Here is a 112,144-nt window from a genome sequence, read left to right on the forward strand (position 1 = left end):
CCAAGGTTGGCACCTACCAGAGCGACGGCGGTCAGCTGGTGGCGCGCAGCGGCGCCATCTTCCACAACAACGCACGGAACGGGGCCAGCAGGCACACGCCGATCGCTAGCTTCACCGCCAGATCGCCGGCGGCCCAGCTCACCCACGGCAGGGTGGAACCGGCAAAGGCGATCGACCAGAAAATGGTGGTATCCACCGTTGCACTGCAGGTCGTGGCCACCATCGGCGCACGCCACCAGCTGCCACGGCGCAGGCGGTCGAATACGGTGATGTCCAGCAGCTGGGCCACGATGAAGGCCGAGCAGGAGGCAATGGCAATGCGCGGCGTGGCCACCCAGATCGACAGCAGCACTGCCACCGCAAAACCGATCCACGCCACGCGGCGGGCCGGGCCCGGGCCGAAGCGGCGGTTGATCAGGTTGCTGACCAGGAACGCGACCGGATAGCTGAAGGCACCCCAGGTCAGCCAATCGTTGATCGGGTACTGCACCAGTACGTTGGACAGCAGCACCACCGCGCCCATGGCCAGTACCGCCAGCACCAGGGCGCGGGCGGTCAACGGGGCAAACACAGGGGCAGGACGCACGGACATGGCGAGCCAGGAGGACAAAGGGGATCGCCCATTATCCGCCCAGCCCGCGGCAAAACCAAAACCGGCCGTTCAGCTTTACAGTGCTTCGCTCATCACATCGCCGGCGGCATAGGCGGTCGGCACATAAGCCAGCGCCTGGCCCTGTGCGCTCTTCACGGTCCAACCGGCACCGGCTTCGGTGGGGTCGAAATGCACCTGCTGGCCGACCACGAAGGCCGCCGTCTGGTCCTCGTGCACGCGCGCCGGCCAACGCAGCGTGGCGGTCTGGTCGGCCTTGTCCGGTACCTGCAGCTGCACCTGGCGCTCGCCCTCCGGCGTGGTCTCCACCTTCTTCACTTCCATCGGTGGCAGCGGCACCGCCTTGGTGCGGCGGGCCCTGTCACGGCGTTCGCTGGCCTTGAACGGCGCCTTGGAGAGTTCGGACAGGCCTGCCGACGCGGCAAGGGGAACCGATACCACGATCAACGAGGTGATCAGTACGCTGGCCTCGCTGCTGTTCAACTGCGGCGCAGCGCCGGCATGGACGGTGGGCACCAGCAGCGCCGAGAGCAGCAGGGCAGAGGCAGGCATACGCAGGTAACGGAGCATCGGGACCTCCAGGTCGCAAAGAAGGGAATTCAGGGTGTGGCTGCGGCGGCTCCGGCCACCGGCACGTGGGGGATCACCAGTTCCTGCTGCAGCTGGCTGCGCTGGTGCAGGAAATCGAACACCGATTCCACCGTCACGACCGAGTAGTTGCCGGAGATGCGTTCGCCGGCGGGGTGGTCGGTGGTGGTGGCGTTGGCTACGAACAGGCGTGCGCCCACGCGCTTGCCCAGGCCGATATGCAGCACGCTGGGCTGGTACTTCTGCTGGCGCAGCCACTGCTGGGCCTGTTCGCGCTTGACGATGGCCGGTGCGCCATCGGCCTGTGCCATCGCTGCTGCCAGCACCTCCAGCACCCACTGGTTGGAGTTCTGGTAGTCGGTGGCGAACGGGTAGGCGACCACGTTGTACCTGGTTTCGTGCAGCGCCTTGGGCTGGATCGAGGGCGGGACCAGCATCGCGCGCAGTGCTGCACGCAACGGTGCCGACGGTACGCCGATGCGCAGGTCGGTATGGCCACCGCTCTCGCCGACGAAGTTGCCCAGTCCTTCGTGGTACAGCTGCGAGCTGTCGGTCTTGCAGCGGTTGAGCAGGTGCATCGCGCGCCAGCGGCCATCGTCCTCGCGAAGCAGGAAGGCCAGGTGGCTGTGGCGCAGGCCGTAGCGGCTCAGGTCCTGGCCGCCACGTGCAGCCACCACCACGTCCACGTCGGGCAGCGCATCCAGACGCTCGGCGGTGGTCCAGGCCACGTCCAGCATTGCTGCCTGCGACGCCACGCTGGGGTAGCGCTCGCGGCATTCGGAGCTGTTGGCCCATGCGGGGGCTGTCGCCAGCAGGCTGGCGATCAGCAGCGCGGCGCGGGGCAGGCGGGAGAAACGATCCATGTCGATACCTTCAACGGCGGGCAGGCCCGCGCGCCGATCATACGCCGGTCAGCGCAGCGGGCGGTCCACACCCTTGCGCTTGAGTTCCTTGTCGCAGGCGTCACTGATGGGAGCCACCGGCAGTGGCGGGCGCTGGCCCTTCGGATCGCGCAGCGCCGGTTGTTCGCGGTACGCGTCCAGCTGCTGCTGGCATTGATACGAGATCGGATCCAGCTCGGTGGGCGTGGTGGAACACGCGGCGAGCAGGGCCAGGGGCAGCAGGAGCAGGGTACGCATGAAGACGTTCAGAGTGATGGGGGAAGGTGGACTCTAACCGCGGTACCGGATCGAAATGTTCAGAAAACGCTGCGCACCCGGCATTCCCGTGATGCCAGGCGCCCAGGATTACCGGCCAGCGGCCAGCACTACCCCGCTGCCAGACGCTGTTTCACTTCTGCCGCGATCCGCGCGGTTTCGCGCAGTGGCTCGATGCGGTCGTACTGCCAGTCCAGCCAGCGTTCCTGCAATCGCCCGTGCTCGCGCAGCTGCTGCTGGAAACGCGCCAGCCGCCCCTGCGCGGTCTCGGCCAGCGCCACCATCACCGGCATGCGCGTGGCGCAGGCTTCAGAGAGCAGGTTCACCGAATCGGGTGAGACCACCACGCGGTTGGCCCAGCCGAGCAGGCCCCCATATGGGTTCACGCCATCGCCGCCATCGCCCCAGATCACGTGCGGCAGGTCGGCGAATTTCGCGCGCAGGATCTCGGCCAATGCCGGCGGCGTGCGCCGCGAGGTGGTCGCCAGCAGGCTGCCGCCTTCGCTGCGGATCTGCTCGGCCAGTGCCTGGAACACGCGAACCATCGCCGCTTCGTCCCACGGTGCCAGCGGCGTCGGCCCGCCCACCAGCAGCGCGGTGCGTGGGCCGGGCAGGGTACTGAAGCCGGCAAACGCGGCGCGGCCCCAGGCCAGCCAGTCATCGTCCACCGGGTTGAGGCTGCCGAGCAGGGTCAGTACGTTGCTGCCACGCAGGGCATCGTGCTCGGGCACCACGACCACATCCCAATGGCGGGCGCCGATGCGCGGGTCGAGGATCTGCACCACCTGGCTGCCGCGTGCGCGCAGCACGCGCAGGGCGCCGGCGGCCTGGCGGCCACAGCCGATCGCCAGCGCCGGGGCCTCGGCGGCCAGTGACGCGAAAGCCTCGCCATAGCCGTTCACATCGCCCGGCAGGCGCCGCGGCGACAGCCAGCGCCAAGGCGCGCGCGGCTGCAGGACCAGCGGTCGGTGGGTGCCCTGGCGCAGCGCCGAGGCCAGCGCGACCGCCTGGCGGACATTGCCCGCACGGCCGTCAGTGACCGTCCATGGCGCGCTCGATCGTTTCACCATTGGCATTAATTCGTTTCAGCCCTGCTGGGTGTTGCAACAGTCGCGACACTCTACACTGCGGCTCGTCGATTCGCCCCGCGCCGCCCGCGGGCACTGACTTCCCTTAGCCGCCCTGGAGATCCACCGATGTCCCACGCGCTCGACGCTGCTGCCCTCGATCAGCTGTTCCGCACTGCCCGTACCCAGAACGCCTTCCTCGACAAGCCGGTCCCGGCCAGCCTGCTGCAGGAACTGTACGACCTGGTGAAGTGGGGCCCGACTGCGGCCAACACCACGCCGGCCCGCTTCGTCTTCGTCACTTCGAAGGAAGCCAAGGAAAAGCTGGCCCCGGCCCTGTCCGAAGGCAACCTGGCCAAGACCATGGCTGCCCCGGTCACCGCCATCATCGGCTTCGACCTGGACTTCCACGAGAAGCTGCCGTACCTGTTCCCGCACACCGATGCCAAGGCCTGGTTCGACGGCCCGCAGGAAGGCCGCCACGAAGCCGCCATCCGCAACGGCAGCCTGCAGGGTGCCTACCTGATCCTGGCCGCGCGCGCGCTGGGCCTGGATGCCGGCCCGATGTCCGGCTTCGATGCGGCCAAGGTGGATGAAGCCTTCTTCGCCGGCACCGCCATCAAGTCGAATTTCCTGGTCAACCTGGGTTACGGTGACCCGGCGGGCCTGTTCCCGCGTCTGCCGCGCCTGTCGTTCGACGAAGCGGCGCGCATCGCGTAAGTCGCTGTATCGGTTTCGGGCCTGCCGTCCCGCGGCGGGCCCTTGCTGCACCGTGTACCCACCCTACGATCCGGAGAGTTCCTGAGATGAGCGCCACCCGTAAACTGCTGCTGCCGCTGGCCCTGACCCTGGCCATCGCCGCCTGCTCCAAGCCGGCCGACACCGCTGCCCCGGCTGCTGACGCCGCCGCCCCGGCCACCACCGAACAGGCCGCCACCCCGGCTGCCGATGCCGCCGCTGCCGCGCCGGCCGCCGAAGCGATCAAGATCGCCTCGGGCACCTACAAGCTGGACCCGAGCCACACCGACGTGCTGGCGCAGTGGAGCCACTTCGGCTTCTCCAACCCGAGCGCGCACTTCGGCAACGTTGAAGGCACCCTGGTGTACAACGCCGAAGACGTGACCAAGTCCACCGTGGAAGTGAAGCTGCCGCTGAGCGGCCTGAACAGCTTCACAGCCAAGTTCGACGAGCACCTGAAGAGCGCCGACTTCTTCGACGCTGCCAAGTTCGCCGATGCCACCTTCAAGAGCACCAAGGTGGAAGCGGCCGGCACCAACAAGCTGACCGTCACCGGCGACCTGACCATCAAGGGCATCACCAAGCCGGTCACCCTGGACGTGACCGTCAACGGCGGCGGCGAGCACCCGATGGCCAAGGTTCCGGCCGCTGGCTTCGATGCCACCACCACCCTGAAGCGCAGCGATTTCGGCGTCGGCGCGTATGCCCCGAACGTCAGCGATGAAGTGAAGATCCGCATCACCACCGAAGCCACCGGCGAAAAGCCGGCGGCTTGATGCACCCCGCTCACTCGTCGTGAGAAGGCAGAAGGCCCGCTGAAAAGCGGGCCTTCTTTTTGGGCTCTGGTAGAGCCGGCCGCTGGCCGGCTGCTTGCGAGGTGCCCGATGCTGATGGGGTTGCCGGCCAGCGGCCGGCACTACCCGGTAGGTGCCAACCTCGGTTGGTACACGAGCATTTCGCGGGCCAACCAAGGTTGGCCACTACCGGGTACGCGGGTTCAGCGCAGCGCGCCCAACCATGCCACGCACGCTTCGCTCGGGCTCTGCTTGGCCTTCACTGTCATCCCGCTCACCCGCACGAAGGTCTGCGCGGCCTGCGCCACCACCTGACGTGCGATCAGCGCCGCCTGCTTGGTCGCGGCCTGCTGCTTGCGCAGCTGCACGATGTTGATCGAAGGCCGACCGACTGGCGCATATTTCTGGTCGCGGCGCAGCACATCGGCTACCTGCGCCACTTCGAACTCGGCCTGCAGGTAGCGGTGTTGTGCTTCCACCAGCTCGCGCAGCGGCGCACGCAGTGCAGCCGGATCGGTGAACGCGGCCAGTGCCGCATCACAGGCGGCATCATCAGCGAAGCGGGTACGCAGCGCGTCCACGCTGGCCAGGGTCAGTTTGGCCATGTGGGCCTCGTTGCTGCAGGAAAGGAGCGCGATTGTCGCATTGCTTGCCGGCTGATGCGTTGAACCAGATGGCGGAATCCCTGTAGCCGAGCCCATGCTCGGCTCATCGCGCGCAGCGCGAGGGTTCTCCGATGGCGGAACGAAAAGCAGCCGAGCGTGGGCTCGGCTCTACAATGGGCTGCTGATTCATTCACGGAAGAAGACCCATGCAGGACGCGCAGTACTGGTTGAACGAATTCTGGACGGGCCTCAGCGTGCTCGATCTGCTGGGCGGCAGCCTGCTCGGCACGCTGCTGGGCCTGGTGCTGGGCATCTTCGCCTGGCGCTGGCTGCACCGCCGCGGTTGGCTGCAGCGGCGCAAGCGCTGGCATCACTGGCTGCTGGCCAGCTACGTGGTGGTGCTGCCGCTGGTCACCGCCTTCTTTGGCCTGCAGCTGGGCTTCACCGCCGGCGCACATCGCGCGCTGTTCAAGCAGCTCGATTATTTCCAGCCACGCCTGCAGACGCTGGTGGAAGGGTGGAGCGAAGGCTTCACGGATTCGCTGGACGACCCGCGCATGCGCGAGGCCCTGCGCAGCCAGGGCACGGTGGGCGATGTGGCCGATACCATCGCCTCGGCCTATCTGAGCGAGCATCCGCTGCCTGGCCTCGACCGCCTCGGCAACGGCCCACTGGCACGCGGCACCGGCTGGGTGATCGGCAAGGTGCGCGAAGGCCTGCTGCGCGGCATGGTGGAAGACACGCTGGTGGACAAGGCTGGCACGATTGGCCTGGAGCCCAAGGTGGTGCGCGAAGCGCTGACCATGCACGTCGATGAGCTGCTGCACACCCGCGGCGTGCTGCGGCTGGTGAAGGCCCAGATCAACGGCATGATGCCCGGCGTGTACTTCGGGCTGCTGTTGCCGCTGCTGGTCATCGCGCTGCTGGTGGCGCTGGAGATCTGGGCCGCGCAGCGGTTCGGGTGGACGCGGCGGGTGGCGCCCAACGCGGTAGTGCCGGCCGCTGGCCGGCAGCTGCAGGTTCCCGCCGAAGGTTCATGAGGTTGCCGGCCAGCGGCCGGCACTACCCCCTGGCAAAAAGTGCATGACCGCCGATGGCCCCCTGTAGAGTCGAGCCACGCTCGACTCATCGCGCGCGGCGCGATGCGTGCGGGTTTCGGGCTGCTGCCGCTGCTGATCTTCGCGCTGCAGGTGGTGTCCAGCGCGGTAGTGCCGGCCGCTGGCCGGCAGCTGCAGGTTCCCGCCGAAGGTTCATGAGGTTGCCGGCCAGCGGCCGGCACTACCCAGCCAGGCAAGAAGGTGCATGAGCGGCGGCGGAGCCCCTGTAGAGTCGAGCCATGCTCGACTCATCGCGCGCAGCGCGATGCGTGCGGGTTTCGGGCTGCTGCCGCTGTCGATCTTCGCGCTGCAGGTGGCATNAAAAGTGCATGACCGCCGATGGCCCCCTGTAGAGTCGAGCCACGCTCGACTCATCGCGCGCGGCGCGATGCGTGCGGGTTTCGGGCTGCTGCCGCTGCTGATCTTCGCGCTGCAGGTGGTGTCCAGCGCGGTAGTGCCGGCCGCTGGCCGGCAGCTGCAGGTTCCCGCCGAAGGTTCATGAGGTTGCCGGCCAGCGGCCGGCACTACCCAGCCAGGCAAGAAGGTGCATGAGCGGCGGCGGAGCCCCTGTAGAGTCGAGCCATGCTCGACTCATCGCGCGCAGCGCGATGCGTGCGGGTTTCGGGCTGCTGCCGCTGTCGATCTTCGCGCTGCAGGTGGCATCCAGCGCGGTAGTGCCGGCCGCTGGCCGGCAGCTGCAGGTTCCCGCCGAAGGTTCATGAGGTTGCCGGCCAGCGGCCGGCACTACCCAGCCAGGCAAGAAGGTGCATGAGCGGCGGCGGAGCCCCTGTAGAGTCGAGCCATGCTCGACTCATCGCGCGCAGCGCGATGCGTGCGGGTTTCGGGCTGCTGCCGCTGTCGATCTTCGCGCTGCAGGTGGCATCCAGCGCGGTAGTGCCGGCCGCTGGCCGGCAGTTGCAGGTTCCTGCCGAAGGTTCATGAGGTTGCCGGCCAGCGGCCGGCACTACCTGTTGCAGGGCGGGCGGACCAACGGTCCGCATCCGCCATCTCTTGATCAATCGCCGTCGGTTTCGTCCGGGTGGGCCTTCCAGTAGCCGGTGGAACGGATCCAGTCGCGCGGCACGCCCAGGTGGCCTTCGATGAACTTGCGCATCATCCGGGCGCGGCGCGATTCGGTGGCGATCCAGTAGAAGACATCGCCGTCCGGTGCTTCGAAGTCGGTCAGCATGTCTTCCAGCAGCGTGCTGCTGGCCGCCGGGAAGCCGTTGCGCTCCAGCCAGTGGATACGCACGTTCTCGTACTGCGGCAGGTCCTGGCGTTCGGCTTCATCGCTCACTTCGATGAAGGCCTGCACCTCGGCACCGTCCGGTAGCACGTCCAGCCAGCGGGCGATGGCCGGCAGCGCGGTTTCATCGCCGATCAGCACGTAGGCGTCGTAGCTGTCGGCCACCACGAACGAACCGCGCGGGCCGCCGATCACCAGCGTGTCGCCGGCCTGGGCCTGCTCGGCCCACGGCCCGGCAATGCCCTGGTCGTGCAGCACGAAGTCGATGGCCAGCTCGCCGGTTTCGTGGTCCCACCTGCGCGGCGTGTAGTCGCGGGCCGGTGAGGGCTCCTTGCCGGCCGGATAGCTGCGGCCTTCGGCAGTGACCACCGGCAGCACCATCTCGCCGCTGGCATTGGGGAAGAACAGCTTGATGTGGTCGTCGGCGCCGGGCGAATCGAAACCGGCCAGCTCGGCGCCGCCCAGCACGATGCGGCGCATGTGCGGGGTGACCTCTTCGGTGCGCAGCACGGTCAGTTCACGGAAGCGCACATCCAGGCGCAGGCGCGTGTTGTTGTGTTCGGTCATGGGGTTACCTGCAAAGGTGTCGCGCGGGGGCGCGCGGCGTAGGGGCGACCTGGCTGGAGTCAGTCTGGCTGGGTCGTTGAAAAGGGATGGCTCTCGCTACCGGCCGTACCGTTGAGCAGGGCAGACGCCCGCGTCAGCAGCGCCGCTACTTCTTCCGCTTCGCCCTCGGCCCAGCGGCCGTGGTGATGCACCAGCGCCCGCTTGAACTCGCGCAGGGCACCGGCCAGCGGCGGCGGCAGCGAGGCCTTGGTGATCTCGCGGGCGCGGTCGAAGGCACGCCGCTGCGCCAGGCGCACCTGGGTGCGCTGCACCTTCAGCTCGAACTCGCCGGCGGTGGTGATGCGGAAGATCCGCTTGCCGTCCACTTCCTCGGCCTCGATCCAGCCGGCCTGCTCGAAGCTGGCCAGCAGCGGGTACATGGTGCCGGCGCTGGGCGTGTAGGCCTGCATGAACTGGTTGCTGATCAGCTGCATCAGCTCGTAGCCATGGCGCGGCTGTTCGCCGATCAGGGCCAGCACCAGCAGGCGCAGGTCGCCGCGGCTGAGCACCCGCGGCTGGCCGTTGCGGCGCGGCACCGTCGAATCGGTGGAACGGGTTCTGGGAGAGGCGGTGCGGCTCATTTCGATATATCGGTAAACGAGTGTGCAAACGATATATCGATATATCGAAGCCGACAACCACCGATCCGGCCACAAGCAGGTCATTTTTGGGCCATGGCCGGCCACGCGCACAGCAAAAGGGGCGCCCCTTGCGAGGCGCCCCGGGCGAAGCTGTGGAAGGGAGCGAGGCAGGGCCAGACGGCGGACCGAGGCGGGCGAGGCCAACACTCGAGGCCTACCCTGAGGGCAGGGCGGGGGCCGATCCAGAGGCGGGTGCGACACGTTGTCGCCGGTTCAGCGCCAGCGCCGGGGCGCTCGCGAGCAGGCCTGCCACGCTGCCCTACAACCGTCATCGGCAGCGGTAACACTGCGTCCTGCACATGGGCGCAGCGGCCCGCAAGCGACAGCCCGCGCAGCCAACAAGGCCCGCCGCAGGGCCTTCAGCGGGCCCGGCAAGCCCCTTGCGGACACTGGCCGGTTGCATCCATACGCCTGCGTAGCCAAGTGACGAAAGCCCTTGGTGCGCTACACTTTGCGGTCTAGAAATCTATACAACAGTCGCGCGCGTGCGTGCGGTTATGGGAGCGCTAATGAACTGGTTGAACGAGGTGCTGAACAACGACCCGAATCCTGTGGAAACCCAGGAGTGGATCGAGTCGTTGAAGGCCGTTATTGATGTCGAGGGCTCCGAGCGCGCGCATCAGCTGCTGGAAGGCATGGTGGAACTGACCCGTCGTTCGGGCGCCTACCTGCCGTTCTCTCCCACCACCGAGTACGTCAACACCATCGAGCCGCAGTTCGAGGCCAAGAGCCCGGGCAATGCCGAGCTGGAATGGCGGATCCGTTCGATCATCCGCTGGAACGCGATGGCCACCGTGGTGCGCGCCAACCGCAAGCCGGGTGACCTGGGCGGCCACATCGCCTCGTTCGCCTCCGGCGCCACCCTGTACGACGTGGGCTTCAACCACTTCTGGCGCGCCCCGAGCGAGAACCACCCGGGCGACCTGCTGTTCATCCAGGGCCACAGCGCCCCGGGCATCTACGCGCGTTCCTTCCTGGAAGGCCGCATCAGCGAAGAGCAGCTGGACAAGTTCCGCATGGAAGTGGACGGCGGTGGCCTGTCCTCGTACCCGCACCCGTGGCTGATGCCGGAATACTGGCAGACCCCGACCGTGTCGATGGGCCTGGGCCCGCTGGCCGCCATCTACCAGGCGCAGTTCATGCGCTACCTGGAAAACCGTGGCCTGATCGAGAAGTCCGACCGCAAGGTGTGGTGCTTCATCGGCGACGGCGAGAGCGACGAGCCGGAAACCCTGGGTGCCATCGCGCTGGCCGGCCGTGAAGGCCTGGACAACCTGATCTTCGTGGTGAACTGCAACCTGCAGCGCCTGGACGGCCCGGTGCGCGGCAACGGCAAGATCATCCAGGAACTGGAAGGCGTGTTCCGTGGCGGCGGCTGGAACGTGATCAAGCTGCTGTGGGGCGGTTACTGGGATGCCCTGCTGGCCAAGGACAGCGACGGCGTCCTGAAGAAGCTGATGATGGAAACCGTCGACGGCGAATACCAGAACTGCAAGGCCTTCGGCGGCGCGTATACCCGCGAGCATTTCTTCGGCAAGTACCCGGAAACCGCTGCGATGGTCGCCGGCCTGAGCGACGACGACATCTGGCGCCTGAACCGTGGTGGCCACGACCCGCACAAGGTGTACGCCGCCTACCACCAGGCCGTGAACACCAAGGGCATGCCGACCGTCATCCTGGCCAAGACCGTGAAGGGTTACGGCATGGGCAGCGCCGGTGAAGCACTGAACCCGACCCACCAGACCAAGAAGCTGGACGACGAAGCGGTGCGCCACTTCCGCGACCGCTTCAACATTCCGGTGACCGACGCGCAGCTGGCCGACGGCCAGGTGCCGTTCTACCACCCGGGCCCGGATTCGCCGGAAGTGCAGTACCTGCAGGAACGCCGTGCCGCACTGGGCGGTTACCTGCCGCAGCGCCGCCGCAAGGCCGACAAGACCTTCGTGGCGCCGAAGCTGGAAGCCTACGAGCGCCTGCTGAAGAGCAGCGGCGAGCGCAGCTACTCCACCACCATGGCCTTCGTGCAGAGCCTGAACATCACCCTGCGTGACAAGGAGCTGGGCCCGCACATCGTGCCGATCGTGGCCGACGAAGCCCGTACCTTCGGTATGGAAGGCCTGTTCCGCCAGATCGGTATCTACGCGCCGTTCGGCCAGAAGTACAAGCCGGTCGATGCCGACCAGCTGATGTTCTACCGCGAAGACCAGAGCGGCCAGGTGCTGCAGCAGGGCATCAGCGAGCCGGGTGCAATCAGCTCGTGGATGGCTGCCGGTACCAGCTACTCGGTCAGCAACGTGCCGATGCTGCCGTTCTACATCTACTACTCGATGTTCGGCTTCCAGCGCGTGGGCGACATCGCCTGGCAGGCCGCCGACATGCGTACCCGCGGCTTCCTGCTGGGTGGCACCGCTGGCCGCACCACGCTGAACGGTGAAGGCCTGCAGCACGAAGATGGCTTCAGCCATCTGGTGGCCGGTGGCATCCCGAACGTGCGCAGCTACGACCCGACCTTCGGCTTCGAAGTGACGGTGGTGCTGCAGCACGGCACCAAGCGCATGATGGAAGACCAGGTGGACGAGTATTACTACGTCACCCTGATGAACGAGAACTACACCCACCCGGAAATGCCGGAAGGTGCGGCCGAAGGCATCGTCAAGGGCATGTACCTGCTGACCGACGCCGGCAAGCCGAAGAAGGGCGAGCTGCGCGTGCAGCTGCTGGGCTCGGGCACCATCCTGCGCGAAGCGATTGCCGCGGCCGAGCTGCTGGACAAGGACTTCGGCGTGACCGCCGATATCTGGAGCTGCCCGAGCTTCAACGAACTGCGTCGCGATGGTTTCGACGTGGAACGTGCCAACCGCCTGCATCCGGAAGGTGAGCAGCGCAAGGCCTACGTGACCGAGCTGCTGGAAGGCCGCCAGGGCCCGGCGATTGCCGCTACCGACTATGTGCGTGCGTATGCGGACCAGATCCGCGCGTTTGTGCCGATGAGCTACACGGTGTTGGGTACGGATGGTTTCGGTCGTTCGGATACGCGTGCGAACCTGCGCCGGTTCTTTGAGGTTGACCGGTACTACATCGCCCATGCCGCGATTGCGGCGCTGGCGAAGGAAGGGAAGATGACCGCGAAGGATGTGGCCCGGGCGATCAAGCAGTACAAGATTGATCCGGAGAAGGCTAATCCTGTTGGGGTTTGATTTCGTCAATTAATTGACGTGGAAAAGGGCGGCCATTGGTCGCCCTTTTTTGTTGTATCAAGATGCGTATGCTAATGATGGTTCGATGTGCTCCGAGCGATTGTGACTCGGAAGGAAGCAGAGCTTAGCCAACCTGGAGTGGTTCGTGTTCAAGACTGTTTTGAAAGAATCGGTGAACATAGCTGGATCGGGCGGAGATCGACATTTCGTACTGAGCATCGCGAATGACTTTGAAGACTCAAAGTGGCGAGTAGCAAAATTCCATGAATTCGTGTGGAACAATATCGCTCAAACAGCTCTATCAGAGTCTGAGCGAAATGCGCTAATAGACAGCCCGCAAACCCTTATCAATAGAGCTGCTAGCAACCTCAGGCTCACCGACAGCGCGGAGGATATTGGATCAGGCAGCGAGCTTGCTGAGGCCATGTTGTATGGGGTCATGAGAGCGTACTATGACGGTCTCCCAGTAGTTCCAAAGATATTCTATAAACAGAATGCCCAAGATAACGCGAAGGGTGCTGACAGTGTTCATGTGACCGTGGATGGCGACGAGTTTCACCTCTGGTTTGGTGAGTCTAAATTCTACTCAAACATCGAAGATGCTCGTATTGCCTCTATTGTGAAGTCAGTGGGGGAATCGCTAAGGGCGGATAAGCTTAAGAAAGAGAATGCGATAATCTGCAACGTAAGCGATCTCTCGGCCTGCGTAAAAAATGAGGTTGTTCTAGATAAGATAAAAAAAATGCTCTCCCAGGACGTCTCCCTGGATGAGCTAAAGCCTCATTTGTGCATCCCCATACTTCTGCTTCACGAGTGTGCGCTTACGTCGAGCGCCTCGATTTGGACCGATGAGTACGAGAAGTCCCTGATTGACCGCCACCGAGAGCGAGCGGTGGCATACTTTAGTCGGCAGCTCAGCCAACTTTCGTCCACTGTATCTCAGTATGGTGACATCACCTTTCACGTGATTTTGTTCCCAGTCCCTGACAAGAAGAAGGTTGTAGAGAAGTTCCTGGCAACCGCGAAGTTCCACAAGGAGTGTGGTAATGACTGATTTCGAGGTGCTTTCTAGAATCAACGATATGATCGAGCTTGGATGTGAGCAGGAGGCCCGAGCTTCATTGATTGAGCATCTCCATGGACGGTCACAATCAGAGGAGGCCTATACGCCCCTTCTGAATCATCTGTTACGTAGAGTCGGGCTCTATCCATATCTTCAGCTTGATACAGCGATGTGGCAGGATCGCATCGTCGCAGACGTTTTTCGAGCAGACGTTGGACTACCAGAGTTTGCAACTCTCCATCGCGACCAATCGTCCTTGCTTTCTAAGCTGTTGAAGGGACAGAGCGTCGCAGTAAGCGCACCAACTAGCTTTGGTAAGAGCTTCGTTATTGATGCTTTCATTTCGATAACTCGGCCAAAGTCAGTCCTCATCATCGTGCCTACGCTCGCGTTGATGGACGAGGTGAGGCGTCGACTTCATAGAAAATTTGGTGGAAGCTACTCAGTTGTGACGACGACTGAGGGGGATATCCCAGAGGGATCGAAAATATTCGTCTTTCCCCAAGAGCGAGCCATTACCTATGCGAACAGAATTGAAAGTCTCGACTTGTTCATTGTGGATGAGTTCTACAAGGCAAGCGCTGCGTTCGATAAGGATAGGTCTCCAACGCTAGTTCGTGCAATGATCAAGTTTTCATCGATCGCCAAGCAGAGATATTTTCTCGCGCCCAACATATCATCGTTGAAGGAAAATCCTTTTACCAGGGGCATGGAGTTTGTTAAGACGGACTTTAATACCGTTGTTCTAAAGACTTACGACCTTTCGGACTCGACTTCTGGTGACGTAGAGAAGAAGTCGGCTGCGGTGCGCAGAATTTGCCAGCCAGGCTCAAAAACTTTGCTTTATGCGGGATCTCATTCTCAGGTCAAGGTTGCATCGGATGCGGTCAAAATGTCGTGGCCATTATCTAGCTCTGATCTCCTGCGCGACATAGGTAGATGGCTTGGAGATAACTATTCTGCAACCTGGGCTCTATCAACACTTATTCAACATCGGATTGGGTTGCATAATGGCCAGATCCACCGGGCGATTGCTCAGATGCAGCTGCGGCTGTTTGAAATGGAACAGCATGGTCTGGATTTGATTGTGTCTACGTCCTCGATTATTGAGGGCGTGAATACGTCAGCACAACGTGTCGTGGTTTGGAGTAACAAGAATGGCAATCCGCGGCTTTCGAACTTCGACTACCGAAATTTAATTGGTCGTGGAGGGAGAATGTTCAGATACTTCGTTGGTGAAGTCTATTTGCTGGAGAAAGCTCCTGCTGATTCTGAAACGCAGCTCACTTTAGAGTTGCCTGAATCGTTGCTTGGTGTTGCTGAAATTGACTCAGTGTCGGATTTGTTGAGCGAAGCGCAGCGGGACAAGGCTGAGGCTTTTGATAGAGATGTTTCGGCTATTCTTAACGTGACGTCTGTAGCTGCGCTGCAACGAGAAGGCAAGTTGCAATCGAGTGACGCAAATGTCATCTGGAAACTGGTGAATTCGATTTCAAATGAGCCGAGCAATTGGAGGGCTTTAGCAAATCTGAATTCCTCGAATCGCGAGTCATGGGAATGGGTGCTCTTCAATGCAATCAACCTGAGCCCGGCTGGATGGGATGCTCCATACACCAAAGTTGTTGCATTCATCAAAGTCGTCGCAGACTCATGGACGTCTACAATTCCGGCAATGCTACGAAAACTTTCTAATCATGCGGTTACGATTGAGGAGTTCTTCAAGCTTGAGAGGACGGTTTCATATAAAATGGCAGCGCTCCTCGGGGACATCAATACAATTCATGCCAGGGTTAGTCCAAATCGCGGATTCGATGTGTCGCCATTCATTTACAGGCTTTCCCACGCCTTTCTGCCGGCAACGGTTTATCAACTGGAAGAGTATGGCCTGCCAAGAATGCTTAGTCGCAGGATTCATTTGTCAGCGATTGTAGATTTTGAGAGGGCGGACTTGTCTCTTCCTGATGCGCTCAAGGCGCTGGAGACTCGTCGGTCGGAAGTCTATGAATTGTTCGGTTCCCCCGCAGAGCACTTCATGCTGGACCATTTCTATGCCGGCGTGACAGTGGATCAGGGCATTCGCCAAAGCGCCTAGTTCTTGTTTCGGCAGCACCGTCAGTGCTAGTGGTCAGGTTCCTTGCAGGTTTGACCGGTATCGCGCATTCAGTTCATATCACTAGTTCGTTTCAAGCTATAGGCGTGCATTTCGGTAGAAGAGAGCACTTTGATAGGTGCGCAAGGAAGTCTACGTGGTGCTCGACTGCTGCAGATTTTTGCGCGTGGCCACTGTTCAAGAGCAAGGGAGTTCTCTAAGTAATTCATCAAGGCACCGTGTAGAAGGGATGGCGCGTCCCCTGACTGCCCCCGCATCCAGCAGATGCGTGCTGATTGCGACATCGAAAGGTACTATCCCGTCTCGAAGGCCAATAGGCCGCATCAATTAGATGAGACGGGGGAAGCAGGGATGGCGTACTGGTGGGTGAACCAGAAGCAGACGTTTGATCGGGCGGTTAAGGCTGGCTACTTGTGGTCGCCGAAGACCAATGTGGAAGGGAAGACAAATCCCTTCTATGAGCACATGACCCAGGTGCGTCCAGGTGATGTGGTCTTCGCTTTTGCCAATGCTCAAATCAAGGCTGTCGCGATCATCAATGGGGCACACTATGCGAAAGATCGCCCTGATGACTTCAAAAAGACGGACAACGAATGGCGTAGGGACGGTTGGGCCGTTCCAGTGGACTATCACCTGGTGGAATCGCCGCTAAAGGTGAGCGAGCATATGGCGAAGATTCGGCCGCGTCTTCCGATGAAGTACTCGCCGCTGAAGCCGGATGGCAAGGCTAACCAGGCCTACCTGTTCCCAGTGCCGCCGGAAATGGCTACTGAGCTTTTGTCGCTGCTCAACGTTGACGTTGATGATCTGAGCGCTTGGCAAGAGGAGGTGCGAGTCAAGGAGATCAAGGAAGACAAAAATATTGGCGAGACAGTGAAGGCCCAGCTGATCAATGCCAGAGTGGGACAGGGAATCTACCGTAAGAACGTGAACGACATCGAAAAGGTCTGTCGCGTTACCGGCACGAGTGAGCCCAAGTTTCTCATCGCTAGCCACATTAAGCCCTGGGCGAAGAGCACCAACTCTGAGCGCCTTGATGGAAGCAATGGGCTGATGTTGGCGCCCCATATCGATCGGCTATTCGACCGTGGATACATCTCGTTTGAAGATGACGGCCGGCTAGTCCTGAGCAAGCAGTTGCCGGAGGCAGTGCGCTTGAGGTGGGATGTGGTGCAGAAGATTCCGAGCGTTCCGTTCTCGGCGGCGCAGATCTCGTACCTGAATTACCATCGGGCCGTACTGCTGCGTAAGTAGGAAGTATTCGCCGGGAGCAGGCATCTCCGAATCGGGGATGCCTTGCGGAACCCGCAAAGGTGACTTCCCGCCAACGTGAACCGATAGCGCGTGGATGACCATCGGCCACGCGACAGACGGCCAGGTCCAACTGGACTACTCCCGCACCTGCAACCGCTCAGTCACCTGCGCAGTCAACGCCACACAAGCCATCTTCAACCCCTCCATCACCCGATCCCCCAGGTACTCCTCGGGCGCGCCGTTCTGCCGAGTCCGCTCCGCAGCCAGCATCAGCTCGGCCACCACGCGCAGCCCGGCTAGCGCACAATCCGCATCCGCCAGCTGGAGACACCGCCCAGGCAGTTGATGCCGTTCCGGCCAGGGCTGGCCGTCCGCCGCCGCACCGGTTCCGATGCGATGTAGCGTGGCGACGAAGGCGTTGGGATCGACGGACGGTTCGCGCTCGGGTTCGGCGTTGTCCGGATCGTACTGCGCGTGCAGGGAACGGAAGTCCGATGTGTTCATGGCAATGCTCCGTACAGGACAGATAGCAGCGCCACCGATAAAGGTGGCGGACGGTGCGGGCTCGAAAACCGGTATGTACCAGACCGGCGGATCCGAAGATCCCCACGCACCGCCCGCCATGGAACGCGAACGAATTGCCAGCCGGCGCCACAGAAAAGTGACGCCGGCTGGCAAGCGCATACATCTGGTACAGAGACGGGTTTTCGAGTCCCGCGCCACCCTTTTCCGGTGGCACGCCAAGAGATACCCGTGCAGCAACCAAATGCCAAGAAACTGCAGGACTGAAGATTGCCAGTCCTGACGCTTTCGGCATTGTCGCACACGGTGTTAAGCCAGCAAGCGATTGAGCCGCAACGGTCTTGAAGGGCTTGGCGCTATTGGCTCCAAGCGCAGGAGTACCCGCAGCCAGGGCCATGGCCTAGGGCCAATAGCGACAGACTGGAGCAGCAGTTCAGCCGGCCGGCGCCTCGGCCTCGGGCACGAAGGTCAGACGGACCCGTACCCGTGCATGCCACGCGACGCCCTCAACCACGACCGGATCAAAGCGCCATTGGTCCACTGCGGTAAGGGCCGCACGATCAAGCTCCCGCAGTCCGCTGGACCGCGCCACCATCACGTTGGAAACGTGGCCCAGCTCATCCAATTGGGCAACCAGCAGCACCGCCATGGGAGCCTGCAGGAAGGTATCGGGCGGCGTGGCGAGGGCCGTTGAATACACAAGGGCGGGCGCCTGCTGCAGCTTGAAGGTGGGGTTGTCACCGGCCTCTACGAACACTTCAGTGGAAACCTGCGGGTCTGCCGCCGTGGCCATGGCAGGTGAGGAGCCCAGCAGCATTAGAATGAGGTTCAGTGCCAGGGCGGTGTTCAAACGGGGCATACGTGGTTTCCATTCCGGTGCGCTGCCAGCATAGCGGCCATCCCCTGGCATCGCCTGCCTTGAATGCCGGCGTGCTGGACTGCTGCGCGGATCACACAGGCGCGCCCGGCCGTGGCCACAGCGCATCGTCGCGCTCCAGGTCGTAGTCGCTGCCGAACGCCAGCGCCGCCTCGCGCGGCGGCAGGTCTGCGTAGCAGCCCAGCAGGTACTCATCCATGCCGGCGTCGCCATGGTCGATGGCGAACAGGTAGAGAAGCTCCTTGTCGAAAGCTTCCAGCCATGCGAGGTCGATTCTGGTCACGGCCATCCTCCAGCGGGGGAGGGGAAGGATGGTTGTGGTGCATCTCACAGGATGGGATGCAGCCGCGTCGCTTCTCCACATTTCATAGCTTTCTGATTGCCCACCAATGCTCCCGGCGGTAGAACAATGCCATCGTTTACCCCTCGAAGCGTGTCACGCCTGACGCGGTCCTGGCCGTCCTCGGCCCGCTGGCAGTAGCTCGTAGCCTCATCCAGGTACGGTCATTCCAAAAGGGCTCAAGTCCCTCGTGGGGCTGCCGATACCGACCTCAGGTTCGCCCTGCGACGTGCAGTGTCGCAGGGTTGTTGCACGCTCTGGGCCGGCGCTGTTGCCGGCCAGCAGGACACAGGAAGATGTTGATGACGGGATGTCACCGCTGGAAGGGCCGGGTATGAGCCGGGCTGGTCACCGCACACCGCCGCCTGTGCCGGCAGATCATGCGCTGCCGGCCGCGCGTCAACCGCGCTTCTCGCTGGAGAAGGACGTAATCCTGGCCGCGCAGACGCGCGTACAGCTGCAGGAGTGCCTGGCCCGTATCCGCCACCATCGCACCATCTACCGCGAATGGGGGTTCGAGGCGGTTGATCCGCTCGGCCGTAGCAGCGTCATCAACTTCCATGGCCCGCCGGGCACAGGCAAGACCATGGCCGCCGAGGCTCTGGCCGGCACGCTGGGGCTGGGCTTCCACCACATCGGTATTGCCGAGCTGGAAAGCCGCTACATGGGCGAAACCGCACGCAACATCCAGGCCGCTTTCAGGATGGCCCACGACAGTGCCTCGCTGCTGTTCTTCGACGAAGCCGATACGTTGCTCGGTGCCCGCCTTTCCAACGTGACACAAGGCGTGGACAACGAAGTCAACGCGATGCGTTCCACCCTGCTGATCGAGCTGGAGCGCTTCGAAGGCATCGTGGTGTTCGCCAGCAACTTCGCGCGCAACTACGACGAGGCCTTCCGCAGCCGTATCAGCTATCACATCCACTTCGATCTGCCTGACAGGCTCGCCCGTCATGCGCTCTGGGACCGCATGCTGGTGCCCGGCATTCCGCTGGCTGACGAACGGGCGGCTCTGCTGGGGCAGGCCGCCGAGGCTTCGCATGGTCTTTCAGGGCGCGACATCCGCACCTGCCTGCGCTTGGCGCTGCCCAAGGCGCTGCTGGACGCAGACAGCCAACCCGCTCTGGCGAAGCTGGGCTGGCCGCACCTGCAACAGGCCATCAGTGACGTGCAGCGCGCACAGCAGCACGTCGGGCGCAATGCGTCTTTACCTGCCGCCGCGCAGGCGGCCCGCGATCTTCTCGGCGTGTAAGCACGCCCTTCCTCTACCACCAAAGGAACACAGCCATGGGATGGTTCACCAACGCAGTTGCGGCAACCGCACGCTTCGTCAGCACGGCGGCACAGACGGTTGCCAGTGCCGCGCAGAAGACCTGGGAAGTAGTCAAGAAAACCGCGGTCAAGGTTGTAACCCTGGTAGCCAAGGACGGCGAGAAGACCGTCGCCAAGGCCAAGGATCTGTGGAAGACCGCGCGCCCCTACGTGAAACAGGCGACGGCGTTGTTGCACAAGGCCGGTGCTTCCCATCCGCTGATCAAGAACGTTGCTCTTGCCGTTGATGCACTGTTGGCACTGGAGAAGTCCCCGGTGCTGCACTGGATTGACAAGGCAGTGAGCTGGACCATCGAGCTCGCCAAGCGAATGAACGTGGCGATGGAGCAGGGTGGGAAGGTGGAGCTGGATGCCGCGGAGCGCGCCCAGGCCGAGCAGTACCAGCAGAAGTTCCGCGATGCTGCCGGTAGCTTCAGCGGCGAGCAGGCCCACGCGGTGTCGGTGGTGGCGATGGTCAATGATCTGGTGCTTGCACAGGACAAGGTCAATGCACTGGTGGAGACCGGTGAGGTTGTCGACGTCGACCACTTCCTGCGCCTGCGCGCTACGCAGAAGCTGCTGAAGGAAGCGAATGCACGGTTTGCGACGGTGGATGCGGAGAGCCGCATTGATGCGGACGACATCTTCCTGGTGCGCGTTGCATCTGATCTGCTCAATGCGGATCCCTCTCTGTCGAGCGAGGATGCACAGGCGCTGGACGACCTGCTGCAGCGTCGACATGGCCGTGGCCTGCTGCCGTTCGCCTTCGAGGAAATGCTGCCTGCATGGCACATGCGTAACGAGGCACTGGAAGCGCAGTGGCAAGTGCAGAGCAAGGCAGTGACCCAGAAGCAGGTGCTGCTACGCCGGCTGGAAACCGACCTTTCGCTGTCGGCAGATGGTCGCTTGAGCGACGAGGAGCAGGCCATGATGGACGACCTGCGCGAAAGCGTGCCGCGCGAGCGTGATGCCTTCGTAGCGCTGGGTGCAGAGAAGTTGGCACTTGCCCACTACCTGCATGCGGCCGAGGGCTTCCTGCAGGTGCTCGAGAAGACCGCCGAGGAACTGGAGGCAGCGGGAATGGGCTATCTGGTCGATGCTGGGCAGAGGGTGGGTGAACTGATCATCCAGGGGGCTGAGCAGGGCAAGGGGTGGGAGCAGTTCACTGCTGAGGAGCAGGAGCTGATCATCGATTTCGCCAACATCTTCGAGGAAGAGTGCTTGGAGCGCGTGCAGCGCCTGGTTGAGGTTACGGCCTGATGCTGGGACACGTCATTGACTTCATCAAGCCGGATGCCAGTGAGCCGTTCCAGCTGGTCTTCTTCGCGATCATCCTCGGCGCCGCCGTGGCGACCGTTGCGGGTGTGTGGCGCACTGCACGGCCTGATAACTGGAAGGCCAACTGGGAAGGCACCGGGCGGGACAATACCGGGCTGGATGTAGACCATGGCTCGTTCAACGACGTGTGCGATGCTGTTGCCACCAAGCCGGAGAAGTATGCGGAGATCGTGCCGGGCCTGCTCCTGATCTTTGGCCTGCTCGGTACCTTCGTGGGCCTGGGTATTGCTTTGGACAGTGCCTCCGCCATCCTGAGCAACGCCAACGCCCAGAACGCGCTTGATGGCGGGATGAACGACCTGCTGGAAATGATGGGGGGCTTGGGCACCAAGTTCAGGACCTCCACCTGGGGCATCCTCGGTTTCCTGCTGGTGAAGCTGGCATTGGCAGGCATGGGGCGGGAGACCCAGCGCCAGCAGTGGGTGATCGCCCGCATGAAGCTGGAGATGGACAAGGCCCGCCAGGCCGGCGCGCGCCTGGAAGAGCAGCGCAGCCAGCGCATGCAGGATGCGCTGGCCGACGTGGCCGTGAACATGGACGGCTCGCTGGACCAGAGGCTGCAGCAGGACCGAGGCCTACGACTGGCCCATCAGGACGATACGGCAGAAATGATGCGGCGCGCCGTGCAGGCTCTCGGCCAGCAGTTCATGGCGGCACTGGAGCAGGACCGCAGCGTGCGAGTGCAGGCTGATCGTGCAGCCGCAGAGCAGATGCGGGCACTCCTTGGCAATGCGTTTGAGCAGCTGCAGAAGGGCATGCAGGACAATCAGACCGCGCAACGCCGTGCGGCCGAGCAGGCTGCACAGACATTGGAGGCGATGCTCGCCAGGCAGGACCAGGGCAACGAGATTGCACTGGATACCCAGCAGGTGCTGGTGGCGTTCACTGCCTCGCAGGAGGCTTTCAGCGGCTCCATCCAGCGCAGTGCCGATACCATGTCAGCTGCTGCCACCAACATGAACGGAGCCGCACGCGAGATGTCTGCGGCCATCGCCGCCTTTGACGGGGGAGTGCGAAACACGCTCGGCACGATCGAGGAAAAGCTGGGCGAAACAATCGACAGCATGGGCCGGTCGCTGACCAAGAATCTCGAGGTTATGGCGAACCTGTTGGGGGATACCGCCAACACGCTGAAGAAATCGCTCGAGTCCTTCTCGATCAAAACTGGCGAGACACTGGGCCAGGTCACAGGCAGCATGAAGATCGCCTCCGAGAGCCAGCAGAAGGTGATGGGCGATGTTCGCAACGCCATGAAGGATGTCCAAGAGATGGTACTGCAAGCCACCAGCTCCATCTCTGACATCAGCAACAAGCTTGATGACAGCCTGAGGGCGGTTTCCAAGAGCAACCTGCAGATGGCAGCGCTGGTGGAACCCATGAAGGCTTCGCAGAGCAGCACCACCACAGCCGTGGCGTCACTCCAGGAAACCGGACAGGCGCTGCGGTCTCTGCAGGCTGCCCTGACTCGCGACGGAAATGACGCAGAGCGGCTGCATGCGGCCCTGGCAAAGGGCGCAGAGGTGGTGGCCCAGGCGCACAGCCGCATCCATGATCTGCTGCAGCGTCAAGTCAACAGTCTGGAGGTGCTGCGCGAGGAGCTCCGTAGCCTGGTCCAGCCTCGGATGGAGGATGAGGCGGAGCTGGCCGGATGAAGGACAAGCCCAACGAATGGGTGGCCATCTCCGACCTGATGGCCGGCGTGCTGGCGGTGGTGATGCTGATGCTGGCCGTGGTCGTCCTGCAGCGGCAGTTCGCCGAGGCCCAGCACCAGCGCGACCTGGCTGCGCTGGATGCAGCCACTGGCAACCCGGTGGCCGAGCTGCTGCAGCAGGTGCAGGGGACCCTGGGTACACAGGGGGCAGGGCATTTGATCAGCGTAGACGTGGCCAGCCGTCGCATTACCCTGCGTGATGGTGTGTTTGCGCAGGGAAGCGCCTGTGTAACGCCTGCCGCCAGTGCGGCCATGCAGGCGGTGGAAGCACAGGTGGGAACCTTCCTGCGCGACCACCCCGCAGGGCGGATCTTCGTGGAAGGGTATACCGATGATGCACCGGTAAAGCGCCCTGTCACCGACTTCGCGCGGTTCTGCACCGTCTACGACGACAACTTCACGCTTTCGGCGGCGCGCGCCCGCGAGGCGCGCAAGACCCTGCTGGGGACGCTGGATGCCACCTCTGCCCGGCGGATCGTGGTGGCCGGTTATGGCGACTCGCGACCATTGGCCGAGGTGCCGCCATCCGACCCGCGCAATCGCAGGGTGGAAGTGTTCTTTACCCTGGACGGCAGCCGTAGCTGAGCCATGTCGCAGCTTTCAGCGCTTGCCTGCCCGCAGCCAGGCTTCGGGCAGCCCCTCAAACAGGCTGTCCAGCGTGGAGGCAGGACGGCACGCCACCGGTGCCGACTGGCAGTTGGGGCAGTGGGTGAAATGGTTGAAGCCCTTGATGCGCACGTCTCCGCAAGGTGGGGTCGTACGTTTCCAGCTGCAGTGGCTGCAGCTGTAGGTCCAGTGCTGCGTGCGGCCCCACATGGCAGCCGCACTCATTCTTCGTCAGCGTTGTTGTACTGCTCGCTCAGCCAGCGACCCAGCCCATACAGCGCCCATCCGTACACAACCGTTGCTCCGATGATCCTGAACATGATCTTCCTCGTGGGGTCATTGCGTGCAGCCTTGGGGCGTCCGTGCCCCGCTGTCGTTCCGTGGTCTTTCATTCTGCGCACGGCTGCGACAGCCGGCGTCGCAGCACGGACGATCCTATGACGCACGCCATCGACAAGGAGAACCGCGTGTCACGCAACAGTACCGATACCCTGCAGCGGCAATGGCACATGCTGCGCATGATCCCGCGCGCTCCGCGCCACATCACTGCGGGAGAGCTGTGCGAGGGGCTGGCGCAGCGTGGTATCAGGGCAGGCAAGCGCACCATCGAGCGCGACCTGCAGAATCTGCTGGGGACGTTCCCGCTGGAGGTGGACGAAACCGCGCGTCCGTTCCTCTGGAGCTGGCACAAGGACGCCAACTTCGACTTCATGCCGCGCCTGAGCGTACCGCAAGGCATGGCCCTGCTTCTGGCGCAGCAACATCTGAAAACGCTGCTTCCCGCTGCAACACAGCGTGAACTGCAGCCTCTGTTCCAGATGGCACGCAGGGAATTGGCGGCAGGTGTCTGGAAGGATTGGCATCACCGCACCGCAGTGCAGCCCTCGGTGAAGACCCTTCTGGCCCCTGAACTGGACGCCGACGTGCTGGGTGATGTGCATGAGGCGTTGGCACTGCGCCGCCAGCTATCAGCGATCTACCGTTCCAAGGGAGCACGCGAGGGGCGCCGCGCGTTGATCCATCCGCTGGGTCTGATCATTCGTGGACAGGTGCACTACCTGGCCTGCACCTTCGATGGCTATCAGGACATCCGCCAGCTGGCGCTGCACCGTCTTTCGGAAACTCAGGTGCAGGCTGCCGCCTGCGTAGTGCCGCAGGATTTCGACTTCGCCGTGTACGCCGATAGGGCGGGGCGCTACGAAGACCAGGGCACAGTGCGGTTGATGGCCCGCTTTACGAGCGCCGCAGCAGAGCATCTTCGCGAAACGCCGTTGTCTGCAGACCAGGCCCTGCACGAGCTGGCTGATGGAGCACAGGTGGAGGTGGTGGCGACGGTATCGCTGGACCAGCCGCTGCGCTGGTGGCTGCGCGGCTTTGGCAGCCAGGTGGAGGTGCTGGAGCCCGCGTCGCTGCGGGCGGAGATGCAGGCTGATGTGCAGTTGCTGGCTGCTACGTATGCAGATACGGCGCTGCCAGCGGCGCGTTCGTCCAACAACATTGCGTAGTGCGATCAATTCACTGGGTTCATGAAAGGAAGAATGATGGCAGGAAGTGATTGGGGGTTGCTCGGCCCGGACCGGGTACCCAGCAACCGGCGCACCCGCACCCTCGGGCTGGGCAGGGCGGTGCGCCGTTTCAACGAACTGGCGGTTCCGGGCCTGGGCGGACTCTGGTATGGGCGTCAGGCGCTGTATGCCGCTTTGGCAATGGCAGTGGCCAAGCGGCTCAGGACGTGGAATATCCGGCAGTCGCATATCGAGGTCGCCAATGCCATCGAGGCGGTGGCCTGTACCATCGGCTACCATCACAACGGATGGCGCCCGGACTGGCGGATGCGTGGCCGCCAGAAGCTTTCCCGTGATACAACGGCGCCCTCGTTCAAGCAGGCATCCCGGTCCAGCTATTACGTATCGCAGCCGATGCGCATGTCCACCGCGCAGGCACTGCCTTCGCTCGGCCTGGCGTTGGCTCCCAGCGTTCGGTTCAACGCGTTTGAGTGCAGCGAAGAGGCGGATGTATTCCTCGGGTCCAGCATTGGCCACCTTTCGGTGGGCAAGAACAGCCTGGTCGACCACCTGTGCTACTGGGTCATGGGCAGCCCACTCCGCTGGAAGAGTGCCGGCGTCGTTGCGGCGCTGAATCCCTTGGAAGGATTGGATGAGGATGCCCGGCACTGGTTGCGGCACGCGCTCCTGAAGGGAGCGACCCTCACGGAACAACAATGCCAGCGGCGGAAAGCCGCATGGGACTGGATGGCTTGCCTGCACGCCGAGCCGGGCAGCATCGCGTCGTTGGACGACGTGCAGGGACCGGCTCAGCTGGATGCCGCGCACTGGCACGACCTGCGCGCGGGTACGAAGCTTGTCGACGTCCGCAATGCCGCAGTGGCGGTGCTGGACAGTGTCGAAGTCGAACTTGACGCGCGGCAGCGCCGTTTCCTGCAGGTGGATGGGACACTGCCACTCGCTGTGCGTCAGGCATTGCAGGCATTGGCTGTGCACGCGCAGAGCTTCCTGGCGCTCAACCACTTCGACGAGGACGCCAACCGATTCTGTAGTGAGTGCGTGGGTACAGAGGCCGACGTGTTGCGCGCGCTGTTGCGACGTGATGATCAGGTGCTGTGCCTGGTTGACGACTGCGCGCGCCCGGGACCGGCCTATAGCGGCCGTCCACCTGTGGTGGAGAAAGGTGAGCAGGGCGCGGATGAGGAAATTGCCGAGACGGGGCGCAATGGCCTGCCGCTTCCGGCGGGCATCTCCTATCGCGTGGAGAACCTGCACCTGCTGTATCTGGATCTTGCCGGCGAACTGGACGAGGCGATCACGACCCGCAACGCCGCCTCGGAGGCGACAGCATGAGTGGTAATGCTACACCTCGTCCTTCCTTGTTGAAGCATTTCGAGGCTCCTGCCGACCATACCGGCGAGTTCGGCTGGATCTGCGGGTTCTCTGCCGACGCCAGTTTCCTCAACGAGGCCGCGTATCGCTTCACCGGCCAGAACAAGTCGCAGCGCGAGGCCATTGGAGAAGTGCGCCTGGCGCTCATGCTGGACCCACGCCAGCCCGCACTGCTGCCGACGGCCGTACCCGGGCTGGCACATCTGCCGCTGAGGAACGAGAGCCGGAGCCCCATTCCATTCCGTCTCCTGCACGCGAAGGTGGCCCTGCTGGGGTTCCGCCACCAGAGCGAACCTGAAAAGTGGTGCGTGCGGCTGGTGGCATCCACCGGCAACTGGACGCGCCAGACCGTGGAAGACAGCCTGGACCTTTCCTGCCAGGTCGAGGTGGACAGTGCGACGCTGGGTGATGCCTTGTCCCAGGAATGCGTGGACATCATCGCCGCCCGCGATTGGCTGAAATGGCTGGTCGGCCTGCACGATACCCGTCTGCTGGAAGCACCGGCACCAATGGGGGCTGGTGCAGCTGCAGCCAACCTTGCCGCCTGGCTTGCTGTCTGCTCCAGGTACCAGCCGGCCTTGCGCGAGCGTAGGGCCCGCTTCGTCCATAACCGCTCGCGCAGCCTGCTTGATGGTGTGCTCAATGCGGTTGAGAGGCACGACAAGCCAAAGGCTACACGGCTGGCGATGGGGTCGGGATTCTTCGAATCGCCAGGGCTGCCTGGTAAAAGCGGCGCGCCGCCCTGTGCCAGCGTGCCACTGCAGATCGTAAAGAAGCTCAAGGCACGAGGGCTGCTGGATAAACGCGCAGCGCTGGAACTTCACGTAAACCCCGCCGCCTGCCAGGCCATCGCACATTCGATTGCCGAGCTCGCGCGGCATCCCGAACATGCCATCCACGTGCATGCCGCAAAGGTGGCCGACGTCATCGGAGATGCCTACAGGGGGCGAGCGCTGCACGCCAAGTTCATGGTGGCGGCGCGGGCGGAGCGCAACGGCTCCAACTGGGCCCATGTGTGGGTGTACCTGGGCTCAGGCAATCTGACGCCGGCCGGCATGATGCTGCCGATGTCGCCCGAGGGCGGCAACGCTGAAGCCGGGATGCTGCTGTTCGAGACGAAGGCCAGTTGGGGTGCAGGGGCGCGTGCGAAGCTGGCATTGGACCTGCAGGATGCGCTGCCCATCGCCGGTGACCTGCTTGTGCCAGGCGCACCAGAGGTTTCGGCCGGAGAGGCTTGGCAGCCACCGGCCAGCGAGTACTACGCTGCACCGGTGGCCTTCCTCCAATGGAGGGCGGCAGACGGGCTTCTGCTGCTGCCGCATCAGGATGGCGATCTGAATACGCCGTTCGAGGTCCTGGACGACGCATGTGTTCCCTGCCGGCGTGTGGATGGAGGCTTTGCATGGCCAGGTGGGGTGCCGCGCATGGTGCGTGTGCGCTGGGGCGGGAGTGGTGTCGTCCGTGAGGCGGTGATTCCCGTGGTGGATGCAGATGGGCGTGTCGCCGCTACCCCTCTGAGCGATCTGGATCTGGATCATGCGGAAAGCCAGCTGCTGGCCTTCCCGGGCATGCCTGATCCTGAAGGAGACGAAGAAGAGGAGGGTTTGGGAGATCCACTTCTGCGTGATCCGATGACGAACGGCAGGTCCGCCTGTCCTGTGTCCGATGCTGCGGTGGGCGATGAGACCGCCATCCGCCAGATGATGGGGTTGCTGGAGCGCATTGCCGACCGCCAGGTACGAGTGCCAGTGACTGACTGGCCGCGTTGGTGCCAGCGGCTGCAGCAGACCCTGTGCCAGACCCGCCATAGTCCCGCAGTGGCGAAGTTCGTCGCTCTGGGGCTGGATCCGCTCTCGCCGTTGCATGCAGAACCTTTCCGCCCCGCCTTTGCTGAAGACATGCACAGCGAACATGGGCAACGTTATGAGGCTGCCCTGCAGGTGATCTCGGACACATGGGGAACCACGGGGTTGGCGTCGCTGGAGGGCCTGGAATGAAGCAGATGATCAGCTGGGATGAGGTTGCCGCGCGGGCCGAAGTGCTGCTCGGCGATGGCAGGTCGGATGTGGGAAGGCGGTTGGCGCTCATTGAAGGTCAGCGGGAATCCCTGCGTGCCCTGTGCACACGCCTTCGGAACAACGGCGCGATCCTTGCCGACGAGGTTGGTATGGGCAAGACACGCATCGCAGTAGCACTGGCCCATTGCGTGATTGCTGCGGGCGGACGGGTGGTCGTCGTTGCGCCGCCTGGCCTGGACGAGCAATGGCGACGCGAGTTCGCGCTGGTGGGCCCGCAACCGCCGGCCCTGCTGCGCAGCTACTGGCAGTTCCTGCAGGCCTGGGACGGGTCTGATACAGAGCGGCCCTGGCTGCAGGAGAAGCTGGTACTGGTATCGCACAGTTTCAATCGATGGGCACCGGGCAAGCTTGCTCGCTATCGCTGGAGTCTGCTGCCGGCCACGCTCGCGCGCTACCGCAAGGACGTACTTGGCAAGCGGTGGCCGAACGGCTACGGGGAATTCGAGCAGGAGCTGGTGGATTGCGTGTCGCGCGCGGCAGGGGCGATCATCGGGAATCTGTCGACGGTCGGCTCTGCGTCGCCTTCGGAGACGCTGCTGCAGGACATCCACGAAGAGCTGCCAGCATGGAGCGAAGCTGCGAACGGCGAAAACCATGCCGCCCGAGGCGTGCTGCGTCGAGCCGTGGATCAGGTCACGGGGTTGGGGCTTGGAGCCTTCGACCTTGTGATCATCGATGAGGCGCACAAGAGCCGGAACGAGGAGAGCCTGCTTTCCACGCTGCTGGACGATGTTCTGCTGCGCAGCGGTTCTGCGCGCTGCCTTGCGATGAGTGCAACGCCGGTTGAGCTGGATGCATCGCAGTGGGAGCAGAGCCTACGGCGTATCGGTGTTGCCAAGCCGCCGGTGGACGTCATCAAGAAGTACGTGGCCAGTGTGGATGACCTGCGCCGTTCACCGCTGAATGCGGAGTACGAGCAAGCCTACCTGGCAGCAGCGGCGGCTTACCGCGATGCACTGGATCCCTATCTGCTGCGCCGGGACAAGCGCGAGGACCCTACGGTTCAGAAGTTCTCAAAGCACGCAACGCCGGCGGGGCAGGACTATCGTGAAGTCTGTCCAATCAAGGTAAGGATGGATCCGGCCACGATATCCGAGCCCTGGATGCGTGCGGTGTGTGCAGCTGAGGCGCTGTCGTTCACCTCAACGCGCGTGCTGGACAACCGCGCCAAGCGGCACCGTCTGACTGTGGGCAATGGCCACGGCATCAGTGGGTTGATCGACGCGGTAAAAGAGGAAACCTCGCTGCAGCCGGAGATCAGTTCTTCGGCGTTGGATGATGAGACGGCACTGGATGATGCGGCGGCCTCCAGCAAGCGCAAGGCACGTACCGAGTGGTGGCACAGGGCCATGCAACGTGCCGTGCGCGAAGCCGCGCCGGGGAGTGGAGCGCCCTATACCCACCCCGCATTGCTTGCAGCGGTGGACGCCATCGAGAGCGTTGCCGTGAATGAGAAGGTGCTCGTGTTCGGTCACTACCGTGCGCCGATGAACGCCCTTCAACACCTGCTCAACGCACGGGCGATGCTGCGTGCTCTGGACGAAGGAAAGGTGTGGCCGCAGAGTGGCCTCCATAGTCACGAGGACCGTGTGGCATTGCAGGTGGCGCATCGGCAGCTTTTCCACCGCGAGGCCGATCTGGAGGCGGTCGAACAGAAGCTGCAGTCTGGTTACCGTGAGCTCGAGAACAGCCGGCAGCGCTTCCGTACAGGCTTGCTGCGCAAACTGAAGGAAGGCTTCACTTCGCTGGATCCGCTGCTTGGGGCGCGCTTTACCGTGCCGTTGCAGATGCTCGAGGATGAGCACCCATCCGGCAGCGATGCCTCATCCGCAGTCGGCGCACTGGCAGTGGTGGCGCGGGCTTTGGCCGATCACCTGGAGGGCGAAGCCGAAGACCCGACGCCAGTGCGGCTGGCCACTGCGTTCGTTGAGCTTATGCAGGCGGCTGCCAACCTGGATCCTTTGACCGATGATGCCGACGGCAGCATTGACGATGCATCCCGCGGCGAGAACACGTGGAGCGAAACGCTTGAGCGGTTCAGGGAGGACTACTCGTATCGGCAAGGCGGGTTCGCGCGCCAACTGAACGGTGACACCGCACCGGGCACCCGCCGCTTGCTGCAGCTGGCGTTCAATCGCGCCAATGCGAATCCCAAGGTGTTGATTGCCCAGTCACAGGTGGGGCGTGAGGGGCTTAACCTGCATCTGGCGTGCCGCACCGTGGTGTTGCTGCACCTGGAATGGAACCCTGCCGTGGTGGAGCAGCAGATTGGACGGGTGGATCGGATGGGTAGCCTGTGGCAGCAGTTGCTGGAAAGAGCGATTGAATGTCCCGGGGGTACCGAGCCGATGCCGCGCATCCAGGTGCGCCCGGTGGTGTTTGAAGGCACCTATGATGAGCGGCAGTGGAGAGTGCTCCAGTATCGCTGGCAGACGCTGCGATCACAGTTGCATGGCGAGATTCTGCCGGAGTGCGACCCTGAAGATGTACTCGGTGCACAGTTGCGCGAACGTGTTGCAGCGGCCGCCCCCTGCTTCTCGCCGACACAACTACGTAGGTAGCCGGTGGAGGGGCGCCCCCTGATGGCGCGTCCCTCTTTTCCATTCTGCTACCATCCTCCCGCTACCCCAGCCAGCCTTTCCGCGCGCGTACGCCGGAACGGCCGTCTTTGTACGGCCCAGCGAGCCAGGACACCCTCCCGTGCCCTTTCAAGGATGCTCGCATGTTCCGTCATTCCGCTCTCCGCTCGGCCGCACTGGCCCTTGCCGTCTCGCTCAGCCTCGGCGCGCCCGCCGCCTTCGCCGATAACGCGCCCACTGCCAGCGCCACCACCGCCGTGCAGCGCCAGGCCGTGGCCAAGGGCCTGTACGAGCTGGCCTACAGCCCGAAACAGAACGCCGTGTTCGTGGCCTCGTCCGGTGGCTTCGGCGATGACGCCGGCCCGGCCCAGGTGCTGCGCCTGAACCCGGCCACGCTGGCCGTGGAAACCCGCATCCCGCTGGAGCGCAAGGCGTTCGGCGTGGTGCTGGATGACGCCCACAACCGCCTGTACGTGGGCAACACCGTGGATCTGTCGGTGACTGTGGTCGACACCGCGCAGAACAAGGCCATCGGCACCATCCAGCTGATGGAGAAGAAGACCGGCAAGGACGGCAAGGCCGCCTACACCCATGACCTGCGCGAGCTGGTGGTCGACAGCGCCGGCAACCGCCTGTACGTGACCGGCCACAGCAGCCAGCCGGACGTGAGCAGCGTGCTGTTCGTGATCGATACCACCACGCTGAAGGTGATCAACACCATCGACGGCTTGGGCAATGCCAAGGCACCGGGCCTGGCGCTGGATGCGGCCAACAAGCGCGTCTACGCCAGCAACCTGCTGGCCGACCTGGTGGTGGTGGGCACCGATTCGAACAAGGTGGTGGCGCAGCACAAGATCGCCGCCGAGCAGCCGATGAACATTGCGCTGGACCCGGCCGGCAAGCGCCTGTTCGTGACCGACCAGGGCTCGGAATTCCTGCGTGGTTACCAGGCCAAGAGCAGCGGCCTGGTCAGCAAGCATCCGGGCCAGCGCGTGCTGGTGCTCGATCGCAGCACCGGCAAGGAACTGGCCAGCATCCCGACCGACGCTGGCCCGCTGGGCATCCTGCTGGATGCACCGCGCAAGCGCCTGTACGTGACCAACCGCGAAGCGGGCACTGTGACGGCGTACAACAGTGACAGCTACCAAAAGGTGGCCACCTACACGGTGCCGACCCATCCGAACAGCCTGGCGCTGGATGCGAAGAACAACGTGTTGTTCGTGAGCATCAAGAACGGCGAGAAGGACGACAAGGGTGCTGACGAGAGCGTAGCGCGGATTCAGTTGTAAGGCACAAGGTACGGCCCCGTCCTAATGTGGCGGGGCCGTTCGGGCCCTCTTTCACTGGATGCGGTAGCGATAGGCCAGCGGTTGCAGGCGATCATTCGAGATCAGCCAGGGCTGTTGAACGTGGTCAGTGCCACCCGTTCCAATGGGCGTGCCGTTCTGTCTGTGTAGCTGAATGCCGTACACAACGAACAGGGCGTTGTTGGGATGATGGTTCAGATGATGCTGAACCTCGTTCTTCGTAAGCACAATATCGCCCAGTCCACCTGTTGTGCCCTTAACCTCGACGTAGTGTGTTTGGCTGTCTTTGACGATCTTCAGGTCGTAAGGCGCGTGGTTACTGGTGTCCTCAACCGCATACCCTTTGCCATGGAAGTAGCTCTTGGCCAGTGCCATCGCGCGTAGCTCCACGGCACGGCGTTCCGGTTGCGTAAGCCCAAAGCCTTGGCCTGTTTTCTCGCGACCTGAAGCGGCCTCCTCGATGGCCTCTACCACCGCAATGACGTCGGGTGAGGTCTGCCCGCTGCGCTTCTGTGCGGGTTCACCGCGATAGATGCTCTTCAGGCGCCGCGCCATAGAGAGCATGTCAGTTCGCAGTTGCTCTTCGGGCGGTACCTCCGCCTTCGGGTAGAAGTACGCAACTACGGTGGTTCTCTCGTAAGCCTTTGCCAGGTCCCCAAAGCCAAGCGTCATGGAATGATGGATGCGCGAATCGTTGGGAATATCGTTCGCCAGAACCTCACGCGCCCACGTTGTCAGGCGCTGGGCTTCATCGGTAGATCGCTTGATGAAGTCGCCATCCACGTTCTTGGTGGAGGCATGCGAGAGCGCTAGGTAAACCCCGGAGCCGTCTTCCCGGAATAGCCACACCACGTACCAGCCCTCGGTGGCCTTGGGCGATCTACTTCGCGATGCAAACCGGACCCACGGCACCTGCGCCTTTCTGCCGATGCCATCTCCCCCTTCAAGCAGAAAGTCACCTTGCGCGATATCTGCTGCGGCGCGAAGCGGCTCAGCATCTTCTCGAAGGATGGAGGGAAGTTGGTGCTTGATGATCTGGCCGCGCTCGTTCATGGCGGTGGTGGCCAGCGAGCTGTACTCAGATTGCAGCTCCATGACCCTCCGCAACTCTTCCCTGATCCCCATCCCAGACCCCGCACGGTTTTCGATAGGCGCAATTAATGCATGCTGGCCTATCCATCTGCAATGCGTATCAAGATGGTGTTGATTGCGACGGGGATAGTCGCAGGTTGGCGTTCTGAGGGTTTCGGGGCCACGCGGACACCGGAACTAGAGCGTGAGTCCGCCGATCTGGTGCGGAGATGATGAGGACGCAGCTACGCATCATGGGTGCTCGTCGGGATCGACCTGTTTGCCGGGCAGGCGGAAGAGCCTTTAGAGAGTCAGATCATCCTGATAGCCGCGATCACACTAGGACTACTTGCAAAACCCCGCTTTTCCCGCCCGACGCCTGTAACCGCTCACTAGCCTCCTTCCCCAGCATCAAGCGTGGGAGCGCGCATGCAGCGGGTTGTGATCGTGGTCGGCGACCGCACCACCGGTGGCGGCGAAGTGTTAACCGGTGCGCCCAGCACCTTCATCAACAACATCGCCATCGCGCGCGTGGGCGACAAGGCCAGTTGCCCGAAGCACGGTGGCTTCTTTGATATCGTCACCGGCGATGAAACCTTCCTGATCGATGGCCAGCCGTTGGCCCGCCACGGGGATTCGCTGGCCTGCGGCTGCCGTCTGCTGGCCTCGCGCCAGAGCACGGTGACGGTGGAAGCGGGCGGAGGCGCTGGGCCGCAAGCGGCGTCTCAACCATCTGGCAACGCCGCACCGCCAGCGGGATTCGTACCCACAGGCACCGCTGCGCATGAGTCTGACGTAGCGCCGCCGAGCAAGCAGGACATCCTGCTGCACTACCACTACGGTGACCTCGACCGCACGCCGGTACGTGGCGTGGGCTACCAGGTGATGCTGCCCGACGATCGGGTGGTGACCGGCCAGCTGGATGACACAGGCCGCGCACGCATCCCGGACGTCACCGTTGGCCCGGTGCAGACGCTCCAGCTGCTGTTTCAGCCTGACTTGAGCGATGACGACGATGCGCCCATCCTCGCGGCGCGCGCGAGGCTCAAGTCAGCGCTGGACGCGATCGTTGCGCAGACCCGTAGCGACATGGCCACGGCGTGGCAGCAATGGGACGACGCAGGCGCGCTCAAGCGCTGGGGCCTACAGCGCGGCAATCAGGCGCTGGGCACCGGGCAGGGCGCCTGGGACTACCTGGTGGGAACGGTCGAGACCGCCGTCGATTTGGCGGTGTTGATGTACAGGACCGACCGCGAGATACGCGAATGGGCGCGTCTGCTGCTGACCGGCGACCGCGATGCCATGGACCGCAAGATCACCGCGATGCGCGCGGCGGGCGACACAGTGATGGTGGCTGCCAGCGAAGCCAAGGAGCTGTTCAACCTGCTGATCGAAGATCCGGCCATCACCCAGCAACTACCGGCCTTCGCCGTGGCCTGGTGGGACGCGGTGCCACCGGACGAGCAGGAGAATCTGCAGGCGCGTTTCGGCGCGCAGATCATGATGGATGTAGTGGTCTCCATCCTGCTGGCCGCGGTGACGGTGGAGCTGGGGGGCGCGGCGGGGTTTGGCTACGCGGCCGCCAAGGCCGGGCGAACAGGCACCCGCATCGGCTCGCGACTGCTGGACCTGATGGAGGAAGTGGAGGACGCGTTCAAGGGATTGGCCAAGGCGCTGAAGCACCGCAAGCGCAGGCAGGCCGATGGCAACCGCACGCCCGATGGCAACCGGAATGTGGAGACGCCACGGCTACCCAGGCGCATGCCGCGGAAGCAGCTGCCGTGCTTCAGCCCGCAGAAGCTGCCAGCATCGAAATACCCGGAGATGGACCGGCAGCTGAAGGGGCAGGAGCAGGGGCTGAACGATATGAGTGTGGAGGATTACCTCAGTGCACGGGAGGCATTTGATCCGAAGAATCGCGACAGGGCGGCAGCAAGGAAGGCAAGAGAGGACTTCAAAGAAAAGATCAAGAATGAAAAGTACGACGAACTCTCTTCTGAGGTGAATGACCCGAAAGTTGCGGAGCGTTTGGCAATGGAGCATGCGGACGCAACGATGAGGGCCTTGAACGCCCTGCACAATCCCGACCTTGTGGCGGGCGGCAATGACACAATTGCTGACTTCGGCGACGCAGAGGTCAATCACACCATAGGTCGTCAATGGAGCCATGCTAGAAAGGACCAGGCCACGCGCATCCAGGACCTGGACGCGGCGGCAAGACAAGTCCCGGTGGGCGAGCGACGCGCCACAAAAATGAACGGCGGATTGGAGCGCTGCAGATGATCGAGATGCTCGACAAGCACTTTGAGTACTTCTACTCAGACAAGGGCTTTGGACCCGCGGTTGACACAAGACAGGTATCGCAATCGAAGTTGGAGCACTACCGGGGAAAGGTCCCAGACAAGCTACTGGAATACTGGCGGGCGTACGGCTTTGCTGGTTACGGAGAAGGCATCTTCTGGATAACTGATCCAGATGACTACGCCGAAGCCCTCAATGCCTGGCTCTATGGAACTGAGTTCTATGGGAAGGATCACTACTACGTCATCGGCCGCAGCGCCTTCGGGAACTTGACACTGTGGGGAACCAAGACCGGGCGTAGCCTAACCATCAACTGCGCATGGGCAATGATCTTTCCTACCGACAAATCTCGCTGGATGAGGGAAGGGAAGGCAGATTCTCTGATTTCAACGTGGCTGTCTGGGATGAGTGTCGATTATCCGAATGAGACCGATGACAAAGGCATTCCTCTCTTTGACCGCGCCGTGAAACTGCTAGGCCCACTGAACTATGACGAGATGTACGGCTTCGTCCCGGCACTTGCACTCGGTGGGCCATGCCGGCTCGATCACCTGCAGAAGGTCAACGCCGCCGAACACCTGTTGTTCCTCGCCCAGCTGGGAGAACGCCGGGTCATGGCCGACATCGTGGCTGAGGCCAAGAAGCGAGGGCTGTGAACCAGCAGGTCAGGACGGCTAATCCATCCACCGAACTGCAGCCGAGGGTGGGCTCGGCTCTACACGACGCTGCGCCGCTCAATCCGCCGGCCGATGGTCGTAGCTGATCACCCGCTCCACCTGCCACTGCCCGTCCACGCGCCGCCAGACCTGGATGAAGCGGGCCTGGCCGGTCCAATGCTCCACACCCTTCACATCGCGCTCGTGGAAGCGGTGGTCGCCGATCTCCAGCGCCCGCTCGTCGTGCAGCGGAAACACCTGCAGTGAGCTTTCCACCAGCTCACGGCGCAGATGCGTGTGGTTGGCGAGGGTGCTTTCACACAGCGCGGCCACGCTGCGGCGGAAGTCGTCGCGGTTGCTGGCGGACTTGCCGGCCTTGTCGTGGAAGAACTCCATGTCGTCGGTGGTCATCGACGCGGCCTTGTCGGCGTCACAGGCATCGAACGCGGCAGCGAACAGCTGCATGTCCGCTTGGCGGATCTGCTCGCGCAACGTGTCGGGTGCGGTCGGGGCGGCAGCCAGGCCGGCGGCCAACAGGGGCAGGGTGAGCAGCAGCATGACGAATCTCCCGGAGGTGGTCCGCGCAGGCTGGCACGATCCACCGCACTCTGCCGCCGTGTTGCGACGAAACCGGCGCTGGACACGATGGAGCGGGGATTTGGCGGTGCGGTCCACCCTTCAGCCTGTGCACGCCATGTCATAGCGCGCCTCGATTCCCTCACGGGCACCATAGGGCCGGGGTCCTAGCCTGCAACCCTGCCCTTCCACAGGAGCCCCCATGCCCACTTCCCGCATCCGCCTGCACGTTGAAGACACCGGCGGCGATGGCCGCCCGGTGATTCTGATCCATGGCTGGCCGCTGTCGGCCGATGCCTGGAAACCGCAGGTGTCGATCCTGCGCGATGCCCAGCATCGGGTCATCAGCTACGACCGCCGTGGCTTCGGGCGTTCCGACAAGCCTGCCGACGGCTACGGCTACGACTACGACACGCTGGCGGCGGACCTGGCCGCGCTGATCGAGGAGCGCGACCTGCGCGACGTGACCCTGGTCGGCTTCTCGATGGGCGGCGGTGAAGTGGCGCGCTACGTGGCCAACCACGGCCAGGACCGCCTGCACAGCGTGGTGTTCGCCGCCGCAGTTCCTCCCTGCCTGCTGCGTGGCGACAACAACCCGGAAGGTCCGCTAACCCAGGAAAAGGCCGATGAAATGCGCGGTGGCCTGGAGCAGGACCGAGAGGCCTTCTTCGATGGCTTCACCCGCGATTTCTTCAGCGCCGATGGCAAGTTGATGGTGACCGAAGACCAGCGCCAGGCGGCAATCGCGCTGTGCCACCAGTCCGACCAGACGGCTGCACTGGGCTGCATGCAGGCCTTCGCTACGACCGACTTCCGCGATGATCTGAAGAAGATCTCCGTGCCGACGCTGATCCTGCATGGCGACAGTGATGCCATCGTGCCGTTCGAAGGCTCGGGCCAGCGCACGCACCAGGCCATCGCGAGAAGCGAGGTCGTCATCCTGGAAGGTGCGCCACATGGCTGCAACACCAGCCATGCCGATCACTTCAATCTGGCATTGCTGAACTTCCTGAAGAAATAATCCTGCGGCCATGCGCGCACCCGGAACACCCCCCTGGAAAATGCCCAACCCCAAGGGCCAGAAATCGCAGCCGCTGTCGCCGGCGCAGAAAGACGCCGCACGGCAGCGGGCGGAGGAGAACGGCCGTCCGTACCCCAATCTGGTCGACAACATGTGGGCGGCGAAGCTGCCGCGTGTGTCCTGATCTATCGAGGCCGAGCGTGGGCCAGCGCTATCTGCAGAGTCGAGCCATGCTTGACTCTGTCATGACAGCCATCCACGCGTGGCGTGGACCCACTGCAACAGCCGCCGAGCCTGGGCTCGGCTCTATCGTTCGGTCAGGGGCGTCCAGCCCGATTGCAGCCAAGGTGAGATCTGGCTTTGGCGAACGATGATTGTCTCGGCCGGCACCCCCGCCAGGCGCGCAAGCTCCGCACGCAACCGCTCGGCATCCACTGGCACGGCCGAGGCAATCTGCAGCCGATCAGCCTGGTACCTCACCTGCACGGGTAGCGTGGCGCGTGCGGTGTGCTCGCCGCCGGTGCGCCCGATGGGGTAGCGCATGGCCACCGGCCGCGACAGCTGCGCGAGCACAGGCTGCCACGCCTGCAGCACGGCGGCCTGCGCGGTGGCGGGAACCTGTGCTTCCGCAATCGTGGACGGATAGCCGGAGATGCTCTCGGCCATCACCTGGAAGCGTGCACCATCGGGTACGACGAGGGCAGCAGCAATCAATGCGCACAAAGCAATGATCGCTGCGGCGAAGTTCCAGCTGCGCGGGGCGGTTGCGGGCAGGGTTGCAGTACGCAGCCCTGGCTTGCGCCGCAGCTTGCGTTCGTAGATGCGTCGATCTTTCTTGCGTAGGCTGCTGCTGTGTTCCGGCAGATTCAAGGGGACGCGCGGAAGGCGGGCGACGCGGGCCTTGATCAGGCGCGACAGCAGCATCCAGGCGAGCACGAAGATCAGCAACGGGAACAGCGTTCGCACCAGCAGATACATCGTCACCATTCCATTGCTCCATCACATGCCTGTTCGTCCCTCAGGACATCCTACCGGGACGGACCAGAGGTTGTCGCATACGCCCGCCGACAATCCGGAAGCGCTTGGTTAGGATGGACCCTTGTTGTCATGGATGAACCAATGGCCTCTACTGCTTCACGTTTCTGCCGCATCTGTGGGCCCGGGCCCATCCTGCTGGTACTGCAGATACTGGTCGTGCTGGCGGTGGCGATGGCGGTCGGCTTCTTCCACTACAGGGTGGACCTGTTGCTGGAACCAGTGGGCGAGGCCTGTGGGGGCCCGGATCCGGTGGCACGCATGCAGGTGGCTGAGCAGTTGATGGCACGTTCCAATGCGCTGCAGGGCTGGTACCCGCTGCATCTGATTCCAGTGGTCGGCGTTGGGCTGGCATTGCTGGGGGCGATGGCGATCTGCGCCTATCGCCTGCGTCGCGCGTCGGGGCGCCTGCGGCAGGCCAGCTGGGGGCTGCTGGCATTGCATGGCCTGGCCCTGGCGTTGTCACTCAGGGCGCTGCACTTGTACGAGCGTGCCTGGCTGAGCGTGGCAACGCTGTCTCCGGCAGCATGCCTGGTGGATCTTGCCGCAGACGGCAGGATGCCACTGGCCCAGGCGCAGCACGTAGTGTTCGACATCCTCACCCGCGAGCACGCGCCGCTGCTGCGCAATCCCGATGATCTGGCGATGGTGCTGGCCGCGTTGCTGCTGGTGGCCATGGTGGCGGGAGTGATGCTGTGGCGGGCGATCGTGCGCGAGCGCCGGGCGGGATCATCGGCCCCATAGGGGGAAATGTGCTGTACGCGCACTGCATCGCCAGCTGGGCCCTGAGCCGGCTGCGCATCCGCAATCGCGCTACAGTTCACGCCTCGCCCCCTGCAAGGAAGTGCTGATGCGTTGGTTGCTGCGGACTGTGCCGTTGCTGCTGTGCTCGTTGGCGGTACACGCCGCCGAGGTGGACCGCCGGATTGCGGTGACCATCGATGACCTGCCGTGGGCGCGGGTGGACCAGATCGTGCCGCCGGACCTGCAGGCGCGCCATGAGGCACTGATGGCCCAGTTGCGGCAGGCGGGTGTACCGGTGGTGGGTTTCGTCAACGAGAACAAGCTGGAGATCGATGGGCAGGTGCAGCCGGCGCGGGTGCAGATGCTGCGCGACTGGCTGGACGCCGGCTATGTGCTGGGCAACCACACGTATTCGCACATGGATCTGAACGCCAAGGGTGTGCCAGCGTTCCAGCAGGATTTCCTGCGTGGTGAAACGGTGCTGCGGCCCTTGCTGGCCGAGCGCGGACTGAAGCCGCAGTGGATGCGCCATCCCTATCTGCGTGCCGGACGCACGGCGGAAGAACGTGCGGAGATGGATGTGTTCTTCAAGGCACACGGCTACCGCGTGGCTCCGGTGACGGTCGACAACGGTGAGTGGGTGTGGGCGTTCGCCTATGCAAACGTGATGAACGAGCAGCCTGATTCGCCCGAGCGCGAAGCGACGCTGGCACAGCTGCGCAAGGGCTATGTGCCGTACATGCTGAACAAGCTGGATTACTACGAGAAGCAGTCGCAGGCGCTGCTGGGCTATGCGCTGCCACAGGTGTGGCTGATGCACGCCAATGAGCTCAACGCGGCCACGTTCGCCGGACTGGTGGCGGCGACCAAGCGCCGGGGCTATCGCTTCGTGTCACTGGACGAGGCGATGCATGACCCTGCCTATGCGCGTGGTGCCGAAGGCTACAGCGGCCGCTATGGCCCCAGCTGGCTGCACCGCTGGGCAATGGCCGAGAAGAAGCCGAAAGACTTCTATGCCGGCGAACCGGAAGTGCCGAAGTGGGTGATGAAGCTGGCGAAGGTTGACTCGGAATGAAGCTCAGCGCTTGACGGCCAGAACACCGTCCAGCGCCAGTTCGGCCTTGAAGCCGGCCTTTTCCAGACGCTTGGCCACTTCGCGCGGGACATCGCGCCCGCTGGTCAGCTTGTTCGGCGCACCGGTGTAGTGGAACAGGCGACCGCCCTTGCGGATGACGCGGGCGAGGTGGTCGTAGAACACCTGGGAGTACAGTTCGCCGGCGATGCCGAAGCGCGGCGGGTCGTGCAGGATCGCGTCGACACTGTTGCTGGCCACCTGTTCGATCTGCTGTGAGACGTCACCGTGGCTGAACTGCAGGCGGCCACCGGCGGCAGCTGAGTCTGGATCCGGCGACCACGGATTGAGCGTACGCAGCCACATCACGTCGGCGTTCTTCTCGAACGAGCGGATCTGGCCGACACCGGCCTCCAGCGCGCACGCGGCGAAGTAGCCCAGGCCGCCGCAGGTATCGAGGATGACCTTGCCTGCCGGAGCAACCAGCTCGACCTTGCGGCGTGCATCCTCGAACGGTGACAGCTTGGAGGTCGGCAGCATCTTGATGCCGTCGATCTCGAAGGTCGGTGCACCCCATTCGGTCGGCACCAGCTTGATCAACGAGCCGCTGTAGCGCGAGATCGGTGCGAAGTTCTCGCCGTCCCAGTAGTACAGCGTGCGGTCCTTCAGCTTGCCCGGCCACGGGTAGAGCTGGCCACGGAAGTGGAAGCCGTCGGCGTTCAGGGCCACGGTGTCCTGGCTCCGGCCCAGGTCGAGCGACCCCTGCCAGTCGGCAGCGCCCTTGTCATGGGCACGGCGCAGGGTGTCAGCGCTGTCGCGGGTCAGCAGGGGGCCGGTGTAATGGGGCACGGCGGGTACCGGGGCGGTTCGGGGGAGGGCATGGTACCGCAGGACCTTCGCCAGGCTACTGAGATTCCGTAGTGCAGACCCAACCGGTGGAGGGAGTTGGTAGAGATGCTGTTCCCAATGAGGGCGTCATGCCCATGGCGGCACATAATTCCTTGTGGAAGTCGCGTGCCGCTGAGGGTTGAAGATCGTAATGATAGGTCAGTACTCCTTCTTCATTTCTGATCAGAAGTTGCTGGATGCATATCACGTTCCCAGACACGCACAACGGTCGCGCCCCTCAGGTCTGCTGAATATTGAACGACTTCCCGCAGGTCGGGCATGGTGCCGCTAACCCTGCAAGGGCCGGTGGCCCCTGCCACCCGATCGCCACCGCGCCAGAATGCGTCGGCGGCGCAATACCTGGGAAAAGCATGACGCCGTGCACCGCTGTGGCGCGAACGTCTCCAGCGACGCCGGGCGACACCAGACCGGGCGGAAGTGCTGGGATCCAGTTACCGTGATTCCAGTGTGTCTTATGCTTGGCAACCGAGGCGGGGAGCGGGTGCATCGCCGTGCCAAAGACGTTGTTGTGTCCGAACGAATACACCAGTCGGGCATAGCCCGGTGCCCTTGTGGGCACAGTATTGCCTGCAAAGAAGCCGCCATGATGAGTAGCAACCACGGCGGTGAATTCTCGATCCTTAACCAAGCTGATGTACTTGTAGCTGGCGTCGCCGGGAAGCAACCAGTTTAAACCCCTCCAATCCACCATCAGGGCATTGCCGCGATTGTTGAGATTGTTCCCGGTTCCGGTGCACTGCGTAAGGGTATAGCTCCCAGACGTGCCGAACTTAAGATCGGGAAAGACCGGGGGCAACTGGAGCACCTGGGAGCCGGCAAGTAGAATTCCGTTCTGGAACGCCATGTGAGCAGGATTGACGGTGTGAGGGACAATCCAGGTGCACGTCAACAGGTCCGGGTCCAATGACGTGGCGGTGTAGTGATCCGCGTGCCAATGCGAAATGAGAACGGGCGCCGGTGATTTGTTGTTTGGGCAGGTGCAGAACTTGAGCGCAGCGGGGGTGGTCCACGCGTTCGCCCCGATGGCCCGGCCAACATCAAAGTAGAGAAGAGGCCGCCCAGTTTCACCCAGCATCACGTTGGAAGAAGCTTGACCCACGTCCAGTACGGCCATCGCGTGGGGCCGCGGAATGCTGTCAAGCACAGCGCGGAGAGCCCAGTGATCGGCATTCACGTGGGTGACTTCAGGCCTCAACCTGTTGAGGTGCTCAATCAGAGGTGGTTCGGGGAGGTGGGCAAGCCCCAAGAACCCCGTGGTTCCGGCGTCAGTAATGCTGGAATAGCTGATCGCGTCGCCAGCGGGTGTGGGACGGAACCTGAGGCCTATCCACCGCCCCACTATGGTGCCCTCCGCACGCCTGTCGGGCGGCGCGAGGTCGGTTACAACCTCAACGAGTTCGCGTTCATTGAAACCGCGCACAATGACATCGAGGTGAAACAGCGGAACCTCCTCAAAGAACCGCGATACGTACTCAGGTTCAGGCTCAACGTCCCCGTACTGCCGCCAGGAGTGAAGTGCCCATCTGTATGGGATCGCGTCAAAGGACAATCTGAGCTGACGGCGGCCGATGGTCTCCATTGACGCCAGATGCCCCAGTAGCACTCGAGGTGTGGGTGTAGGAAGAGTGTCGTCAAGAAAGTAGGGGTTCATCGTTCGGTCCTCCGTGATCGAAAGTGCTCAGGCGATGTTGCGAGCCTCGGCCAGGTCGCCGCACATCCACGCCCATGTCTGATAACACTGGCCGAAAGCGACAAGAGAACGGTTGATTGCTCGATCCACAATCATTCTTCAAGAATGTGCATGCCGACACATTGCGGGCTGTAAAGTTAGCCCCAGCTCGGCCGATAGCGTGTTGCAGGGCTGCGCCTGAGTGGGCGTCCCGGGAAGTAACTCCGTCTTGAACTACGCATGATCAGGAGATTCACATGGAAGGATTTGTTGGCCGTCAGCGTGAGGCCCAGGTGCTCGAGGATCTGCTTTCAGGATAGCCCAGCAAGGGCTTGAAGATTCAGAGCATTGAAGGTCCCAGTGGAATTGGCAAAAGTAGCGTTTTTGCCAAGGCCATGCGATCCATTGACTTGGATAGCCTGGGTTTCCTGAGGATAGAGTTGGCAGGAGCTAACCGGGGGATAGATGGCTCAACTGGCGAGTTCACTGCCGCAGCCATTGATCAGCTGGTTGGCTCGCTTGTGCGCTCTGCAGTAGGGCCGGGAATCGGGTTGAAGCCATCAGGCTACTACTTCCCGAAGACCCGTGAAGCAATTGAGGCTGTCTCTAAGATCAGGGGTGAGATCACCAAGGAGCTCTTGGAGCGCGGAGTAAACGTAAACACTGAAGGCCTCGAGGGAGTTGCCAAGCTGATAAAGTCAGGTGCATCCATCGTTCAGCGTGTCGGCATGTTCGTGCCGAAGGTCAAAGAATTTGTGGACCCTGAGGCAGTGAAGGAGGCCGCCGACGAGCTCCCCGGGGCCGCGAGTGAAATCAAGGCCTTGTCTTCAGAATCCATCCGTATCTGGGAAAGGCTCGGTATCGGTTCCGCCTCATCCCTCCGTGAGGCTGCTAAGCAAGATCCTGAAGAGGTCCTTGCGAATGCATTGGTAGCAGATCTAAAGGCGATCCTGCTGGGTGAGCACGAAGGCAAGCTCAAGCCGGGGCACGGGAAGATCAAGCGGTTGGAACGGTTGCTCTTCGTTGTGGAAGACTATGAGGCGCTTCATAAGCAGCTCGGCGGACTTCTGATCCCCAAATTCCTAAACAAGCTCAAGAGCAGCGACATCGATGCAACTTTGATCGTGCTGACGAGGTTCAAGCTCAAGGCCACAAATCCTCTCTGGAAGGACTACGAGGCGCAGCTTAGACGCGCAATTGTGCTCAAGCCCCTTGAGAAGATTGAAGTGGACGAGCTTCTGGCGGAGTTTGGCATTGTCGATACAGCCGAGAAGGAGCGCGCTTGGCTGGAGTCCTCTGGTCTTCCATACCATCTTTCGCTTTTGATCGATGAGCTCGATAGTGGTGGGCGTAGTTCTACCAGCTTGAAGGAGCTACACCAACGCGTCGTCATGTGGATGAGTCCGCGCGAGGTCTCTTGGCTCCACCAGGTTCTCTACATGGATGATCTGCAGGTGGAAGCGCTGGAGCAGGTCTTTGGTAGTGAGCAAGAGGCAAAGGACGTTCGTGACTGGTTCGAAAGTGAAGGCTCAATCCTTGATCAATCTTCCCAGAAGCTGAGAATGCTTCCATTCGTTCGATCACGTCTTTGTGAGTATCTGGAGAGCCGCGACCGAAGGAAGACAAAGGAGCTGAAGGCCCGTGCGGATGCGGTTTTCCTGGCAGATTGATCTCTGCTTTTGATCCGGGAAGATATCTCACCTTCATGTCATCGAGTGAGAGAGCAACTTGCCTCAAAGCAACAACCGGCCGTCCGTGCAATGAGGGGTTGAATACCCGCTCGCAAGATGCATTGAAGTCCTTCCATCAGTGAGGTAAAGCATAAGGGATGCTCTGAACAAATATGAGGAAAATTTCATGGTAGTGCCAGCCGCTGGCCGGCATCCTAGCAGGCCATGAAATGAAAAGTGACGGTCGATCATGCAACTGACGTTCGGTGACGCGGAGGGCCTGGGCCAGCGCAAGCAAACCCGGCGTGAGCGGTTCCTTGCTGAGATGGACCAGGTCGTGCCGTGGAAGCGCATGCTGGCACTGATCGAGCCGTACTACCCGCAGACGGGTCGTCGCGGTCGCCAGCCGTACCCTTTGGCGACAATGCTGCGTGTACATTTCCTGCAACAGTGGTACGCGCTCAACGATCCGTCCATGGAGGAGGCACTGTATGACACGGCGGTGATGCGCCGTTTCGCCGGGATCAACGGCTTGGCCCGTGTTCCTGATGGGACCACGATCCTCAACTTCCGCAGACTGCTTGAGACGCATGGGCTGGCGTCAGAAATGCTTAGCGCCGTAAATGGCCATTTGCAGCGCAAAGGCATGAGCCTGCGTGCGGGAACGATCGTGGACGCCACCATCATTCACGCGCCAAGTTCAACAAAGTACGCGGACAAGTCGCGCGATCCGGAGATGCATCAGACCCGGAAAGGCAACCAGTGGTACTTCCGCATGAAGGCGCATATCGGGGTCGATGAGTTCTCCGGACTGGTTCACCATGCGGAGTGCACGGCGGCCAACGTCGGCGACGTAACGGTCACCCACGCGCTTCTACACGGCAAGGAGGCGTGCATCCTCGGCGACAGCGGCTATACAGGCGCAGACTCGCGACCCGAACTGAAGGACTGTAAAGCCGCGTTCCTGATTGCAAAGAAGCGCGGCAAAGTGAGGGCAATCAAGAACGCGAGGGAGCGGCGTTACCAGGAGCGCGGGGTAACCTGGAAAGCCAGCCTGCGCGCGAAGGTCGAGCACCCCTTCAGAGCCATCAAGCGCCAGTTCGGATACACCAAGGTTCGCTATCGCGGCTTGGCGAAGAACGCCGCTCAGGTGCTGACCCTGTTTGCCCTGTGTAATCTGTGGATGGCACGCCGGCAGCTGATGTCGGCCCAAGGGTAAATCCGCCTGGAGGTTCCGAAAAGGAACCTCAAAACCACTTTTCAGGTATCAACTTCCTCGCCCGCCGCGGTGCTCGGTGCTGCGACTCGTGAAAATAGAGGTCCGGGCGAACTGTTCAGGGCATCCCAAGCAGCGAGGGTGGCTTGGTCACCCTCACTGCTAGGTCAAAAGGTTTTGGTATCAGTTGGCTCTGATGGAGCCACGATCGCTGGCGCAGGCGCGGGGTACACAACCTTCCATCACCGTATTCATCGTCTGTGGGGAATGAGCAAAACAGAGGACTCTTGCAGTGTGATTTCCCACAGTGTTTGGCGGGTAATACTCGCTATAGAAGGTTTGGCACCTTCCGTTGTCTATTTGCGCGCTCCCCTGGATGTTCCCACTGACTGAGCTGTTGAATCTTACGGTTCCGTAGGAAACGAAGTTCTGGCCAGCTGATACCTGTCCATTTGGTGCATAGGCGATTACATAGTCAGTACTTTTTGCGTCGCTAGCACTGTTTGGATCGATGCTTGAGCAATGCCACGCGGCGCTTCCTGGCCCCACTGTGATGGACTCGCCCTTGGCGGGGTTCATTCCAAGATCTGCGCAGGAAGCCTCGTGATATTGCTTTGTCGCTTCCGTTTGATCGTCGTAGCGATATACATATTGTCCCTTCGAGTTGCGGGTGAGGGACTGCTCCACACTGATCGTTCCCCCAATGAAGTCAGGCCATTCCGCGCTGCGGACGATTCTTGATGGGGTCTTTGCTTCGTCAGCGATTTGTCCATCAGCTGGAGCTCCGTCTCCTGCCTGAACGGATGCAGAGACAATGAACGTGAGAATCGCTATCTGCAGTTTCATTTGAGCCTCTCAGATCTGGGTGAGGCTCCATCTTCATTACTTGCCCCATTGCATTTTGGGGCGCATCAGGCAGTTCTTCGGATTTCAAACATTTCTCAATTTTGTCTGTCGCTATTGGCACTTCACCGCATACACAGGCCCAGCGCCGATCAGCATCAGCGCCATGTAGTCACTATCACTGGCCTTGCCCTTCAGCGTCGCGCCCTTGTTGAAGTGAAAGATGCCGAAGCCGCCGGCCATGCGGATCAGGGCGCTGTCGATCTGATCGGCATCATCGCGGAAGTAGCGGCTGATCTCGCTGCGGGTGGCTTTGTGCAGGGCATTCGGCTCGCGCTGCCATTGGTCGCCGCGGCTGAAGGAAACGTAGTACTGGCCACCTTCCTTTTCGACACGGAAGTCGGCCGGTTTGGGCGCGCTGGTGGCGAAGCAGCCCTGCAAGGGGTCGGCGGAGAAGGGAAGCCCGGCATCACCGCTGCAGGCGGTGATCAGCAGCAGGAGGGCACCGGGCAGCAGCAGGCGGAGCGTGCGCATGGGATGTCCCTACGGGGCAGGTGCGGCTAGTGTAGGCACTACGCGGGCGTGGCCCGTACAGGAATTCGGCAAGAACACAGGGGTTTTCGGATGGCGCAGGGCAAGGCACCTTGGTGCGGCGTGGCCAGTTGGCTGGGGATCGCTGTGGGGTGGGGGGCAGGCACGTTGGCAGCGCAGGCAGCGGTGGCTGCAGGCGGCAACGGTATGGCCGCAGGGCTGGGCGTGGGCGTGCTGGGCGCGGCGCTGGTGGGCGGAGGCCTGGCGGTGGCCTCGCGCGTGCGCGGCGAGCGCTGGCCGTGGATCGGCATCGGCGGTGCGGTGCTGAGTGCGCTGCCGCTGCTGACGTACCTGCTGCGGATGATGTTGAGGCTCTAGCGGTAGTGCCGGCCGCTGGCCGGCACCTGCAGGTTGCGTGCGGCGTTCATGGGGTTGCCGGCCAGCGGCCGGCACTACCCGGCGCGGGTCACGCGCTGCGGTGGATCTCCACCGTCACGTGCACCAGCTCTTCATGGATGGCCAGCGCGTTGCGCACGGTATCCGCATCCAGGCGGGCGTCGCTGGTGACCACGCTGGCGCTGACCGCGTACTTGCCGCGGCCGACCTGCCAGACGTGCAGGTCGGCCAGGCGTGCCGGCCACGGGCCCTGCTCGATCACTTCGCGGACTTCGGCCACCACCGGCGCGTCCATCTGCGCGTCGAGCAGGATGCGGCCGCTGTCGCGCAGCAGGCCGATCGCCCAGACCGTGACCAGTACGGCCCCGACCAGGCCCATCACCGGATCCAGCCAGGTCAGCCCCAACAGCTTGCCGCCGAGCAGTGCGACGATGGCCAGCACCGAGGTGGCGGCGTCGGCCAGCACGTGCACGTAGGCCGAGCGCAGGTTGAGGTCGTGACCGTGCGCATGGCCATGATCGTGGTGATCGTGATCATGCGCGTGGTCATGGTCGTGCCCATGCCCATGATGGTGATGCGCGTGGCCCGGGCTGTCGTGCAGCCACCAGGCACACAGCAGGTTCACGCCCAGGCCCACCGCAGCGATGACGATGGCTTCGTTGTAGTGAATGGGGGCGGGCACCCACAGCCGTTCCAGCGATTGCACGGCCATCAGCGCGGCGACGCCGAGCAGGGCGATGGCGCTGGTATAGCCGGCCAGGATCTCGATCTTCCAGGTGCCGAAGGCGAAGCGCGGGTCGTGCGCGTAGCGGCGTGCGCAGCGGTAGGCGAAGACCGAAAGGCCCAGCGCCAGTGCGTGCGAACTCATGTGCCAGCCGTCGGCGAGCACGGCCATGGAGTTGAACCACCAGCCGCCGACGATCTCCACCAGCATCATGCTGACGGTGAGCCACAGGGCGCGGCGGGTGTTGCGTTCGGCCAGCGGGTTGCCGTCGTCGAAGTGGTGTTCGTGACGACGGGCGGCGGCGAGGGCGTCCAGGTGCATGCGGAGACCAGAGGGTGGAAGGATACCCCTATAGGGTATACGATCCACTCATGGCCCATGTACACAAGCATCGAAAGCAGCTGCTGACCCGGGTGCGCCGGATCGGCGGCCAGGTGGCGGCGTTGGAGCAGGCGCTGGACACGCCCGAGGGGGAGGCAGGCGACTGCGCGGACGTGCTGGTGCAGGTCGCCGCGGTGCGCGGTGCCGCCCACAGCCTGCTGATGGAGCTGCTGCACGAGCATCTGCAGGAGCACGTGGTCGGCGCTGAAGACCCGCAGCAGCGGGCGGCGGAGGCCGAGGTACTGGTGGAGCTGCTGCGCCGCTACGGCAAGTAGGCCGGCACTACCGGGTATGTCCGGCGTTCATGGGGATGCCGGCCAGCGGCAAGCACTACCCGTGCCGGTGCCGTGCGTTCCAGACATGCGTGGCGGCCAGCAGCAGGCTGCCGGTGACGGTCATCGGCGTTTCCCAGTCGTGCGAGGGCAGTGCCAGCGCGCCGGCCAGCAGCAGACCGAGCCCGGCGCCGGCAGTGGCCCAGGCCAGTACGGGCAGCGGGTGACGGCGCTCGGCGCGCCATAGTGCGTAGCCGGTCAGCGGCAGGGCTATGGCCACGAACAGCAGGTGCACCCATTCCGCCTCGGCCCAGGTGCCGAACAGCGGCAGTGCGGCGGCAAGCAGGGGCAGCGCCAGGCAGTGCAGCAGGCACAGGCTGGACAGGGCGACCGCGCCGGCATCGAGCAGGGCGGCAGAAGGCGACTTCATCGGGGGAGGTTCCTTGCGCAACAATTGTTATACAGTAACATTTCCGTTCCGCAGCCAACCCGCTCCGACATGAACACTGTTTCCCGCGCCGACCGTCGCCTTCCGGTCACCGTGCTGTCCGGCTTCCTGGGGGCCGGCAAGACCACCCTGCTCAACCAGATCCTGCGCAACCGCGAGGGCCTGCGCGTGGCGGTCATCGTCAACGACATGAGCGAGGTCAACATCGATGCGCAGCTGGTGCGCGAAGGTGGCGCCGAACTGCGCCGCACCGAAGAGACGCTGGTGGAGTTCAGCAACGGCTGCATCTGCTGCACGCTGCGCGACGACCTGCTGCAGGAAGTACGGCGGCTGGCCGATGCCGGTCGCTATGACTACCTGCTGATCGAATCGACCGGCATCGGCGAACCGATGCCGGTGGCAGCCACCTTCGCAGTGCGCGACGAGCACGGCTTCAGCCTGAGTGACATCGCGCGGCTGGACACGATGGTGACGGTGGTCGACGGCAGCGCGTTCCTTGCCGACTTCGGCTCGACCCTGCGCCTGGCCGAACGTGGCCAGCAGGCCGGCCCGGATGACGACCGCGGCGTGGTTGATCTGCTGTGCGAGCAGGTGGAGTTCGCCGATGTGATCGTGGTCAGCAAGATTGACCAGGTGGATGACGAAGTACTGCAGGACACGCTGGCGGTGCTGCGCGGGTTGAACCGTGATGCGAAGCTGCTGCTGTCCAGTTTTGGTGACGTGCCGTTGCCCGAGCTGCTGGATACCGGCCGCTTCGATATGGAACGTGCACAACGCGCGCCGGGTTGGGTGAAGGAGCTGCGGGGTGAGCACACGCCGGAAACCGAGGAGTACGGCATCGGCAGCTTCGTCTACCGTTCGCGGCGTCCGTTCCACCCCGCGCGCTTTGCCCGCGCGCTGCAGTCGGGCATGCCCGGCGTGATCCGCAGCAAGGGCTGGTTCTGGTTGGCCAATCGGATGGACTGGGTGGGCGAGCTGAACACCGTGGGTGCAGCGACGCGCACGCAGGCGGCGGGCTTCTGGTACGCAGCGCGTGACCGCGTGCGGGCCGGGCTGGAAGACACCACGCCGCTGTTGCCGCCGACGCCGCTGCCCTACAGCGACCTCGGTTGGGCACGGCAGCAGGCCGACTGCTGGAGTGCGCCGCTGCCGGGGCTGGAGGAATTCCCGGACAGGGCCGCGCATTCGGCGATGCAGCGGCTGTGGCACCCGCTGTGGGGGGATCGGCGCCAGGAGCTGGTGGTGATCGGCGTGCACATGGACGAGCGCGCGGTGCGCGCGGAACTGGATGCGTGCCTGCTCAACGACCAGGAGCTGCGTGCGGGACCCTTGTTGTGGCAGCAGTTGCCGCAGTCGTTCCCGGCGTGGAAGCGTTGACGGTGCATTGAGGATCCATGGGTTGCCGGCCAGCGGCCGGCACTACCCGCCATGCATCCATCCACGCATGGCGTGGATCTACAAGGCATCGCGCCACTGCCAGCCATTGGCGCCTACCTGTAACACCCGCGTCGGCTGCAACGCCTGCAGCAGATGCAGGTCGTGGCTGACCATCATCAGGGCACCCGGCCATGCCGCCAGCAGTTCTTCCAATGCCTGCAATGCGCTCAGGTCCAGTGCATTGCCAGGCTCGTCCAGCAGCAATAGCTGCGGCGCGGGATCGGCGTACAACACGCTGGCCAGTGCGCCTTTCACCCGTTCGCCATCGCTGAGGCTGCTGGCGGGGCGCTGGATGCGCTGTGCGTCCAGACCCAACAGGGCCAGGCGGGTGCGCAGCTCCCCGGGGTCGGCACTCGGGTTGGCGGCCTGCACGCTGTCGAGGATGCTGCATTCGCCGGACAGCCCCGGCAGCTGCTGGTCGAGCAGCGCCAGCGGTGCGTGACGCTGCACGGTCCCATCACGCGCGGACAATTGGCCTGCCAGCACCCGCAGCAGGGTCGACTTGCCGCTGCCGTTGTCACCCACCACGGCAATGCGCTGGCCGCGACGGACATCCAGCTGCAATGGAGCATCGCAGCCATGCGGCAGCACCAAGGCCTCGGCCTGCAGCAGGCGCGTGCTGCCACGTTCCCCCGCACCAGCAAACAGCGCCAGTTCCGGCGCGGTGTGAACCGCCGAGGCCGCTGCGCGCAGTTGCTCTGCGCTGGCCTGTAGGCGCTCGGCCTGTACCTGCTGTGCGCGACCGTGACTGGCTTCGGCGCGCTGCTTCTGCCGGCCGAGCAGGATCGGTGCCTGGTTGGCCTGCTTCGCATCGCGGTTGCCGCGTGCCTGGCGCTGCTGCTGGCGTTCGTGCTGTTCGCGCGCGCTGCGTTGCTGTTGCCGGTGCTGGGCGCGCGCATGGTCGAGCTGCGTGGCAGCCGCGTCACGTTCGGCGGTCCGCGTGTCGGCGTAGTGCTGCCACGGTCCACCATAGCGACGCAGTCCGCGCGCATCGAGCTCGACGATCTGCTGCATGTGCCCCAGCAGTTCGCGATCATGACTGATCGCCAGCAGGCCACCGCGCCACTGCTGCAATTGCTCGTACAGCTGTTGGCGATGGCGTGCGTCGAGGTGGTTGCTGGGTTCGTCCAGGATCAACCAATCAGCACCGCTGGCCCAGGCGCCGGACAAGGCGACCTGCATCGCTTGGCCGCCGCTGAGGCGCGCGGCCGGCTGGGCGGGATCGAGGTCGTCGGGAAGCTGCAGTGCCCGCCATTGCTGCTGCAGGCGTTCGCGCAGATCCCAGCGGTCGCCGACGCAGGCGAAGTCGGTCTCGTCCACGCTGCCGGCTTCGATGCGTTGCAGCGCGGCCAGTTCCGCGCCGACGCCGGCCAGTTCACCGACCGTGCCGGCGGGTGGATAACCGGGCGTCGGCAACAGGAACACGCGGCCACTGCCGCGAACCTGGCCGTTGTCGGGCAGCAACCGGCCGGCCAGCAGGCGTGCGAGCACGCTCTTGCCGGCGCCGTTGGCACCGACCAGGCCGGTAGCGACCGGTTCGAAGGAAAACGTCAGATCGGAAAACAGCGGACGGCCGTCGGCCAATCGATACGACACGCGATCGAGCGTGAGGGAATGCGGGGTCATGCGACCTCCATGGATGCCGGGTTCTCCCCTGCGCGCAGGGGCGGGAAGAGTCAGGCCGTCTGGTGGGAAGACGGCGGCATCAATGGCGCATTGGTCGCGAGCCTCTGGGAGGGATGAGCGGCCAGTATAGCGGGGCTGGCTGAATGGTTTGATGGCGCGACTCTACAAAGGCATCCACGCATGGCGTGGATCTACTGTGGGCCGGGCATGGTGTGGATCGATGGCCTAGGGCACGGTTTCCAGGCGTGCGCTGACGAAGTCGATGAACACGCGCAGTTTCGGCAGCACGTGGCGGCCCGAGGGCCACAGCAGGTGGAAGATGCCGCAGGAATGCACGTGCTCGTCCAGCACGGTGACCAGGCGGCCATCGGCCAGTGCATCGCGTACCGAGTGCACTGGCACGAAGGCCAGGCCGATGTCACGCAGGGCCAATGCCACGCGCGCTTCGATGGTGTTGGCCACCATGTGCACCGGCAGCTCCTGCGGGGTTTCGTCATCGGGCCAGTGGATCGGCCATAGCTCCAGCTTGCCGGTGCTGGGGAAGCGATAGTGCAGCAGCGTGTGCTGCATCAGTTCGGCCGGCGTGCGGGGAATGCCGCGCCGCTGCAGGTAGGCCGGCGAGGCGACGATGCGGCGTGGGAAGACCCCCAGGCGCCTGGCGTTCATGCGTGAGTCGCTGGGTTCGCCGACGCGCAGCACGGCATCGAAACCTTCCTCGATGACATCGACCAGGCGATCGCAGAAATCGAGGTCGAGACGGATGTCCGGGTACGCGGCCATGAACTCGGCCATCAGCGGCAGGGTGAGATCACCCACCAGCGGCAGGCTGATGCGCAGCGTGCCACTCGGTGCGGCATGCGGTTGCGCCAGCTCGGTGCGTGCGGCATCGCGTTCGTCGAGGATGCGCCGGCAGCGTGCCAGGAACAGCTGGCCCTCGGCGGTGAGGGTGATGCTGCGTGTGCTGCGATGGAACAGTCGCACGCCCAGCGCGTGCTCCAGCCGCGCGACGCATTTGCCAGCGGCCGAGGCGGAGATGCCCTGCAGGCGCCCGGTCTCGACGAAGCTGCGGGTATCTGCGGCGTGCACGAAGGTCTGCAGATTGGCGAGGTTGTCGAGGACTGACATGGGTATGCGGGCAATGAAAGCGGCAGGGTAGGTCGGCGCGGCTGTAGCGGATGGCTCCGCCATCGCAACACTGTGGTGCGGGGTGGCGTGGGGACCGTTGCGGCCTTGCAGTTCCGGCCATCATGCCGATTGCGGACTGCACGGTCCATGATGCCCGGAGCGGCAACCGGCTTTTTGCGTGCTGGCGTGCTGCCTAACGTGGCGGGCCTCTCCCCACGGATCACCGCGATGAACGCTGCCCTTTCCCTTGAACCCACGCCGACCCTGCCGTCGGTGCAGCGGCTGCTGCAGCAGGTCCACCCGCAGCGCCTGGTCGGTGCGGTGGTGCTGGTACGCGAGTACGGTGTGCTGCGTCATGCCAGCGCCAGCGGCCTGGCCGATCGCGAGTCGGCCACGCCGATGCGGCGCGACCAGCTGTTCCGGCTGGCATCGGTAAGCAAGCCGCTGCTGACCACGGTGATCCTGCGCCTGGTGGCCGAGGGCGTGCTCGACCTCGACGCGCCGGTGCAGCGCTGGCTGCCGGATTTCCGCCCGGCCCTGGCCGATGGCAGCACGCCAGCGATCAGCCTGCGCCAACTGCTCAGCCACAGCAGCGGGCTGGGCTACCGTTTTCTGGAAGCCGACGCCGACGGCCCGTATGCGCGCGCCGGTGTCAGTGACGGCATGGATGCCAATCCCGTGAGCCTGGCGGACAACGTGCAGCGTGTTGCCCAGGCACCGCTGATGTTCGCCCCCGGCAGCCAATGGATGTACTCGTTGGGCGTTGACGTAGCCGGTGCGGTGGCCGAAGCCGCGACCGGTGAAACGCTGCAGGCGTTGTTCGCACGCCTGTTGGCCACGCCGCTGGGCCTGCGCGATACCGCGTTTGCCATCGACGATGCTGCGCGGCTGGCCACGCCCTATGTCACCGACATGCCGCAGCCGCATCGCCTGCAGGAGGGCGAGGTGGTCGCGCCGTTCGAGGGAACGGTGGGTATCGACTACAGTCCCGCGCGTGCCACCGACGCCAGCCGTTTTGCTTCTGCGGGTGCGGGCCTGGTCGGCACGGCCGATGAGGTGATGACCGTGCTGGAAGCACTGCGCGACGTGCAGGCATCGGGCCTGTTGCCGGTCGCGCTTGCTGCGCAGATGGCCACCCCGCAGGTGGGCGAGCAGGGGCCGCCGGAACCGGCCGGCTGGGGCTTCGGCCTGGGTTTTGCGGTGCTGCGCGATGCGGCTGCCAGTGGCACCCCGCAGCGCGAAGGCACGTGGCGCTGGGGAGGTGCCTATGGCCACAGCTGGTTCGTCGACCCGTCGCGCGGGCTGAGCGTGGTGGCACTGACCAATACCCTGTACGAAGGCATGGATGGTGCCTTCGTCGACGAACTGCGTGATGCGGTCTATGCCGATCTGGAGGCCGTGCGATGAGCGGCCATGCCATCGATGCGGCCAGCCCGGCCGGTGAGGCCACGCGCCTGCCGTGGGCAGGCCTGCTGGCGCTGGCCGGCGGCGGCTTCATCACCCTGCTGACCGAGACCCTGCCGGCCGGTGTGCTGCGGCCGATGGGTGAAAGTCTCGGCGTGAGCGACGCCGCGGTGGGCCAGCTGGTCAGCGTGTATGCGCTGGGTTCGGTGATGGCCGCGTTGCCGATGACCGCGCTGACCCAGCGCCTGTCACGACGCCCGTTGCTGCTCGCTGCGATCGCTGGCTTCGTGGTGGTCAATACGTTGACCGCACTGAGCAGCAGCTATCCGCTGATTCTTGCCGCGCGCTTCCTGGCGGGCGTGAGTGGTGGCCTGCTGTGGTCGCTGGTGGCGGGGTACGCAGCACGCATGGTAGTGCCCTCGCTGCAGGGCAGGGCGATTGCAGTAGCGATGGTCGGTTCGCCGCTGGCGTTGTCGCTGGGCGTGCCGGCCGGTACGTTGCTGGGCCAGCAGATCGGCTGGCGCTGGGCGTTTGCGCTGATGAGCGTGCTGGGCGTGGGCCTGCTGGCGTACGCGCGCTGGGCACTGCCGGCGCTGCCAGCAGCCGGTGCCGGTCAACGTACGTCGCTGGGTACGGTCTGGCGCATGCCCGGCGTGCGCAGCGCGCTGCTGGTGATGGTGTTGTACGTGCTGGCGCACAACGTGCTCTACACCTACATCGAACCGTTGGCGGTGGAGGCGGGTGCCGGCCCGTGGCTGGACCGCCTGCTGCTGGCCTTCGGCGTGGCGGCGATTGCCGGTATCGGTATTGCCGGCTGGGGCGTGGACCGTCATCTGCGCACGCTGGTGTGGGCGGCCGTGATCGGTTTCGTCCTGCCGGTGCTGACCCTGCTGCTGTGGCCAGGACAGGCCACACCGCTGCTGCTGGCGACGATCCTGTGGGGCGTGGCCTTCGGGTCGGTCGCGACCCTGTTCCAGACCGCGCTCGCACGCCGAGCCGGTGCCGCCGCAGACCTGGCGCAGTCGATGCTGGTGACCGGCTGGAACCTGGCCATTGCCGCCGGTGGCGTAGCGGGCGGTGTGCTGCTGCAGGCCAGCGGCCCGAGCTACCTGGGCTGGCTGCCGTTGCTGCTGCTGGCGGTGACCGTGGCCTGGCTGCTGGCACGGCCGAAAGCCTGGGCGTAGGCGCAGACCCGACGTTACCGAGGTGCCGGCCAGCGGCCGGCACTACCGTGGTCCACGCCATCCACGCATGGCGTGGATCTGCCGAGCGCAGCGACCCGCGTTTGCTTTTGCTTTTGCTTTCTTCTGTTGATTCCGTGGTGGGACGCCGCCGCAATGTGTCCGTGGCCGGGTGGGTGGGTTGCGCAGGGGCGTGAGCCNTCCACGCCATCCACGCATGGCGTGGATCTGCCGAGCGCAGCGACCCGCGTTTGCTTTTGCTTTTGCTTTCTTCTGTTGATTCCGTGGTGGGACGCCGCCGCAATGTGTCCGTGGCCGGGTGGGTGGGTTGCGCAGGGGCGTGAGCCGCATGGATGCGGCGACCGAGCTTACATGGACGTACTTGCAGCGCCCCCTGCGCGACCCATCCACCCGGCCCCAACTGATGGATCCACTGGGCGCGACCCACCACGAGGGGCTCTGCCGTTGGCCGTCCTACTCGATCCCCTCACGCTCGATCGGCACGCTGCGCGGATTCTGCATGTGCTCCCGCGCCGCACCGTATCGCTGCTGCCGCTTGTGGTGGAACGCCACGAACTCATCACGGGGCAGCGGCCGCGAAAACAGCCAGCCCTGCCCGAACTCCACGTGCCGGCTGTGCAGGTAGGCCAGCTGCGCCTCGGTCTCCACGCCCTCGGCGACCACCCACAGGCCCAGTTCCTTGGCCATGTCGATGATGTGCGGGGTCACCGGGCTGGTCGCGCTCTCGGTGCCGATCGCATCGATGAACGATTTGTCGATCTTCAGCGCATCCAGCGGCAGCTGTTCCAGGTACTGCAGGCTGGAGAAGCCCACGCCGAAATCGTCGATGGCCACGCTGTGACCGGCACGGCGTGCCTGCGCCAGCATCGTGCGGGCGCGGTCCAGGTCGAGGAAGCCGCGCTCGGTGGCCTCCATCCAGATCTGCTGCGGCAGGATGCCGCTGCCGGCCATGTGCTTGGAGATCATCTTCAAGGCACGGCCGCTGCTGATGTCCTCGGCGGCAAGGTTGATCGCGATGTGCGCACTGCGGTCGGCCACCAGCAGTTCGCGCATGTCGCGCACCACGTTCTCGATCACCAGGTCGGTCACTGCCGCGATCATGCCGGCCTCTTCGGCCAGTGGAATGAACAGGTCCGGCCGCACCTGGGTACCGTCCGGACGCTGCCAGCGGATCAGGGCCTCGGCGCCAACGCAGATGCCGGTGTCCAGTTCGATGATCGGCTGGTAATGCAGGTACAGCTCGCGGCGACGGATGGCGGTGGCCAGCTCGCCACGCAGCGACAGGCGCCGCCGCGACAGCCAGATCACCAGGCCGGCGCCGGCGGCCGCCAGCAGGAGGCCCAGCGGCACGAACAGCCAGGCCTGCTGGCGGAAGGTGGCGGCCAGCGCAGTGCGTGGCGTGGTGGCGATCGCCAGCCATTCCTCGTTGCGGGCGGTGGCGTAGAGCGTGTTCTGGTCCAGCCCTTCGCCGGGATTGCGCAGCAGGGCCTCCAGCAGTGCCGGGTCCATGCCGTCCTGCTTGGCCAGCAGGCGCCCATCCGGGCTGGCCAGCGCCAGGCGCACATGCGGATCCACGATGACATCGACGAAGCGGCGCGGATCGACCAGCACGTCGTAGGAACCGTACAGGATCGACAGTACCTGGCGACGGCCGCTGGCTTCGGGACGCACGTCCACCGCAATGCCGGCGCCGTCACTGGTCACGTGGTCGGCCTTGGGCTGGTTCACATCGGAGCGGAACGGGCCCCACGAGGTGCAGCGCAGCTTGCCGCCTTCGAAGTAACCCATCTGGTCGGCCGACGGCGTGGTCATCACCAGCGTCTGCATGCGCCGGATGTGTTCGTCGTCGCAGCCCGAGGTGGTGCTGGCCTCGGCCGATTTCAGCGCAGCCAGCGCCTCGTGGTAGGACAGGTCGGAACGGCGCAGGGTGCGCAGGGCGATGTCGTGCAGCCGTTGCTGTTCGACACTGATCGTGCGGTCCCAGGTGGCGTAGGCCATCACCGCGATCGGCAGCGCCGCCGCCAGCAGCGCCAGTGCGGTGCCGCCGATGATCACGCGCAGCCGGCTCATGGCCGGAGCTCCAGCGGGGCGGGCAGGGCAGGAGGCATGGGCGGGGCCGGTCCTTGGGCAGATGCGGCTATCTGAGCATGGCGCCGGGCCGGGTGGAATGGGACGAATCAGGTATTGGGTCACATTGTGATGAAAGCGGCCAGGTTTGACGTGATCGGGCCGTCCGGCGCTGGCGCTCCAGGCCGTAGAGGACTACCGTCGGACGCTTCGCCCGCCCTTTCCCGCGCCCATGACCGAGCCCGCAACGCCTCCCGAGCACCTGCGCCGCAGCCTGTCCAACCGCCACCTGCAGCTGATCGCCATCGGCGGTGCCATCGGTACCGGCCTGTTCATGGGGTCGGGCAAGACCATCAGCCTGGCGGGCCCGTCCATCGTCTTCGTCTACCTGATCATCGGCGCGATGTTGTTCTTCGTGATGCGCGCGATGGGCGAGCTGTTGCTGTCCAACCTGCAGTACAAGTCGTTCATCGATTTCTCCACCGACCTGCTCGGCCCCTGGGCCGGCTTCTTCTGCGGGTGGACGTACTGGTTCTGCTGGATCGTCACCGCCATTGCCGATGTGATCGCGATCGCCGCCTACGCGCAGTTCTGGTTCCCCGGGCTGGACGCATGGATACCGGCATTGGCCTGCGTACTGTTGTTGCTGGCGCTGAACCTGGTGACGGTGAAGCTGTTCGGTGAAATGGAATTCTGGTTCGCGCTGATCAAGATCGTGGCGATCTGTGCGCTGATCATCACCGGTGCCGGGCTGGTGGCGTGGGGCTTCACTTCGCCCAGCGGCCACACCGCATCGCTGTCGAACCTGTGGAATGACGGTGGCATGTTCCCGATGGGGCTGGTCGGCTTCTTCGCGGGTTTCCAGATTGCGGTGTTCGCCTTCGTCGGCATCGAGCTGGTCGGCACCACGGCCGCCGAAACTGCTGATCCGGAACGCAACCTGCCGAAGGCGATCAACTCGATCCCGGTGCGCATCATCATCTTCTACGTGCTGGCGCTGATCGCGATCATGGCCGTCACTCCATGGCGCCAGGTGGTGCCGGACAAGAGCCCGTTTGTGCAGCTGTTCGTGCTGGCCGGCATTCCTGCCGCCGCAAGCCTGATCAACTTCGTGGTGCTGACCTCGGCCACGTCCTCGGCCAACAGCGGCATCTTCTCCACCAGCCGCATGCTTTATGGCCTGGCCGAAGAGGGCCACGCACCGCGCGGGCTGTCGCGCCTGTCGCGCGCGGCAGTGCCGGCCCGTGGCCTGTTGTTCTCCTGCCTGTGCCTGCTGGGCGGCACCCTGCTGATCTACCTGATCCCGAACCTGGTGACCGCCTTCACCCTGGTGACGACGCTGGCCACCGTGCTCTTCATCTTCGTCTGGTCGTTGATCCTGGTGGCCTACATGGTCTATCGCCGCCGCTACCCGGAACGCCATGCGGCATCGATCTTCAAGATGCCCGGCGGCGTCGCCATGTGCTGGGCCTGCCTGGTGTTCTTCGTCGGCGTGCTGGTGCTGCTGAGCCTGCAGGGCGACACCCGCCAGGCGTTGATCGCCAGCCCGGTGTGGTTCGTGCTGCTGGGCGTGGGGTATTGGGTGCGGCGGAGGACCGCGAAGTAACCCGGCGTCTTCGTTCCATTGATTGATCCAGAGATCTTTCTGGAGTGGGGTCAGAGCCCGTTGCTCAGCAACGGGATCCGACCCCGGCAGGTCGCGGGACATTGTCGAAGGCGGGGTGGGTCCGGTTGCGGGAGTGTCCGCTTCCTCGCAGGAAATCGGTCGTTGCCGTTGCTGTTGAGGTTGCCGGCCAGCGGCCGGCACTACCGCGGGTGCAGGGCGCAGCCCTGCCGGCCCCCCATTCACCCAGCATTAGCGGGCGTGGCCGGATGATCCGCCCGCCATGTCCCGCCACCCCTTCCTGCTCGCGCTGTTGCTGCTGCCCAGCCTGTGGCCCGGGTTGGCTGCAGCGCGCACCGTCTATCGCTGCGTGCAGGGCAACACCGTCAGCCTGGCCACCGCACCGGAGCCGGGCTCGCGCTGTACCGCGAAGGAGATCGACGACAACGCCATCCAGACCCCGAACCTGTGGGGCAACATGGGTGTTTTCAGTGGCGTGCTGTACGAACGCGAGCAGGACGGTGTGCTGGTCTACTCCACCCGCAACCTGCCCGGCTCGCGGGTGTTCCTGAAGTTCACCGTGGCCACGCCGCCGGGTGAGCCTGCCCACGAAGGCCTGGGCAAGGTGGGCAAGCCGCAGCTGGCGCAGCATGCCAAACAGTTCAAGGCCGCCGCCAAGGCCACCGGCGTGGATGATGCGTGGCTGCGCGCGATCGCCCATGCCGAAAGCAACTTCGATGCGCTGGCGGTGTCCAGCAAAGGCGCACAGGGCGTGATGCAGTTGATGCCGGACACCGCGCAGGAGTACGGGGTGAATGATCCGTTCTCGCCGCAGCAGTCGATCGATGGCGGCGCCCGCTACATGCGCGCGTTGCTGCGTCGCTACAACGGTGATCGGCCGCTGGCAGCGGCCGCCTACAACGCCGGCATCGGCGCGGTCACCCGCTACAAGGGCGTGCCGCCCTATGCCGAAACCCTGGCCTACGTGGACAAGGTGATGGCCCTGTACGCACGCTATCGCGAGGCGATGGGCATCCGTACCGAGGTGCCGGCGCGCTAGGCGGGTGGTGCTGCACGCACGTGGTTCTACATGGGAGCTTGCTCAGCGCGAGGTGGAGGTGCTGACCAGTTCGTAGCGTTCGATGCGGCCCAGGCGGGCAACCTCGGCCTGCACGTCGGCGCGCTGCTTCAGCGCACGCCAGGCCGCATCGATCTTCACGTCACCGGGCAGCGACGGATAGGTGCGCATGTCCTGCAGGCTGGCCAGCGTTTCACCGCGTTCAACGGGTGAGCGCAACTGTTCGATCAGCACGGCAGCTGCGCCGTCGAGATTGCCCTCGTCCAGCAGCATCTCGCGCTGGAACAGGCGCGCGTCATCGCCCTGGGCCAGGATCGCTGCACGCGCGGCCTGTTCGGCCTTGGCATCGCCACGTTCACGGGCGGCAACGAACTGCAGCAGTGCCTGGGCCGCCTTGCCGTAACCGGCCAGGCCCGGCATGTCATTCACTGCCGTGGCGGCATCCTGCATGCGGCCCAGCGAACTGAACACGAAGCCGACGTTGAACTGGTGCTCGGCACCATCGGGGCCCAGTGCACCGATGCGTGCGGCCAGCTTGGCTGCCGCCAGCGCATCCTCGTTGCGGCCCAGCCGGCGCAGCGCCGTGAGCCGGCTGTTGAGCAGCCATGCCACCCATTCGGCTTCTGCCGCCGAAGGCGCCTCGCCCTCGGCGGCCGCAGCGGCCATGCCATCGGTCAGCGCCAGCACTTCCTCGTTGCGGTCCAGCATCAGCAGCGTGCTGCTGAACTCGGCCATGCGCGCGTCCAGCGCCCGGTCGAGCAGGCCGGAAACCCGCAGTTCGTCGAGGTGCTTCTGTGCAGCCTGCACGGGATCAAAGCGCGGGTTGGCGCGGTCGACATAGGGATCGAAGCGCTTGTCACTGCGCAGCCGGATGATTTCGGCGGGCGCGGAGATGCGGGCCAGGGTCGCGGGGATGGCCTCGCCACGGCCGTTATCGGCCTGCAGCGTGGCCAGTGCCAGCCACAGTCCGGTGGGTTCCAGGCCGCCGCTCTTCCAGCCGTTGTCGAACAGTGCCTGCAGCAGTTCCATGCGTTGCTGCGGCTGGTCCCGCAGGCGGAACTGCAGGTAGTTGATCGCGTGGTGGTCCACCGGCAGCGGCGCGTCGGCATGCGTCAGTGCCTGCACCAGAAGCCTGGTGGCGGGAGCGGGCTTGTTCTCGGACAGCTCCAGCGACATCAGGGTCAGCAGGATCTGCGCATCGTCCGGCAGCGCTTCCTGCGCGCGCTGCAGGTAGCGACGGGCCTGGTCCGGCTTCTTCTGCACCATCGCGGTCCAGCCGGCCACCTGCGCGGCGCGGCCGCGATGTTCAGCATCGAAGTCATCCAGCATCGGATCTTCCATCAGCCGTTCCATCGCCATCAGTGCGCCCAGCGTGTTGCCACTGCGCGACTGTTGGATCGCCTCATCCCATCGCGTGGCATAGGCCTGGTGCATCGCATCGGCGGTGACGGACGGCTTCTGTGGCACCACCGAGATCGAGGCGGAGGCCTGCGTGCTGGCCAGTGCAGCCACCAGCAGGGCGGCGAGGGGGAAGACGCGGGGCATGGAGGATCTCCATCCGTGGGAAGAGCATTGAACCCGCTGTGGCCAACGAGAACAAGCGCGACGCATGGAACTCTGGTATCCGGCAGTACGATTGGCCGTGGCGGATCGCGTCTCCAGCGTCTATTGTCGGTGCCTCTTCAAGCAGCAGGCAGGCAGCGCAGCACGATGGCACGGTGGCAATGGATGGCGGCAGGCGTGGCGTTGGCAACGGCGGTGGCATTGGCCGCCACCTGGTGGGAGGCCCCGCTGCACACCCTGGCTGAACCGGCAGGCCCGGCGCCCACGCCGCTGGCCTGGACCGCGCAGATCGAACCGCTGGCCGGTGATGGCCACCCGGGTGACCGTGACGGCGCGTCCGCGCAGACCCGTTTCGCCGACCCGTACGCGTTGCTGCGCAGTGCCGATGGCAGCGTCTATTTCACCGATGCCGGTGACAACAACCGGATCCGTCGCCGCCTGCCCGATGGCCGCGTTGAAACCGTGGCCGGGCAGGGCGAGGGGCGCATCGATGGCCCGGCGCTGCAGGCCAGCTTCAATACGCCCTCGGGGATTGCCGCCGATGCACAGGGCAACCTGTACGTGGCCGACACCGGCAACCATGCGATCCGCCGCATTGGCACTGATGGCCAGGTGACCACGTTGGCCGGTGGCGAACAGGGCTACGCCGATGGCCCTGCCACGCAGGCGCGGTTCGATGCGCCGATGGGCATCGCGGTGGACGCGCAGGGCCAGGTCTACGTGGCCGATACGTTCAACGATCGCATCCGGGTAATTGGCACCGATGGCAATGTGCGCACCCTGGCCGGCGGCGAGCGCCCGGGTCTGGCCGATGGTCTGGCGGGCGATGCACGCTTCGATACCCCGGTGGCGCTGGCCTTCGATGCGCACGGCGCGCTGCTGGTGGCCGACCTGTTCAACAACGCGGTGCGTCGGGTCGGTGCCGATGGCACGGTCAGCACGCTGCTGGGCGATGGCGGCGTGATCAATGGGCCGCTGTCGCTGGCCACCACGCACGACGGCGTGCTGTACGTGGGTGACCTTGATGGCCGCGTCGTGCAGGTGACACCGCAGGGCCACCAGATCGCGCTGGTGGGCAACGGCCGCCTGCCACGCCTGGCCCGCCCGAGTGGGCTGGCGATGGATGCCGACGGCAGCGTGCTGGTCGCCGATTCCGCCAGCTATCGCCTGCACCGCCTGCGCCCGCTGCCGGTGGGTGACCTGCCGGCACCGGCGCTGGTCGGGCCCGCTGCCGATGCAGCGTTGCCGGACACCGGTGGGCGCTGGCCATTGGCACCGCAGGACGGCTGGCATGAAGTGGTCGGCACGCTGGGCGAGGTGCGCGGCAACTTCAAGGGCGAGAGCCGCCACCACCTGCACGGCGGTTTCGATGTGCGCGGTGATGTCGGCCAGACCGTGTTGGCGATCGCCGATGGCAAGATCAGCAGCCCGGTAGCGGCGTGGAGCCTGGGTGGGCAGGCCGAGGGCCTTGCCGTGGACCGCCTCAAGTACATCCACATGCGGGTCGGCCGCACCCCGCGCGACCAGCCGTTCGATGCGCGCTGGCAGGCGCTGTACGACGAGCAGGGCAAGCTGGAACGTATGCGCGTGCGTCGTGGCATGCGCATCCACGTCGGTGATCGCCTGGGCAGCATCAACAACCAGGCGCACGTGCATCTGGCCGTAGGGACCGGCGGCTTCGAAACCAACGCGGTGGCGCTGGGCTTCCACAACTACGCCGACCACTTCGCGCCACGCATCACCGATGTGGCCCTGCTGGACGACAACGACCAGCCGATGACCGCAGGCAGCGACGGCGTGGTGATGGTGGCGCGGCAGGGCCGCGGCGTGCAGATCGTGGTCGAGGCCTGGGACCAGGTCGACAACAACCTGCCGCGTCGCAGGCTGGGCATGTACCAGGTGGGCTACCAGATCCTTGATGCTGCCGGGCAGCCGCTGCAGGGCTACGAACAGCCACGCTGGAACATCGTGTTCAACCGCATGCCGCCGCAGAACGAAGCGGTGCGCGTGGCCTACGCGCCGGACAGCGGCATCACCGTGCATGGCAGCGCGGTGACCCGTTTCCGCTACCTGGCCACCAACACCGTGCGGGACGGCCTGATGGAAACCGGGCGCTGGCAGCCGGCGGCATTGCCACCGGGCGAGTACACCGTGCGCGCCAGCGTGCGCGACTACAGCGGCAACGAAGGCGTGGGTCCGCGCGAGATCAGGGTACGGCTGCTGCCATAGCCGCAGCCGGGGCGCCGCAGCGTTCGCGCTCGGCGTCCATGTCTTCCAGCGGCCGCACCTCGATGCTGCCGAAGCGTGCCCACGGGAAATCGCGGGCGATGCGCATGGCTTCGTCGCGGTCGCGGGCGACGATCAGGTTGAAGCCGGCCAGCAGTTCGCGGGTTTCGGCGAACGGGCCATCCAGTACACGGCTGTGGCCATCGCGCACGCGCAGGGTCTGCGCGGTGTCGACCGGCTGCAGCTTCTGCGCGGCCAGCAACGTGCCTTCCGCCTGGAGTTTGTCGGCGTGGGCGAGGCAGTCGCGCATCAGCGCGTTGAATTCTTCGGTGGGCAAGGCCTGCAGCAGGGCAGGCTCGATGTAGATCAGAAGCAGGTACTGCTGCATGGCACGGTCCTGGCGGGGGCGGGGTGTCCATGATGGCGCAGGTTTGCCTGCCAGCATGCTGCAGCGCGAAAGGCCGCCTGCGGCGGGTGATCGGCGAACGGCGGAGCCCCTCCGTGGTGGGGCTACAGCGTGATTCTTGGGCTTGGCCGGGTGGGTAGGCGGGTCGGGGGACGCCGTGAACCCGTCCATGGGGGCTTGGCCGCGGCATCCATGCCGCGGACACCCCCGCCCCGCCTACCCACCCGGCCCTGGACAGGTTCCTGCGGCGCCCACCACGGAAAATCACAAACAAGAGCAAAAGCGGGTCGCTTCGCTCGCAAAGCCGAGGCCGCCAGCCAACCGCTGTTGTTGTTGCCTTTGCTTCTGCCTTTTCTCTTGATCTTCCCGTGGTGGCTCGGCTACCGGAATCTGTCTGGGGCCGGGCGGGTGGGGTTGGCGGGGTATCCGCGGCATGGATGCCGCGGCTAAGCCCCCAAGGATGGGTTCACGGCGTCCCCGCCAATCCCACCCGCCCGGACCATCCACAGGAAACCAGCTTTCAGCGACCAACCCAACCCCACCACGGAGGGGCTCCGCCGTTCGCCGACCCCGCCGAAGGCGCGCTTTCCACGGAAGAAATAATTTTCGGAGGACGTGTCGATTCCCAGCCCCCTGGTTCGTTGTACCCAGTGAAGGGCACGCACCACGCGTCCCCACGGGAGACCGCAATGAAAGTGATGGTGATCGTGAAGGCCAACGCCGACTCCGAAGCCGGCCGCATGCCCAGCGAACAGGAATTGTCCGAAATGGGCGCCTTCAACGAACAACTCGTGGCCGCCGGCATCATGCTGGCCGGTGAAGGCCTGCATGCCACCCAGCGCGGACGTCGCATTCATTTCGGCAGTGGCGCGCCCAAGGTCGAGGCCGGTCCGTTTGGCCCCGCCAGCGAACAGATCGCCGGTTTCTGGTTGTGGGACGTGCGCTCGCTGGACGAGGCGGTCGAATGGGCCAGCCGTGCGCCCTTCGGCAGTGGCGGCACGCTGGAGCTGCGCCCCTTGATCTCCGCTGAAGACTTCGGTGAGGCCTTCACCCCCGAATTACAGCAGCAGGAACAGCGTCTGCGTGCACAGCTGGAAGGCTGACCCGTTCCCTGCTTCACATCCGCCGGGCGTGCCCGGTGTCACCCCCCTGCAACACTCAACGGAGTAGTGCGATGAGACTGATTCCCTTCCTTGGCTTCAGCGGCCAGGCCCACGACGCGATGGCGTTCTATGCCAAGGCACTCGGTGGCCAGGTCACCTCGGAAATGAAGTACCGCGACATGCCGCCGTCCGATGGCATGCCCGGCTGCAACGAGACGCCGGCGCAGACCCTGGACCATGTCGCACACAGCCAGCTGGAGATCGGCAGCGCCATCCTGATGGCGGCCGACGGTCCGGGCGGTGGTGAGGGGGGCTCGACCACCATCAATGTCGACGTCGACAGCATCGAAGAAGCCGAACGCGTGTTCGCGGCGCTGGCCGAAGGTGGCCAGGTGCAGATGCCGATCGCCGAAACGTTCTGGGCGCACCGCTGGGGCATGCTGATCGACCGCTACGGCAAGCCGTGGATGGTCAACTGCATGAAGTAGCCCTGATCCCTCTTTCTTCCATCCACAAGGAGCTTCACCGATGAGTGCACCGCAACCGCAGATGATCTTCGTCAACCTGCCCGTGCAGGATCTGAATGCCTCCAAGGCCTTCTTCGCCGCGCTGGGCTACAGCTTCAATCCGACCTTCACCAACGATGATGCGGCCTGCATGGTGATCAGCGAGAGCATCTACGTGATGCTGTTGACCCAGCCGTTCTTCAGGCAGTTCACCAACAAGTCGATCGCCGACGCACATCAGCAGACCGAAGTGATCACCTGCCTGTCAGCCGACAGTCGCAAGGCGGTGGATGTGATGGTGGACAAGGCGCTCGCGGCGGGCGCCAGCGAGCCGCAGCCGGCGCGTGACTATGGCTTCATGTACCAGCGCGGCTTCCAGGACCTGGACGGCCATCTCTGGGAAATCGCACACATGGACGGCGAGCCGGGCTGACGGTCGCCGCAGGGAGACACCTCATGGCTTACGTGGATGCTTACGTGCTGCCGTGCCCGCAGGACAAGGTGGCGGCTTACCGCCGCCTTGCCCGCAAGGCCGGCGCGGTGCGGAAGGACCATGGCGCGCTGCAGTACATGGAGTGCGTGGCCGACGACGTGGAGCCGGGCAAGAGCACATCGTTCCCGCGCGCGGTCAAGGCAAAACCGGGCGAAACGGTGATCGTCGCCTTCGTGGTGTTCCGTTCGCGCGCGGCGCGCGACCGTATCAACGCGAAAGTGATGGCGGACCCACGGCTGGCGTCGCTGGGCCCGAAGGACATGCCGTTCGACACCAAGCGCATGTTCTGGGGCGGCTTCAGGCCCATTGTCGAAGCGTGAGCCACGACGCTTGTGCGGGCCACGCGTGCGTGCTGTGATCGGCGCATGCTTGATCCCGCACTGACGCAGCGTCTGGAAACCCTCTGGCGGATGGAGTCGCCGGTGTTGATCGCGCGCCTGGCGCGGCTGCTCGGTGGCGATGTCGGCCGTGCCGAGGAGCTGGCCCAGGACACCTGGCTGGCCGCGCTGGAGCGCTGGCCGGAGCAGGGCATCCCGGACAATCCCGGAGCCTGGCTGATGACCACCGCGCGCAACCGTGCCATCGATGTGCTGCGCCAGCACCAGCGGGTGGCGCAGCAGCATGCGCAATGGGGCGAGGAACTGCATCCGGCCCCCCTGCCGGCGCCGGATGACAGCCAGGCGCTGGAGGATGACCTGGGTGACGACCTGCTGCGGCTGATGTTCGTGGCCTGCCATCCGGTATTGCCGGCCGACGCGCGGGTGGCATTGACCCTGCGCCTGCTCGGTGGCCTGACCACCACCGAGATCGCCCGTGGTTTCCTGCAACCCGAGCCCACCATTGCCCAGCGCATCGTACGTGCCAAGCGCACGCTGGCGCAGAAGCAGGTACCCTATGAAGTGCCGCGCGCGGAGGCGATGCCCGAACGGCTGGCCTCGGTGCTGGAGGCGATCTACCTGGTGTTCAACGAAGGCTATGCGGCCAGCGCCGGCGATGACTGGATGCGCCCGGCGTTGTGCGAGGAGGCGCTGCGGCTGGCGCGCATCCTGGCGCACCGGCTGCCGGTGCCACCGGTACTGGGCCTGCTGGCGCTGATGGAACTGCAGGCATCGCGTGTGGCGGCGCGGACCGATGCGGAGGGTGCACCGGTGCTGCTGGACCAGCAGAACCGGGCGCGCTGGGACTGGCTGCAGATCGAGCGCGGGCAGCAGGTGCTGGCACGTGCGTTGGCCGCCGGTGGTGGCGATGATCCTTATGTGCTGCAGGCTCGCATCGCAGCCTGCCATGCGGCCGCACGCCGCGCTGAAGCGACTGACTGGCTACGCATTGCCACGCTCTATACGCAGCTGCTGCAGGTGCAGCCGTCACCGGTGGTTGCATTGAACCGGGTGGTGGCGGTGCTGCGCAGCGAAGGTGCCTTCGCGGCATGGGCGCAGCTGCAGCCGTTGCTGGACGATGCGCGACTGCGCGATTACGCACCGTTGCAGGTGGTGCGTGGTGAGCTGCTGCAGCAGCTGGGTCGCCTTGAGGATGCCCGCGGTGCATTTGCCGCCGCCGCCGCGCTGACCGGCAACACGCGCGAACGCGAGCACCTGCTGTCCCGCGCGCAAGCACCAGGATGACCATCGGGGTCAGATCCCTCTCCCGTCGGGAGAGGGATCTGACCCCGTCTTTCCGAATCCCTTTACACTCCAGTAGGATTTCCCTGCTGGAGAGAGCAATGAAACGAGTGGTACTGGGCGTGCTGGCCCTGTCGGTGTCGAGCGCACTGATGGCGGCCACCCCGAAATTCGATGGCGCGCGGATCTCCGCCGACGTCAAGGAACTGGCCTCCGATGCCTACGAAGGCCGTTCGCCGGCCACCGCTGGTGAAGAGAAGACCATCGCCTATCTCAGCAAGCAGTTCGCCGACGCCGGCCTGCAGCCGGGCGGTGACCTCAAGGATGGCAAGCGCCTGTGGACCCAGGCCGTGCCGCTGCGCAAGGGTGACATCGTCGGCGCACCGCAGCTGGCGCTGCACCAGGGCGGCAAGACCGTTGCGCTGGAGCAGGGCAAGCAGATCGCCGTGCGCGCCGCCATGAACGGCGCCAGCAACGTCGACATCAGCAAGGCCCCACTGGTGTTCCTCGGCTACGGCGTGAAGGCGCCGGAGCGCAACTGGGACGACTTCAAGGGCGTGGACCTGAAGGGCAAGATCGCCGTGGTGCTGATCAACGACCCGGACTTCGAGACCGGCCAGGGTGATTTCGACGGCAAGGGCATGACCTACTACGGCCGTTGGACCTACAAGTACGAAGAAGGCGCCCGCCAGGGTGCGCTGGGCGTGCTGATCGTGCACGAGACCGCGCCGGCGTCGTATGGCTGGGCCACCGTGGCCGGTTCCAACACCAACACCATGTTCGACGTGGTGCGCGACAACCCGGCGGAAAGCCATCCGCTGCTGGAAGGCTGGATCCAGCGTGACCTGGCGGTGGAGCTGTTCCGCTCGGCCGGACAGGACTTCGAGGCGCTGAAGAAGAAGGCGCAGCAGCGTGACTTCACCCCGGTGCCGCTGACCGGCGCCAGCCTGGACGCGAAGTACGCGGTGAAGACCGAAGTGATCACCTCGCACAACGTGGCCGCACGCCTGGAGGGCAGCAGCCACCCGGACGAGACGATCATCTACAGCGCGCACTGGGACCACATCGGCGTGGGTGAACCGGACGCACGTGGCGACCGCATCTTCAACGGCGCACTGGACAACGCCAGCGGTACCGCCTCGCTGATCGAGCTGGCCCGTGGCTTTGCCAAGCAGAAGCGCCCGCAGCGCTCGGTGCTGTTCCTGGCGGTCACCGCCGAGGAGAAGGGCCTGCTGGGTTCGGAGTACTACGCTACCCATCCGCTGTATCCGCTGGAAAAGACCGTGGCGGTGATCAACATGGACGGCATGGCGCCGTTCGGCCCGTCGCGCGATTTCGGCATCTACGGTGCCGCGCGCTTCGAGCTGCTGGACCAGCTGAAGGACGTGGCCAAGGGCTGGGACATCCGCTACACGCCGGACCCGAAGCCGGAAGCGGGCCTGTTCTTCCGCTCCGACCACTTCCCGTTCGCCAAGCGCGGCGTGCCGGCGCTGTCGTGGTCGGCCGGCCAGGACTGGGTGGACGGTGGCGTGGCCGCAGGCAAGAAGGCCTCCGAGGACTACACCGCCAAGCGCTACCACCAGCAGGGCGACGAATGGCAGCCGGACTGGGTGTTCGCCGGTGCCGCCCGCGACCTGGAAGTGCTGTACACGCTGGGCAACCAGCTGGCCAACTCGCGCAGCTGGCCGAACTGGAGCAAGGACGAATCGTTCCGCGCTGTGCGTGACGCCAGCGCCGACCAGCGCAAGTAAGGGAATGCGCCGGGTTCGCCCGGCGCCTCCCGGGTAGTGCCGGCCGCTGGCCGGCAACCCTGTGATGCATGCGGAGATAGTGGGGAGCCGGCCAGCGGCCGGCACTACCAGATGGGCTTCCATCCCCGCTTTCCGGCCCTTCGTCGCAGCCCGCTTGCTTGCCCGGTGGGCCGCCCTATGCTCGGCTCACCCCCTTCCTCCAAGGCGCCGCCGTGTTCGCCAGCCTCTCTCTCCTGATCCGTCACCTGCTGGCCTGGGCCGCCGCGCTGGTTGTCGCCGGCATGGTCTGGAGCGGCATCTTCAGCGGCATGAACGATGGCCCGGGCTGGGTCTTCGGCCTGCTGGCGATGTTCCTGATGATCTCCGCGCTGGGCAGCGCGATCACCCATGTACGACGGGTCTGGCTGGTCGCCGGCCGGCTGGATTCGACCACGCTGTCCGGGCGCCAGCGCCGCCAGGTGGAGCTGCCGATGGATGCCGGCCAGGCTTACGCCGTGGTGGAAGCGGCGATCGCTGAACTGCCGCGCGTCGAAGACGTGGAGAGTTCGGCCGGCAGCCTGCAGGTGCGCGCTTACGTTCGCCGGGTCGATCTCTGGAATGGCCGCCAGCCGTCGCGCTGGAACCTGCCGGCGCGATTGGCGATCAAGCGCAACAGCGTGCTGGCCACGGTCACGCCGGGGCAGGGCACCAGCACGGTCACCCTGCTGTTCGAACCGGATGCCGGCTGGTGGGCCGACCTGCTGGCGCTGGACGAAGGCAGCAACTTCGAGAACGCCGAAGCGGTTACCCGCGCGATCAGCCGACGTGTTGCCGACCAGCGCCGCGACGAGCAGGCCGCGGCCGAACAGACCCAGGTAGAGAAGGAGCTGTCGGTGGCGCGCTTGAGCCTGCTGCATGCGCAGGTGGAACCGCACTTCCTCTACAACACGCTGGCCAATGCGCAGGTGCTGACCCGCACCGACCCGGCGCGCGCCGAGCAGATGCTGGGCCATCTGATCCAGTACCTGCGCAGCTCGCTGCCGCAGGTGGATGAATCGGTGTCCACATTGGGCGTGGAGCTGGAACGTACCCGCGCCTATCTGGAGATCCTGCGCATCCGCATGGGCGCGCGGTTGGCGGTGGAGGTGCAGGTGCCGAACGATCTGCACGGCGTGCACCTGCCGGCGATGGCGCTGCAGACGCTGGTGGAAAACGCGATCAAGCATGGCCTGGAACCGAAGCCCGGCGGCGGCACGATCTGGATCCTGGCGCGTGGCTTCGATGACCATGTGACGGTGACGGTGGCCGACGATGGCCTCGGCTTCGGCCAGGGCACCAGTGGCACCGGCATCGGCCTGAAAAACCTGCGCGAGCGCCTGCGCCTGACCTGCGGCGAGCAGGCCGGTGTGGCGATCGTCGCCAACTTCCCCAGCGGCGTGGCCGCGACCATGACCCTGCCGCAGTCGAACAAGGAGCGCAGCCATGCCGCTTGAAGCGCTGATCGCTGAGGATGAGGAACTGCTGCGGCAATCACTGGTGCAACAGCTGGGCCGGCTGTGGCCGGAACTGAAGCTGGTAGCCGAGTGCGAGGATGGTGCCAGTGCGCTGGAACAACTGGCGGAGAAGCAGCCGGACATTGCCTTCCTCGATATCCGCATGCCCGGCATCAGCGGCATCGAAGTGGCGCGTTCGCTGTCCGAGCTGAGCCCGCGCACCCAGGTGGTGTTCGTGACCGCCTACGACCAGTACGCCATCGACGCGTTCGAGCAGGGAGCGATGGACTACCTGCTGAAGCCGGTCAGCGACGAGCGCCTGCTGGCCACGCGCGAACGCATCCTCTCGCGGCTGCCATCAACGCGCCAGGACGATGCCGTACTCGAACGCCTGCTGCAGCGGTTGGGCCCATCGCAGGGCGCTGCCGAGCGCCCGCCCTTGGCCTGGATCACCGCCAGCAACGGCCGCGAGACGCAGCTGATCATGCTGGAGGACGTGGCCTACTTCCGCGCCGACAACAAGTACACCACCGTGGTGACCGCGGCCGGTGAGAGCCTGTTGCGCACCCCGTTGCGCGAGCTGCTGGAAGTGCTCGATCCGCAGCACTTCCGCCAGATCCATCGTTCGACCATCGTCAACATGAAGGCGGTGGCGGCGGTCAGCCGCGACGATACCGGCCGCGGCGTGCTTCGCCTGCGGGGGCGTGCCGAGACCCTGGTGGTCAGCCAACCGTTCATGAGCCTGTTCCGCGGCATGTAGCCGCACCCTGGAGGCACCATGCGCCTGTTCCTGCTTGCCTGCATTGCCGCGCTGCCATTGGCCGGCTGCGAGAAGTCCAGCAACACCTCGATCACCCGCACCCGTGCCAATGGCGTGGACACGCTGTACAGCAAGGGCACCGTGGCCGATGGCGAGGCGCGGTTCCAGTGCATCGCCAGCAGCAGCGGCCAATGCCACTACCTGGTGCTGGACCCTGCCTGCAGTACCGATGCGGCATGCGCGAAGCCACCGCTGCGCCGGTTCGCAGTGGCGGTGGGACAGACCGAGGCGATGCGCGACCTGCCCGAGGGCTTCCGCCAATGCGTCAGCCAGGACCCGATAGAACAATGCCACCGTGAGTGATCACGGTGGCATTGTGGGTCCCCCCGCTTCCCTGAAGGGTCAGTAGGCAGGCTGCAGTGTCAGGTCGTGGTGGTGCTCGTTCTCGCCGACATGGTTGAGGCGACCGACCAGTTCGGAGTGCTGCTTCATGCGCCCGATCTCGGTCATGATGCGGATGTCCTCATGGCGCAGTTCGCGCCGGGCGGTGACCGCCTGCTTGTAGTCCAGCACTTCCGGATAGTGCTCGGCCAGGTCCAGCGCCTCGGCCACGTGTTCGACACTGTCGGCCTTGGAGCTGATGCGGGCACGGCTGTTGAAGGCCTTCATCCAGCGCTCGAAACCGGCGGTGCGGTCGAACATGTTGGCCATGAACCAGATCACGAACAGGATCGAGATCCACGAACCGAACACCACGACCACGCGGGTGAAGGTGATGTGGTAATCGTCGCGCCAGAGGTAGTTGGTGATCAGGCCGAGGATCAGCAGCGAAGCCGCCTGCCAGCCGACGATCGAGGCGATCAGCCACTGGCACTTGGCCTGGGCCAGCACAGCCACTTCATCGCGGATCTGCTGCTCGCTCAGATTGCGCCAGTGCGCGACCTGTTTGTCAAACGGGCTGCTGTAGAGCTCGTTGTCGCGAAGCAGTAGTCCCAAACCCTTGAACAAAGCAATCATGGCTGGCTCCTTGTGGAACGTGCGTCGATCAGCATTGGACGGTGTGGCGGGTTCAGTTCTAGCACTTCCAGCGAGCCGTGCAATGGGCGGAATGCCTAGCGGCGTAAGGGTTTTGTCTGAATGGGTGAAAGCTGCTGCGGCGCAGCATCATCGTCGCAGCCTGCGACAGGATGTCGCAGGGTGAAACATGCTGCAGCCGCACATGAAACCGTTGCTGAGTGCGGAGACTCGCCGTCGGCGTCGTGATCGACCAGAATCGGGGCCGACCGCGCAACGCGTGGCCGTTCTTCCGCCTCTCCTGGACCTGTGATGCCGGCTCTGCTGCAGCGACTCTCCCGCCCCGTGACCGCGCCGATCCGGCGCTGGGTCCTGGAGGCCTTCCCGCGTGGCCAGAGCGGCATCGACTACGACCACCCGCTGGGTGACCCGGGCTGGTTCGGCCCGGACAGCGTCACCTGGCGGCTGCATGCGGAATTTCCGTCGATGCTGGCCGGAGGCCTGTGCGCGCTGATGCTGCAGACCCTGCACCCGCGCGCGCTGGCCGGGGTCTACGACCATTCCAACTTCCGCCAGGACCTGGTGGGCCGCCTGCGCCGCACCACCGCGTTCGTTGCCGGCACCAGCTATGCGCCTGCCGGCGAAGTCGAGACGCTGGTGGCGAAGGTACGCCGCATCCATGTGCAGATCCGCGGCCAGACCGCGCAGGGCGAGGCCTATGCCGCCGATGATCCGCAGCTGTTGACCTGGGTGCATGTGACCGAGGCCTTCGGCTTCCTGCAGGGCTTCCGCCGTTACGGACGCGAGGTGCCGGCGCACATCGCCGATCGCTACTACGACGAGTATCGCTGCGTGGCCGAGGCACTGGGCGCGGTGGATGTGCCGCGCAGTGAAGCGGAAGTGGCCGCCTATTTCTGCGCGCGGCAGCCGGAGCTGCGCGTCGACGAACGCTCGCGCGAGGTGCTGGAGGTGCTGTCCGGCGTGCGCCTGCCGGTACCGGTACCGGGCCTGTCGCGCGAAGTGTTCCTCGGCGCCGGTGCGGCGCTGCTGCCGGACTGGGCCGAAGGCATGCTGGAACGCAATGCGCGCCAGCGCGCACAAGCTGCAGCGTCGGCGAAGCTGATGCAGGGCATGGCGCCGTTGTTCCGCCGTGCGCTGCCCGACGGCCTGGCCAGCCGCGCCTGCGCGCGGATGGGCGTGCCGGCAGCGGTGTTGCGCGAGTGGCCCGAAATGCTCCGGTAGGTGCCAACCTGGGTTGGCACGCGTTGCGCGATAGAGCTTCATCCACGCATGGCGTGGATCTACTGACACCATGGTTCTGGTAGCTGCCGACCTTGGTCGGCACGCATTTCGCGCAGTGCCGCAGAAGCGCCAACCAAGGTTGGCCTCTACCCGAGCGGATTCCGCAGTAGGTCCACGCCACGCGTGGATGGGCCTTACCCCGTCGACTTCAACCCACGCAACAACATCTCCAGCGCCGCCGTTGCCTGCCGCAGGCGCGCATCACCGTCCTCGCCCTCGGCGATCCAGAACGCGGCCTCGGCCAGGCTGCCGTAGATCAGCGATGCCAGCGCCTGCGCATCCACCGGCACCGCTACGCCCTGCGCGATCAACTGTTCGATCAGGCGCTGCATCGAGTGCACGCAGTGGCGCTGCGATTCCGGTGAGGCGCCACCCAGTACCGCGCGCGCATCACGCAGCACGATGCGCTGGATCTCCGGTTCCAGCGCCATCTCCAGATAGGCACGGCAGCGCTGTACGAAGCCGTCCCAGGCATCACCCGCGCCATCGCTGATCGCCTGCAGGCGCAGGTCGGTCTCGGCATCGAGCTGGGCGACCACCGCCGCCAACAGGCCCTTCTTGTCGCCGAAGTGGTGGTAGAGCGCACCCCGGGTCAGACCGGCCTGGGCGGTCAGGTCATCCATCGAGGTGGCGGCATAGCCATGCTCGCTGAACACCCGGCGGGCGGTGTCCAGCAGGCTGGCGCGGGTTTCTTCCATCTCGGCGCGGGTGCGGCGAACCATACGGAGCTCCTTACATACGCAGTGCATGATTATTTACATACGACGCGTATGAATGTAGCCTCTTATTCATACGCTCTGTATGTATTGTCGTGGCGCCGCACGCGCCAGGCAAGCCGCTGCCCTGGAGATCCTGATGGCCACCCCCTATCGCGACCTGTTCGCTGCCCCCGGCACCGCCGGCCTCGCTCTGGCCGGGCTGCTGGCACGCCTGCCGCTGCCGATGACCGGTATCGGCATCATCACCCTGCTGTCGCAGCTGCGCGGCAGCTATGCGCTGGCCGGCGCGGTGTCGGCCACCTTCGTGCTGACCTACGCGTTGCTGTCGCCGCAGGTGTCGCGCTGGGTCGACCGGCGCGGGCAGCGCAGGGTGCTGCCGTGGGCCACGGCGGCCAGTGCGGCCGGCCTGCTGTTGCTGCTCGCGTGCACGCTGCTGGCCGCGCCGGACTGGATGCTGTTCGTCGCAGCGATGCTGGCCGGCTGCATGCCCAGCGTGTCGGCGATGGTGCGCGCGCGCTGGACCGCGATCCACCGCGGTCGCCCGCAACTGCAGACCGCGTACTCGCTGGAGACCGTGTTCGACGAGGTCACCTTCATTGCCGGCCCGCCGCTGTCGGTCGGGTTGTCGGTGGCGGTATGGCCGCAGGCCGGCGTGCTGGCCGCGGCCCTGCTGCTGGTGCTCGGGGTGACCGCACTGGTCCTGCAGCGCGGTACCGAACCACCGCTGCAGCGCGGCGAAGGCGCAACACCCTCGCGCTCGCTGCTGCGGCAAGCGGAGATCCGCCTGCTGGCGTTGCTGATGCTGGCGATGGGTGTGATTGTCGGTACCGTCGACATCACCAGCGTGGCCTTCGCCGAACAGCGGGGACAGCCACTCGCGGCCAGCGTGGTGCTGTCGGCCTATGCGCTGGGCAGTTGTGCGTCGGGCCTGCTGTTCGGCGCGCTGAAGCTGCAGGCGCCGCTGCAGCGCCTGTTGCTGCTGGGCGCAGCGGCCACCGCGCTGACCACGCTGCCACTGCTGTGGGTCGGCAGCCTGCCGGCGCTGGCCGTGGCCGTGCTGGTGGCCGGGTTGTTCTTCGCGCCGACGATGATCGTGGCGATGTCGCTGGTCGAACAGCGCGTGCCCGAAGCGCGCCTTACCGAAGGCATGACCTGGTTGCTGGCCGGACTGAACATCGGTGTGGCGCTGGGGGCGGCGCTGTCCGGGCAGAGCGTGGACGCCGGTGGCGTTCGCAGCGGCTTCATCGTCGCGCTGGCGGCAGGCGCCGTCGTGCTGCTGTTCGCATTGCTGCTGCAACGCGTGCTGCGCGGCGCAGCTGCATCCATTTCCGCTGAAGGAATCGTCCCATGAGTGTCTCTTCGCCCGCGCACGTCGCGCCGGTTGTCCGCCCTCCGTGGTGGGCGGTTTCCGCAGTCGGCCTCGCCACGTTCTCGGTGGTCACCACCGAAATGCTGCCGGTGGGCCTGCTGACGCCGATCGCCGAAAGCCTCGGCGCCTCCACCGGTACCGCCGGCCTGATGATCTCACTGCCGGCATTGCTGGCGGCGCTGTTCGCGCCGCTGGTGGTGATCGCGGCGGGTGGCATCGATCGCCGTCGCATCCTGTGTGCGCTGCTTGCACTTCTGCTGGTCGCCAACATCGCTTCGGCGCTGGCACCGGGCATCGGCTGGCTGCTGGCCGCGCGCGTACTGGTGGGGTTCTGCATGGGCGGGATCTGGGCCATCGCCGGCGGTCTGGCCGCGCGCCTGGTGCCGGCCCACCGCATCGGCCTCGCCACCTCGATCATCTTCGGCGGCGTGGCCGCGGCATCGGTGCTGGGCGTGCCACTGGGCGCGCTGATCGGCGATGCACTGGGCTGGCGCTGCGCGTTCGCGGCGATGGCGCTGTTCAGCGCGGCGGTGATGCTGCTGCATCTGCGCGCGGTTCCGGCGTTGCCGGTCAGCGCATCGGTGCAGGCGCGGCAGTTCGTGCAGCAACTCGGTCATCGCGGCCTGCAGCGAGGACTCTGGCTGACCCTGCTGCTGGTGGCAGGGCACTTCATCGCGTTCACCTATGTGCGGCCGCTGCTGACGTCCGTATCGGGCGTGGATGCGTCGTGGATCGGTGCGCTGCTGTTTGCCTACGGCCTGGCCGGCATCGCCGGCAACTTCATCGCTGGGCCGCTGGCGGCGCGGCATCCACGCGGCACGCTGCTGGCGATCGCGTCGGGCCTGCTGCTGACGCCGCTGCTGTTGCTGTGGGTGGGTGGCACGCCGAGTGGTGGCATTGCGGTGTTGCTGCTGTGGGGCCTGGCCTACGGTGGTGTGTCGGTGGGCCTGATGAGCTGGATGATGAAGGCGCTGCCGCAGGCCGTGGAGATCGCCACCGCGCTGTACGTTGGTGTGTTCAATGTGGGCATCGCGCTCGGGGCGTGGGGCGGTGGCCGGCTGCTGGATGGCATGGGCCTGCATGCGAATCTGTGGGTTGCCGCGGTGTTGGCTGCGAGCGCTCTGCTGATGGTTGCCACCACCCGCCGGTAGATCCACGCCATGCGTGGATTCCTACCCCGTGCCGACCAAGGTCGGCACCCACCAGAGCCGAGGCATTTTCCAACCAAGGTCGGCACCCACCAGAGCCGGGGCATGTGCCGACCAAGGTTGGCAGCTACCAGGGCGAGGCATGTGCCAACCAAGGTTGGCAGCTACCAGGGCGAGGCATGTGCCGACCAAGGTTGGCAGCTACCAGGGCGAGGCATGTGCCAACCAAGGTTGGCAGCTACCGGGAAATGAAACGGGCGCCTTGCGGCGCCAGTTCCGGTTACATCACCACACCTTGACCCGCTTGTCCGGGGCCAGGTACAGCTTCTGGCCTTCCTTCACTTCGAACGCCGGGTACCAGGCGTCGATGTTGCGTACGGTCAGTGCGCGGAACTGGCCCGGTGCATGCACATCGGTCAGCAGCGAATTGCGCAGCGCCTGTTCGCGGCTCTTGCTGCGCCACGCCTGGGCGAAGCCGAGGAAGAAGCGCTGGTCCGGCGTGAAACCTTCCAGGGTCTGGCCCGGCTTGCCCTGCAGCGACAGCTGGTAAGCGTCGTAGGCGGTACCCAGGCCGGCCACGTCGGCGATGTTCTCGCCCAGGGTCAGCTTGCCGTTCACGTGCACGCCCGGGAACGGTTCGTAGCTGCTGAACTGTGCGGCCAGCGCGTCACCGGCGGCGTTGAACTGCTTCAGGTCCTCAGCGGTCCACCAGTTGTGCAGCTTGCCGGTCTCGTCGAACAGCGCACCGGCATTGTCGAAGCCGTGGCTGATCTCGTGGCCGATCACGGCGCCGATCGCACCGTAGTTCACCGCGTCGTCGGCGGCGCCGTCGAAGAACGGTGGCTGCAGGATCGCGGCCGGGAACACCAGGCGGTTTTCCAGCGGCACGTTCATCGCGTTGATGGTCTGCGGCAGCATCGCCCATTCGGTGTGCTCGACCGGCTTGCCCAGCTTGGCGATGTTGCGCTGGTACTCGAACAGCTCGGCGCGCTGTGCGTTGCCCAGTGCGTCATCGCGGCGGATCTCCAGGCCGGTGTAGTCGCGCCACTTCTCCGGGTAGCCCATGCCCACGGTCAGGCCGGTCACCTTGGCCTTGGCATGCGCCTTGGTCTGTGGCGACATCCACGACAGCGCATCGATGCGCTTGGCGAAGGCGGCGATGATGTTCTTCGCCATCTCGTCCGCGCGCTCCTTGGTCTTGGCGTCGAAGTGCTTTTCGACGTAGCGCTTGCCGATCGCTTCGCCGATCGCGTGGTTGGCGTCATCGACGGCACGCTTCCAGCGGTCGCTCTGCTGCGGCGTGCCGCTCAGCGCGGTGCCATGGAAGGCGAAGCGGGCGTCGGCGAACTTCTTCGGCAGGTAGGCGGCGGCGCGGTCCAGCGCGTGGAAGGCCAGGTAGTCCTTCCACACCTCCAGTGGCTCGGTGGCGACCAGCTTGGACAGGCCGGCTACGGCCTTGGGCTGCCACACGATGAAGTCCTGCTGGTTGCCCAGCGCGGCCGCATCAAGGAAGGCGTTCCAGTCCATGCCCGGCGCCTTGGCATTGAAGTCGGCCTGGGTCCAGGGGTTGGCACCCTTGGTCACGTCGTTGGTTTCTTCCTGGGTGGCGTGCGCCTGCGCGATCTTGGTTTCCAGCGCGAGGATGCGCTGCGCCTTGCCGGCCGGATCGGCAACGCCGGCCAGCTGCAGCATCTGCGCGACATAGGCCTGGTACTGCTTGCGCAGTTCGGCCATGCGGCCGCCGCCCAGGTAGAAGTCACGGTCCGGCATGCCCAGGCCACCCTGCACCAGGTAGGGCGCGGTGCGGTCCGGCTGCAGCATGTCGACCGAGACCCACAGGCCGAACAGGCGGTCGGTGTAGAAGTTGGTGGCATTGAGCAGGTCGACGTCGGCGCGCATCTCGCCGCCGAGGGCACGCGCCAGGCCGGCCTTGTCGGCGATGGTCTCGATCGCCTTCAGCTGCGGCTGCACCGGCGCGATGCCGTGCTGCTCGATGCCGGCTTCGTCCATGTAGGCGGCGTAGTAGTCGCCGATCAGCTTGTCGTCACCGCTGGCCTGGGTGTTGCCGGCGGCGCCTTCGAGGATCGCGCGGGTGTCGGCCAGGGTCTTCTCGGCGATGACGTTGAAGCTGCCGAAACGCGAACGATCGGCCGGGATCTCGGTGTTCTTGACCCAGGTGCCGTTGGCGAAACCAAAGAAATCATCGCCGGCGGCAATGCTGCGGTCCATGCCGCTGGCATCGAAGCCGAAGCTGCCCAGCATCGGCTTGGCCGCAGCGGGCGCGGCGTCGGCCGGCGTGGCGGTGCCGGCCGACGGTTCGGCCGGACGGTCGCAGGCGGCCAGGGACAGGCTGGCAACGATGGCCAGTGCCAGGGTGGGACGGCGCAGCTTGGACATGGACTTCTCTTGCAGCGGAAAACACCAAGTCTAATCCGCCCCGGCCCGTCTGGCGGCCCCGCGGCGTGGCCTGCCCTGTGCAGGATCTGGCTGAACGCGCGGAACCGATCTTCACGCCGTCACCGGTGTGGTGCATGCTGGTCCCGGGAGCCCTGCGCGGACACGGGGAGGTGGCCATGCGGGGGCGGGTCAGGCGTCAAGAATGGCGTCCGCCGGCCGTTGAGGTCGGGGACGTGGAGGATTCGTTCGCGCATGAAGCCAGCCGACTGCACAAGGAAGATCGACCGATGCCCGCGCTGAAGCGGGCGTTGGCCCGGCCACTGCGCGCCATTACCTGGGGCGGGGTGCTGCTGGGCGTGTTGCTGGTGGCCGGCCTGACCACCATGCTGATCAACGACCACCAGCGCCGGCTGGAGGCCGCGCAGCGGCAGAGCCGCGCGCTGGCGGTGGGCAGCGAGCGCCTGCTGGCACTGGAACTGCGCAACCTGGAGCGGGCGATGTCCGGCATCGCCGCCGACGCCGCCGAACTGTTCCGCAGCGTGCCCGCACAGGCCCCGGCGCTGCTGGATGCTTCGATCGATGGCGTGCTGCGCCGCCATGCCGAGCTGCACAGCATCGTCGTGCTCGATCGCCATGGTCGCTCGATCACCGCCGGCAGGGGCGATCTGAACCTGCCGCTGTGGACCGATCCGCAACGCCGTGGCCAGGGCAGCGCGCTGTACATCGGCCCGCCGCAGCGTGCCAGCGACGACGGCTGGGTGGTGCCGCTGGCGCTGCCGATGGCCGGCGACCGCTGGCTGCTGGCACGGCTGCGCTGCGGTGAGCTGCAGCGCATCATCGGTGGCCTCGATGTCGGTCCGAACGGACTGGTCTCGATCAGCGATGCCGAAGGTTACATGCTGGCCCGCGTGCCGGACCCGCATGGTACGGTCGGCCGTCGCTACGACCTGCCGCGCCGCGATCTGCTCGGCAAGCAGGCGGTGGTCGAGCTGGGCAGCCTGCCGGGCGCGGTGGATGGCGTGCCCCGCATCATCACCATCAGCACGCTGGAGCGCAGCCCGCTGGCGGTGCAGGTCGGGTTGGCCGATGAGGACGTGCTGGCACCCTGGTGGCCGTACCTGCAGGCGTCGGTGGCGATCGTAGTGGCCTACATCGTGGTGCTGCTGGTGCTGCTGTACGCCGTACGTCGCAGCACCCGCCACCAGCAGTCGATGGCCGAGGAGCTGAAGGCAGGCCACGCCGAGCTGCGCCTGGCCCACCAGGTGGGCCGCATCTGCACGTGGTATGTGGACGAAGACGCCGCGCTGCTGCGCTGGTCGCCGCTGGCGCGCGAGATCTTCGGTGTGCAGACCGATGCGCTGCCGGTGGCGGATTTCTTCGCGCGCGTGCATCGCGATGATGCGGCGCGCCTGCAGCATGCCTTCGACCAGGCCTTTGCCGGTGGCGCGGTGCTCGACCAGGTGTTCCGCCTGGTGCTGCCCGGTGGCGAGGTGCGCTGGGTGGGTGCGCGTGGGCAGCGGGTGGAAATGGCCGACAGCGAGCGGCGCATGATCGGCGCGCTGAGCGATCTGACCGAGCGCTACCAGGCCCGCGAGCAGATGAGCGAAGTGGAGCGTCGCTTCCGCCTGCTGTTCGACCGCAACCCGGCGCCGTTCTGGGTGTTCGATCCGGACACGCTGCGCTTCATCGAGGTCAACGACGCCGCAGTGCGCCAGTATGGCTACAGCCGCGAGGAATTCCTGGCGATGAGCATCCTCGACATCCGCCCGCGCGAAGGCTGGGACGAGGTCAAGGGCGCAATCGCCAAGGCCCGTGTCGGTGAACTGCAGGACGCCACCGTGCGCCTGCACCGGCGCAAGGACGGCAGCGTGTTCGAAGTGCGCGCACATCTGTCCCGGCTCGATTTCGATGGCCAGCCGGCGTGCCTGGTGTTGGCCGAGGATGTCAGCGAACGGTTGGCCTACGAGCGTGACCTGGCCTACCAGGCACGGCACAACCCAGCCACCGGCCTGCTCAACGTGCGCGCGTTGACCGAGCAGCTGGACGAGCAGGACGAGGGCTACACCATCGCCTTCGTGCAGCTGCGTGGGTTGCAGCTGGTGGCCGATACGCTGGGCCGCGAGATCGGCGACGCGGTGCTGCAGTCGATGGCGACCCGGCTCGGTGGCCTCGGTGCGCGTTGTGGCACGCTGGCGTTCCAGCCAGCGGAGGACTTCGTGTTCGCCATCGGTGCCGGCCACGATACCCAGCGCGTGCTGGACGACCTGCTGCAGATCGTATCGGCGCCGATGCGCGGCAAGGATTCGCTGCACCAGTTCGAGCCGCGCATCGGTGTGGCCGTGCATATGCCGGGTGATGGCCACTCGGCCGAGCAGGTGATCGGCATGGCCGCACAGGCCGCGCATGCCGCGCGCGCCGAGGGCAACGTGGTGGTCTGGTTTGATGCGGCGGTGACCACGCGGCTGGCCGATCGCCTGCGCCTGGCGGGGCGCATCCACGCCGCCATCGACAACGAGTTCCAGCTGTACTTCCAACCGATCCGGCACGCCAGCGATGGCAGCCCGGCGGCGCTGGAGGCCCTGCTGCGCTGGCCGCAGGCCGATGGCAGCTTCATCCCGCCGAACGAGTTCATCCAGCTGTGCGAGGACACCGGGCTGATCCTGGCGTTGGGCCGCTGGGTGATCCGCGCGGCGGCGAAGGCGCAGCGGCGGCTGGTCGAGGCCGGTTGGGGTGAGCTGCCGATCGCAGTCAATGTGTCTGCCGTGCAGTTCTTCAACAGCGACCTGGTGGCCGAGTTCACCCGTGCCCAGCAGGACTTCGGCCTGGCCCGTGGCGCGCTGCATGTGGAACTGACCGAGAGCAGCCTGATGCGCAAGCCGGCGCAGGCGATGCAGACCATGCAGCGCCTGCACGAGCAGGGCATCAGTGTGTCGCTGGATGATTTCGGTACCGGCTATTCCAGCATGTCCTACCTGCAGCACCTGCCGCTGGACATCCTGAAGATCGATCGCAGCTTCGTGGCGGATGTGGAAACCAACCCGCGCAATGCCTCGATCTGCCGTGCGCTGCTGTCACTGGGCCACAGCATGGGCCTGACCATCATCGCCGAAGGCGTGGAGACGCCCGGACAGCTGGACTGGCTGGCTGCGCATGGCTGCGACCAGGTGCAGGGCTACCTGCTGGGCCGGCCGGCGCCGCTGGAACAGATCATCGACGCGCTGGATGAGGTTGCCGCCTGAGTGGTAGTGCCGGCCGCTGGCCGGCATTCGCCCAGGACCGGGATGTGTCTGATTGCCGGCCAGCGGCCGGCACTACCGGCAAGCGCCAGACTCGGCTACACCCCCGCATCCACCAAGTGGTCGATGAAACTGCGCACCTTCGGTGCCAGGTGGCTGCGGCTGGTATAGACCGCGAAGATGCCGATCGGCGAGGCCTCCCACTCGGGCAGGACGCGCACCAGGCGGCCATCGGCCAGTGCGTCTTCCAGCAGGAAATCGGGCTGCAGGATCACGCCCATGCCGGCGATCGCCGCTTCGCGCAGCACGTCGCCGTTGTTGGCGTGCAGCAGGCTGCTCACCGAGACCTTCACTTCGCCGCCCGGTCCCTGCAGTGGCCAATGGTCGCCAGCGGCCCAGTAGCTGTAGCTCAGGCAGGCGTGGGCCTGCAGCTCCTGTGGCGTCTGTGGTGTGCCGCGTGCGGCCAGGTAGGCCGGCGCGGCGCACAGGCTCACCCGCGATTCGCCCAGGCGGCGGGCGATCAGGGTAGGGCCCGGCTCGCGGGTGATGCGGATGGCCACGTCGTAGCCTTCCTCGACCATGTCCACCAGGCGGTCGGACAGGGCCAGGTCCAGTTCCACCTGCGGGTAGCGTTCGCGGTAGCTGGCCAGCAGCGGGCCGAGGCGGGCGATGCCCCAGCTGACCGGTGCGTTGATGCGCAGCGTGCCGGAGGGCTCCAGTGCCTGCGCACCGATGCTGGCCTCCAGTGCATCGAACTCGGCCAGCAGGCGCACGCACTGGGCGTAGTAGGCCGCGCCGGCACTGGTCGGGCTGACCCGCCGCGTGGTGCGGTGGAGCAGGCGGGTGGACAGGCGCTTTTCCAGCGCGGCGACCTGGCGGGTGACGCCGGCAGTGGACATGTCCAGGGCCTGGGCGGCGGCACTGAAGCCATTGCGCTCGACCACCGCCACGAACACGCGCATCGCCTCGAGGGTGTCCATTGTTGCGCCTTTTGAAATAAATACGGTCAATCCATCGTATTTATTGGCACGCGAAGGCGCAATAACCTGTGCCCACTCCCTTCAAGGTGTTTCCCCATGCACACCACGACCGCTCCTGTTTCGCCGCTGGCCCCGTACGGCGCCACCCTGCTGCGCCTGGCCCTGGGCGTGCTGTTCCTGGTCCATGCGCTGACCAAGCTGCTGGTATTCACCCCGGCCGGTACGGCGGCGTTCTTCGAGTCGCTGGGCCTGCCCGGCGTGCTCGGCTACCTCACCATCGGCGTCGAGCTGGTGATCACCGTCGCGCTCCTGCTGGGCATCTACGCGCGCTGGGTGGGCCTGGTCGGCGTGCCGCTGCTGCTGGGCACCATCGTCACCGTACACGGCGCCAACGGCTTCGGTTTCGCCAATGCCGGCGGCGGCTGGGAATATCCGGCGTTCTGGGCACTGGCGCTGGTAGTGCTGTTCCTGGTCGGCGACGGCAAGTGGACCCTGCGTTCGCGCTGATCGCTGCCTGACCCTGCAACTGGAGAATTCCATGTCCCGCCTGCCTTCGCTGTACATCTCGCATGGTTCGCCGATGACCGCCCTGCATCCGGGCCAGGTCGGCGTGCGCCTGGCCGAGCTGGCGCGCGACCTGCCGACGCCACGCGCCATCGTGATGGCCTCGGCGCACTGGCTGGGCCGGCAGCCGCTGGTCGGCGCGCATCCGCAGCCACCGACGATCCACGACTTCGGCGGCTTCCCGCGCGCGCTGTTTGAACTGCGGTATCCGGCGCCGGGCGATCCGGCGCTGGCCGAAGAGGTGGCCGGCCGCATCGCCGCCGCCGGCCTGCCGGTGGCGCTCGACCCGCAGCGTGGCCTCGACCACGGTGCGTGGGTGCCGCTGCGGCTGCTGCGACCGCAGGCCGACATCCCGGTGGTGCCGCTGTCGATCCAGCCGCTGCTCGGGCCCGAGCACCAGTTCGCGCTGGGCCGCGCGCTGGCACCGCTGCGCGAGCAGGGCGTGCTGCTGGTCGGCTCGGGCAGCATCACCCACAACCTGCACGACTGGGGCGACTACCAGGACGGCAAGGAGGCGCCGTACGTACGGCCCTTCATCGAATGGGTGGAGCAGCGCCTGGCCGCCGATGACCGTCAGGCCCTGTTCGATTACCGCAGGCAGGCGCCGTTCGCCGAACGCGCGCACCCGACCGATGAGCACCTGCTGCCGCTGTTCTTCGCGATGGGCGCGGCCGGCGAGGGCGGTTTCGGCGCACGCCGCATCGACGCCGGTATCGATGCCGGCTTCCTTGCCATGGACCTGTACCGCTTCGACGGGGCATGAGCCGGGGCTGACGCGCGGCGGCCCCGGCCGTCGCGGTCGTGGCCGCGTGTGGTAGTTTTCCCCGGGTTTCCGGCGCTGGCTTGCGAGCCTCCCCGCGCGCCGCTTCCTGGAAGAAGCATGCATACCATTGAAGTCGTCCTGGCGATGCTGGTGGCCGTTGTCGCCAGCGGCTACCTGGTTCGCGTCCTGCCGTTCTCGTTGCCGCTGCCGCTGGTGCAGATCGGCCTGGGCGCGGTGATCGCCGGCGTGTTCAACCGCGGCCATGCGCTGGAACCGGAGGTGTTCTTCCTGCTGTTCCTGCCACCGCTGCTGTTCCTCGATGGCTGGCGTATTCCCAAGCAGGGCCTGTTCCGCGACAAGGGGGCGATCCTCGAGCTGGCGTTCGGCCTGGTGGTGTTCACCGTCATCGGCGCCGGCTTCCTCATCCACTGGTTGATTCCGGTGATGCCGCTGGCGGTGTGCTTCGCACTGGCGGCCATCGTGTCGCCGACCGACCCGGTGGCGGTCGGGGCGATCGCCTCCAAGGCGCCGATTCCCAAGCGCCTGATGCACATCCTGGAAGGCGAGTCGCTGCTGAATGATGCCTCGGGCCTGGTCTGCTTCCGCTTCGCGGTGGCGGCGGTGATGACCGGCACCTTCTCGCTGGCCACCGCCTCGCTGACCTTCGTGTGGGTGGCGGTGGCCGGCCTCGCCGTGGGCGTGGCGGTGACGCTGGGCGTGTCGACCTTCCAGCGCTGGCTGTGGCGCCGCTTCGGCGAAGAGCCGGGCGCGGCGATGCTGGTCAACCTGCTGATTCCGTTCGCAGCCTATCTGCTGGCCGAAGAGATCCATGCCTCGGGCATCCTCGCCGCGGTCGCTGCCGGTATCGCGATGAGCTATGTCGAGCTGACCGGCCGTGTCTCCGGCAGCATGCGCGTGCAGCGTGCCGGGGTCTGGAACATGCTGCAGTTCAGCTTCAACGGCATCATGTTCGTGCTGCTGGGCGAGCAGCTGCCCGGCATCGTCGAACGCGCCACCACCACCATGAACGAGACCGGCCACCAGAGTGCGTGGTGGCTGCTGGTGTATGTGGTGGTGATCAATCTGGCACTGGTCGTGCTGCGCCTGCTGTGGGTGTGGCTGTCGCTGCGCTGGAACCTGCTGCGCGCGCGCCGTCGCGGCCTGGAGCGGGGCGAGGCACCGAACTGGCGCATCGTGGTGGCGACCTCGGTGGCGGGTGTGCGCGGTGCGATCACCCTGGCCGGTGTGTTGACCCTGCCGCTGTTCCTGCCCGATGGCAGTGCGTTCCCAGCACGTGACCTGGTGATCTTCCTGGCCGCGTCGGTGATCCTGTTCTCGCTGCTGGGCGCCAGCATCGCCTTGCCGCGGCTGTTGAAGGGCCTGCAGCTGCCGTCCGATTCGGGTGAGCGCAAGGAAGAGGACCTGGCGCGCCGGCTGTCGTCGAAGGCCGCACTGGCCGGGGTCGAGCGCATGCGCCAGCAGATGGTGATGAACCAGAACACCGAGAACGTGCAGTTGTACAACGATGCCGCCTCGCGGGTCAGCCTGTTGTACCAGCGCCACCTGGAGAAGGACAGCGACGGGCCCGACGTGGACCCGGAGAAGGTGCGGCGCATGGAACTGGGCTACCGCCAGCTGCGCAGCGCCGGCCTGAATGCCGAGCGCGAGGAGCTGTTCCGGCTGACCCGGCGCGGGGTGATCTCCGATGAGATCTCGCGGCGCCTGATCCGCAACCTGGACCTGCTGGAATCGCGCAAGCGCGAGTGACGCTGCGGTCGGGCGCCGTCGATCGGGGTCAGATCCCTTTCCGCGGGAAAGGGATCTGACCCCAGGATCCGAGAGCCGCGCTTATTCCGGCTTCGTTTCCAGGAAATACACCTCGACCTTGCCCTTGACCTTGATGGTCATCGGGTTGCCGCGGCGGTCGCGGGCCTTGCCGGCCTGCACGCGGATCCAGCCTTCGCTGACCGAGTATTCCTCGACGTTGTCGCGCTCGACGTCGTTGAAACGCACGCCAACGCCGCGCTCCAGCGCCTGTGCATCATGGAAGGGGCTGGCCGGGTTGATCGCCAGGTGGTCGGGAGGAGTATCGCTCATCGCTTCATTCACAGTGACGGCCACCAAGGCCGGCTTCAGCGGCACAGGATAAACCGTAGAATGCCGGCCTGCCCCAGAGGAAGTTCCGCCATGCCCGACAACAGCGACTATTTCGACTTCGAGGAAGACATCCACGACTTCGACGAAGACGGCTTCGAGGCGCGGGTCTGGAACCTGCTGGTGCTGATCAATCCGGGTGACGAGGAACTGGCCCTGCAGCAGTTCAACCGCTGGCGCGAGCACCTGTCCGAGGACGGGCAGCCGCTGGAAGCGGACAGTGACTGGCTGCCGGCGCTGTTCACGGCCATTGCCTGGCAGTCCGGTTTCGAGGTGGAACGAGATGACCTGGAATCGCTGCAGTCGGCGGTGAACGAGCTGTCGGCGCGCTTCAACCTGCAGCTGGACTGGGGCGGCGACCTGGACGACGAGGACTTCGCCGAAGACCTGGACGGCGTGCAGCTGATGTCCACCGCCTTCGACCGCCTGCGCGAGCACAATTACACGCTGTGGAGCGTGGATGCCGGCAGCGACGGCTTCACCGGCGTGATGGCGCTGACCCGCGACGATGACGCGATGCTGGCGCTGTGCTCGCTGCTGAACGTGGAAATCCGGCTGGGCAGCGACCCGTTCTGAGCGGGGCAGGTGGGTGCGGAGCCCGCCTATGGGTGGATGCCAACCTTGGTTGGCATGCCCCGTGCCTGATGTGCGGACCAAGGTCCGCACCCACCACAGGAAGTGGTAGCCCCACCCAGCACAGCAAGCGGTAGCCCCCCGCCACTGCCTACGGCCGGTATTGCGCCCTGGCGTTGGCGATCACTGCTTTGACCAGTTCGCGGTCGGCGTGCCGGGAAATGGCCCGCGCACCGAGCGCGATTGCCTGCGCGCGCAGCTCGGCGGTGACATCGTAGTGGGCGCCGCTGGCCTTGTTCTGGAAGGCCCGCGGGGGAATGCCGAGCTGCGCCGCCATCGCGTGCAGCTCGGCCAGGGTGTCGGCCATCAGGTGCGCCCAGCGCTGGCCGCGCCAGGGATGCACCGCGTCATCGACGTAGACCGTCACCGCCGCGGCCGGTTCAGGCCTGCGGCTTGCTGTCGCTGTCAGCAGCCGGAGCGGCCTCGGCAGCGGCGTCTTCGGCCACGTCGCCCTCGGCGGCTTCGCCTTCCTCGCCCTCAGCAGCGTCGACGCCTTCGAACTCGGCGACCAGCTTGTCCAGGTACTCGTCAGCGGTCTGGCCAGCGTCGGCAGCCAGGGTGTCCAGCAGCTTCTGCAGCAGCTCGGAGTACTCCAGGTTGACCTTGCGGCCTTCCTTCTCCTGCACGTTGGCCAGGTGCTTGAGCATGGCCAGCATCGGCACCGGGTTCTCGGCGTTGCCCATGGTCTGGCCGCCGATGGCCAGCAGCCACTCACGGCCCTGCAGGCCGATGGCCGCAACCACCTGGCCGTCTTCGTTGGTCAGCACGGCATGGTTCTGCACCTGCTGCTGCGCGTTCAGGCGGAGGAACGGGCGCTTGGCCTGCTGCTTCTTGCGCTTGTCGCGCTTGGCCTTGGAGTTCTGGGACATGGGGTGGGGTCACCTGGAAACGGAAAGACCGCCATTGTAGCGGCCGCGTGCAGGTGGGGTCAGATCCCTTTCCATGGGAAAGGGATCTGACCCCGATTCAGCGCGCCGGCCCCTGCGCGGCCTGCACGTCCGGGTCGGCGGCGGGGGCCGACAGTCCCACCTGCGGGCCGGCACCGGCCAGGGCGGCCGCTTCGGCGGCCTGGGTCATCACCACGATGCTGATGCGTCGGTTGATCGGGTTCTGCGGGTCGGCCTTGTCGAACAGGACCGACGAAGACAGGCCGACCACGCGGGTGATCTTGCTGTCCTCCAGGCCGCCGTCCACCAGTGCGCGCCGTGCGGCGTTGGCACGATCGGCGCTCAGTTCCCAGTTGCCGTAGCCGCGCGCGGCCGAATAGGCGGTGATGTCGGTGTGGCCGGTCAGGCTGATCCGGTTCGGCACGTGGTTCAGGTAGTTGGCCAGCTCGTGCAGGATCTGCTGCGTGTATGGCTTCAGCGTGGCACTGCCGAGGTCGAACATCGGCCGGTTCTGCTTGTCCACGATCTGGATGCGCAGGCCTTCCGGGGTCAGGTCCAGCAGCAGCTGGTCCTTGAACGGCTCCAGCGCCTGGCTCTTGCTGATCGCTTCCTGCAGCTCCTTCATCAGCGCTTCCAGCTGCTGCTTGTCGCGCTGCTGCTGGTCCACCGGCTGCGGCACCGCTTCCTTCTGGTTCTGGAAGGGATCGTTGCTGCTGCCCCGCGAGATGTCGGTGGCGCCACCGAGCTTGATCATCGAGGTGCTGGCGCCACCCGGGCCGGCCATGCCGGGCGCCGGCGTGGCGTTCTGCCCGCTCAGCGGGCTGGGGTTGCGGAAGTACTCGGAAATGGCCGCACGGTCGTTCTTGTTGGTGGTGGCCATCAGCCACAGCACCAGGAAGAACGCCATCATCGCGGTCACGAAGTCGGCATAGGCCACCTTCCACGAACCGCCATGATGGGCGGCGTGGCCGGCCTTCTTGACCCGACGGACGATGACAGTGGGCTTGGTCTCGGCCATGGCTTACTTGACCGTCTTCAGGTGCTGCTCGAAATCGGAGAAGGCCGGGCGCACGTTCGACGGCAGCGTCTTGCGGGCGAATTCCAGCGCGATCTTCGGGTTGTAGCCACGCAGGCAGGCCAGCAGGGCGGTCTTCACCGATTCGTAGATGCGGCTGTCCTGCTCGGCGCGCGCTTCCATGGCGGCTGCCATCGGGCCGACGAAACCGTAGCCCAGCAGGATGCCCAGGAAGGTACCGACCAGCGCGCCGGCCACGTGGCCGCCGACCTCGACGATGTCGCCGCCGATCGAACCCATGGTGATGACGATGCCCAGCACCGCCGCAACGATGCCGAAACCGGGCAGTCCGTCGGCCACCTTGGTCAGTACCTGCGAGGGTGCCATGGCTTCGGCGTGGTGCTTTTCCAGCTCCAGTTCCAGCAGCGGCTCCAGCTCGTGCGGCTCGATGTTGCTGCCGATCATCAGGCGCAGGCAGTCGGTGATGAAGTCGATCAGGTGGTGGTCGGCCTGCACCTTGGGGTAGTTGCTGAACAACGCGCTTTCGGCCGGACGCTCGACATGGTCTTCCAGCGCCATGAAGCCTTCGCGGCGGGCCTTGTTGAGCAGTTCATAGAGCAGGCTGAGGACATCGATGTAGTCCTGCTGCTTGTAGCGCGGGCCCTTGAACACGCCGACCATGGCCTTCAGGGTCTGCTTGACCGTCTTGGCCGGGGTGCCGACCAGGAAGGCGCCGAGCGCGGCGCCGCCGATGATGACCAGTTCGTAGGGCTGCCAGAGGGCACCCAGGCGGCCGTGGGCACCGAGGTAGCCCCCGATCACGCTGATGATGACGACCAGGAATCCAACGATGATGAGCATGGGGCGACGCAAGGAGAGGGGATATCTCCTTGTCGGCCCGTCGCCCGGTTTTCTGAAGAGGGAATTCTGTGAAATCGGTCAGCGGGGTGTTTCAGCCCGCCACGCCGCTTTCGGCGCCGCCACGCTGCAACGGGTCGGGCCAGGGCTCGCCATTGCCGGTGAACGAAAGTGAGACGGAGTTCAGGCAGTGGCGCTCGTAGGTGGGCGGCGGGCCGTCCGGGAAAACGTGACCCAGGTGGCTGCCGCAGCGCGCGCAGGTGATCTCGGTGCGGACCATGCCGTGGCTGGTATCGCGGATTTCGCGCACGTGTGCCGGGTCGAACGGGGCGAAGAAGCTCGGCCAACCGGTGCCGGAATCGAACTTGGTGCTGGAGCGGAACAGCGGCAGCGCGCACAGCCGGCAGCAGTAGACACCCTCGCGCTTGTTGTCGAGGAACACGCCGCAGAACGGCGCCTCGGTACCGTGCTGCAGCAGCACGCGGCGCTCTTCGCTGCTGAGGCCGGCGATCAGCGCCTCGGTCTGGGTGGCGGTGGGGGGCGTCAGGTCGAAGGCAGTCATGCCGGCTCTCCGTGGGGTTGATGGCCTGGGGATGCCGACAAACGTGGGGCTGCGGGCGCAACCTTGCAAGTGTGATGGCCGTTCATGGGCGGCACACAGGTGCAGGCGCAAGGTAAATGTGATCCACGCCGGAGCGTGACATGAAACCGACCCTTTCCCTGCTGTTGATGGCCCTGGTGCCCACGTTGGCGCTGGCCCAGGTGCCCACTGCCGACCCCACCGCCACCCGCAGTGCGACCACCGTGGCGCCAGCGCCGGTGGTACCGCCGCCGCAGGCCGCCCGCCCGCAGCCGCAGGTACTGCCCTCGCCGCAGCCGGCGCAGCCGATCAAGTCCACCGGCCCCGCCCAGATCGCGCCCACCCCGGGGCCGAAGCCGGCCGACAAGGTATACGACCGCAATGGCCGTATCGTGCCTGGTGTGCGCCCGGCCGGTCCGAACCGCGTGTTTGATTCGCGTACCGGCCGCTATTACGACAGCGTGCCGGCCGGCGATGGCCAGCAGATCAAGCGCTGATCTCGGGTGCCAACCGAGGTTGGCAGCTGGCGCACGCTGTTCGGCCTGAACGCACGAAAACAACCTGCTGCAGATCACTGCTTTTTCGCCTGCGATTAACCGTTCCGGGACCAACGTGACCGTGCGCCGGCATTCCGCCGCCGCATGTCCTTCGTCCACTGGATCGCGATCATGAAAAACCAGCAGAACCGTCATCCCGGCAAGGAACCGCAGGGCCGCAACCCGCAGCAACAACAGCAGCAGCAACAGCAGCAACAGCAGCAGATGGAGCCGCAGCAGCCGCACAAGGGCGGAAAGCAGCAGGAACAGCGCTCGCAGAAGCATCCGCAGCAGCGCTGACGGTTGCCATGACCGGGGTCAGAGCCCGCTGCGCGGGATCCGACCCCTTGCCGAATCCTGACCGGGGTCGGATCCCGCATGGCGGGCTCTGACCCCAATCGCAGCCGCGCCTCAATCCGGAATCGGCAGGCTCAGCGTTTCCTTCACTTCTTCCATCACGATGTAGCTCTTCGACTCACGTACATGCGGCAGCGTCAGCAACGTGCTGCCGAGCAGCTTGCGGTAGGAGGCCATCTCGCTGATCCGCGCCTTCAGCAGGTAATCGAAGTCGCCCGACACCAGGTGGCACTCCAGCACGTTGGGCAGCTTCAGGGCCGCGCGCCGGAACTCCTCGAAGATGTCACCGGACTTGTAGGCCAGGCTGATCTCCACGAACACCAGCAGGCTGGCCTTCACCGCCGCCGGGTCGAGGTGGGCGTGGTAGCCGGTGATCACCCCTTCGCGCTCGAGCCGGCGCACGCGCTCGGTGCATGGGGTGGTCGACAGGCCGACCCGCTCACCCAGTTCGGTGAAGGAGATGCGGCCCTCGGCCTGCAGGATGCGCAGGATCTTGCGGTCGATCTTGTCCAGTTCGCGGGTACGGGTGGCCATGGCCGTCAACCTTGGGGAATGAATTGCAGGAGAACATCCTGCCGGTTGATTTCAAAACAGGCAAATCAACTGGGAATGGCTGTCTATACTTCCCCAATTATGGTCCCGGCACGCTCCAGTGCAGGGAATGATCGGGTTGGAGAAGTCCCATGCGAGTCCTAATCCTCGGCAGCGGCGTGATCGGCACCACCAGTGCCTGGTACCTGCGACAGGCCGGGTTTGAAGTCACGGTCATCGACCGTCAGCCCGGCCCGGCGCTGGAAACCAGCTTCGCCAATGCCGGCCAGCTGTCGTTCGGCTACACCTCGCCGTGGGCCGCCCCGGGCGTGCCGAAGAAGGCCATCGGCTGGCTGTTCGAGAAGCACGCGCCGCTGGCGATCAAGCCGGGCATGGACCTGGCCCAGTACCGCTGGCTGTGGCAGATGCTGCGCAACTGCACCCACGAGCGCTATGCGATCAACAAGGCGCGCATGGTGCGCATGTCCGAGTACAGCCGCGACTGCCTGAACGAGCTGCGCGCGCAGATCGGCATCGAGTTCGAAGGCCGCGACCTGGGCACCACCCAGCTGTTCCGCACCCAGCAGCAGCTGGATGCCTCGGCGCAGGACATCGAGATCCTGGCCCAGTACGGCGTGCCGTACGAGGTACTGGACCGCGCCGGCATCATCCAGGCCGAACCGGCCCTGGCCCATGTCGATGGCCTGGTCGGCGCGCTGCGCCTGCCGCGTGACCAGACCGGCGACTGCCAGCTGTTCACCCGCCACCTGGCGCAGATGTGCGTGGATGCCGGTGTCGAGTTCCGTTTCGACCAGGACATCACCGGCCTGGAATTCGATGGTGACCGCATCACTGGTGTGCGCATCGACGGCAAGCTGGAAACCGCCGACCGCTTCGTGGTCGCGCTCGGCAGCTACTCGCCGGCGCTGGTGGCACCGCTGGGCATGCGCCTGCCGGTGTATCCGCTGAAGGGTTACTCGCTGACCCTGCCGATCACCGACCCGGCGATGGCGCCGACCTCGACCATCCTCGACGAGAGCTACAAGGTGGCGGTGACCCGCTTCGACGACCGCATCCGCGTCGGTGGCATGGCCGAAGTGGCCGGCTTCGACCTGTCGCTGTCGCAGCGCCGTCGCGAGACCCTGGAGCTGGTGGTGAGCGATCTCTACCCGAAGGGCGGCGACCTGTCGCGCGCGCAGTTCTGGACCGGCCTGCGCCCGGCCACGCCGGACGGTACGCCGGTGATCGGCGCCACGCCGTTCCGCAACCTGTACCTCAACACCGGCCACGGCACCCTGGGCTGGACCATGGCCTGCGGCTCGGGCCGCTACCTGGCCGATCTGATGAGCGCGCGCCAGCCGCAGATCAGCACCGAAGGCCTGGATATTTTCCGCTACGGCCAGTACGGTCACGCGCCGCAACAAGAGAACCGCACATGCGTCCTGCCCGCGCGCTGATCGATCTGGGCGCCCTGCGCAGCAACTACCGGCTCGCCCGTGAACTGGGCGGTGGCAAGGCCCTGGCGATCATCAAGGCCGATGCCTATGGCCACGGCGCAGTGCGCTGTGCGCAGGCACTGGAAGGCGAGGCCGATGGCTTCGGCGTGGCCACCATCGAAGAGGCGCTGGAACTGCGCCAGGCCGGCATCCGTGCGCCGATCCTGCTGCTGGAAGGCATCTTCGAGCCCAGCGACATGGCGCTGGTGGCCGAGCATGATTTCTGGTTCGCCGTCGGCTCGCCGTGGCAGCTGGAGGCCGTCGCTGCCTTCGACAGCCCGCGTCCGTTGACGGTGTGGCTGAAGCTGGACAGCGGCATGCATCGCCTCGGCCTGGACGTGGACAGCTTCCGCGCGGCGCATGCACGCCTGTCGGCGCTGCCGCAGGTCGAACGCATCGTGCTGATGACCCACCTGGCACGCGCCGACGAGCTGGACAGCGAGCGCACCCACGAGCAGGCCGCGACCTTCGCCCGCGCCACTGACGGGTTGGAAGGCGAGACCAGTGTATGCAACTCGCCGGCACTGCTGGGCTGGCCGGATGTGCGCAGCGACTGGGTGCGCCCGGGCCTGATGCTGTACGGCGCCAACCCGCTGCCGGACAACACCGCGCTGACCGAGCGCCTGCGCCCGGTGATGACGATGCAGTCGAAGGTGATCGCCGAGCGCTGGATCGAGGCCGGTGAACCGGTGGGCTATGGCGCGCGCTTCGTGGCCAAGGCACGCACCCGCGTGGGCGTGGTCGCGCTGGGTTACGCCGATGGCTATCCGCAGTTCGCACCGAATGGCACGCCGGTGCTGATCGATGGTCAGCCCGGAGCCCTGATCGGCCGCGTGTCGATGGACATGCTGACCGTGGACCTGACCTCGCATCCGCAGGCCGGCGTTGGCAGTGTGGTGGAGTTGTGGGGGAGTGCACCGACGCTGGCGGAACTGGCGCCGCGCTGTGGCGTGAGCGCCTATCAGCTGCCGTGCGCGGTCAAGCGCGTGGCGAAGGTGTACGTGTAGCGCCGAGCCCACGCTCGGCGCCGTGAATGCGTGTCGACCAAGGTCGACACCTACCGACGGGCGTTACGCGCAGCGGTCGCCTGGTACGGGTCGCCGTGGGGTCTAACGCGCGGCGGTCGCCTGGCTGGCCAGCTGACGCCTGACCCAGTCATCGATCAGGCGCTTCTCGTAGCGCAGCGGGTCACTGTCGCTCTTCAGCCCCAGGTTGTGCAGGTAGCCGGTATCGCTGAGGCGCGCATCGCCCTCGCTGACGATACGGCCGCTGGCGTCCTTCAACGTGTACTGCAGGCTGATCCGCGGCGGGTAGATGTCGCGCATGATCCGGATGTCGCGGCCGCGCGGGCCGTGCCACGGCTCGTAGTCACCGGCGCGCTTGATGTCGACCAGGGTCACATCGAGCGTCTGCCCTGGTTGCAGCGGTTTGGCCGCGGTGGTCTGCAGGTAGCGCGCCAGCTGCTGCACCCAGTCGCCACGTTCGGCCTCGAAGCGGTTGGTGCTCTGGCGGATCTCGGTGAACTTGGCCGGATCGTCCCACTTCACGCTGACCGGGCCATCGGCCTGCAGTGCGCGGGGAGCTTCCGGATCGGTCACGGTGCGCGGTGCCGCGCTGGCACCGCCCGCCACAAGGGCGCCTGCCAGCAGGGCAATCGCGAGTGAGCGTTTCATGACGGTCTCCTGCGTCCCTCGATGGGGGCGATGTTGATCACGGATCGAGTGTGATCCTGCTTTCAGGCGACAGCAATGGCCTGATGCGTCGTGCGCAAGGGTGGTTGCCGCCAATTCATCGTCGTCAACCATGACTGACGGCGCTTGACGCTGTGAATACGCCCTTTGGAAGATGCTGTGCCTCCAACCCGGCCTGCACAGACGCCCTTGTCCACACTGCCGCCCCTCGTGGAGCGCCCACCGATGATGGTGCCGGCGCCCGAACCCGACCTGCATCATGGCGTGCTTGAGCGCATCAACGCCGGTTTCTGCGTGATCCAGGTGCTGTTCGAGGGCGACCGGGCCGTGGACTATCGTTTCATCGAGGTCAATGACGCCTTCGAGCGGCACACCGGGCTGAAGGATGCACGTGGCCAGCGCATGAGCCTGCTGGAACCGAACCATGAGGAAGACTGGTTCCGCATCTACGGCGAGGTCGCACGCAGTGGCCGGCCGGCACAGTTCGAGATGGAGGCGCGTGCGCTGGGGCGCTCGTTCGCGGTCGATGCGGTGCGCGTGGGCCGTCCGGGGGAAGACAAGGTCGGCATCCTGTTCTTCGACATCACCGCGCGCAAGCAGATGGAAGTGGAGCTGGGCGAGAGCGAAGCCCGCTTCAGCGCGCTGGCCGATGGCCTGCCGATGCCGGTGTGGGTGCTCGACGAGCGCGGCCATGCCCGCTTCGTCAACAGCGCCTTCAGCGAGTTCTTCGGGGGTGATGAGACGCGTGTGCCGGAAGACGTCTGGCGTGGCCTGGTGCATCCGGATGATGCGTCGGTGTTCGAGTACGAACTGCAGGAAGCGCTGAAGGCGCAACGTTCGATGCATGCACTGGTGCGGGCGCGGCGCGCCGATGGCCAGTGGCGCTGGCTGGAAATGAATGCCCGCCCGCGCTTCTCGCGCATGGGCCGTTTCATCGGCCTGGCCGGCAGCAGTCCGGACGTGACCGAACGACGTGAGATCGAGCTGGCGCGCGAGGAACTGCTGCAGTCCGAGCGTGCCGCGCGCAGCGCTGCGGAAAACATGGCGCGGCTCAAGGATGAATTCCTGGCCACGCTGTCGCACGAGCTGCGCACACCGCTGACCACCATCCTCGGCTGGAGCGAACTGCTGCTGCAGCGCGTGGACAACACCAGCCCGCTGTACAAGGGCCTGAACGTGATCGCCAACAGCGCGGGTGCGCAGAAGCGGCTGATCTCGGACATGCTTGACCTCAGCAGCATGCTGCTGGGCAAGGTGCAGCTGGAGGTGGAAGTGCTGGACCTGCGCACGGTGCTCGGTGAGGCCATCGGCGCGCAGGAACTGGTGGCCGAAGGCAAGGCGCTGGACGTGCACCTGCAGCTGCCCGAGCAGCCCAGCCTGGTACTGGGTGATGCCACGCGCCTGCAGCAGGTGTTCTGGAACCTGCTCTCGAATGCGATCAAATTCACCCCGGCCGAGGGCCGCATCGACCTGCAGCTGCAGGCCGAAGGCAATTACTGGATGATCACCGTGCGCGATACCGGCGACGGCATCGCACAGGAATTCCTCAATCACCTGTTCAGTCGCTTCCGCCAGGCCGATGGCACCACCACCCGCCGCCATGGCGGCCTGGGCCTGGGCCTGGCGATCGTGCAGCAGCTGGTCGAACTGCACGGTGGCACCGTTACCGCCGCCAGCGAAGGCCATGGCCACGGCGCCACCTTCACGGTTCGCCTGCCGCAGCACATTCCCGATGCCGAGCGGCGCCCGCTGCGTGAAGTGATCAGCGGTCCGATCCTGGAGCCGGTGATCGTCGAGCCCTATCCGCTGCGGGGCATGCACGTGCTGGCGGTGGAAGACCAGCCGGAAGTGCTGGAGTACCTGCGGCGCATGCTGGAAGAGCAGGGTGCGAGCGTGTCGGCGGCCAGCTCGGCCGGTGAAGCACTGGCGCTGCTGGCCGATACCGGTCACCTGCAGTACCACGTGATGCTGACCGACATCGGCATGCCGGGCATGGATGGCTACGGCCTGGTACGCACGCTGCGTGAGGACATGGGTGTGGATGCCATGACCCTTCCGGCCGTGGCGGTGACGGCGCTGGCGCGTGCCGATGACCGGCGTCGTGCGCTGGCATCGGGCTTCCAGGAGCATGTCGCCAAGCCGTATTCGGTGGCGCAGCTGGTGTCCGCCGTGCGCAAGGTACAGGTGCCACGCGCGGACAGCGCGCTGCACTGAGCATTCACGGCCGATCGGCGACCCTGCACGCAGGAGGTCGCCGATGTCCCGCACAGCTCCCCGTATCCATACCGATCCAGCGCAGATCGCGCGCCTGGAAGCCCTGTTGCCGCAGCTGGAAGGCGAAACGCAGGTGGAACTGACCCTGCACGATGGTCGCCGCCTGCTGGGCACCGTGGCGGTGAAACCCACCCTCCAGCAGTATCGCGATGAGGCCGGTGACGAAGGCAGCAATGGCCAGCTGCGCCTGGATGACTACGACACGCCGGTGCAGCAGCACCATGTGTGGCTGGATGAGATCGCCAGCATCAACCGCCTGCCACCCAAGGCACCTTGATCCGATGTAGAGCCGAGCCCACGCTCGGCTGCGCCGTCGCCCGAGCGTGGGCTCGGGCGCTACAGATGTGTCAGTGCTCGAACAAGGTCGGCGTCGCCTCGAACCGCCGCGCATAGGCGCGTTCCTCCGCGACCCTCGCCACCTCGTCATCGGCCAGGTCCGGTGCGCCGTATACCGCATAGGCCACGCTGCCATCGGCGCCATGACCGACCTGGTGCAGCCGGTAACGCGAGTGGCCGCCGCCGGTGTCCTCGGGGTAGTGCACGGGCGGATGGCTGCCTTCCAGGTCCATTTCACTGTTGTCGACCACGCCACCGACGAACAAGGCTCGCATGCGGGTTCTCCTGGGTTTCCGGGGGAGCCTCTACCCTGAACGTTTCAATGTTGCTGGTAGATCAAGGCCCCGTTCGGGTTTCGCAAAGTGGCCGCCGGGGCCGGCCCGGCCAAGCCGGTACAATGGACGGCCCTCACGCTTGAAGTACCCGCGCCGATGGCCTCCAGCGACGACGCCCCCCTGCAGACCCTGTTCCTGCCGTTCTCCCAAGGTGCCCTGCGCTGGCCGGAGGGTCCGGTGGCCTTCCTGCGTGCCCGCGACGGCTGGCCGCTGCGCGAAGCGGCCGGCAACCGCGAGGTGCACTGCGAGCAGAGCTTCGCCCCGTTCGCGCAGCCGCTGCAGCAGGCCGCTGGCTGGACTGTCAGTGGCCAGCTGGACGATGTGGCCGGCAAGGGCCGCTATCCGCTGGTGCTGGTGTTGCCGCCGCGCCAGCGTGAAGAAGCCCGCGCGCTGTTCGCCCGCGCGCTGGCGCTGGTTGCCGAGGGCGGACGCATCGTCGCCTGCCAGTCCAACAACGAAGGTGCCCGCTCGGGCGAGGGCGACCTCAAGCAGCTGACCGGCCTCGGTGGCAGCCTGACCAAGAACCATTGCCGCGTGTACTGGACCGCGCCGATGCAGGGCCAGCACGACGCTGACCTGGCCAAGCGCTGGTCGGCGCTGGACGCGGTGCGCCCGATCGTCGGTGGCCGTTTCCTCAGCCGCCCGGGCGTGTTCGCCTGGGACCGCATCGACCCGGCGTCGGCGCTGCTGGCCGAGCACCTGCCGGCTGACCTGGCCGGGCGTGCCGCTGATCTGGGCGCTGGTTACGGCTACCTGTCGCGCGAGCTGCTGGAGCGCTGCCCGAAGATCACCGCGCTGGACCTGTACGAGGCCGAGCAGCGAGCGCTGGCCCTGGCCGAGCTGAACCTGGCGCCGCCGCCGCGCCCGCTACCGCTGCGCTTCCTGTGGCGTGACGTCACCGCCGGCATCGAGCCGGGCTACGACGTCATCATCAGCAACCCGCCGTTCCATACACCCTCGCGTGCCGACCGCCCGGACATCGGCCAGCGCTTCATCGCCGTGGCCGCGCAGGCGCTGCGCCCGGGCGGGCGCCTGTACGTGGTGGCCAATCGCCACCTGCCATACGAGTACACCCTCAACGAGAGCTTTGGCGCGGTGCGCGTGATCGCCGAGCGCGATGGCTTCAAGCTGGTGGAAGCGGTGAAGGGGAAGGGCAAGTGAAGCTGGTCAAGCACATCGCCAACCTGGGCTATGGCAGCCGCAAGCAGGTGCAGTGGATGTTCCGCGAGGGCCGCGTCACCGACGCCGACGGCGAGGTGCTGTACGCCGATGACCAGGTGCCGCACGAGGCGATCCGGATCGACGGCGAGCCGCTGGACCCGCCGGTGGGGCTGTCGATCGCGCTGCACAAGCCCGCCGGCTACACCTGTTCGACCAAGGACACCGGCCGCCTGATCTACGACCTGCTGCCGGCGCGCTTCCGCGACCGTGATCCGGTGCTGTCCACGGTGGGTCGCCTCGACCGCGAGACCAGCGGCCTGTTGCTGCTGACCGACGATGGCGGCCTGCTGCACCGGATCATCTCGCCGAAGTCGAAGCTGCCGAAGGTCTACGAAGTGGAACTGAGCGACGACCTGCGCGGCGACGAAGTGGCGTTGTTCGCCAGCGGCACGCTGATGCTGGAGTCCGAGAAGACCCCCCTGCTGCCGGCTGAACTCGAAGTGCTGGATACGCGTCGCGCGCGCCTGGTGCTGCATGAAGGCCGCTACCATCAGGTACGCCGCATGTTCGCCGCCACCGGCAACCATGTGCAGGCCCTGCATCGCAGCCGCGTCGGCGGGCTGGACCTGCAGGGACTGGACGAAGGGCAATGGCGGCAGCTCACTCCCACCGACCTGGATACGCTGTTCGCTCCATGACCACCATCGCTGCGCTGCCGTTCCTGCCCGACGCCGTCATCTTCGACATGGACGGCCTGATGATCGACAGCGAGCGGGTCTCGCTGGCCTGCTGGAGCGAGGCCGCCGACGCGTTCGGGCTGGGCCTGGACGAAACGGTGTTCCTGCGCATGGTCGGCCTCGGTGACCGTGACACGCACGCGCTGCTGCGTGCGCAGGGCATCGAGGACAGCGTGATCGAGGCGGTGGCGGCACGTTGCCATGAGCTGTACGAAGCGCGCACGCAGACTGGCCTGCCGCTGCGGCCGGGCATCCTGGAGCTGCTGGAACTGCTGAAGGCGCATGCGATCCCGCGTGCAGTGGCAACCACCACGCGGCAGCCGCGGGCCAACCGCAAGCTGGCCGCTGCTGGGCTGCTGCCGTACTTCGATGCGGTGATCACCAGTGGTGACGTGGCGCGGCCGAAACCGGCGCCGGACATCTACCTGCTGGCCGCGCAGCGGCTTGGCCAGGCGCCGGAACGCTGCCTGGCGCTGGAAGACTCACCGGCCGGTACGCGCGCGGCATTGGCGGCTGGCATGACCGTGATCCAGGTGCCGGACCTGGTGCATCCCGATGAAGAACTGCGCGCACTGGGTCACCGCATCGTCGGCTCGCTGGTGGACGCGCACGCGCTACTGTTGCCGCTGCTGCCAAGGTAACGGTGGGCGCCGATCGCTGGTCGGCACTCTTTACTGCTTTGGTGGGTGCCGACCGTGGGTCGGCACACCTGCCCCATCACACCCGCCCGAACACCAGCGCCGCGTTGGTGCCACCGAAACCGAAGCTGTTGGACATCACCGTATCCAGCTTCTGCTCGCGGCTCTCGCGCAGGATCGGGAAGCTCTCCACCTTCGGGTCCAACTCGCCGATGTTGGCCGAACCGGCGACGAAGCCATCGCGCATCATCAGCAGGCAGTAGATCGCCTCGTGCACGCTGGCCGCACCCAGCGAGTGGCCGGACAGCGCCTTGGTCGAGGACAGCGGCGGCACCGCATCGCCGAACACTTCGCGGATCGCGTTGAGCTCGGTGACGTCGCCCAGCGGGGTCGAGGTGCCGTGGGTGTTGAGGTAGTCCAGCGGACGATCGACGCCCTGCAGTGCCATCTTCATGCAGCGCACCGCGCCTTCACCGGACGGCGCGACCATGTCGGCGCCATCGGACGTCACGCCGTAACCGATCAGCTCGGCATGGATATGGGCGCCGCGCGCGACGGCGTGGTCGTAGTCCTCCAGCACCAGCATGCCGCCGCCACCAGCGATGACGAAGCCGTCGCGGTCCTTGTCGTACGGGCGCGAGGCGCTGGCCGGGGTCTCGTTGAAGCTGGTCGACAGCGCGCCCATCGCATCGAACATCACGCTCATCGACCAGTGCAGGTCTTCACCGCCACCGGCGAACATGATGTCCTGCGCGCCGTGGCGGATCATGTCCGCGGCGGCACCGATGCAGTGCGCCGAGGTGGCGCAGGCGGCCGACAGCGAGTAGCTGACGCCCTTGATCTGGTAGGCCGTGGCCAGGCAGGCCGAGACCGTCGAGCACATCGTGCGCGGCACCATGTACGGGCCGACCTTGCGCACGCCACGTTCGCGCAGCAGATCGACCGCGCCGATCTGCCACTCGCTGGAACCGCCACCGGAACCGGCGATCAGGCCGGTGCGCAGATTGCTGACCTGCTCGGGGCTGAGCCCGGCATCGGCGATGGCATCGCGCATGGACAGGAAGGCGAAGGCCGCGGCGTCGCTCATGAAGCGCTTCTGCTTGCGGTCGATCAGGGCGTCCAGATCGAGGTCGACACGGCCGCCGACCTGGCTGCGCAGGCCGGCATCGGCATGGTCGGCCAGCAGGGTGATGCCCGAGCGCCCTTCGCGCAGCGCGGCCGAAACGGTATCCAGATCATTGCCGAGGCAGGACGTGATGCCCATGCCGGTGATGACAACGCGACGCATCAGAAGCTCCCGGTTTCAGTGAACAGGCCGACGCGCAGGTCGCGCGCGCTGTAGATTTCGCGATCATCCACGTACATGCGGGCGTCCGACTGGGCCATCACCAGCTTGCGGTTGATGACCCGGCTGATGTCGATCTCGTAACGCACGAGCTTGGCGTCCGGCAGTACCTGGCCGGTGAACTTTACCTCGCCGCAGCCCAACGCGCGGCCCTTGCCGGGGGCGCCCAGCCAGGTCAGGAAGAAGCCGGTCAGCTGCCACATGGCATCCAGGCCCAGGCAGCCGGGCATCACCGGGTCGCCGATGAAGTGGCAGCCGAAGAACCACAGGTCCGGGCGGATATCCAGTTCGGCGCGTACCATGCCCTTGCCATGCGGTCCGCCGTCCTCGCGGATTTCAGTGATGCGGTCGAACATCAGCATCGGGTCGTTGGGCAAACGGCCGGCAGCGGTGCCGAACAGTTCACCGCGTGCGCTGGCCAGCAGCTGTTCGCGGTTGAACGCGTGGAGACGGGTCATGAAGCACAATCCTGGAAGCGGGGAAACAGGGAAACAAGCGATCGAGGATGCCCGTGGAAACTGCGCCGATCAAACATTTCAACCGTACGCAACCGTAGTGTTTTCAAGGGAATACGCGCATCCTGTTGATGTGCAAAGACCATACTTCGGCGTGTGGCCCGCCCGGCCCGCCCCCGCCTTTTCCGCCTGACATGACCCGACTGCGCAAGATCATCCACGTCGACATGGACGCGTTCTACGCGTCGGTGGAGCAGCGCGACGATCCGTCACTGCGCGGCAAGCCGGTGGTTGTGGCATGGCGCGGTGCACGTTCAGTGGTGTGCGCGGCGTCGTACGAGGCACGCGTGTTCGGCGTGCGTTCGGCGATGCCCGCCGTGCGTGCCGAGCGCCTGTGCCCGGACGCGATCTTCGTGCCGCCGGACTTCGCACGTTACAAGGCGGTGTCACAGCAGGTACGCGGGATTTTCCTGCGCCACACCGACCTGGTCGAGCCGCTGTCGCTGGACGAGGCCTACCTGGACGTGACCGAGTCGAAGAGCGGCATCGAACTGGCCACCGACATTGCCCGTACCATCCGCGCGCAGATCCGCGAGGAAACCCAGCTGACTGCTTCAGCCGGGATCGCACCGAACAAATTCCTGGCCAAGATCGCCTCGGACTGGCGCAAGCCCGACGGCCAGTTCGTGATTCCACCGCAGCGGGTGGACGCCTTCCTGCTGCCACTGCCGGTGAACCGGGTGCCCGGCGTCGGCAAGGTGATGGAAGGCAAGCTGGCCGCGCGCGGCATCGTCACCTGCGGTGACCTGCGGCAGTGGGCACTGATCGATCTGGAAGAGGCGTTTGGCAGCTTCGGCCGGAGCCTGTACAACCGCGCACGCGGCATCGACGAGCGGCCGGTGGAGCCGGACCAGCAGGTGCAGTCGATCTCCTCCGAAGACACCTTCGCCGAGGATCTGCCGCTGGAAGATCTGGGTGAGGCCATCGTGCAGCTGGCGGAGAAGACCTGGAACGCCACCCGCAAGACCGAACGCGTCGGCCACACCGTGGTGCTGAAGCTGAAGACCGCGCAGTTCCGCATCCTCACCCGCAGTTTCACCCCCGAGCGCCCGCCCGAGTCGATGGAAGAACTGCGCGACATCGCCCTGGCCCTGCGCGCCCGCGTCGACCTGCCGGCGGAGACCCGTTACCGCCTGGTCGGCGTCGGGCTGGGCGGCTTCCGCGAAAAGGAACCGGTGGTGCAAGGCGAGTTGTTCGAGCACGGACCGAACGATTCCCCACGTAGCTGATCTTCGTGTCGACCAAGGCCGACACCCACCAAGAGCAGGTCATGCCATCCAGACAGGTTGCGGAGACATGCCATCCAGACAGATCGCAGAGAACTGTCGAAGGCGGGGTGGGCCCGGTTGCGGGGGTGTCCGCGGCATGGATGCCGCGGCCAAGCCCCCAGGGATGGGTTTACGGCGTCCCCCGCAACCGGACCCACCCCGACATCCCACGGATAGCCCGCTGTTGCTGTTGCTTCTGCTGTTGCCGTTGCATTGAGCAGGTGCAGGGCGCAGCCCTGCAAAAGACCCCCCCTACCTCATGGCCACTGCATCTCGCCCTTGGCCACCTTCGCACTCAGCTCCAGCGACGCCACGCCGTCCAGCTTCGGGTAGCGCGCCTGCATTGCTTTCACCAGCGCCGCACTGTCCTTGGCCTTTGCCGCCTCGGTATCGAACGCGCGGATGTAGTCCGCGGTGAAGCGCAGCGCACTGGCATCCAGTGCCGCGCCCGGCGCGTAGTGCCCCGGCACCACCACCTTCGGCTTCAGTGCCTGCAGCCGCTGCAGGGTCTGCAGCCAGTCGGCATGTGACTTCGGCGTCTGCGTGTCGGCCATCCACACGTGTTCGCCCGCCACCACCGGAATGCCACCGACGATCGCGCGTAGCGACGGCACCCACAGCACCGTGCGGTCCGGCGTCGGCCCATCCAGGCCGATCAGTGGCAGGCGCTCGCCTTCCAGCTGCAGGGCATCGCCGTCCAGCACCTGCGGCACCACGATGCGCGCCGGCACGTCGGCACCCATCTTCGGCCCCCAATAGGCCAGCTTGCCAGCCTCGGTCTGCTGGATGTGGGCAACGGTCTGCGCGGTGGCGACGATGCGTGCCTGCGGGAACGCGTCCTGCACGGTGGCCAGGCCGAAGTAGTAATCCGGATCGCCGTGGCTGATGTAGATCGTGGTCAGCTGCTTGCCGCTGGCACGGATCAGCTCGACCAGCTTGCGCGCGTCACTGGCACCAAACTGCGCATTGACCAGGATCGCGTCGTGGCGGCCTTCGATCAGCACCGAGGACACCGAGAACATCGCCTGCGGGCCGGGATGGAAGGTCTGCAGGTGCAGCTGGGATTTCGTCGCCGTGGCCGGCGCTGCGGTGGCCGGCGCGGCCAGCAGCGGCGCACTGGTGAAGGTGGCGGCCAGGGCGAGGGGAAGCAGCAGGGCAGCGGTACGCATTGGAATTCCTTGTGTAGAGCCGAGCCAATGCCCGGCTGCAGGTTCGCGTAGCGCCGAGCGCGGGCTCGGCCCTACAAGGGACGCACGTGGATCAATACGCCGCAGTGATGATCTGCTTCGGGTACTGGTGTGCTTCCAGCTCGGCGACGAACGCCGCGCCGTAGTCGGCGTAGCTGATGCGGCTGTGGCCGCTGGCATCGGCCAGGAAGGCCTTGGGCTGCACGCGGTATTGGCCGCGCTCTTCGCCCGGGCCGATTTCGGCGGCCGGCGAGAAGAAGGTCCAGTCCAGGTCATCCACCGCCTGCAGGCGGTTGAAGGCTTCACGATGGGCCAGTGCGTACGGCTTGTAGGCCTCCGGGAAGGTGGGGGTATCGACCAGCTGCACGCCCGGCGCCACTTCCAGGCTGCCGGCGCCACCGACCACCACCAGGCGCGGTACACCGGCCTTGCGTGCGGCGGCAGCCAGCTGCGCGGCGACCTCGCCGACGCGGCCGATGTCATCGCCCGGACGCGGGCCGTAAGCACTGGCCAGCACGTCGTGGCCGGTGATGGCCGCGACCAGGGCGTCCTGGTCATCCAGCGAGGCGATCACCGGGTGGGCACCCGCCAGTTCAGCCGGAAGATTCTGTGCGCTGCGCACGATGACGGTGAGTTCGTGGCCGCGGGCCAGCGCGTGGCGGACGATCTGGCGGCCGATGTTGCCAGTGGAACCAACGAGGGCGATCTTCATGGCAGGACTCCGTGGGGCGGTGTGGGGTGGGAATGGGGCCACTCTAGGCTGCTGCAGTTGATCGAAAAACAGCGTATAACGCGCTTGTTTGTTGCATGGATCGAGCATATGGACCGATTGACCGCCATGACCGTGTTCGTCGAGGTGGCCGAGCGCGGCAGCCTCACCGCCGCCGCCGAGGTGCTGGACATGTCGCGGGCGATGGTCAGCCGCTACCTGGCCGAGGTCGAGGGCTGGCTGGGCGCACGCCTGCTGCACCGGACCACGCGCCGGGTCAGCCTGACCGGTCCTGGCGAGGCGGCACTGGCGCGCTTCCGGCAGATGCTGGCGATCGGTGAAGAACTGCAGGGCGAACTGGCCAGCGATGACCCCGAGCCGCATGGCACGTTGCGGGTGACCGCCAGCGTCTCGTTCGGGCAGAGCCATCTGGCACGGGCGGTGGCTGGCTTCGTCGCGCGCCATCCGGCGGCGCGCATCGAGCTGCTGCTGGTCGACCGCACGGTGAATCTGGTGGAAGAGCGGGTGGACCTGGCGGTGCGCATCGCGCGCCAGATCGACCCCAGCCTGATCGCACGGCGACTGGCCACCTGCCGCTCGGTGCTGTGCGCGACGCCGTCCTACCTGCAGGCGCGTGGCACGCCGACCGCGCCGGAGCATCTGGCCGCGCACAACTGCCTGACCCATCATTACGTCGGCAAGAGCCTCTGGCAGCTGCACCGCGACGGTCGTTCGCTGTCGGTGGCGGTGGGCGGCAACATCAGCGCCAACGAGGCCTCGCTGCTGCTGGAGGCGGTGCGCGCCGGCGCCGGCATCGCCATGCTGCCGACCTACCAGGTGGCGCCGCTGCTGCGCAGTGGCGAGCTGATCGAACTGCTGCCCGATTTCAGTCTGGACGAACTGGGCATTCATGCCGTGTACGCGTCACGGCGCCAGCAGCCCGCTATCATGCGGCGATTCCTGGATTTCCTGGGCGAGTGTTTCGCCAGCCCGGCCTTCCAGGATCTGGATTGGCGCCCACCGGGCAAGGAGCACGCATGAACCATGGACAGGCCTTGATCGACCACAACCGTGCCGCCTGGGACCGACAGGCCAGCGAAGTGCGCGAATGGTCGCGCCCGGTGGAAAGCGCAACGATCGCCGCCGCGCGCGAAGGCCGCTGGCAGGTGCAGCTGACGCCCCGCGCGCTGCCGCTGGACTGGCTGGGGGACGTGCGCGGCCGTCGCATCCTGTGCCTGGCCTCGGGTGGCGGCCAGCAGGCGCCGGTGCTGGCGGCGGCCGGGGCAGACGTCACCGTGTTCGATCTGTCCGACGGGCAGCTGGAACAGGACCGCAGGGTCGCTGCGCGTGACGGCCTGCAGCTGCGCACCGTACAGGGTGACATGCGCGATCTGCATGCGTTCGCCAACGACAGTTTCGATGTGGTGTTCCACCCGATCTCGAACCTGTACGTGCCTGATGTGCGCCCGGTGTGGACCGAATGCCGGCGCGTTCTCGCACCCGATGGCCTGTTGATGGCCAGTTTCTACAACCCGGTGCTGTTCGTCGGCGCGCGCGATCCGCAGCTGGACGCACAGGGTCTGATCCGGCCGCAGTACGCCATCCCCTATTCGGACCTGGAAGACCTGGCGCCGGCCGAGCGCGAGGCGAAGCTGGCACGGGGCGACGCACTGACCTTCGGCCACAGCCTGACCGAGCTGATCGGTGGTCAGCTCGATGCCGGCTTCATCATCGATCGCTTCATGGAAGACTGGCAGCCGCAACCGCGCTTCCTGATCGACCGTTATCTGCCCACCTTCCTGGCCACCCGCGCACGCCGGATTGGTTGAGGCGGATCGGCGCAAAAACCAGCGGCGTACAATGGACGGCTCCACGTCATGCAGGTGCCGTTCCTTGTCGTATCCCTATTCGCTGGTCGTGTTCGACCTTGATGGCACGCTGGTCGACAGCGCCGCCGATATCGCCGAAGCACTGAACCGCACGCTGGAGGACATCGGTGTGGCACGCGTGCCGGAAGCCACGGTGCTGGGCTGGATCGGCGACGGTGTGCGCCGCCTGGTCGAGCAGGCCGTGCATGCCGCCGGTCGCGAAGTCGACCTGGCCGAAGTGATGCCGGTGTTCATGGTGCACTACCGTGAGTGCCTGCTGCGCAGCCCGCGTCTGTTCGATGGCGTGGCTGAAGCACTGGCGCAACTGCGTGCGCGCAACGTGCCGCTGGCGATCTGCACCAACAAGCCCGAAGCGCTGGTGCCACCGCTGCTGCAGCACCTGGGTATTGGTGATGCGTTCGCGCTGGTGCTGGGTGGCGACTCCCTGCCGCAGCGCAAGCCCAGTGGTGAACCGCTGCGGCATATCGCCGCGCACTTCGGGCTGCCTGTAGAGGCGTGCCTGATGGTCGGTGATTCGTTGACCGACTACCGCGCCGCCGAAGATGCAGGCATGCCGATCGCGCTGGTGCGTTACGGCTATCCGCGCGGCCTGGACCTGGCCACCGCGCATGCGGTGGCGGTGATCGACGACCTGCGTGAGTTGCCGGGGTTGCAGGGCTGATGCAACGGACATCCCTGGTCGCCGGCCGGTAACCCGGGCTGACGCAATGGGTAGTGCCGGCCGCTGGCCGGCAACCCGGGATGCGCTGCCGAAGGTCATGATGTTGCCGGCCAGCGGCCGGCACTACCATGACCGTCGCGGTCACTTCGGCTGGTAACGCACGCTCAGCTGGTACTCGCGGCCGGGCTGGTTGAACCACGCCACGGTCTCGTAGCGGCGATCGAACACGTTGGCGGCACGCGCCAGCAGCGACCACTCCGGCGTCAGCGCGTACTCGGCGCGCAGGTCCAGCGTGCCGTAGCCGCCAACCTTCACCGAGTTGCTGGCGTTGTCATAGCGCTTGCCTGCACCCTGCACGGTCAGGCCGGCGCGGAAATCGCCGAAGCGGCGGTCGATGTCCAGGCGTGCGGTCTGCTGCGCGCGGCGCGGCAGCCAGTTGTCGAACTGGGTGCTGCCGTGGGTGCGGTTGCGCGGGTCGGTATAGCTCAGCTGCGCATTGATGTCGAAGCCGGCCAGCAGCATGCCACCGGTCAGCTCGGCACCGCGGATGCGCGCCTTCTCCACCTGCCGCATCTTCATCGTGGAGGCATCGTAGGTGATCAGGTCATCGATGCGGGTCTCGTACACGTCCAGGCCCCAATGCCAGCCCTGGCCCTGCTGCGAAACGCCGAGATTGGCGCTCTTGGACTTCTCCGGCTTCAACGTCCGCACGCCGCTCCACGGGTCGTACAGGTCGCTGAAAGTCGGTGCCTTGAACGCCGTGCCGTAGCTGGCATTGACGCGCAGGCCGTGCTCCAGTTCCATAGCCCAGCCCACGCTGCCGGTGGCGTGGTTGCCGAACTGCTGGTTGTCGTCGTTGCGCGCGCTGGCCTGCAGCTGGTGGCGGCCGAAGCGGCCCTGGTACTGCACGAACACGCCGGTGTTGCGGCGGCTGTCGACGAGGTAACCCGCGCTGCTGCCATCCAGGTTGTCTTCGCTCCAGTCCACGCCTGCACTCAGCAGCTGGCCCTCGGCCACGCCGAAGTCACCCTGCAGCGAGGCGCTGTCGCGATGGGTCTGTGCGCTGCCGAACACCCCCGGTGCGCCGAAGTTGTCCGACTCGTTGTCACTGCGGCCGACGTTGGCGGTGAACGCCAGGCGTTCGGACGGGGTGTAGCGCACCTTGCCGGCCAGCACCTGCTGGCGGGTCTCCGAGTAGTTGTAGTAGCCGTCGTAGTGGTTCTTGCCGTCGGCACGCAATGCGCTGCCTTCCACGGTCCACTGGTCGTTGAAGCTGTAGCCGCCGCGCAGGCTCTTGGACAGGTTGCGGTAGCCGTCGCGGTCATGCTCGTCGGCAAAGCAGCCCGCGGAGAACACCGATGCGGAGCCGCGGCAGGCATCGATGCCGTCGGAATGCTGGTAGGCGATGTCAGCGCCGAACCAGCCGCGTTCGGTGCCACCGCCGATGCCGCCACTGGCCTCGCGCAGGCCATTGCTGCCGCCACCGAGCTGGAAGTGCGGGGCGAAGTCACCCTGGTTGCGGCGGGTGAAGATCTGGATCACGC

The 112,144-nt window shown here is 65.6% G+C and carries 108 protein-coding genes (1 of these 108 cut by a window edge); 64 read left to right on the forward strand and 44 right to left on the reverse strand.

All coding sequences use genetic code 11. From position 1 onward, the window contains the following. Positions 1-31: 31 nt before the first annotated feature. The 5 genes from D5301_RS15190 to D5301_RS15210 all read right to left on the reverse strand — a co-directional run bounded on the left by D5301_RS15190 (position 32) and on the right by D5301_RS15210 (position 3,425). Entirely contained in the window at positions 32-592 is a 561-nt protein-coding gene (locus D5301_RS15190) for a queuosine precursor transporter (RefSeq protein WP_087921316.1), read from the reverse strand. Between the two features lie 75 nt (positions 593-667). After that, the gene (locus D5301_RS15195; protein WP_153856154.1) at positions 668-1,180 is read right to left on the reverse strand and encodes a hypothetical protein; all 513 of its coding nucleotides are present in this window, start codon (positions 1,178-1,180) and stop codon (positions 668-670) included. Positions 1,181-1,209: 29 nt separating this feature from the next. Continuing rightward, positions 1,210-2,061, reverse strand: a complete 852-nt coding sequence (locus D5301_RS15200) for a DUF2145 domain-containing protein (protein WP_153856155.1) — start codon at positions 2,059-2,061, stop codon at positions 1,210-1,212. Between the two features lie 48 nt (positions 2,062-2,109). Beyond that, on the reverse strand, positions 2,110-2,337 hold the full coding sequence (locus D5301_RS15205) for a hypothetical protein (RefSeq protein WP_110710861.1): 228 nt from the start codon (positions 2,335-2,337) through the stop codon (positions 2,110-2,112). Between the two features lie 128 nt (positions 2,338-2,465). Then, a complete protein-coding gene (locus D5301_RS15210) occupies positions 2,466-3,425 on the reverse strand; it encodes a mitochondrial fission ELM1 family protein (protein WP_110710862.1) in 960 nt (319 codons plus the stop codon). A 126-nt stretch (positions 3,426-3,551) separates the two neighbouring features. Between D5301_RS15210 and D5301_RS15215 the strand changes: the two genes are divergently transcribed. Both D5301_RS15215 and D5301_RS15220 read left to right on the forward strand, forming a co-directional pair. Then, a complete protein-coding gene (locus tag D5301_RS15215) occupies positions 3,552-4,142 on the forward strand; it encodes a malonic semialdehyde reductase (protein WP_110710863.1) in 591 nt (196 codons plus the stop codon). 86 nt (positions 4,143-4,228) lie between these two features. Further along, the gene (locus D5301_RS15220; protein WP_005415047.1) at positions 4,229-4,936 is read left to right on the forward strand and encodes a YceI family protein; all 708 of its coding nucleotides are present in this window, start codon (positions 4,229-4,231) and stop codon (positions 4,934-4,936) included. Between the two features lie 221 nt (positions 4,937-5,157). Here D5301_RS15220 and D5301_RS15225 read toward each other — a convergent pair whose 3' ends face one another. Then, on the reverse strand, positions 5,158-5,559 hold the full coding sequence (locus D5301_RS15225; protein WP_110710864.1) for a hypothetical protein: 402 nt from the start codon (positions 5,557-5,559) through the stop codon (positions 5,158-5,160). Positions 5,560-5,765: 206 nt separating this feature from the next. Here D5301_RS15225 and D5301_RS15230 point away from each other — a divergent pair, with 206 nt between their 5' ends. The 3 genes from D5301_RS15230 to D5301_RS15245 all read left to right on the forward strand — a co-directional run bounded on the left by D5301_RS15230 (position 5,766) and on the right by D5301_RS15245 (position 7,598). Then, entirely contained in the window at positions 5,766-6,599 is an 834-nt protein-coding gene (locus D5301_RS15230) for a hypothetical protein (RefSeq protein WP_153856156.1), read from the forward strand. 605 nt (positions 6,600-7,204) lie between these two features. Then, positions 7,205-7,378, forward strand: a complete 174-nt coding sequence (locus tag D5301_RS15240; RefSeq protein WP_153856158.1) for a hypothetical protein — start codon at positions 7,205-7,207, stop codon at positions 7,376-7,378. 46 nt (positions 7,379-7,424) lie between these two features. After that, positions 7,425-7,598 (forward strand): hypothetical protein, encoded by a 174-nt coding sequence (locus D5301_RS15245; RefSeq protein WP_153856158.1) that lies wholly within the window; start codon positions 7,425-7,427, stop codon positions 7,596-7,598. 73 nt (positions 7,599-7,671) lie between these two features. On the opposite strand, the gene D5301_RS15250 is transcribed toward D5301_RS15245, so the two are convergent. Both D5301_RS15250 and D5301_RS15255 read right to left on the reverse strand, forming a co-directional pair. Continuing rightward, positions 7,672-8,469 carry a siderophore-interacting protein gene (locus D5301_RS15250; RefSeq protein WP_153856159.1) on the reverse strand — a complete coding sequence of 266 codons (798 nt, stop codon included), beginning with the start codon at positions 8,467-8,469 and terminating at the stop codon, positions 7,672-7,674. Between the two features lie 59 nt (positions 8,470-8,528). Further along, positions 8,529-9,089, reverse strand: coding sequence for a PadR family transcriptional regulator (locus D5301_RS15255; RefSeq protein WP_153856160.1), 561 nt, complete (start codon positions 9,087-9,089; stop codon positions 8,529-8,531). Between the two features lie 569 nt (positions 9,090-9,658). Between D5301_RS15255 and aceE the strand changes: the two genes are divergently transcribed. The 4 genes from aceE to D5301_RS15275 all read left to right on the forward strand — a co-directional run bounded on the left by aceE (position 9,659) and on the right by D5301_RS15275 (position 16,773). Next, positions 9,659-12,346: a pyruvate dehydrogenase (acetyl-transferring), homodimeric type gene (gene aceE / locus D5301_RS15260; RefSeq protein ID WP_049421164.1), complete on the forward strand. Its 2,688-nt coding sequence runs from the start codon at positions 9,659-9,661 to the stop codon at positions 12,344-12,346. Between the two features lie 145 nt (positions 12,347-12,491). Beyond that, positions 12,492-13,400: a DUF1837 domain-containing protein gene (locus D5301_RS15265; protein ID WP_164079983.1), complete on the forward strand. Its 909-nt coding sequence runs from the start codon at positions 12,492-12,494 to the stop codon at positions 13,398-13,400. Then, positions 13,393-15,501: a DEAD/DEAH box helicase gene (locus tag D5301_RS15270; protein ID WP_153856162.1), complete on the forward strand. Its 2,109-nt coding sequence runs from the start codon at positions 13,393-13,395 to the stop codon at positions 15,499-15,501. Before D5301_RS15265 ends, D5301_RS15270 begins: the two co-directional genes overlap by 8 nt. Positions 15,502-15,783: 282 nt before the next feature. Then, positions 15,784-16,773, forward strand: a complete 990-nt coding sequence (locus tag D5301_RS15275) for an HNH endonuclease (protein ID WP_153856163.1) — start codon at positions 15,784-15,786, stop codon at positions 16,771-16,773. A gap of 135 nt (positions 16,774-16,908) precedes the next feature. Here D5301_RS15275 and D5301_RS15280 read toward each other — a convergent pair whose 3' ends face one another. From D5301_RS15280 to D5301_RS15290, 3 genes are all read right to left on the reverse strand, one after another. Continuing rightward, positions 16,909-17,277: a hypothetical protein gene (locus tag D5301_RS15280; RefSeq protein WP_010484179.1), complete on the reverse strand. Its 369-nt coding sequence runs from the start codon at positions 17,275-17,277 to the stop codon at positions 16,909-16,911. Between the two features lie 451 nt (positions 17,278-17,728). After that, positions 17,729-18,154 carry an energy transducer TonB gene (locus D5301_RS15285; RefSeq protein WP_153856164.1) on the reverse strand — a complete coding sequence of 142 codons (426 nt, stop codon included), beginning with the start codon at positions 18,152-18,154 and terminating at the stop codon, positions 17,729-17,731. 91 nt (positions 18,155-18,245) lie between these two features. Further along, complete coding sequence (locus D5301_RS15290; RefSeq protein ID WP_110710880.1) at positions 18,246-18,461, reverse strand: hypothetical protein; 216 nt, start codon at positions 18,459-18,461, stop codon at positions 18,246-18,248. 385 nt (positions 18,462-18,846) lie between these two features. Here D5301_RS15290 and D5301_RS15295 point away from each other — a divergent pair, with 385 nt between their 5' ends. From D5301_RS15295 to D5301_RS15310, 4 genes are read left to right on the forward strand one after another with little or no spacing between them, the layout of a single operon-like run. Continuing rightward, on the forward strand, positions 18,847-19,764 hold the full coding sequence (locus D5301_RS15295) for an ATP-binding protein (RefSeq protein WP_110710881.1): 918 nt from the start codon (positions 18,847-18,849) through the stop codon (positions 19,762-19,764). A gap of 35 nt (positions 19,765-19,799) precedes the next feature. Continuing rightward, positions 19,800-21,083 (forward strand): hypothetical protein, encoded by a 1,284-nt coding sequence (locus D5301_RS15300; RefSeq protein WP_110710882.1) that lies wholly within the window; start codon positions 19,800-19,802, stop codon positions 21,081-21,083. Further along, complete coding sequence (locus tag D5301_RS15305) at positions 21,083-22,813, forward strand: hypothetical protein (RefSeq protein ID WP_153856165.1); 1,731 nt, start codon at positions 21,083-21,085, stop codon at positions 22,811-22,813. The genes D5301_RS15300 and D5301_RS15305 overlap by 1 nt, the downstream gene beginning before the upstream one ends. Beyond that, complete coding sequence (locus D5301_RS15310; RefSeq protein ID WP_110710884.1) at positions 22,810-23,457, forward strand: OmpA family protein; 648 nt, start codon at positions 22,810-22,812, stop codon at positions 23,455-23,457. The genes D5301_RS15305 and D5301_RS15310 overlap by 4 nt, the downstream gene beginning before the upstream one ends. A gap of 15 nt (positions 23,458-23,472) precedes the next feature. On the opposite strand, the gene D5301_RS24060 is transcribed toward D5301_RS15310, so the two are convergent. Continuing rightward, the gene (locus D5301_RS24060) at positions 23,473-23,610 is read right to left on the reverse strand and encodes a hypothetical protein (protein WP_162621994.1); all 138 of its coding nucleotides are present in this window, start codon (positions 23,608-23,610) and stop codon (positions 23,473-23,475) included. 305 nt (positions 23,611-23,915) lie between these two features. On the opposite strand from D5301_RS24060, the gene D5301_RS15320 reads away from it, so the two are divergent. The 5 genes from D5301_RS15320 to D5301_RS15340 all read left to right on the forward strand — a co-directional run bounded on the left by D5301_RS15320 (position 23,916) and on the right by D5301_RS15340 (position 32,321). Further along, positions 23,916-24,983 (forward strand): WYL domain-containing protein, encoded by a 1,068-nt coding sequence (locus D5301_RS15320; RefSeq protein ID WP_110710885.1) that lies wholly within the window; start codon positions 23,916-23,918, stop codon positions 24,981-24,983. Positions 24,984-25,019: 36 nt separating this feature from the next. Beyond that, positions 25,020-26,336, forward strand: coding sequence for a hypothetical protein (locus D5301_RS15325; protein ID WP_153856167.1), 1,317 nt, complete (start codon positions 25,020-25,022; stop codon positions 26,334-26,336). After that, complete coding sequence (locus D5301_RS15330; RefSeq protein WP_153856168.1) at positions 26,333-28,372, forward strand: hypothetical protein; 2,040 nt, start codon at positions 26,333-26,335, stop codon at positions 28,370-28,372. Before D5301_RS15325 ends, D5301_RS15330 begins: the two co-directional genes overlap by 4 nt. Beyond that, the gene (locus D5301_RS15335; RefSeq protein WP_162621997.1) at positions 28,369-31,014 is read left to right on the forward strand and encodes a helicase-related protein; all 2,646 of its coding nucleotides are present in this window, start codon (positions 28,369-28,371) and stop codon (positions 31,012-31,014) included. Before D5301_RS15330 ends, D5301_RS15335 begins: the two co-directional genes overlap by 4 nt. Before the next feature lie 161 nt (positions 31,015-31,175). Beyond that, positions 31,176-32,321 carry a YncE family protein gene (locus D5301_RS15340; protein WP_153856169.1) on the forward strand — a complete coding sequence of 382 codons (1,146 nt, stop codon included), beginning with the start codon at positions 31,176-31,178 and terminating at the stop codon, positions 32,319-32,321. Positions 32,322-32,372: 51 nt separating this feature from the next. Here D5301_RS15340 and D5301_RS15345 read toward each other — a convergent pair whose 3' ends face one another. Then, positions 32,373-33,434, reverse strand: coding sequence for a DUF3578 domain-containing protein (locus tag D5301_RS15345; RefSeq protein WP_194936647.1), 1,062 nt, complete (start codon positions 33,432-33,434; stop codon positions 32,373-32,375). Between the two features lie 405 nt (positions 33,435-33,839). Between D5301_RS15345 and D5301_RS15350 the strand changes: the two genes are divergently transcribed. After that, complete coding sequence (locus tag D5301_RS15350) at positions 33,840-35,693, forward strand: PAAR domain-containing protein (RefSeq protein ID WP_153856171.1); 1,854 nt, start codon at positions 33,840-33,842, stop codon at positions 35,691-35,693. Next, on the forward strand, positions 35,690-36,367 hold the full coding sequence (locus D5301_RS15355) for a GAD-like domain-containing protein (RefSeq protein WP_153856172.1): 678 nt from the start codon (positions 35,690-35,692) through the stop codon (positions 36,365-36,367). Before D5301_RS15350 ends, D5301_RS15355 begins: the two co-directional genes overlap by 4 nt. Positions 36,368-36,445: 78 nt before the next feature. Here the strand turns inward: D5301_RS15355 and D5301_RS15360 are convergent, their stop codons facing one another. After that, a complete protein-coding gene (locus D5301_RS15360) occupies positions 36,446-36,925 on the reverse strand; it encodes a DUF4440 domain-containing protein (RefSeq protein WP_153856173.1) in 480 nt (159 codons plus the stop codon). 220 nt (positions 36,926-37,145) lie between these two features. Between D5301_RS15360 and D5301_RS15365 the strand changes: the two genes are divergently transcribed. Together D5301_RS15365 and D5301_RS24065 are read left to right on the forward strand one after the other, a co-directional pair. Further along, entirely contained in the window at positions 37,146-37,964 is an 819-nt protein-coding gene (locus D5301_RS15365; protein WP_153856174.1) for an alpha/beta hydrolase, read from the forward strand. Between the two features lie 40 nt (positions 37,965-38,004). Then, complete coding sequence (locus tag D5301_RS24065) at positions 38,005-38,148, forward strand: hypothetical protein (RefSeq protein WP_194936652.1); 144 nt, start codon at positions 38,005-38,007, stop codon at positions 38,146-38,148. A gap of 122 nt (positions 38,149-38,270) precedes the next feature. Here the strand turns inward: D5301_RS24065 and D5301_RS15370 are convergent, their stop codons facing one another. Continuing rightward, positions 38,271-38,951 (reverse strand): hypothetical protein, encoded by a 681-nt coding sequence (locus D5301_RS15370; RefSeq protein WP_153856175.1) that lies wholly within the window; start codon positions 38,949-38,951, stop codon positions 38,271-38,273. Positions 38,952-39,083: 132 nt separating this feature from the next. Between D5301_RS15370 and D5301_RS15375 the strand changes: the two genes are divergently transcribed. Further along, positions 39,084-39,743 carry a hypothetical protein gene (locus tag D5301_RS15375; RefSeq protein WP_194936648.1) on the forward strand — a complete coding sequence of 220 codons (660 nt, stop codon included), beginning with the start codon at positions 39,084-39,086 and terminating at the stop codon, positions 39,741-39,743. A 106-nt stretch (positions 39,744-39,849) separates the two neighbouring features. After that, a complete protein-coding gene (locus D5301_RS15380) occupies positions 39,850-40,818 on the forward strand; it encodes a polysaccharide deacetylase family protein (protein WP_153856177.1) in 969 nt (322 codons plus the stop codon). Between the two features lie 3 nt (positions 40,819-40,821). On the opposite strand, the gene D5301_RS15385 is transcribed toward D5301_RS15380, so the two are convergent. Beyond that, the gene (locus D5301_RS15385; RefSeq protein WP_324187332.1) at positions 40,822-41,664 is read right to left on the reverse strand and encodes an MnmC family methyltransferase; all 843 of its coding nucleotides are present in this window, start codon (positions 41,662-41,664) and stop codon (positions 40,822-40,824) included. 277 nt (positions 41,665-41,941) lie between these two features. Next, positions 41,942-43,375, reverse strand: coding sequence for a hypothetical protein (locus D5301_RS15390; protein ID WP_153856179.1), 1,434 nt, complete (start codon positions 43,373-43,375; stop codon positions 41,942-41,944). Positions 43,376-43,725: 350 nt separating this feature from the next. Here D5301_RS15390 and D5301_RS15395 point away from each other — a divergent pair, with 350 nt between their 5' ends. Both D5301_RS15395 and D5301_RS15400 read left to right on the forward strand, forming a co-directional pair. After that, positions 43,726-45,063, forward strand: a complete 1,338-nt coding sequence (locus tag D5301_RS15395) for a hypothetical protein (RefSeq protein WP_153856180.1) — start codon at positions 43,726-43,728, stop codon at positions 45,061-45,063. A gap of 250 nt (positions 45,064-45,313) precedes the next feature. Next, positions 45,314-46,282 (forward strand): IS5 family transposase, encoded by a 969-nt coding sequence (locus tag D5301_RS15400; RefSeq protein WP_153856181.1) that lies wholly within the window; start codon positions 45,314-45,316, stop codon positions 46,280-46,282. Positions 46,283-46,462: 180 nt separating this feature from the next. On the opposite strand, the gene D5301_RS15405 is transcribed toward D5301_RS15400, so the two are convergent. Both D5301_RS15405 and D5301_RS15410 read right to left on the reverse strand, forming a co-directional pair. Further along, positions 46,463-47,125, reverse strand: a complete 663-nt coding sequence (locus D5301_RS15405) for a hypothetical protein (protein WP_153856182.1) — start codon at positions 47,123-47,125, stop codon at positions 46,463-46,465. A gap of 111 nt (positions 47,126-47,236) precedes the next feature. Further along, positions 47,237-47,656 carry a hypothetical protein gene (locus D5301_RS15410; protein WP_153856183.1) on the reverse strand — a complete coding sequence of 140 codons (420 nt, stop codon included), beginning with the start codon at positions 47,654-47,656 and terminating at the stop codon, positions 47,237-47,239. A 90-nt stretch (positions 47,657-47,746) separates the two neighbouring features. Here D5301_RS15410 and D5301_RS24485 point away from each other — a divergent pair, with 90 nt between their 5' ends. Further along, positions 47,747-48,031, forward strand: a complete 285-nt coding sequence (locus tag D5301_RS24485) for a hypothetical protein (RefSeq protein ID WP_153856184.1) — start codon at positions 47,747-47,749, stop codon at positions 48,029-48,031. A gap of 88 nt (positions 48,032-48,119) precedes the next feature. Here the strand turns inward: D5301_RS24485 and dmeF are convergent, their stop codons facing one another. Beyond that, positions 48,120-49,094: a CDF family Co(II)/Ni(II) efflux transporter DmeF gene (dmeF, locus tag D5301_RS15420; RefSeq protein WP_153856185.1), complete on the reverse strand. Its 975-nt coding sequence runs from the start codon at positions 49,092-49,094 to the stop codon at positions 48,120-48,122. A 50-nt stretch (positions 49,095-49,144) separates the two neighbouring features. Between dmeF and D5301_RS15425 the strand changes: the two genes are divergently transcribed. Then, a complete protein-coding gene (locus D5301_RS15425; protein ID WP_110710900.1) occupies positions 49,145-49,429 on the forward strand; it encodes a metal-sensing transcriptional repressor in 285 nt (94 codons plus the stop codon). 55 nt (positions 49,430-49,484) lie between these two features. On the opposite strand, the gene D5301_RS15430 is transcribed toward D5301_RS15425, so the two are convergent. Then, complete coding sequence (locus D5301_RS15430; RefSeq protein WP_110710901.1) at positions 49,485-49,856, reverse strand: MerC domain-containing protein; 372 nt, start codon at positions 49,854-49,856, stop codon at positions 49,485-49,487. A gap of 69 nt (positions 49,857-49,925) precedes the next feature. On the opposite strand from D5301_RS15430, the gene D5301_RS15435 reads away from it, so the two are divergent. Then, a complete protein-coding gene (locus tag D5301_RS15435) occupies positions 49,926-51,251 on the forward strand; it encodes a GTP-binding protein (protein ID WP_153856186.1) in 1,326 nt (441 codons plus the stop codon). Between the two features lie 78 nt (positions 51,252-51,329). Here the strand turns inward: D5301_RS15435 and D5301_RS15440 are convergent, their stop codons facing one another. Together D5301_RS15440 and D5301_RS15445 are read right to left on the reverse strand one after the other, a co-directional pair. After that, positions 51,330-52,937 carry an ATP-binding cassette domain-containing protein gene (locus tag D5301_RS15440; RefSeq protein WP_153856187.1) on the reverse strand — a complete coding sequence of 536 codons (1,608 nt, stop codon included), beginning with the start codon at positions 52,935-52,937 and terminating at the stop codon, positions 51,330-51,332. 225 nt (positions 52,938-53,162) lie between these two features. Then, positions 53,163-54,062, reverse strand: coding sequence for a LysR family transcriptional regulator (locus D5301_RS15445; protein ID WP_110710904.1), 900 nt, complete (start codon positions 54,060-54,062; stop codon positions 53,163-53,165). 228 nt (positions 54,063-54,290) lie between these two features. Here D5301_RS15445 and D5301_RS15450 point away from each other — a divergent pair, with 228 nt between their 5' ends. Then, positions 54,291-55,469: a serine hydrolase domain-containing protein gene (locus D5301_RS15450; protein WP_153856188.1), complete on the forward strand. Its 1,179-nt coding sequence runs from the start codon at positions 54,291-54,293 to the stop codon at positions 55,467-55,469. Beyond that, positions 55,466-56,650, forward strand: coding sequence for an MFS transporter (locus D5301_RS15455; protein ID WP_153856189.1), 1,185 nt, complete (start codon positions 55,466-55,468; stop codon positions 56,648-56,650). The genes D5301_RS15450 and D5301_RS15455 overlap by 4 nt, the downstream gene beginning before the upstream one ends. A 471-nt stretch (positions 56,651-57,121) precedes the next feature. Here the strand turns inward: D5301_RS15455 and D5301_RS15460 are convergent, their stop codons facing one another. Then, the gene (locus D5301_RS15460) at positions 57,122-58,738 is read right to left on the reverse strand and encodes an EAL domain-containing protein (RefSeq protein ID WP_153856190.1); all 1,617 of its coding nucleotides are present in this window, start codon (positions 58,736-58,738) and stop codon (positions 57,122-57,124) included. A 229-nt stretch (positions 58,739-58,967) separates the two neighbouring features. Here D5301_RS15460 and cycA point away from each other — a divergent pair, with 229 nt between their 5' ends. Both cycA and D5301_RS15470 read left to right on the forward strand, forming a co-directional pair. Further along, on the forward strand, positions 58,968-60,341 hold the full coding sequence (cycA, locus tag D5301_RS15465; RefSeq protein ID WP_153856191.1) for a D-serine/D-alanine/glycine transporter: 1,374 nt from the start codon (positions 58,968-58,970) through the stop codon (positions 60,339-60,341). A gap of 280 nt (positions 60,342-60,621) precedes the next feature. Continuing rightward, positions 60,622-61,398 (forward strand): lytic transglycosylase domain-containing protein, encoded by a 777-nt coding sequence (locus D5301_RS15470; protein WP_153856192.1) that lies wholly within the window; start codon positions 60,622-60,624, stop codon positions 61,396-61,398. A gap of 42 nt (positions 61,399-61,440) precedes the next feature. Here the strand turns inward: D5301_RS15470 and D5301_RS15475 are convergent, their stop codons facing one another. After that, positions 61,441-62,961, reverse strand: coding sequence for a tetratricopeptide repeat protein (locus tag D5301_RS15475; protein WP_153856193.1), 1,521 nt, complete (start codon positions 62,959-62,961; stop codon positions 61,441-61,443). 165 nt (positions 62,962-63,126) lie between these two features. Here D5301_RS15475 and D5301_RS15480 point away from each other — a divergent pair, with 165 nt between their 5' ends. Next, the gene (locus tag D5301_RS15480; protein WP_153856194.1) at positions 63,127-65,208 is read left to right on the forward strand and encodes a gluconolaconase; all 2,082 of its coding nucleotides are present in this window, start codon (positions 63,127-63,129) and stop codon (positions 65,206-65,208) included. Here D5301_RS15480 and D5301_RS15485 read toward each other — a convergent pair. Beyond that, positions 65,186-65,593 (reverse strand): YciI family protein, encoded by a 408-nt coding sequence (locus D5301_RS15485; protein WP_004153945.1) that lies wholly within the window; start codon positions 65,591-65,593, stop codon positions 65,186-65,188. The genes D5301_RS15480 and D5301_RS15485 overlap by 23 nt on opposite strands. 707 nt (positions 65,594-66,300) lie before the next feature. On the opposite strand from D5301_RS15485, the gene D5301_RS15490 reads away from it, so the two are divergent. The 9 genes from D5301_RS15490 (at position 66,301) to D5301_RS15530 (ending at position 73,678) form a co-directional block, all read left to right on the forward strand. Further along, the gene (locus tag D5301_RS15490) at positions 66,301-66,714 is read left to right on the forward strand and encodes a YciI family protein (protein WP_110710912.1); all 414 of its coding nucleotides are present in this window, start codon (positions 66,301-66,303) and stop codon (positions 66,712-66,714) included. Between the two features lie 71 nt (positions 66,715-66,785). Then, on the forward strand, positions 66,786-67,202 hold the full coding sequence (locus D5301_RS15495) for a VOC family protein (RefSeq protein ID WP_153856195.1): 417 nt from the start codon (positions 66,786-66,788) through the stop codon (positions 67,200-67,202). A 40-nt stretch (positions 67,203-67,242) separates the two neighbouring features. Then, positions 67,243-67,653, forward strand: a complete 411-nt coding sequence (locus tag D5301_RS15500; protein ID WP_110710914.1) for a VOC family protein — start codon at positions 67,243-67,245, stop codon at positions 67,651-67,653. Between the two features lie 23 nt (positions 67,654-67,676). Continuing rightward, positions 67,677-68,033, forward strand: coding sequence for a DUF1428 domain-containing protein (locus D5301_RS15505; RefSeq protein ID WP_153856196.1), 357 nt, complete (start codon positions 67,677-67,679; stop codon positions 68,031-68,033). A gap of 45 nt (positions 68,034-68,078) precedes the next feature. Beyond that, positions 68,079-69,335: a sigma-70 family RNA polymerase sigma factor gene (locus tag D5301_RS15510; protein WP_153856197.1), complete on the forward strand. Its 1,257-nt coding sequence runs from the start codon at positions 68,079-68,081 to the stop codon at positions 69,333-69,335. Positions 69,336-69,433: 98 nt separating this feature from the next. After that, positions 69,434-71,083, forward strand: a complete 1,650-nt coding sequence (locus D5301_RS15515) for a M28 family metallopeptidase (RefSeq protein WP_153856198.1) — start codon at positions 69,434-69,436, stop codon at positions 71,081-71,083. Between the two features lie 212 nt (positions 71,084-71,295). Further along, the gene (locus D5301_RS15520) at positions 71,296-72,555 is read left to right on the forward strand and encodes a histidine kinase (protein ID WP_110710918.1); all 1,260 of its coding nucleotides are present in this window, start codon (positions 71,296-71,298) and stop codon (positions 72,553-72,555) included. After that, positions 72,545-73,315, forward strand: a complete 771-nt coding sequence (locus D5301_RS15525) for a LytTR family DNA-binding domain-containing protein (RefSeq protein ID WP_110710919.1) — start codon at positions 72,545-72,547, stop codon at positions 73,313-73,315. The genes D5301_RS15520 and D5301_RS15525 overlap by 11 nt, the downstream gene beginning before the upstream one ends. Positions 73,316-73,333: 18 nt before the next feature. Next, positions 73,334-73,678 carry a hypothetical protein gene (locus D5301_RS15530; protein ID WP_110710920.1) on the forward strand — a complete coding sequence of 115 codons (345 nt, stop codon included), beginning with the start codon at positions 73,334-73,336 and terminating at the stop codon, positions 73,676-73,678. Between the two features lie 39 nt (positions 73,679-73,717). Here the strand turns inward: D5301_RS15530 and D5301_RS15535 are convergent, their stop codons facing one another. Next, on the reverse strand, positions 73,718-74,332 hold the full coding sequence (locus D5301_RS15535) for a hypothetical protein (protein WP_110710921.1): 615 nt from the start codon (positions 74,330-74,332) through the stop codon (positions 73,718-73,720). Between the two features lie 309 nt (positions 74,333-74,641). Between D5301_RS15535 and D5301_RS15540 the strand changes: the two genes are divergently transcribed. Then, entirely contained in the window at positions 74,642-75,571 is a 930-nt protein-coding gene (locus D5301_RS15540) for an oxygenase MpaB family protein (protein ID WP_153856200.1), read from the forward strand. A 194-nt stretch (positions 75,572-75,765) separates the two neighbouring features. On the opposite strand, the gene D5301_RS15545 is transcribed toward D5301_RS15540, so the two are convergent. Further along, positions 75,766-76,353, reverse strand: a complete 588-nt coding sequence (locus D5301_RS15545) for a TetR family transcriptional regulator (protein WP_153856201.1) — start codon at positions 76,351-76,353, stop codon at positions 75,766-75,768. Between the two features lie 133 nt (positions 76,354-76,486). Between D5301_RS15545 and D5301_RS15550 the strand changes: the two genes are divergently transcribed. Both D5301_RS15550 and D5301_RS15555 read left to right on the forward strand, forming a co-directional pair. After that, positions 76,487-77,701 (forward strand): MFS transporter, encoded by a 1,215-nt coding sequence (locus D5301_RS15550; protein ID WP_153856202.1) that lies wholly within the window; start codon positions 76,487-76,489, stop codon positions 77,699-77,701. Continuing rightward, positions 77,698-78,870 (forward strand): MFS transporter, encoded by a 1,173-nt coding sequence (locus D5301_RS15555; protein WP_153856203.1) that lies wholly within the window; start codon positions 77,698-77,700, stop codon positions 78,868-78,870. Before D5301_RS15550 ends, D5301_RS15555 begins: the two co-directional genes overlap by 4 nt. Positions 78,871-79,152: 282 nt before the next feature. On the opposite strand, the gene D5301_RS15560 is transcribed toward D5301_RS15555, so the two are convergent. Continuing rightward, on the reverse strand, positions 79,153-81,264 hold the full coding sequence (locus D5301_RS15560; protein ID WP_153856204.1) for a M13 family metallopeptidase: 2,112 nt from the start codon (positions 81,262-81,264) through the stop codon (positions 79,153-79,155). A gap of 176 nt (positions 81,265-81,440) precedes the next feature. Here D5301_RS15560 and D5301_RS15565 point away from each other — a divergent pair, with 176 nt between their 5' ends. Then, positions 81,441-84,503, forward strand: coding sequence for an EAL domain-containing protein (locus tag D5301_RS15565; RefSeq protein WP_153856355.1), 3,063 nt, complete (start codon positions 81,441-81,443; stop codon positions 84,501-84,503). 95 nt (positions 84,504-84,598) lie between these two features. Here D5301_RS15565 and D5301_RS15570 read toward each other — a convergent pair whose 3' ends face one another. After that, on the reverse strand, positions 84,599-85,480 hold the full coding sequence (locus tag D5301_RS15570) for a LysR family transcriptional regulator (RefSeq protein WP_153856205.1): 882 nt from the start codon (positions 85,478-85,480) through the stop codon (positions 84,599-84,601). A 96-nt stretch (positions 85,481-85,576) separates the two neighbouring features. Here D5301_RS15570 and D5301_RS15575 point away from each other — a divergent pair, with 96 nt between their 5' ends. The 3 genes from D5301_RS15575 to D5301_RS15585 all read left to right on the forward strand — a co-directional run bounded on the left by D5301_RS15575 (position 85,577) and on the right by D5301_RS15585 (position 88,574). After that, entirely contained in the window at positions 85,577-85,987 is a 411-nt protein-coding gene (locus tag D5301_RS15575; protein ID WP_075675478.1) for a DoxX family protein, read from the forward strand. Between the two features lie 31 nt (positions 85,988-86,018). After that, on the forward strand, positions 86,019-86,807 hold the full coding sequence (locus D5301_RS15580) for a class III extradiol ring-cleavage dioxygenase (protein WP_153856206.1): 789 nt from the start codon (positions 86,019-86,021) through the stop codon (positions 86,805-86,807). Between the two features lie 117 nt (positions 86,808-86,924). Further along, complete coding sequence (locus D5301_RS15585) at positions 86,925-88,574, forward strand: Na+/H+ antiporter (protein WP_032128751.1); 1,650 nt, start codon at positions 86,925-86,927, stop codon at positions 88,572-88,574. 81 nt (positions 88,575-88,655) lie between these two features. Here D5301_RS15585 and D5301_RS15590 read toward each other — a convergent pair whose 3' ends face one another. Continuing rightward, a complete protein-coding gene (locus D5301_RS15590; RefSeq protein ID WP_049456360.1) occupies positions 88,656-88,904 on the reverse strand; it encodes a DUF3297 family protein in 249 nt (82 codons plus the stop codon). Positions 88,905-88,994: 90 nt separating this feature from the next. Between D5301_RS15590 and D5301_RS15595 the strand changes: the two genes are divergently transcribed. Continuing rightward, complete coding sequence (locus D5301_RS15595; protein ID WP_049398337.1) at positions 88,995-89,537, forward strand: hypothetical protein; 543 nt, start codon at positions 88,995-88,997, stop codon at positions 89,535-89,537. 148 nt (positions 89,538-89,685) lie between these two features. Here the strand turns inward: D5301_RS15595 and D5301_RS15600 are convergent, their stop codons facing one another. From D5301_RS15600 to msrB, 5 genes are all read right to left on the reverse strand, one after another. Continuing rightward, on the reverse strand, positions 89,686-89,961 hold the full coding sequence (locus D5301_RS15600; protein ID WP_004153991.1) for a DUF4031 domain-containing protein: 276 nt from the start codon (positions 89,959-89,961) through the stop codon (positions 89,686-89,688). Between the two features lie 13 nt (positions 89,962-89,974). After that, complete coding sequence (locus D5301_RS15605) at positions 89,975-90,463, reverse strand: hypothetical protein (RefSeq protein WP_153856207.1); 489 nt, start codon at positions 90,461-90,463, stop codon at positions 89,975-89,977. A gap of 97 nt (positions 90,464-90,560) precedes the next feature. Next, the gene (gene motB / locus D5301_RS15610) at positions 90,561-91,499 is read right to left on the reverse strand and encodes a flagellar motor protein MotB (RefSeq protein WP_014035837.1); all 939 of its coding nucleotides are present in this window, start codon (positions 91,497-91,499) and stop codon (positions 90,561-90,563) included. 3 nt (positions 91,500-91,502) lie between these two features. Further along, positions 91,503-92,357 carry a flagellar motor stator protein MotA gene (motA, locus tag D5301_RS15615; protein WP_014035838.1) on the reverse strand — a complete coding sequence of 285 codons (855 nt, stop codon included), beginning with the start codon at positions 92,355-92,357 and terminating at the stop codon, positions 91,503-91,505. A gap of 91 nt (positions 92,358-92,448) precedes the next feature. Further along, entirely contained in the window at positions 92,449-92,916 is a 468-nt protein-coding gene (msrB, locus tag D5301_RS15620) for a peptide-methionine (R)-S-oxide reductase MsrB (RefSeq protein WP_005415117.1), read from the reverse strand. 140 nt (positions 92,917-93,056) lie between these two features. On the opposite strand from msrB, the gene D5301_RS15625 reads away from it, so the two are divergent. Both D5301_RS15625 and D5301_RS15630 read left to right on the forward strand, forming a co-directional pair. Beyond that, the gene (locus D5301_RS15625; RefSeq protein ID WP_110710932.1) at positions 93,057-93,431 is read left to right on the forward strand and encodes a classical arabinogalactan protein 4; all 375 of its coding nucleotides are present in this window, start codon (positions 93,057-93,059) and stop codon (positions 93,429-93,431) included. A 171-nt stretch (positions 93,432-93,602) separates the two neighbouring features. Further along, positions 93,603-93,770: a hypothetical protein gene (locus D5301_RS15630; protein ID WP_194936649.1), complete on the forward strand. Its 168-nt coding sequence runs from the start codon at positions 93,603-93,605 to the stop codon at positions 93,768-93,770. 111 nt (positions 93,771-93,881) lie between these two features. Here D5301_RS15630 and D5301_RS15635 read toward each other — a convergent pair whose 3' ends face one another. Continuing rightward, positions 93,882-94,361: a winged helix-turn-helix transcriptional regulator gene (locus D5301_RS15635; RefSeq protein WP_005407919.1), complete on the reverse strand. Its 480-nt coding sequence runs from the start codon at positions 94,359-94,361 to the stop codon at positions 93,882-93,884. Between the two features lie 149 nt (positions 94,362-94,510). Between D5301_RS15635 and D5301_RS15640 the strand changes: the two genes are divergently transcribed. Both D5301_RS15640 and alr read left to right on the forward strand, forming a co-directional pair. Beyond that, on the forward strand, positions 94,511-95,815 hold the full coding sequence (locus D5301_RS15640) for a D-amino acid dehydrogenase (protein WP_153856209.1): 1,305 nt from the start codon (positions 94,511-94,513) through the stop codon (positions 95,813-95,815). After that, entirely contained in the window at positions 95,794-96,861 is a 1,068-nt protein-coding gene (gene alr / locus D5301_RS15645; protein WP_153856210.1) for an alanine racemase, read from the forward strand. Before D5301_RS15640 ends, alr begins: the two co-directional genes overlap by 22 nt. A gap of 102 nt (positions 96,862-96,963) precedes the next feature. Here alr and D5301_RS15650 read toward each other — a convergent pair whose 3' ends face one another. Continuing rightward, positions 96,964-97,527, reverse strand: a complete 564-nt coding sequence (locus D5301_RS15650; RefSeq protein WP_110710934.1) for a DUF3016 domain-containing protein — start codon at positions 97,525-97,527, stop codon at positions 96,964-96,966. 243 nt (positions 97,528-97,770) lie between these two features. On the opposite strand from D5301_RS15650, the gene D5301_RS15655 reads away from it, so the two are divergent. Continuing rightward, complete coding sequence (locus D5301_RS15655; protein WP_153856211.1) at positions 97,771-99,759, forward strand: ATP-binding protein; 1,989 nt, start codon at positions 97,771-97,773, stop codon at positions 99,757-99,759. A 43-nt stretch (positions 99,760-99,802) separates the two neighbouring features. Then, the gene (locus D5301_RS15660) at positions 99,803-100,096 is read left to right on the forward strand and encodes a DUF3247 family protein (protein WP_110710936.1); all 294 of its coding nucleotides are present in this window, start codon (positions 99,803-99,805) and stop codon (positions 100,094-100,096) included. 70 nt (positions 100,097-100,166) lie between these two features. On the opposite strand, the gene D5301_RS15665 is transcribed toward D5301_RS15660, so the two are convergent. Next, entirely contained in the window at positions 100,167-100,430 is a 264-nt protein-coding gene (locus tag D5301_RS15665; protein WP_005407925.1) for a hypothetical protein, read from the reverse strand. Between the two features lie 156 nt (positions 100,431-100,586). Between D5301_RS15665 and D5301_RS15670 the strand changes: the two genes are divergently transcribed. From D5301_RS15670 to D5301_RS15680, 3 genes are read left to right on the forward strand one after another with little or no spacing between them, the layout of a single operon-like run. Continuing rightward, positions 100,587-101,651, forward strand: coding sequence for a class I SAM-dependent methyltransferase (locus D5301_RS15670; RefSeq protein WP_110710937.1), 1,065 nt, complete (start codon positions 100,587-100,589; stop codon positions 101,649-101,651). Beyond that, entirely contained in the window at positions 101,648-102,349 is a 702-nt protein-coding gene (locus D5301_RS15675) for a pseudouridine synthase (protein ID WP_110710938.1), read from the forward strand. The genes D5301_RS15670 and D5301_RS15675 overlap by 4 nt, the downstream gene beginning before the upstream one ends. Further along, positions 102,346-103,029, forward strand: coding sequence for an HAD family phosphatase (locus D5301_RS15680; protein WP_110710939.1), 684 nt, complete (start codon positions 102,346-102,348; stop codon positions 103,027-103,029). Before D5301_RS15675 ends, D5301_RS15680 begins: the two co-directional genes overlap by 4 nt. Positions 103,030-103,105: 76 nt before the next feature. On the opposite strand, the gene fabB is transcribed toward D5301_RS15680, so the two are convergent. Both fabB and fabA read right to left on the reverse strand, forming a co-directional pair. Next, positions 103,106-104,314, reverse strand: coding sequence for a beta-ketoacyl-ACP synthase I (gene fabB, locus D5301_RS15685; protein WP_110710940.1), 1,209 nt, complete (start codon positions 104,312-104,314; stop codon positions 103,106-103,108). Next, entirely contained in the window at positions 104,314-104,829 is a 516-nt protein-coding gene (gene fabA, locus D5301_RS15690) for a 3-hydroxyacyl-[acyl-carrier-protein] dehydratase FabA (protein WP_049432293.1), read from the reverse strand. Before fabA ends, fabB begins: the two co-directional genes overlap by 1 nt. Before the next feature lie 191 nt (positions 104,830-105,020). On the opposite strand from fabA, the gene dinB reads away from it, so the two are divergent. Beyond that, complete coding sequence (dinB, locus tag D5301_RS15695; RefSeq protein WP_153856212.1) at positions 105,021-106,115, forward strand: DNA polymerase IV; 1,095 nt, start codon at positions 105,021-105,023, stop codon at positions 106,113-106,115. Between the two features lie 296 nt (positions 106,116-106,411). On the opposite strand, the gene D5301_RS15700 is transcribed toward dinB, so the two are convergent. Beyond that, positions 106,412-107,323, reverse strand: coding sequence for an MBL fold metallo-hydrolase (locus tag D5301_RS15700; protein WP_153856213.1), 912 nt, complete (start codon positions 107,321-107,323; stop codon positions 106,412-106,414). Between the two features lie 91 nt (positions 107,324-107,414). Further along, positions 107,415-108,053 carry an NAD(P)H-binding protein gene (locus D5301_RS15705; RefSeq protein WP_153856214.1) on the reverse strand — a complete coding sequence of 213 codons (639 nt, stop codon included), beginning with the start codon at positions 108,051-108,053 and terminating at the stop codon, positions 107,415-107,417. Positions 108,054-108,161: 108 nt separating this feature from the next. On the opposite strand from D5301_RS15705, the gene D5301_RS15710 reads away from it, so the two are divergent. The 3 genes from D5301_RS15710 to gph all read left to right on the forward strand — a co-directional run bounded on the left by D5301_RS15710 (position 108,162) and on the right by gph (position 110,600). Further along, positions 108,162-109,091, forward strand: a complete 930-nt coding sequence (locus D5301_RS15710; protein WP_153856215.1) for a LysR family transcriptional regulator — start codon at positions 108,162-108,164, stop codon at positions 109,089-109,091. After that, the gene (locus tag D5301_RS15715; protein WP_153856216.1) at positions 109,088-109,879 is read left to right on the forward strand and encodes a class I SAM-dependent methyltransferase; all 792 of its coding nucleotides are present in this window, start codon (positions 109,088-109,090) and stop codon (positions 109,877-109,879) included. Before D5301_RS15710 ends, D5301_RS15715 begins: the two co-directional genes overlap by 4 nt. A gap of 64 nt (positions 109,880-109,943) precedes the next feature. Next, a complete protein-coding gene (gene gph, locus D5301_RS15720) occupies positions 109,944-110,600 on the forward strand; it encodes a phosphoglycolate phosphatase (RefSeq protein WP_153856217.1) in 657 nt (218 codons plus the stop codon). Between the two features lie 141 nt (positions 110,601-110,741). On the opposite strand, the gene btuB is transcribed toward gph, so the two are convergent. Beyond that, a protein-coding gene (gene btuB, locus D5301_RS15725; protein WP_153856218.1) for a TonB-dependent vitamin B12 receptor crosses the window boundary here: on the reverse strand, positions 110,742-112,144 show its 3' portion. 442 nt of this gene lie beyond the right edge of the window; 1,403 of the gene's 1,845 nt are visible here — the last part of the coding sequence; its start codon lies beyond the right edge, outside the window; its stop codon occupies positions 110,742-110,744.

Source organism: Stenotrophomonas sp. MH181796 (assembly GCF_009659995.1).
In the GTDB taxonomy this organism is placed as follows: domain Bacteria; phylum Pseudomonadota; class Gammaproteobacteria; order Xanthomonadales; family Xanthomonadaceae; genus Stenotrophomonas; species Stenotrophomonas riyadhensis.

Coding starts and splice junctions, on each gene's coding strand:
- D5301_RS15190 (WP_087921316.1), bottom strand. CDS start 592: ATGTCCGTGCGTCCTGCCCCTGTGTTTGCCCCGTTGACCGCCCGCGCC.
- D5301_RS15195 (WP_153856154.1), bottom strand. CDS start 1,180: ATGCTCCGTTACCTGCGTATGCCTGCCTCTGCCCTGCTGCTCTCGGCG.
- D5301_RS15200 (WP_153856155.1), bottom strand. CDS start 2,061: ATGGATCGTTTCTCCCGCCTGCCCCGCGCCGCGCTGCTGATCGCCAGC.
- D5301_RS15205 (WP_110710861.1), bottom strand. CDS start 2,337: ATGCGTACCCTGCTCCTGCTGCCCCTGGCCCTGCTCGCCGCGTGTTCC.
- D5301_RS15210 (WP_110710862.1), bottom strand. CDS start 3,425: ATGGTGAAACGATCGAGCGCGCCATGGACGGTCACTGACGGCCGTGCG.
- D5301_RS15215 (WP_110710863.1), top strand. CDS start 3,552: ATGTCCCACGCGCTCGACGCTGCTGCCCTCGATCAGCTGTTCCGCACT.
- D5301_RS15220 (WP_005415047.1), top strand. CDS start 4,229: ATGAGCGCCACCCGTAAACTGCTGCTGCCGCTGGCCCTGACCCTGGCC.
- D5301_RS15225 (WP_110710864.1), bottom strand. CDS start 5,559: ATGGCCAAACTGACCCTGGCCAGCGTGGACGCGCTGCGTACCCGCTTC.
- D5301_RS15230 (WP_153856156.1), top strand. CDS start 5,766: ATGCAGGACGCGCAGTACTGGTTGAACGAATTCTGGACGGGCCTCAGC.
- D5301_RS15240 (WP_153856158.1), top strand. CDS start 7,205: ATGAGCGGCGGCGGAGCCCCTGTAGAGTCGAGCCATGCTCGACTCATC.
- D5301_RS15245 (WP_153856158.1), top strand. CDS start 7,425: ATGAGCGGCGGCGGAGCCCCTGTAGAGTCGAGCCATGCTCGACTCATC.
- D5301_RS15250 (WP_153856159.1), bottom strand. CDS start 8,469: ATGACCGAACACAACAACACGCGCCTGCGCCTGGATGTGCGCTTCCGT.
- D5301_RS15255 (WP_153856160.1), bottom strand. CDS start 9,089: ATGAGCCGCACCGCCTCTCCCAGAACCCGTTCCACCGATTCGACGGTG.
- aceE (WP_049421164.1), top strand. CDS start 9,659: ATGAACTGGTTGAACGAGGTGCTGAACAACGACCCGAATCCTGTGGAA.
- D5301_RS15270 (WP_153856162.1), top strand. CDS start 13,393: ATGACTGATTTCGAGGTGCTTTCTAGAATCAACGATATGATCGAGCTT.
- D5301_RS15275 (WP_153856163.1), top strand. CDS start 15,784: ATGCGTGCTGATTGCGACATCGAAAGGTACTATCCCGTCTCGAAGGCC.
- D5301_RS15280 (WP_010484179.1), bottom strand. CDS start 17,277: ATGAACACATCGGACTTCCGTTCCCTGCACGCGCAGTACGATCCGGAC.
- D5301_RS15285 (WP_153856164.1), bottom strand. CDS start 18,154: ATGCCCCGTTTGAACACCGCCCTGGCACTGAACCTCATTCTAATGCTG.
- D5301_RS15290 (WP_110710880.1), bottom strand. CDS start 18,461: ATGGCCGTGACCAGAATCGACCTCGCATGGCTGGAAGCTTTCGACAAG.
- D5301_RS15295 (WP_110710881.1), top strand. CDS start 18,847: ATGAGCCGGGCTGGTCACCGCACACCGCCGCCTGTGCCGGCAGATCAT.
- D5301_RS15300 (WP_110710882.1), top strand. CDS start 19,800: ATGGGATGGTTCACCAACGCAGTTGCGGCAACCGCACGCTTCGTCAGC.
- D5301_RS15305 (WP_153856165.1), top strand. CDS start 21,083: ATGCTGGGACACGTCATTGACTTCATCAAGCCGGATGCCAGTGAGCCG.
- D5301_RS15310 (WP_110710884.1), top strand. CDS start 22,810: ATGAAGGACAAGCCCAACGAATGGGTGGCCATCTCCGACCTGATGGCC.
- D5301_RS15320 (WP_110710885.1), top strand. CDS start 23,916: ATGACGCACGCCATCGACAAGGAGAACCGCGTGTCACGCAACAGTACC.
- D5301_RS15325 (WP_153856167.1), top strand. CDS start 25,020: ATGGCAGGAAGTGATTGGGGGTTGCTCGGCCCGGACCGGGTACCCAGC.
- D5301_RS15330 (WP_153856168.1), top strand. CDS start 26,333: ATGAGTGGTAATGCTACACCTCGTCCTTCCTTGTTGAAGCATTTCGAG.
- D5301_RS15335 (WP_162621997.1), top strand. CDS start 28,369: ATGAAGCAGATGATCAGCTGGGATGAGGTTGCCGCGCGGGCCGAAGTG.
- D5301_RS15340 (WP_153856169.1), top strand. CDS start 31,176: ATGTTCCGTCATTCCGCTCTCCGCTCGGCCGCACTGGCCCTTGCCGTC.
- D5301_RS15345 (WP_194936647.1), bottom strand. CDS start 33,434: ATGGAGCTGCAATCTGAGTACAGCTCGCTGGCCACCACCGCCATGAAC.
- D5301_RS15350 (WP_153856171.1), top strand. CDS start 33,840: ATGCAGCGGGTTGTGATCGTGGTCGGCGACCGCACCACCGGTGGCGGC.
- D5301_RS15355 (WP_153856172.1), top strand. CDS start 35,690: ATGATCGAGATGCTCGACAAGCACTTTGAGTACTTCTACTCAGACAAG.
- D5301_RS15360 (WP_153856173.1), bottom strand. CDS start 36,925: ATGCTGCTGCTCACCCTGCCCCTGTTGGCCGCCGGCCTGGCTGCCGCC.
- D5301_RS15365 (WP_153856174.1), top strand. CDS start 37,146: ATGCCCACTTCCCGCATCCGCCTGCACGTTGAAGACACCGGCGGCGAT.
- D5301_RS24065 (WP_194936652.1), top strand. CDS start 38,005: ATGCCCAACCCCAAGGGCCAGAAATCGCAGCCGCTGTCGCCGGCGCAG.
- D5301_RS15370 (WP_153856175.1), bottom strand. CDS start 38,951: ATGGTGACGATGTATCTGCTGGTGCGAACGCTGTTCCCGTTGCTGATC.
- D5301_RS15375 (WP_194936648.1), top strand. CDS start 39,084: ATGGCCTCTACTGCTTCACGTTTCTGCCGCATCTGTGGGCCCGGGCCC.
- D5301_RS15380 (WP_153856177.1), top strand. CDS start 39,850: ATGCGTTGGTTGCTGCGGACTGTGCCGTTGCTGCTGTGCTCGTTGGCG.
- D5301_RS15390 (WP_153856179.1), bottom strand. CDS start 43,375: ATGAACCCCTACTTTCTTGACGACACTCTTCCTACACCCACACCTCGA.
- D5301_RS15400 (WP_153856181.1), top strand. CDS start 45,314: ATGCAACTGACGTTCGGTGACGCGGAGGGCCTGGGCCAGCGCAAGCAA.
- D5301_RS15405 (WP_153856182.1), bottom strand. CDS start 47,125: ATGAAACTGCAGATAGCGATTCTCACGTTCATTGTCTCTGCATCCGTT.
- D5301_RS15410 (WP_153856183.1), bottom strand. CDS start 47,656: ATGCGCACGCTCCGCCTGCTGCTGCCCGGTGCCCTCCTGCTGCTGATC.
- D5301_RS24485 (WP_153856184.1), top strand. CDS start 47,747: ATGGCGCAGGGCAAGGCACCTTGGTGCGGCGTGGCCAGTTGGCTGGGG.
- dmeF (WP_153856185.1), bottom strand. CDS start 49,094: ATGCACCTGGACGCCCTCGCCGCCGCCCGTCGTCACGAACACCACTTC.
- D5301_RS15425 (WP_110710900.1), top strand. CDS start 49,145: ATGGCCCATGTACACAAGCATCGAAAGCAGCTGCTGACCCGGGTGCGC.
- D5301_RS15430 (WP_110710901.1), bottom strand. CDS start 49,856: ATGAAGTCGCCTTCTGCCGCCCTGCTCGATGCCGGCGCGGTCGCCCTG.
- D5301_RS15435 (WP_153856186.1), top strand. CDS start 49,926: ATGAACACTGTTTCCCGCGCCGACCGTCGCCTTCCGGTCACCGTGCTG.
- D5301_RS15440 (WP_153856187.1), bottom strand. CDS start 52,937: ATGACCCCGCATTCCCTCACGCTCGATCGCGTGTCGTATCGATTGGCC.
- D5301_RS15445 (WP_110710904.1), bottom strand. CDS start 54,062: ATGTCAGTCCTCGACAACCTCGCCAATCTGCAGACCTTCGTGCACGCC.
- D5301_RS15450 (WP_153856188.1), top strand. CDS start 54,291: ATGAACGCTGCCCTTTCCCTTGAACCCACGCCGACCCTGCCGTCGGTG.
- D5301_RS15455 (WP_153856189.1), top strand. CDS start 55,466: ATGAGCGGCCATGCCATCGATGCGGCCAGCCCGGCCGGTGAGGCCACG.
- D5301_RS15460 (WP_153856190.1), bottom strand. CDS start 58,738: ATGAGCCGGCTGCGCGTGATCATCGGCGGCACCGCACTGGCGCTGCTG.
- cycA (WP_153856191.1), top strand. CDS start 58,968: ATGACCGAGCCCGCAACGCCTCCCGAGCACCTGCGCCGCAGCCTGTCC.
- D5301_RS15470 (WP_153856192.1), top strand. CDS start 60,622: ATGTCCCGCCACCCCTTCCTGCTCGCGCTGTTGCTGCTGCCCAGCCTG.
- D5301_RS15475 (WP_153856193.1), bottom strand. CDS start 62,961: ATGCCCCGCGTCTTCCCCCTCGCCGCCCTGCTGGTGGCTGCACTGGCC.
- D5301_RS15480 (WP_153856194.1), top strand. CDS start 63,127: ATGGCACGGTGGCAATGGATGGCGGCAGGCGTGGCGTTGGCAACGGCG.
- D5301_RS15485 (WP_004153945.1), bottom strand. CDS start 65,593: ATGCAGCAGTACCTGCTTCTGATCTACATCGAGCCTGCCCTGCTGCAG.
- D5301_RS15490 (WP_110710912.1), top strand. CDS start 66,301: ATGAAAGTGATGGTGATCGTGAAGGCCAACGCCGACTCCGAAGCCGGC.
- D5301_RS15495 (WP_153856195.1), top strand. CDS start 66,786: ATGAGACTGATTCCCTTCCTTGGCTTCAGCGGCCAGGCCCACGACGCG.
- D5301_RS15500 (WP_110710914.1), top strand. CDS start 67,243: ATGAGTGCACCGCAACCGCAGATGATCTTCGTCAACCTGCCCGTGCAG.
- D5301_RS15505 (WP_153856196.1), top strand. CDS start 67,677: ATGGCTTACGTGGATGCTTACGTGCTGCCGTGCCCGCAGGACAAGGTG.
- D5301_RS15510 (WP_153856197.1), top strand. CDS start 68,079: ATGCTTGATCCCGCACTGACGCAGCGTCTGGAAACCCTCTGGCGGATG.
- D5301_RS15515 (WP_153856198.1), top strand. CDS start 69,434: ATGAAACGAGTGGTACTGGGCGTGCTGGCCCTGTCGGTGTCGAGCGCA.
- D5301_RS15525 (WP_110710919.1), top strand. CDS start 72,545: ATGCCGCTTGAAGCGCTGATCGCTGAGGATGAGGAACTGCTGCGGCAA.
- D5301_RS15530 (WP_110710920.1), top strand. CDS start 73,334: ATGCGCCTGTTCCTGCTTGCCTGCATTGCCGCGCTGCCATTGGCCGGC.
- D5301_RS15535 (WP_110710921.1), bottom strand. CDS start 74,332: ATGATTGCTTTGTTCAAGGGTTTGGGACTACTGCTTCGCGACAACGAG.
- D5301_RS15540 (WP_153856200.1), top strand. CDS start 74,642: ATGCCGGCTCTGCTGCAGCGACTCTCCCGCCCCGTGACCGCGCCGATC.
- D5301_RS15545 (WP_153856201.1), bottom strand. CDS start 76,353: ATGGTTCGCCGCACCCGCGCCGAGATGGAAGAAACCCGCGCCAGCCTG.
- D5301_RS15550 (WP_153856202.1), top strand. CDS start 76,487: ATGGCCACCCCCTATCGCGACCTGTTCGCTGCCCCCGGCACCGCCGGC.
- D5301_RS15555 (WP_153856203.1), top strand. CDS start 77,698: ATGAGTGTCTCTTCGCCCGCGCACGTCGCGCCGGTTGTCCGCCCTCCG.
- D5301_RS15560 (WP_153856204.1), bottom strand. CDS start 81,264: ATGTCCAAGCTGCGCCGTCCCACCCTGGCACTGGCCATCGTTGCCAGC.
- D5301_RS15565 (WP_153856355.1), top strand. CDS start 81,441: ATGCGGGGGCGGGTCAGGCGTCAAGAATGGCGTCCGCCGGCCGTTGAG.
- D5301_RS15570 (WP_153856205.1), bottom strand. CDS start 85,480: ATGGACACCCTCGAGGCGATGCGCGTGTTCGTGGCGGTGGTCGAGCGC.
- D5301_RS15575 (WP_075675478.1), top strand. CDS start 85,577: ATGCACACCACGACCGCTCCTGTTTCGCCGCTGGCCCCGTACGGCGCC.
- D5301_RS15580 (WP_153856206.1), top strand. CDS start 86,019: ATGTCCCGCCTGCCTTCGCTGTACATCTCGCATGGTTCGCCGATGACC.
- D5301_RS15585 (WP_032128751.1), top strand. CDS start 86,925: ATGCATACCATTGAAGTCGTCCTGGCGATGCTGGTGGCCGTTGTCGCC.
- D5301_RS15590 (WP_049456360.1), bottom strand. CDS start 88,904: ATGAGCGATACTCCTCCCGACCACCTGGCGATCAACCCGGCCAGCCCC.
- D5301_RS15595 (WP_049398337.1), top strand. CDS start 88,995: ATGCCCGACAACAGCGACTATTTCGACTTCGAGGAAGACATCCACGAC.
- D5301_RS15605 (WP_153856207.1), bottom strand. CDS start 90,463: ATGTCCCAGAACTCCAAGGCCAAGCGCGACAAGCGCAAGAAGCAGCAG.
- motB (WP_014035837.1), bottom strand. CDS start 91,499: ATGGCCGAGACCAAGCCCACTGTCATCGTCCGTCGGGTCAAGAAGGCC.
- motA (WP_014035838.1), bottom strand. CDS start 92,357: ATGCTCATCATCGTTGGATTCCTGGTCGTCATCATCAGCGTGATCGGG.
- msrB (WP_005415117.1), bottom strand. CDS start 92,916: ATGACTGCCTTCGACCTGACGCCCCCCACCGCCACCCAGACCGAGGCG.
- D5301_RS15625 (WP_110710932.1), top strand. CDS start 93,057: ATGAAACCGACCCTTTCCCTGCTGTTGATGGCCCTGGTGCCCACGTTG.
- D5301_RS15630 (WP_194936649.1), top strand. CDS start 93,603: ATGAAAAACCAGCAGAACCGTCATCCCGGCAAGGAACCGCAGGGCCGC.
- D5301_RS15635 (WP_005407919.1), bottom strand. CDS start 94,361: ATGGCCACCCGTACCCGCGAACTGGACAAGATCGACCGCAAGATCCTG.
- D5301_RS15640 (WP_153856209.1), top strand. CDS start 94,511: ATGCGAGTCCTAATCCTCGGCAGCGGCGTGATCGGCACCACCAGTGCC.
- alr (WP_153856210.1), top strand. CDS start 95,794: ATGCGTCCTGCCCGCGCGCTGATCGATCTGGGCGCCCTGCGCAGCAAC.
- D5301_RS15650 (WP_110710934.1), bottom strand. CDS start 97,527: ATGAAACGCTCACTCGCGATTGCCCTGCTGGCAGGCGCCCTTGTGGCG.
- D5301_RS15655 (WP_153856211.1), top strand. CDS start 97,771: ATGATGGTGCCGGCGCCCGAACCCGACCTGCATCATGGCGTGCTTGAG.
- D5301_RS15660 (WP_110710936.1), top strand. CDS start 99,803: ATGTCCCGCACAGCTCCCCGTATCCATACCGATCCAGCGCAGATCGCG.
- D5301_RS15665 (WP_005407925.1), bottom strand. CDS start 100,430: ATGCGAGCCTTGTTCGTCGGTGGCGTGGTCGACAACAGTGAAATGGAC.
- D5301_RS15670 (WP_110710937.1), top strand. CDS start 100,587: ATGGCCTCCAGCGACGACGCCCCCCTGCAGACCCTGTTCCTGCCGTTC.
- D5301_RS15680 (WP_110710939.1), top strand. CDS start 102,346: ATGACCACCATCGCTGCGCTGCCGTTCCTGCCCGACGCCGTCATCTTC.
- fabB (WP_110710940.1), bottom strand. CDS start 104,314: ATGCGTCGCGTTGTCATCACCGGCATGGGCATCACGTCCTGCCTCGGC.
- fabA (WP_049432293.1), bottom strand. CDS start 104,829: ATGACCCGTCTCCACGCGTTCAACCGCGAACAGCTGCTGGCCAGCGCA.
- dinB (WP_153856212.1), top strand. CDS start 105,021: ATGACCCGACTGCGCAAGATCATCCACGTCGACATGGACGCGTTCTAC.
- D5301_RS15700 (WP_153856213.1), bottom strand. CDS start 107,323: ATGCGTACCGCTGCCCTGCTGCTTCCCCTCGCCCTGGCCGCCACCTTC.
- D5301_RS15705 (WP_153856214.1), bottom strand. CDS start 108,053: ATGAAGATCGCCCTCGTTGGTTCCACTGGCAACATCGGCCGCCAGATC.
- D5301_RS15710 (WP_153856215.1), top strand. CDS start 108,162: ATGGACCGATTGACCGCCATGACCGTGTTCGTCGAGGTGGCCGAGCGC.
- D5301_RS15715 (WP_153856216.1), top strand. CDS start 109,088: ATGAACCATGGACAGGCCTTGATCGACCACAACCGTGCCGCCTGGGAC.